The sequence below is a fragment of the Planotetraspora thailandica genome (genome assembly GCF_016863335.1).
In the GTDB taxonomy this organism is placed as follows: Bacteria; Actinomycetota; Actinomycetes; order Streptosporangiales; family Streptosporangiaceae; genus Planotetraspora; species Planotetraspora thailandica.
Map to the genome: position 1 here is coordinate 1 of NZ_BOOR01000053.1, position 81363 is coordinate 81363.

At 67.8% G+C, this 81363-nt stretch carries 85 protein-coding genes and 2 tRNA genes; 49 read left to right on the forward strand and 38 right to left on the reverse strand.

The features are described from left to right. Window positions 1-224 precede the first annotated feature (224 nt). Window positions 225-848: a TetR/AcrR family transcriptional regulator gene (locus tag Pth03_RS29190; RefSeq protein WP_239115387.1), complete on the forward strand. Its 624-nt coding sequence runs from the start codon at window positions 225-227 to the stop codon at window positions 846-848. Next, window positions 845-1324 carry a hypothetical protein gene (locus tag Pth03_RS29195; protein WP_203947626.1) on the forward strand — a complete coding sequence of 160 codons (480 nt, stop codon included), beginning with the start codon at window positions 845-847 and terminating at the stop codon, window positions 1322-1324. The genes Pth03_RS29190 and Pth03_RS29195 overlap by 4 nt, the downstream gene beginning before the upstream one ends. A gap of 332 nt (window positions 1325-1656) precedes the next feature. On the opposite strand, the gene Pth03_RS29200 is transcribed toward Pth03_RS29195, so the two are convergent. From Pth03_RS29200 to Pth03_RS29210, 3 genes are all read right to left on the reverse strand, one after another. Then, window positions 1657-2115: a hypothetical protein gene (locus Pth03_RS29200; protein WP_203947627.1), complete on the reverse strand. Its 459-nt coding sequence runs from the start codon at window positions 2113-2115 to the stop codon at window positions 1657-1659. 401 nt (window positions 2116-2516) lie between these two features. Continuing rightward, window positions 2517-3200, reverse strand: a complete 684-nt coding sequence (locus tag Pth03_RS29205; protein ID WP_239119456.1) for a response regulator — start codon at window positions 3198-3200, stop codon at window positions 2517-2519. Between the two features lie 13 nt (window positions 3201-3213). Next, complete coding sequence (locus tag Pth03_RS29210) at window positions 3214-4647, reverse strand: sensor histidine kinase (RefSeq protein WP_203947628.1); 1434 nt, start codon at window positions 4645-4647, stop codon at window positions 3214-3216. 163 nt (window positions 4648-4810) lie between these two features. Here Pth03_RS29210 and Pth03_RS29215 point away from each other — a divergent pair, with 163 nt between their 5' ends. Next, a complete protein-coding gene (locus Pth03_RS29215; RefSeq protein ID WP_203947629.1) occupies window positions 4811-5734 on the forward strand; it encodes an ATP-binding cassette domain-containing protein in 924 nt (307 codons plus the stop codon). A 29-nt stretch (window positions 5735-5763) separates the two neighbouring features. Further along, a complete protein-coding gene (locus Pth03_RS29220) occupies window positions 5764-6564 on the forward strand; it encodes an ABC transporter permease (protein ID WP_203947630.1) in 801 nt (266 codons plus the stop codon). Window positions 6565-6732: 168 nt separating this feature from the next. Here Pth03_RS29220 and Pth03_RS29225 read toward each other — a convergent pair whose 3' ends face one another. Further along, window positions 6733-7176: a hypothetical protein gene (locus tag Pth03_RS29225; protein WP_203947631.1), complete on the reverse strand. Its 444-nt coding sequence runs from the start codon at window positions 7174-7176 to the stop codon at window positions 6733-6735. A 72-nt stretch (window positions 7177-7248) separates the two neighbouring features. Then, window positions 7249-7322 (reverse strand) — tRNA-Gly (locus Pth03_RS29230). A 189-nt stretch (window positions 7323-7511) separates the two neighbouring features. Between Pth03_RS29230 and dcd the strand changes: the two genes are divergently transcribed. The 3 genes from dcd (at window position 7512) to Pth03_RS29245 (ending at window position 9887) form a co-directional block, all read left to right on the forward strand. Further along, window positions 7512-8087 (forward strand): dCTP deaminase, encoded by a 576-nt coding sequence (gene dcd, locus Pth03_RS29235; RefSeq protein ID WP_203947632.1) that lies wholly within the window; start codon window positions 7512-7514, stop codon window positions 8085-8087. A gap of 183 nt (window positions 8088-8270) precedes the next feature. Continuing rightward, window positions 8271-8888: a DUF47 domain-containing protein gene (locus Pth03_RS29240; RefSeq protein WP_203947633.1), complete on the forward strand. Its 618-nt coding sequence runs from the start codon at window positions 8271-8273 to the stop codon at window positions 8886-8888. Next, window positions 8889-9887, forward strand: coding sequence for an inorganic phosphate transporter (locus Pth03_RS29245; RefSeq protein ID WP_203947634.1), 999 nt, complete (start codon window positions 8889-8891; stop codon window positions 9885-9887). Between the two features lies 1 nt (window position 9888). Here the strand turns inward: Pth03_RS29245 and mshD are convergent, their stop codons facing one another. Then, the gene (gene mshD, locus Pth03_RS29250; protein ID WP_203947635.1) at window positions 9889-10797 is read right to left on the reverse strand and encodes a mycothiol synthase; all 909 of its coding nucleotides are present in this window, start codon (window positions 10795-10797) and stop codon (window positions 9889-9891) included. A 131-nt stretch (window positions 10798-10928) separates the two neighbouring features. Here mshD and Pth03_RS29255 point away from each other — a divergent pair, with 131 nt between their 5' ends. From Pth03_RS29255 to Pth03_RS29265, 3 genes are all read left to right on the forward strand, one after another. After that, window positions 10929-12767: a bifunctional metallophosphatase/5'-nucleotidase gene (locus Pth03_RS29255; RefSeq protein WP_203947636.1), complete on the forward strand. Its 1839-nt coding sequence runs from the start codon at window positions 10929-10931 to the stop codon at window positions 12765-12767. 223 nt (window positions 12768-12990) lie between these two features. Beyond that, the gene (locus Pth03_RS29260) at window positions 12991-14652 is read left to right on the forward strand and encodes a vanadium-dependent haloperoxidase (RefSeq protein WP_203947637.1); all 1662 of its coding nucleotides are present in this window, start codon (window positions 12991-12993) and stop codon (window positions 14650-14652) included. A gap of 14 nt (window positions 14653-14666) precedes the next feature. Continuing rightward, window positions 14667-15122 carry a hypothetical protein gene (locus tag Pth03_RS29265; protein WP_203947638.1) on the forward strand — a complete coding sequence of 152 codons (456 nt, stop codon included), beginning with the start codon at window positions 14667-14669 and terminating at the stop codon, window positions 15120-15122. Between the two features lie 53 nt (window positions 15123-15175). Here Pth03_RS29265 and Pth03_RS29270 read toward each other — a convergent pair whose 3' ends face one another. Beyond that, entirely contained in the window at window positions 15176-15889 is a 714-nt protein-coding gene (locus Pth03_RS29270) for a winged helix-turn-helix transcriptional regulator (RefSeq protein WP_203947639.1), read from the reverse strand. A gap of 245 nt (window positions 15890-16134) precedes the next feature. Here Pth03_RS29270 and Pth03_RS29275 point away from each other — a divergent pair, with 245 nt between their 5' ends. From Pth03_RS29275 to Pth03_RS29315, 9 genes are all read left to right on the forward strand, one after another. Further along, window positions 16135-16383 (forward strand): MoaD/ThiS family protein, encoded by a 249-nt coding sequence (locus Pth03_RS29275; protein ID WP_203947640.1) that lies wholly within the window; start codon window positions 16135-16137, stop codon window positions 16381-16383. 40 nt (window positions 16384-16423) lie between these two features. Continuing rightward, entirely contained in the window at window positions 16424-17104 is a 681-nt protein-coding gene (locus tag Pth03_RS29280) for an LmeA family phospholipid-binding protein (protein ID WP_203947641.1), read from the forward strand. A 49-nt stretch (window positions 17105-17153) separates the two neighbouring features. Further along, complete coding sequence (locus Pth03_RS29285) at window positions 17154-17663, forward strand: sigma-70 family RNA polymerase sigma factor (RefSeq protein ID WP_275413245.1); 510 nt, start codon at window positions 17154-17156, stop codon at window positions 17661-17663. Further along, a complete protein-coding gene (locus Pth03_RS29290; protein WP_203947643.1) occupies window positions 17660-18415 on the forward strand; it encodes an anti-sigma factor in 756 nt (251 codons plus the stop codon). Before Pth03_RS29285 ends, Pth03_RS29290 begins: the two co-directional genes overlap by 4 nt. Window positions 18416-18450: 35 nt before the next feature. Further along, on the forward strand, window positions 18451-18921 hold the full coding sequence (locus Pth03_RS29295; protein WP_373318610.1) for a thioredoxin family protein: 471 nt from the start codon (window positions 18451-18453) through the stop codon (window positions 18919-18921). Window positions 18922-19093: 172 nt separating this feature from the next. Beyond that, window positions 19094-19504, forward strand: coding sequence for a DUF4395 domain-containing protein (locus Pth03_RS29300; protein WP_203947644.1), 411 nt, complete (start codon window positions 19094-19096; stop codon window positions 19502-19504). Continuing rightward, complete coding sequence (locus tag Pth03_RS29305) at window positions 19501-20340, forward strand: sulfurtransferase (RefSeq protein ID WP_203947645.1); 840 nt, start codon at window positions 19501-19503, stop codon at window positions 20338-20340. Before Pth03_RS29300 ends, Pth03_RS29305 begins: the two co-directional genes overlap by 4 nt. Beyond that, entirely contained in the window at window positions 20340-20642 is a 303-nt protein-coding gene (locus Pth03_RS29310; protein ID WP_203947646.1) for a DUF1416 domain-containing protein, read from the forward strand. Before Pth03_RS29305 ends, Pth03_RS29310 begins: the two co-directional genes overlap by 1 nt. Before the next feature lie 851 nt (window positions 20643-21493). After that, the gene (locus Pth03_RS29315) at window positions 21494-22780 is read left to right on the forward strand and encodes a hypothetical protein (protein WP_203947647.1); all 1287 of its coding nucleotides are present in this window, start codon (window positions 21494-21496) and stop codon (window positions 22778-22780) included. Here Pth03_RS29315 and Pth03_RS29320 read toward each other — a convergent pair. From Pth03_RS29320 to Pth03_RS29330, 3 genes are read right to left on the reverse strand one after another with little or no spacing between them, the layout of a single operon-like run. Continuing rightward, a complete protein-coding gene (locus Pth03_RS29320) occupies window positions 22764-23618 on the reverse strand; it encodes a hypothetical protein (protein ID WP_203947648.1) in 855 nt (284 codons plus the stop codon). The genes Pth03_RS29315 and Pth03_RS29320 overlap by 17 nt on opposite strands. After that, a complete protein-coding gene (locus Pth03_RS29325; protein WP_203947649.1) occupies window positions 23615-24280 on the reverse strand; it encodes a DUF4352 domain-containing protein in 666 nt (221 codons plus the stop codon). The genes Pth03_RS29320 and Pth03_RS29325 overlap by 4 nt, the downstream gene beginning before the upstream one ends. Further along, complete coding sequence (locus Pth03_RS29330) at window positions 24280-24939, reverse strand: hypothetical protein (protein WP_203947650.1); 660 nt, start codon at window positions 24937-24939, stop codon at window positions 24280-24282. The genes Pth03_RS29325 and Pth03_RS29330 overlap by 1 nt, the downstream gene beginning before the upstream one ends. Window positions 24940-25083: 144 nt before the next feature. Between Pth03_RS29330 and Pth03_RS29335 the strand changes: the two genes are divergently transcribed. The 4 genes from Pth03_RS29335 (at window position 25084) to Pth03_RS29350 (ending at window position 32417) form a co-directional block, all read left to right on the forward strand. Beyond that, complete coding sequence (locus Pth03_RS29335) at window positions 25084-27012, forward strand: hypothetical protein (protein WP_203947651.1); 1929 nt, start codon at window positions 25084-25086, stop codon at window positions 27010-27012. Window positions 27013-27108: 96 nt separating this feature from the next. Further along, window positions 27109-30276 (forward strand): ATP-binding protein, encoded by a 3168-nt coding sequence (locus tag Pth03_RS29340; protein ID WP_203947652.1) that lies wholly within the window; start codon window positions 27109-27111, stop codon window positions 30274-30276. 175 nt (window positions 30277-30451) lie between these two features. Continuing rightward, window positions 30452-31711 (forward strand): Mur ligase family protein, encoded by a 1260-nt coding sequence (locus Pth03_RS29345; RefSeq protein ID WP_203947653.1) that lies wholly within the window; start codon window positions 30452-30454, stop codon window positions 31709-31711. After that, window positions 31701-32417, forward strand: coding sequence for a type 1 glutamine amidotransferase (locus Pth03_RS29350; protein ID WP_203947654.1), 717 nt, complete (start codon window positions 31701-31703; stop codon window positions 32415-32417). The genes Pth03_RS29345 and Pth03_RS29350 overlap by 11 nt, the downstream gene beginning before the upstream one ends. Window positions 32418-32471: 54 nt before the next feature. Here the strand turns inward: Pth03_RS29350 and Pth03_RS29355 are convergent, their stop codons facing one another. Beyond that, window positions 32472-32834, reverse strand: coding sequence for a DsrE family protein (locus Pth03_RS29355; protein ID WP_203947655.1), 363 nt, complete (start codon window positions 32832-32834; stop codon window positions 32472-32474). A 123-nt stretch (window positions 32835-32957) separates the two neighbouring features. On the opposite strand from Pth03_RS29355, the gene Pth03_RS29360 reads away from it, so the two are divergent. The 3 genes from Pth03_RS29360 (at window position 32958) to ygfZ (ending at window position 35288) form a co-directional block, all read left to right on the forward strand. Continuing rightward, entirely contained in the window at window positions 32958-33455 is a 498-nt protein-coding gene (locus tag Pth03_RS29360; protein WP_203947656.1) for a heme-binding beta-barrel domain-containing protein, read from the forward strand. Between the two features lie 351 nt (window positions 33456-33806). Beyond that, window positions 33807-34256 carry a Fur family transcriptional regulator gene (locus Pth03_RS29365; protein WP_203947657.1) on the forward strand — a complete coding sequence of 150 codons (450 nt, stop codon included), beginning with the start codon at window positions 33807-33809 and terminating at the stop codon, window positions 34254-34256. 9 nt (window positions 34257-34265) lie between these two features. After that, window positions 34266-35288, forward strand: coding sequence for a CAF17-like 4Fe-4S cluster assembly/insertion protein YgfZ (gene ygfZ, locus Pth03_RS29370; protein ID WP_203947658.1), 1023 nt, complete (start codon window positions 34266-34268; stop codon window positions 35286-35288). On the opposite strand, the gene dtd is transcribed toward ygfZ, so the two are convergent. Then, entirely contained in the window at window positions 35285-35719 is a 435-nt protein-coding gene (gene dtd / locus Pth03_RS29375) for a D-aminoacyl-tRNA deacylase (protein WP_203947659.1), read from the reverse strand. The genes ygfZ and dtd overlap by 4 nt on opposite strands. Window positions 35720-35764: 45 nt before the next feature. Between dtd and Pth03_RS29380 the strand changes: the two genes are divergently transcribed. Next, the gene (locus Pth03_RS29380; protein WP_203947660.1) at window positions 35765-36715 is read left to right on the forward strand and encodes an asparaginase; all 951 of its coding nucleotides are present in this window, start codon (window positions 35765-35767) and stop codon (window positions 36713-36715) included. Window positions 36716-36725: 10 nt separating this feature from the next. Further along, on the forward strand, window positions 36726-37697 hold the full coding sequence (locus Pth03_RS29385; protein ID WP_203947661.1) for a magnesium transporter CorA family protein: 972 nt from the start codon (window positions 36726-36728) through the stop codon (window positions 37695-37697). 122 nt (window positions 37698-37819) lie between these two features. Here the strand turns inward: Pth03_RS29385 and Pth03_RS29390 are convergent, their stop codons facing one another. The 7 genes from Pth03_RS29390 to Pth03_RS29420 form a co-directional block, all read right to left on the reverse strand. After that, window positions 37820-38965: a MinD/ParA family ATP-binding protein gene (locus tag Pth03_RS29390; protein WP_239119458.1), complete on the reverse strand. Its 1146-nt coding sequence runs from the start codon at window positions 38963-38965 to the stop codon at window positions 37820-37822. A gap of 455 nt (window positions 38966-39420) precedes the next feature. Then, a complete protein-coding gene (locus Pth03_RS29395; protein ID WP_203947662.1) occupies window positions 39421-40155 on the reverse strand; it encodes an alanyl-tRNA editing protein in 735 nt (244 codons plus the stop codon). Window positions 40156-40188: 33 nt separating this feature from the next. Beyond that, entirely contained in the window at window positions 40189-40521 is a 333-nt protein-coding gene (locus Pth03_RS29400; RefSeq protein ID WP_203947663.1) for a DUF2516 family protein, read from the reverse strand. Window positions 40522-40747: 226 nt separating this feature from the next. Beyond that, complete coding sequence (locus Pth03_RS29405) at window positions 40748-41206, reverse strand: hypothetical protein (RefSeq protein ID WP_203947664.1); 459 nt, start codon at window positions 41204-41206, stop codon at window positions 40748-40750. Window positions 41207-41209: 3 nt separating this feature from the next. Next, window positions 41210-41641: a helix-turn-helix domain-containing protein gene (locus Pth03_RS29410; protein WP_203947665.1), complete on the reverse strand. Its 432-nt coding sequence runs from the start codon at window positions 41639-41641 to the stop codon at window positions 41210-41212. A gap of 68 nt (window positions 41642-41709) precedes the next feature. Further along, window positions 41710-42621 (reverse strand): M56 family metallopeptidase, encoded by a 912-nt coding sequence (locus Pth03_RS29415; protein WP_203947666.1) that lies wholly within the window; start codon window positions 42619-42621, stop codon window positions 41710-41712. Next, window positions 42618-42974 carry a BlaI/MecI/CopY family transcriptional regulator gene (locus Pth03_RS29420; protein WP_203947667.1) on the reverse strand — a complete coding sequence of 119 codons (357 nt, stop codon included), beginning with the start codon at window positions 42972-42974 and terminating at the stop codon, window positions 42618-42620. Before Pth03_RS29420 ends, Pth03_RS29415 begins: the two co-directional genes overlap by 4 nt. A gap of 51 nt (window positions 42975-43025) precedes the next feature. Between Pth03_RS29420 and Pth03_RS29425 the strand changes: the two genes are divergently transcribed. Next, window positions 43026-43541: an O-acetyl-ADP-ribose deacetylase gene (locus Pth03_RS29425; protein WP_203947668.1), complete on the forward strand. Its 516-nt coding sequence runs from the start codon at window positions 43026-43028 to the stop codon at window positions 43539-43541. Between the two features lie 38 nt (window positions 43542-43579). Here Pth03_RS29425 and Pth03_RS29430 read toward each other — a convergent pair whose 3' ends face one another. From Pth03_RS29430 to Pth03_RS29440, 3 genes are all read right to left on the reverse strand, one after another. Further along, window positions 43580-44083 (reverse strand): GNAT family N-acetyltransferase, encoded by a 504-nt coding sequence (locus Pth03_RS29430; protein WP_203947669.1) that lies wholly within the window; start codon window positions 44081-44083, stop codon window positions 43580-43582. A 113-nt stretch (window positions 44084-44196) separates the two neighbouring features. Further along, a complete protein-coding gene (locus tag Pth03_RS29435) occupies window positions 44197-45006 on the reverse strand; it encodes a class I SAM-dependent methyltransferase (RefSeq protein WP_203947670.1) in 810 nt (269 codons plus the stop codon). Continuing rightward, complete coding sequence (locus tag Pth03_RS29440; protein ID WP_203947671.1) at window positions 45003-45752, reverse strand: SDR family NAD(P)-dependent oxidoreductase; 750 nt, start codon at window positions 45750-45752, stop codon at window positions 45003-45005. Before Pth03_RS29440 ends, Pth03_RS29435 begins: the two co-directional genes overlap by 4 nt. A gap of 227 nt (window positions 45753-45979) precedes the next feature. Here Pth03_RS29440 and mshA point away from each other — a divergent pair, with 227 nt between their 5' ends. The 3 genes from mshA to Pth03_RS29455 are packed head-to-tail and all read left to right on the forward strand — an operon-like array spanning window position 45980 to window position 48556. After that, window positions 45980-47263 (forward strand): D-inositol-3-phosphate glycosyltransferase, encoded by a 1284-nt coding sequence (gene mshA, locus Pth03_RS29445; RefSeq protein WP_203947672.1) that lies wholly within the window; start codon window positions 45980-45982, stop codon window positions 47261-47263. Between the two features lie 10 nt (window positions 47264-47273). Beyond that, window positions 47274-47759, forward strand: coding sequence for a type III secretion system chaperone family protein (locus Pth03_RS29450; RefSeq protein ID WP_203947673.1), 486 nt, complete (start codon window positions 47274-47276; stop codon window positions 47757-47759). A 53-nt stretch (window positions 47760-47812) separates the two neighbouring features. Beyond that, complete coding sequence (locus Pth03_RS29455) at window positions 47813-48556, forward strand: phosphoglyceromutase (protein WP_203947674.1); 744 nt, start codon at window positions 47813-47815, stop codon at window positions 48554-48556. A 465-nt stretch (window positions 48557-49021) separates the two neighbouring features. Here the strand turns inward: Pth03_RS29455 and phoU are convergent, their stop codons facing one another. Continuing rightward, window positions 49022-49681, reverse strand: coding sequence for a phosphate signaling complex protein PhoU (gene phoU, locus Pth03_RS29460; RefSeq protein ID WP_203947675.1), 660 nt, complete (start codon window positions 49679-49681; stop codon window positions 49022-49024). 183 nt (window positions 49682-49864) lie between these two features. On the opposite strand from phoU, the gene Pth03_RS29465 reads away from it, so the two are divergent. Together Pth03_RS29465 and Pth03_RS29470 are read left to right on the forward strand one after the other, a co-directional pair. Next, window positions 49865-50974 carry a sensor histidine kinase gene (locus Pth03_RS29465; RefSeq protein ID WP_203947704.1) on the forward strand — a complete coding sequence of 370 codons (1110 nt, stop codon included), beginning with the start codon at window positions 49865-49867 and terminating at the stop codon, window positions 50972-50974. Further along, window positions 50971-51660 carry a response regulator gene (locus tag Pth03_RS29470; protein ID WP_203947676.1) on the forward strand — a complete coding sequence of 230 codons (690 nt, stop codon included), beginning with the start codon at window positions 50971-50973 and terminating at the stop codon, window positions 51658-51660. Before Pth03_RS29465 ends, Pth03_RS29470 begins: the two co-directional genes overlap by 4 nt. Before the next feature lie 75 nt (window positions 51661-51735). Here Pth03_RS29470 and Pth03_RS29475 read toward each other — a convergent pair whose 3' ends face one another. Then, a complete protein-coding gene (locus Pth03_RS29475) occupies window positions 51736-52359 on the reverse strand; it encodes a copper chaperone PCu(A)C (RefSeq protein WP_239119459.1) in 624 nt (207 codons plus the stop codon). Between the two features lie 256 nt (window positions 52360-52615). On the opposite strand from Pth03_RS29475, the gene Pth03_RS29480 reads away from it, so the two are divergent. The 3 genes from Pth03_RS29480 (at window position 52616) to Pth03_RS29490 (ending at window position 54054) form a co-directional block, all read left to right on the forward strand. Further along, complete coding sequence (locus Pth03_RS29480) at window positions 52616-53098, forward strand: CarD family transcriptional regulator (RefSeq protein ID WP_030510364.1); 483 nt, start codon at window positions 52616-52618, stop codon at window positions 53096-53098. 17 nt (window positions 53099-53115) lie between these two features. Further along, window positions 53116-53571, forward strand: a complete 456-nt coding sequence (gene ispF, locus Pth03_RS29485) for a 2-C-methyl-D-erythritol 2,4-cyclodiphosphate synthase (protein WP_203947677.1) — start codon at window positions 53116-53118, stop codon at window positions 53569-53571. Between the two features lie 204 nt (window positions 53572-53775). Then, window positions 53776-54054 carry a GlsB/YeaQ/YmgE family stress response membrane protein gene (locus tag Pth03_RS29490; protein WP_203947678.1) on the forward strand — a complete coding sequence of 93 codons (279 nt, stop codon included), beginning with the start codon at window positions 53776-53778 and terminating at the stop codon, window positions 54052-54054. A 134-nt stretch (window positions 54055-54188) separates the two neighbouring features. On the opposite strand, the gene Pth03_RS29495 is transcribed toward Pth03_RS29490, so the two are convergent. Next, complete coding sequence (locus Pth03_RS29495; protein WP_203947679.1) at window positions 54189-55748, reverse strand: DUF2637 domain-containing protein; 1560 nt, start codon at window positions 55746-55748, stop codon at window positions 54189-54191. A gap of 171 nt (window positions 55749-55919) precedes the next feature. Here Pth03_RS29495 and Pth03_RS29500 point away from each other — a divergent pair, with 171 nt between their 5' ends. From Pth03_RS29500 to Pth03_RS29515, 4 genes are all read left to right on the forward strand, one after another. Then, window positions 55920-56300, forward strand: a complete 381-nt coding sequence (locus Pth03_RS29500) for a PPOX class F420-dependent oxidoreductase (RefSeq protein WP_203947680.1) — start codon at window positions 55920-55922, stop codon at window positions 56298-56300. Between the two features lie 134 nt (window positions 56301-56434). Continuing rightward, a complete protein-coding gene (gene cysS / locus Pth03_RS29505; protein WP_203947681.1) occupies window positions 56435-57829 on the forward strand; it encodes a cysteine--tRNA ligase in 1395 nt (464 codons plus the stop codon). A gap of 22 nt (window positions 57830-57851) precedes the next feature. Beyond that, window positions 57852-58811, forward strand: coding sequence for a 23S rRNA (guanosine(2251)-2'-O)-methyltransferase RlmB (gene rlmB / locus Pth03_RS29510; RefSeq protein ID WP_203947682.1), 960 nt, complete (start codon window positions 57852-57854; stop codon window positions 58809-58811). Window positions 58812-58859: 48 nt separating this feature from the next. Then, window positions 58860-58935, forward strand: a tRNA-Thr gene (locus Pth03_RS29515). Between the two features lie 408 nt (window positions 58936-59343). Here Pth03_RS29515 and Pth03_RS29520 read toward each other — a convergent pair. Together Pth03_RS29520 and Pth03_RS29525 are read right to left on the reverse strand one after the other, a co-directional pair. Next, a complete protein-coding gene (locus Pth03_RS29520) occupies window positions 59344-59703 on the reverse strand; it encodes a winged helix-turn-helix domain-containing protein (RefSeq protein ID WP_203947683.1) in 360 nt (119 codons plus the stop codon). Continuing rightward, a complete protein-coding gene (locus Pth03_RS29525) occupies window positions 59700-60536 on the reverse strand; it encodes a hypothetical protein (protein ID WP_203947684.1) in 837 nt (278 codons plus the stop codon). The genes Pth03_RS29520 and Pth03_RS29525 overlap by 4 nt, the downstream gene beginning before the upstream one ends. Before the next feature lie 316 nt (window positions 60537-60852). Here Pth03_RS29525 and Pth03_RS29530 point away from each other — a divergent pair, with 316 nt between their 5' ends. Further along, window positions 60853-61191 carry a PadR family transcriptional regulator gene (locus Pth03_RS29530; protein WP_239119460.1) on the forward strand — a complete coding sequence of 113 codons (339 nt, stop codon included), beginning with the start codon at window positions 60853-60855 and terminating at the stop codon, window positions 61189-61191. Next, window positions 61188-62222 (forward strand): hypothetical protein, encoded by a 1035-nt coding sequence (locus Pth03_RS29535; RefSeq protein WP_203947685.1) that lies wholly within the window; start codon window positions 61188-61190, stop codon window positions 62220-62222. The genes Pth03_RS29530 and Pth03_RS29535 overlap by 4 nt, the downstream gene beginning before the upstream one ends. A 41-nt stretch (window positions 62223-62263) precedes the next feature. Here Pth03_RS29535 and Pth03_RS29540 read toward each other — a convergent pair whose 3' ends face one another. The 5 genes from Pth03_RS29540 to Pth03_RS29560 all read right to left on the reverse strand — a co-directional run bounded on the left by Pth03_RS29540 (window position 62264) and on the right by Pth03_RS29560 (window position 70259). Further along, entirely contained in the window at window positions 62264-63448 is a 1185-nt protein-coding gene (locus Pth03_RS29540) for an MFS transporter (RefSeq protein WP_203947686.1), read from the reverse strand. A 65-nt stretch (window positions 63449-63513) separates the two neighbouring features. Next, window positions 63514-64293, reverse strand: coding sequence for a GntR family transcriptional regulator (locus Pth03_RS29545; protein ID WP_203947687.1), 780 nt, complete (start codon window positions 64291-64293; stop codon window positions 63514-63516). Window positions 64294-64586: 293 nt separating this feature from the next. Next, the gene (locus tag Pth03_RS29550; protein WP_203947688.1) at window positions 64587-67349 is read right to left on the reverse strand and encodes an alkaline phosphatase family protein; all 2763 of its coding nucleotides are present in this window, start codon (window positions 67347-67349) and stop codon (window positions 64587-64589) included. Between the two features lie 893 nt (window positions 67350-68242). Beyond that, window positions 68243-69454 (reverse strand): Na+/H+ antiporter NhaA, encoded by a 1212-nt coding sequence (gene nhaA / locus Pth03_RS29555; protein WP_203947689.1) that lies wholly within the window; start codon window positions 69452-69454, stop codon window positions 68243-68245. Window positions 69455-69818: 364 nt separating this feature from the next. Beyond that, entirely contained in the window at window positions 69819-70259 is a 441-nt protein-coding gene (locus tag Pth03_RS29560; protein ID WP_203947690.1) for a YkvA family protein, read from the reverse strand. 297 nt (window positions 70260-70556) lie between these two features. Between Pth03_RS29560 and Pth03_RS29565 the strand changes: the two genes are divergently transcribed. From Pth03_RS29565 to Pth03_RS29580, 4 genes are all read left to right on the forward strand, one after another. After that, window positions 70557-71642: a sensor histidine kinase gene (locus Pth03_RS29565; protein ID WP_203947691.1), complete on the forward strand. Its 1086-nt coding sequence runs from the start codon at window positions 70557-70559 to the stop codon at window positions 71640-71642. Window positions 71643-71644: 2 nt separating this feature from the next. Then, complete coding sequence (locus Pth03_RS29570; RefSeq protein WP_203947707.1) at window positions 71645-72313, forward strand: response regulator; 669 nt, start codon at window positions 71645-71647, stop codon at window positions 72311-72313. 281 nt (window positions 72314-72594) lie between these two features. Continuing rightward, window positions 72595-73278, forward strand: a complete 684-nt coding sequence (locus Pth03_RS29575; protein ID WP_203947692.1) for a hypothetical protein — start codon at window positions 72595-72597, stop codon at window positions 73276-73278. An 84-nt stretch (window positions 73279-73362) separates the two neighbouring features. Beyond that, on the forward strand, window positions 73363-73812 hold the full coding sequence (locus Pth03_RS29580; protein ID WP_203947693.1) for a hypothetical protein: 450 nt from the start codon (window positions 73363-73365) through the stop codon (window positions 73810-73812). Between the two features lie 36 nt (window positions 73813-73848). On the opposite strand, the gene crcB (Pth03_RS29585) is transcribed toward Pth03_RS29580, so the two are convergent. The 4 genes from crcB (Pth03_RS29585) to Pth03_RS29600 all read right to left on the reverse strand — a co-directional run bounded on the left by crcB (Pth03_RS29585) (window position 73849) and on the right by Pth03_RS29600 (window position 76641). After that, window positions 73849-74223, reverse strand: a complete 375-nt coding sequence (gene crcB, locus Pth03_RS29585) for a fluoride efflux transporter CrcB (protein WP_203947694.1) — start codon at window positions 74221-74223, stop codon at window positions 73849-73851. Beyond that, window positions 74220-74567, reverse strand: a complete 348-nt coding sequence (locus Pth03_RS29590) for a DUF190 domain-containing protein (protein ID WP_203947695.1) — start codon at window positions 74565-74567, stop codon at window positions 74220-74222. Before Pth03_RS29590 ends, crcB (Pth03_RS29585) begins: the two co-directional genes overlap by 4 nt. Then, on the reverse strand, window positions 74564-75049 hold the full coding sequence (gene crcB, locus Pth03_RS29595; protein ID WP_203947696.1) for a fluoride efflux transporter CrcB: 486 nt from the start codon (window positions 75047-75049) through the stop codon (window positions 74564-74566). Before crcB (Pth03_RS29595) ends, Pth03_RS29590 begins: the two co-directional genes overlap by 4 nt. Before the next feature lie 221 nt (window positions 75050-75270). Further along, window positions 75271-76641, reverse strand: a complete 1371-nt coding sequence (locus Pth03_RS29600) for a glycosyltransferase family 39 protein (protein WP_203947697.1) — start codon at window positions 76639-76641, stop codon at window positions 75271-75273. 356 nt (window positions 76642-76997) lie between these two features. Between Pth03_RS29600 and Pth03_RS29605 the strand changes: the two genes are divergently transcribed. Beyond that, window positions 76998-78158 carry an aromatic ring-hydroxylating oxygenase subunit alpha gene (locus Pth03_RS29605; protein ID WP_239119461.1) on the forward strand — a complete coding sequence of 387 codons (1161 nt, stop codon included), beginning with the start codon at window positions 76998-77000 and terminating at the stop codon, window positions 78156-78158. Window positions 78159-78227: 69 nt separating this feature from the next. Here the strand turns inward: Pth03_RS29605 and Pth03_RS29610 are convergent, their stop codons facing one another. Then, on the reverse strand, window positions 78228-79712 hold the full coding sequence (locus Pth03_RS29610; RefSeq protein WP_203947699.1) for a hypothetical protein: 1485 nt from the start codon (window positions 79710-79712) through the stop codon (window positions 78228-78230). A gap of 132 nt (window positions 79713-79844) precedes the next feature. After that, complete coding sequence (locus Pth03_RS29615) at window positions 79845-80579, reverse strand: hypothetical protein (RefSeq protein WP_203947700.1); 735 nt, start codon at window positions 80577-80579, stop codon at window positions 79845-79847. 239 nt (window positions 80580-80818) lie between these two features. Here Pth03_RS29615 and Pth03_RS29620 point away from each other — a divergent pair, with 239 nt between their 5' ends. After that, window positions 80819-81256, forward strand: a complete 438-nt coding sequence (locus Pth03_RS29620; protein ID WP_239119462.1) for a GNAT family N-acetyltransferase — start codon at window positions 80819-80821, stop codon at window positions 81254-81256. The last annotated feature ends 107 nt before the right edge of the window (window positions 81257-81363 follow it).

The following is an 81363-nucleotide window of genomic DNA, read 5'->3' on the forward strand; positions in this document are numbered from 1 at the left end:
TGATCAAGCTGTTGGCGATGCACTGTCGCCGGGGTTGATCCTCTAGGCGCAACATTGATGGCCGATGCCGGCGTTCCCGTACACCTTGCTGCGGAAGGTTCGTTGCGTCGGCTAACGGAGTAGCCCAACTCCGTGGGCTCGTTCCACCAGTGCCGTGAGCTGCATCATGCACTGTTGTTAATCTTGCCAATAAGATATTGTCACCTTTGCCAATAAGGGGTGACATGACCACAAGACGGCGCAGGCGAACGCCCGAGCAAGCACGCGAAGAGATCCTCGCCGCCGCCACTGAACTGATCGCCCGGTACGGGCCGGACGGTGTGGGCCTGCGTCAGGTCGCGGACGCGGTCGGCATTACGCACGGCCTGGTGACCCACTACTTCGGCACCTACAGCGCGCTGGTGCGTGCCGTACTGCAGCGCGAAAACGAGCGGCAGCGTGAGCGGGTACGCGAGAGAATGCGTGCTGATCAGGGCGTACCGCTCGCGGACGGTATGACCCGGGTGCTGTTCGAGACGCTCGCTGACGAGCGCTACGTACGCCTGTTCACCTGGTCCAGCCTTCACTCTGAGGATGTCGGCACCTCCTCTCGAGGGCTGTCCGAACTGGTCGACGCGATGCAGGCCGGTATCCGTGCCGTCCTGCCCGAACCAGAGACGCCGGATCGCGCCCGGATCGAGGCGGTGGTCCTGCTCGGACTGTCCGCCGCGTACGGGTACGCACTCGGCAAGCGATCCTGGCTCGCCGGACTCGGGCACGATCCGGCCGACCCGACTCATGACACCGCGTTCCGTGCCGCGCTGACCTCGGCGCTGGCCACCTACCTGACAGGAGGGTCGCCGTCATGACGACCTCTGACCTGGCGCTCATCGTCGGTGTCACCGTGCTGATTTTGGTGAGTCAGTTCTCCGTACGACCGGTCCGGCCGCTGACGTATCTGTGGGTCGCCCTCCTGGTGGCGCGCGGCTGCGTACCGCCCGGCCCGGCCCGGACGACCGCAGCCGGGATCGCACTCCTTATCGCGGGCCTGGCTGTGTCAGTGGTTTTCGGCGTACTGCGCGGCCGCACCATGCCGATGTGGCGAGACCAGAGCGGGCGCCTGTACCGCAGGGGTGGCCAGGTGACGCTACTGCTGTGGCTCGCCACCATCGCCGCTCGGCTGAGCCTCGGCGCGGTTGGAGAACTGGCGTTCGGTGAGCCGTTCAACGGCAACGCCCTGTGGCTCGGCATCGGCATCTCATTCGGCGTCCAGCACTTGGTGACGACCCGCTACGGCCGTCGCGTGCCGGTACCGGCCGCCCCGTTGCGAACGCCGGTGGGGTGAGGAGCCGACCGAGGACGCCACGAACACACTCGAAAGATCAGGACGGTGGCGATGATGCGGCCGTTATTGGAGCCAAGATCAACTGATCTGGCACGAATCTGGCACGCGAGTGAGAAACAAGCCCAACAAAGATCAAGGCCCGGGTCGAGAAACTACCTCTGACCTGGGCCTTTGTGTGTGGAGCGGGTGACGGGAATCGAACCCGCGCTGTCAGCTTGGGAATTGTAGGGAACATGCCTTGTGGGGCGGCTGACCTGCGGCTTGGGCCGGTCGTGAGTGACCGTGATTGACCCCTCGTTACCGGGGTTAATGGCACGCTAATGGCACGACGATCAAAGCTCTGAGCTGGGCTCGGTAGGGGACTCGGCGGCGATGGTGCGGAGTCGCGCGATCTCGGTGAAGGTCTCTTGGTCGCTGAGCACGGACCTGACGGCGAGCCCTTGAGGACCCGGTTCGCCGTGGTACTTGCGGAGTGAGAAGCAGAGGCCAGCTCGGAGGTCTGCCAGTTCCCGGCGGAGCGCATCACGTTCGTTGATCAGCTCTTCTACGTCGTCCAGGGTGAAGAGCGTCTTGGAGAGGCCGTCTATGGCCCTGCCGCGCTGGCCGGGTTCCCAGAAGATGTCGACCTCGACACCTTCAAGAGGGTCGCCACCGGGTGTCGCGTCTTGGGTGGTGGTCACGTTGAGATCTTCTACGCGGAGGTACCAATCCCCGGCGTTGACGTCGATCACGACGGGGGTTTCGTCGGACAGGCCGGTGAGGTAGTCGAGGAGGTGGCGGACGGTGAGCATAGGCGCAGATTGGCATGGAATGCGCACCTGCGTACACCCCGCCCGTCTGACGCTCCTATATCAACTGGACCGCATACAGATGCACCAGCCTGCTGACCCGGGGAGCGTGTTCCGTGTTGGATCTGCAAGCCGGTCCTGATATCGCGCCTGCGATGATTTCCCCGTGACCACGGAGTACCTGCAAGAGGACGGAAACCTCTACGAGCTCCTCAGCTTCTACTGCGTACCGGACGATGCATGGAGCATCGAACTCACGCAGATGGGTGAGGGTGGGCGGATGCTGGCACATGTTCTCGTTCCCGATGAGGACATACACCGGCCATGCGAGGTGCTCCGGCTTGAGGAGTTGACGTATCGACCCGCCCGAAGGGGAACTTGCCGCGACTCCCCGGTTTCCGGGTCTACGGCCACTGTTCCGGGACCAGTCTGGCCTCATTCGCGATGATCGCGGCCTGTACGCGGTTGCGGGCGTCTAGCTTGATCAGAATCGAAGTGACATATCCCTTGACCGTGCCCTCGACCAGATAGAGCCGCCGGCCGATCTCGGCATTGGACAGGCCGGCGCCGAGCATGGCGAGTACGTCACGCTCGCGTTCGGTCAGTCGCTGGACCCGCTGTTGCGCGTCAGAGGTCCGTTTTCTACTGCTGTCGCGATACTGGCTGATCACCCACTGGGCGATCCGTGGCGACAGATAAGCGGCGCCGCCCATTACCGCGTGCACTCCGCTGATCAGCTCGCGGGGGTCTGCGGCCTTCAGCAGGAAACCTGCAGCGCCCTCGATGAATGCCGATCGGATGTAATCGTCCTCGCCGAATGTGGTCAAGATTATGATCTTGGTCTGCGGTGCGATCGCGAGGATCTCCTTCATCGCGATCAGGCCGTCCAGTCGCGGCATCCGAATGTCCAGCAGGACAACGTCAGGATGATGCCGCTGGACGAGGTCGATCACCTGGTGTCCGTCCTCGGCCTCTGCCACGACCTCGATAACCGGGTCGGTGGCCAGGACGGCCTTCACCCCGCCGCGGATGAGTACCTCGTCATCGGCCAGCAGCACTCGTATGCGGTTCACCGAGGTATCCGTCACCCCACCCAGCTCCTCATTCGGACTGCACCGTCAAATGATCCTTGGCGGTCAGAGTCCCTGAGCCATCGAAACAGAACCGGTACATGTCCTGACTCACGTCGAACACATTGCCTCTCGCCTGGTAGAACTCGCAACTGCTACCCGGCGGCGCCGGTGGTATCGACAGCCCGACCGGCAAAACGCCTCGGACGCTGTGCGAGGGCAGCAGGCCACTGATCTCCGGCCGCGTTCGACCGATCTGAATCTGCCTGTACCGGTCGGGCGAGAGTGCCGTCATGATCACCGTGGCGGCCTGAAGCGCGATCAGCACCGCGACAAGGAGAACCGCCAGCGCGAGCGGCAGAACCGCCGTATGGAGTTGGCGACGACGAGCCATTCTCCGCGCGTCGGCAACGGTCGCGGCGATCGATACCGATCCGATCCGATCGTGATCATCATCGGTAGCCCCGCCATGCCGCACACGATCGGCGACGACCTTGCCCCGCAGGGGGATCCGGGCGACCACCGCGTGTCCGTCTCCTCGCGGACCGGCCTGGAAACTGCCGCCGAGCAGACGGACGCGTTCGTCCAACCCGGCCAGCCCGAACCCCGATCCTTGGGTCGGCTCGCGCTTCACGTTCGCAGGCTGACCATTGACGACCGAGACCACAATCTGATCGTCCGAGTCGGTGATCGACACCGTGACAGGTGCACCCGGCGCGTGCTTGGCCGCGTTGGTGATGCCTTCCTGCACCACCCGATGGGCTGCTTGGACCACCATTCGCGGCCGCTCGTCCAGGTGCTGGACGTTCGAGTGGAGCGTGACCTCGATGCCCAACTTCCGTGCCCGGGTCACCATCTCCTCGATGCTCTCCCCTGCCGGATGACGGGGCGCGGACTGGTCCTCCTCGCGTAGCACGCCAACGATCTCACGCAGTCGATCCGTCGCCGCCACCGCGCTGACGCGGAGATCAGCGGCGGCCTTTCGCTGTTCTTCGGTAGCTCCGGGCGCGAGCTCGAGGGCGCCGGTGCGAAGCGCGATCAGGGCGAGATCATGCCCCAGGGAGTCATGCATGTCCTGCGCGATCCGGGCCCGCTCGCGCAGCCGGGCCTCGGTCGAGACGATGTGCTGCTCGTGTACCACCCGGTCCGCTCGCAATCGGCGATAGCGCCCGGCCCACCAGGGCAGTACAGCCAGGGCGAACTCCAGAGCGATCACTGTGATCCACGCGGAAATCGGGCTGGATCCCGAACGGAGAAAGGCGATCGTCATGCTCAGCACGCCGGCGACCCCGAAGGCGATCACCGCCGGCCGCAACGAGCTCATCCGGCGCCCGCCGAGGTAGCACACCACGAAAACCGCTGGCACCGAGAGCAGTCCGAGATCGACATCCGCGATCTGGATCATCATCGTCGCACCCACACTGAGAGCGATGGCCCAGCAGAGGTCAACCCATCGGCGCTCCATCCAGTCGACCCTACATACGAACCCGGCCCGCCAGTACCGACGAAAGTAAGCGATGGTGCCGGCTGAAATCTGACCTTGGTGACGTTGCCGTGCTGCCCTTCGCCACCTGCGCCCCAGCGCATCGGGTTCCTAACGTTGAGATCGACAACGGAAGGAACCATTCATGATCGTCTTGGCTGACCTCACCAAGAGGTACGGCGAAAAAACGGCAGTCGACCATCTGAGCTTTCAAATCCAGCCTGGTGTCGTGACAGGATTCCTCGGCCCCAACGGCGCTGGGAAATCGAGCACCATGCGAATGATCCTCGGCCTGGACCGGCCGACCGCAGGTACGGTCGAGATCGCCGGTCGGCCCTATCGCGACATCGCCTATCCCCTGCGCACGATCGGCGCGTTGCTCGACCCGCGTACAGGTCATCCGGGACAGTCGGCGCGCAGCCATCTACTCGGCATGGCCAGAAGTAACCGGCTTCCGAGCAGCCGTGTCGATCACGTGTTAGGCGCGGTCGGCCTGGCCGAAGTGGCGCGCAAGCGAATCGGCTCCTTCTCTCTCGGCATGGGCCAGCGACTCGGCATCGCCTCGGCGTTACTCGGTGATCCCCAGATCGTCATGTTGGACGAGCCGGTGAACGGCCTCGACCCCGACGGGGTGGTGTGGATCAGGAAGCTGATGCGCTCGCTCGCGGCGGAGGGCCGTACCGTCTTCGTCTCCAGTCACCTGATGAGCGAGATGCAGGAAACCGCCGATCACCTGATCGTGATCGGCCGCGGCGCGCTGATCGCTGACGCCCCGATCGATCAAGTGATCGCCCAGAGCACGCGAAACTCCGTCAAGGTACGCAGCCCGCAAACAGCGTCGCTACGCGAAGCGCTGGAGCGCGCCGGGATGACCGTGACCACCTTGGAGGACAGCGAACTGCAGGTCACTGCGGGCAACCTCGACCAAGTCGGCGCCATTGCCTTTTCCATCGGCGCGCAGGTCGATGAGTTGGCCTTCCATCGCCCCTCTCTCGAACAGGCGTATCTGGAACTCACCGCCGACAGTCTCGAATACGACGCGATCCTGCCGCGTCCGACCGGCACCTGATATCTTCTTCGACCTAAAGGAATTAAGACATGAGTTCGATTTCTGGTTCGCCCGCGACAGGCGCCAAAACCCGCGGCGGCCCGAGTCGGCTCGGGAGCTCGATCGCATTCGAGTGGACCAAACTGACCAGCGTCCGATCCACCTGGTGGAACGTGACCATCTCAAGCGTGGTCACCATCGCACTCGGCCTTCTGCTCGGCGGCTCGATGAAGGCCAGTGCCGACAACGGCTATGACGTGGCCATGCCGGCGCCACATGTGGCTTTCCAGAGCTTGATCGCCGCCCAGTTCTTGGTCATGGTGATGGCCACCCTGTTCATCGCGAGTGAATACACCAGCGGATCGATCAAGACCACTCTGCAGAGCGTTCCCGTACGAGCCCGAATGCTGTTCGGCAAGGTTGCCGTGATTGCCGCCATCGGGCTGGTCATCGGTGTCGTGCAAAGCACGATCGGCACCGCTGCCATCGCTCTGCTCGCCGGCGACTACAGCAGCTTCACCGCCACCGAGCTCTCTCTCACCATCCTGGGCTCGGCAGTCGACTTCGCCCTGCTCGGCATCACCGCTCTCGGCCTTGCCACCGCCTTTCGCAGCGCCACCGGCACGATCATCGCCACAGTAGGCCTCTTCGGCCTTCCGCGCATCGTCCCGATCTTCAACATCGAGTGGCTGACCGACTTCAGCCAATATTTCCCCACTGAAGCCGGCACCGTCCTCGGCCTCCAAACGACCGCTCCTTACGGCTGGTCCACCGCCACCCTGGTCCTCCTCGCCTGGGCCGCCACCGCCCTCACCGCCGGTTACGCCGTCCTGCATATCCGAGATGCCTGACCGGCTGTTGCTCGATACTCGCGATGACCACGTAGGCGACGTTCGCGGTGACCACAAAGATTCCGGCAATTCGGGCAGCGGTCCGAGGTCTTCGGAAGGGTTCCTGGACACGCTGTCGCTGTCATGCTCACGCTGACGCGGTCGGCGTCATGGCGATGACCGAGATGGTCATCGCGGGTGTCGCCGGTCACGGTGTCGCACGAATCGGGGCTCGGTGCTCAGCCTGCGCGGACGTCGGCGAGGAGGTGACCGCCGCAGATCATGGCCGCGATGTGCCACAGGCAGACCCGACTCCAGATGGTGCCGGTGGGCGGTGGCGGCGGCCGCGGTGAACAGCATGTTCAGCGCGTCGGCCAACGCTGAGCCCAACGGAGCGAGCCGGGCGAACATGTCGGGGTCGATGTGGAACAGGGCGTCGGCGGCTCGCCGGCGAATCCGGTCGACGCTGCGCCGGGCCTGGCGCGGCCAGCCTCGGACGGTCTCCTCGGGGATCTGCAGGCCAGCGGCGATCGGGCGGTGCCCGAGGCCGTGGGTGGCGTGGCGATGACGGAGACGAGGATGATCCGCCTGGCCTGCTCGTGCCTGCCGGGTGATCCAGAACCCTAATGGCACGCGGAGATGAACAAGCCCGAGAAAGATCAAGGCCCGGGTCGGAAATCATCCTCTGACCTGGGCCTTTGTGCGTGGAGCGGGTGACGGGAATCGAACCCGCGCTGTCAGCTTGGGAAGCTGATGTTCTGCCATTGAACTACACCCGCGTGGGCCGACCTTGGAGCCGACCGCGTCCCTACTGTAGCGGAAAGTCCGCGTACTCCTGCAGTCCCGACCCCCTAATCGTTCACCTTTCCGCCTATGGCCCCGGCGCTCCGTGGCGTACGGCGAAGCCCTGTGGGGCGAGTCGCGGAGGACCCTTCGTGGCGTTAGAGGCCCCCCACTAGCCTTGCACCGTGCTGCTTTCCGATCGTGACATCCGTGCAGAGATCGATTCGGGCCGGGTGAAGCTGGACCCGTTCGACCCCGAGATGATCCAGCCGTCCAGCGTCGACGTGCGCCTGGACCGTTATTTCCGGGTCTTCGAGAATCACCGGTACCCCCACATCGATCCGGCAACGGAGCAGCCAGATCTCACCCGGGAGGTCGAGCCGCACGGCGCCGAGCCGTTCATCCTCCACCCCGGTGAGTTCGTGCTGGCCAGCACGTACGAGGTGATCTGCCTGCCGGACGACATCGCGGGGCGGCTGGAGGGCAAGTCGAGCCTGGGGCGGTTGGGGTTGCTGACGCACTCCACGGCCGGGTTCATCGATCCGGGGTTCGAGGGTCATGTCACCCTCGAGCTCTCGAATGTCGCCACGCTGCCGATCAAGTTGTGGCCCGGCATGAAGATCGGTCAGCTCTGCATGTTCCGGCTCAGCTCGCCCGCCGAGTTTCCTTACGGCTCCGAGAGGTACGGCTCCCGCTACCAGGGTCAGCGTGGTCCCACGCCGAGCCGGTCGTACCTCAACTTCCACCGAACCCGCGTCTGAGTGCTGCCGCCTGCCGTACGGGCTGCCCGAAGTCCAGCAATGGAACGTGTCAGTCGCCGACGGCAGGGCAACCACAAAGAGAAGAGAAGGTTACAAGCGGGCGAGCTGCATCTTAAGTTCGCATTTCCACTGGTAGCCCGTACTCTTTCTGCGGACCATCCCCGCACATCTGGAGAAACTGACGTGCGACTGCGTCTCACGCCCCGTGAGGACAGCTACTACGAGTTGTTCGCAGACTCCGCGAACAACCTCGTCACCGCGTCCCGTCTGCTGGTCGAGATCATCGGCGACGACTCGGACAGGGATGCCCTGGCCGAGAAGATGCGGGCCTGCGAACACGCAGGTGACGAGCGCACTCACGCGATCATGAATCGCCTCAACGAGAGCTTCATCACGCCGTTTGACCGGGAGGACATCTATCGCCTCGCGTCCAATCTGGACGATGTGATGGATTTCATGGAAGCCGCGGCCGACCTGATCGTCCTTTACCAGATCGACCACCTGCCCAAGGAGGTCATCCGCCAGGTGGAGGTGCTCGAGAGGGCGGCGGAACTGACCGCGGACGCCATGCCACGCCTGCGCTCCATGCAGCATCTCAACGAGTACTGGATCGAGATCAACCGTCTGGAGAACCAGGCGGACCAGATCTACCGTCGGCTGCTCGCCAAGCTTTTCAGCGGGGAGTACGACACGCTCACCGTCATGAAGATGCGTGAAGTGATCGAGCATCTCGAACTGGCCGCGGACGCCTTCGAGCACGTCGCGAACACGATCGAGTCGATCGCGGTCAAGGAAGGTTAAGTGGATCTCGCCATTGTCATCGGCGTCATCGTCATCGCGCTGGCGTTCGACTACACCAACGGCTTCCACGACGCGGCCAACGCGATCGCGACCTCGGTCTCGACCCGGGCGCTGACGCCCCGCATCGCGCTGCTCATGGCCGCGGTAATGAACTTCATCGGGGCGCATCTCGGCCTTCAGGTGGCCCAGACGGTCGGCTCCGGCATCATCTCCGCCCCGCAGGGCAGACACGGCTTGATCATCGTCGGCGGGGCCTTGGTGGGCGCCATCGCTTGGAATCTCGTCACCTGGTATTTCGGCCTGCCGTCCTCCAGCAGCCACGCCCTGATCGGGGGCCTGGTGGGCTCGGCGCTGGCGGCGAGCGCGTCCGTGCACTGGACCGGGGTGCTCGACAAGGTCGTCATCCCCATGGTGCTGTCGCCGGTGGTCGGTTTCCTGCTCGGCGGACTCATTATGATCGCCATCTTGTGGATATTCCGCCGGGCCAACCCACACAAGGCGAACCGGGGGTTCCGGTACGCCCAGACCGTGTCGGCGGCGGCGATGGCCCTCGGCCACGGCTTGCAGGACGCGCAGAAGACGATGGGTGTGATCTTCCTGGCGCTTGTCGTCGGGGGATACGTGTCACCTGGGTCGGACATCCCGGAGTGGGTCATCACCGCGTCGGCGGCGGCGATCTCGCTGGGCACCTACGCGGGCGGGTGGCGCATCATGCGCACACTCGGCCGCCGCATCATCCACCTGGACCCGCCGCGGGGATTCGCGGCCGAGTCCGCCGCGGCGACCGTCCTCTACACGGCGGCCATCGCGTACGGCGCGCCGATCTCGACGACGCACACGATCACGAGCGCGATCATGGGTGTGGGCGCCACCCGGCGGCTTTCCGCGGTGCGCTGGGGCGTCGCCGGCAACATCATCGTGGCATGGGTCCTGACGATCCCCGCCGCCGCCGCGGTGGCCGCGATCTCCTATTTCGTGCTCAACCTGATCCTCGGATAGCTCACCGGCTGTACATCACGTCGGTGGTCGAGCGGGTGAACCCCAGCGACTCGTACAGCCGGGTCGCGGCCGCGTTGTCCTCGTCCACATAGAGCAAGACCTGAGCCAGGCCGCGGTCGCGCAGGTGCGCCAGCCCGGCGATCGTCAGCGCGCGACCGAGGCCGGTTCCCCGCTCGGCGGGGTCGACGCCCACCACGTAGACCTCTCCGAGCGGCTCGGACTCGCCGCCTTCCCCTGCCGGGTGGACCTTCGTCCAGTGGAACCCGGCCAGGGATCCGTCCTGCCGTACGGCGAGGAAGAATCCGGCGGGGTCGAACCAGGGCTCGCGTTCGCGGTGTGCCAGGTCGTCGCGGGTCCACGAGCCCTGCTCCGGGTGCGTGGCGAAGGCCAGCGCGTTGAGGGCCAGCCAGGCGTCCTCGTCCTCGCCCGGCTCGAACGTGCGCAGCCGTACGCCGTCGGGCAGGACGGGATCGCCGAGCGGCACGGACGACGGACGCCGCATCTGCCACAACGACCGGGCACGAGTCAGGCCGAGCCGGGCCGCGAGCCGGGCGGCGGCCGGATGGTCGCCGTGCGCCCACAACCGGGCGTGGCCCCCTCCGGCCTCCAGCGTCGCCTCCAGCAGCCGGCGGCCGAGGCCGCGTCCGCGAAAGGCCGGGTGGACCACCAGCTCGCCGCTCGGTGCCGCGTCGGGGTCCGGCGGGTCGAGGTGCGCAAATCCGGCCAGGTCATCGCCCTCATAGATCAGTACGGCCTTCGCCCCGGGGCCGGTTCCGTAGCGCAGCCGCAACATCGACTCCTCGTTGAGCGGGGGGACGCCGTCGGCTTCGGACGCCGCCTCCACGAGGGCGAGCACCGCCGCGACCTTGTTCTCGTCGAGCCGTTCCTGGAGATCCACAGACGCGTTCATGTCTTGAACGTTAGGTGACCGTCGGCATGGCGCCACCTTCGGGTTCTGGCAAAGTTCGCCAGGCGCGGGCCCTACGAATCGTTACCTCAGATCCATTTCGTGCTTAGATCACGGCTTTACTGTCGTTGACCATGACCTCAGCATCATTCGCGCGCCTGGCCATCGTAGGCGCCGCCGCGGTGAGCGTCGTGGCGCTCTCCGCCGGCACCGCAGGCGCGTCCTCCGGCCACCACTCCTTACACGACAAACACCATCACCACCAGCCTCCGTCGCACTCGAAGAGCGTCCCCGTTCGGCTGCTGTCCATCAACGACTTCCACGGCAACCTCGAGGCGCCGACCGGCTCCAGCGGCCGGATCGCCGACGAGAAGGGCGTGTTCGTCCAGGGCACCGGAGGCGCGGCGACCCTGGCCACCGCGATCAAGAAGAACTGGGCGAAGGGCCAGACGCAGGTCGTCGCCGCGGGTGACCTCATCGGCGCCTCGCCGCTGCTCTCGGCGGCCTACCACGACGAGCCCACCGTCCAGACGTTGGGCGAGATGGGGCTGGACGTCTCGTCGGTCGGCAACCACGAATACGACGAGGGCATGGCGGAGCTGCTCCGCATCCAGAACGGCGGCTGCAACCCCACCGACGGCTGCTCTCCGGCCGGCAAGTGGAAGGGCGCCGAGTTCCAGTACCTCGCAGCCAACGTCGTCGACAAGAACGGCAAGCACCCGCTGCCCCCGGTCGCCATCCGGGTGGTCAACGGTGTCAAGATCGGCTACATCGGCCTGGTCACCAAGAACACGCCGAACATCGTGACCCCGGCCGGCGTCGCGGGTCTGACGTTCCAGGACGAGGTCGAGGCGGGGAACCGCGCCTCGCAGTTGCTCACGCGGCTCGGCGTCAAGGCTCAGGTCGTGCTCGTTCACGAGGGCGACTCGGTGTCCTCGGGCGCCAGCCCCGACGCCTGCCCGCTGACCACCACGGTGGGCAAGGTGATTGCCACGAACCTGGACGCCGCGGTCGACGTGGTCATCATGGGCCACTCGCACCAGGCCTACGTCTGCACCACGACCGACCCCAAGGGCCAGACCCGCTACTTCACGCAGGGTTCGTCCTTCGGCAGGGTGCTCACGCAGATCGACTTCAAGGTCAACCTCAAGACCAAGGACGTCGACAGGTCCTCGGTCAAGGCTGACAACAAGGTCGTCGCCGCCACGTCCGCCTTCATCACCAACGCCGCGGGCTCCGTCAACTCGGGTCCATACACGGGCACCACGTACGCTCCCGACGCCAAGATCGACAAGTTGGTGAACTACTGGAAGGACGCGGTCTCCGAGAAGGCGGACTCGCCCATCGGCAAGATCACGGCGGACATCACCAACATCTCGGCGGCCGCGTCGCCGGCCGGTGAGCTTCCGCTCGGCAACCTCATCGCCGACGCCCAGCTCGCCGCGGCGAAGGCCGACGGCGGCAACGCCGACATCGCGCTGATGAACCCCGGCGGCATCCGCACCTCCCTCACCTACGCGCAGAGCGGGTCCGAAGGCGACGGCGTCGTGACGTACGGCGAGGCCTTCGCGGTCCAGCCGTTCAACAACCTGCTGCAGGCGGTGACGCTGACGGGCGCCCAGCTCAAGACGGTGCTGGAGCAGCAGTTCTACACCGGAGCGCTGGTCGCGCGGAATCCGCTGATCCTCCAGCCGTCGTCGAACCTCACCTACACCTACAGCGCGAGCGCGCCGCTCGGCGGCAAGGTCTCCAACATCGCGATCAACGGCGTGCCGGTCACCGACACCCAGTCGGTCCGGGTGGCGGCCAACAACTTCCTGGTCGGCGGAGGCGACACCTTCCCGGCGTTCACCCTCGGCACGGACCTGTGGACGTGGAGCGGTGGCTTCGACGTCGACGCCTTCACCGTGTACCTCGGGGCCAACAGCCCGGTCTCCCCGCCGGCTCTGACCCACATCACCAAGGTCAACTGACCTCCGTCACACGAGGCCCGCACCCGCCAGGTGCGGGCCTCACCCATTTCCGGCATGTCTTCACATATCTTTTGTGGACGACCATTTTGACTTTGTTATTTAGATTTCATGACATGTTCTGTTGATCAATGGCGATCTTCTGCCTAGCCTCGGCTTAACCGGACATATCGGGGAGAAGGTGCTCATGGGTAGAAGCTTGACAATTCGCTCCATAACAGCCCCAATGGTGGTGCTCTTAGTGGTGCTCTGCTCGGTACTCGGCCTGCGGACACCGGCACGGGCCGCCGCCGACGTGGGGGACCGGGTCCTCTACTGGAACGATGTGCTCCTCGAGGCGTATCGCCAGGTGGGCGGGGCTCCGGGGCCGCTGTCCCGGGCCGGCGCGATGATGCACCTCGCGATGTACGACGCCGCCAATTACACCCAGTGCTACAAGCAGGGGCGTGATTTGCGGCCGGATGACTGCATCGGGGGTATTTACAATCCAGGGATAAGCCTGAGCCCCAAGGTGGCCAATCCCGACACACAGACCGCAATCGACTACGCCGCGTACAAGGTGCTCACCTCGGTTTTCCCCGCGGCCGATTTCAGCGCGTACTTCGCCCAGGCCGAGCCGGCCGCACCCGTGACGGACGCGGAAAAGGCAGGACGGAGCATCGGCGAGCAGGCGGCCGCCGTCATGATCGCTACGCGTACCGGGGACGGCTCGACCGACACCACGGCGTATGTGCCCAGCACGGCCCCCGGACAATGGCGGCCCACGGGATCCGGGGACGCGGCCACCCCGAACTGGGGGAAGGTGCGCAGATTCAGCCGCTACGGCTCTCCCCAGCCGCCCCCTGACTTCAGCTATCCCGTCGACTACCGCGCCAACGGCACGCTGGACCGGAGCCCGGTCTCCTCGTCATCCGCTCGGCCGCAGCTTCCCGGAGGGTTCTCCAACATCACCACGATGCTGGCCAGTCAGGCGTACGCCGACCAGGTCAACGAGGCGAAAGAGCTTGGCAGGGCCGACAGCTCCACCCGGACGGCCGAGCAGACACAGATCGCCTGGTTCTGGGCCAACGACCTCAACGGCACATACAAGCCGCCGGGACAGCTCCTCGACATGACCCGCGACGTGTCCGTGCAGCGTGGCCTGGGAGAGCTGCAGAACGCCAAGCTGTTCGGGAGCGTCAGCCTGGCGATGGCCGATGCCGGCATCGTGGCCTGGGACGCGAAGTATCAGACCCCGATCGACCTGTGGCGGCCCGAGAGCGCGATCCGGCTCGCGGCCGATGACGGCAACGCGAAGACCGTCGCCGATCCTTCGTGGCAGCCGCTTTCTGCGGACACCGCGGAGGTCCACTTCAGCCCGGCGTTCCCCGCCTATGTCTCGGGGCACGCCACCTTCGGCGGCGCCTGGGCCGCGGCCATGAAGGCGTATTTCGGGACGGACTCGATCAGCTTCACCGCCGAAACGGAAGACCCGCACGCCGTCGACGCAGCCGGGAACTACCTGACGCGTTCTTTCACGAGTTTCAGCCAGGCGGGGCTTGAGGACGCGCGAAGCCGGATCTATCTCGGCGTTCACTACTCGTGGGATGGCGACTACGGATACGCGACCGGGCAAAAGCTCGTCGGCGACGGCGGTGAGCTGCTCGCGGACGGAACCCGGACGCACACGACCCTCGGCGTCACCACGGGATACACCTATCCGGCTCCATCGTCCACAGCCAGCCCTTACTACACCTACACGCCCGACCTGTCGCGATACGACTCCATCAGGGACGCGTTCAACCAGTGCGACTACGACGGCGCCGACATGGTCCAGGGGCAGCGCCTGGGCAACTCCTGGGCCTGCAACGTCCAGTACGACGGCAAGATCTTCCTCTACCTCTTCTAGATCGGGAGAAGAAGGTGCACATTCAGTACAGATATCGCGTCGCAGCTCTCGTCGCGGGCCTTCTCGCCCTCGTCGCGGCCACGCTGTACGCCATCAGCCCCGCGTTCGCCGATCGGGCGACCCCGGGCGTTCCCGCCGCGCCGCGTATTCAGACCGACGCGTTCACACCGAACCAGCTCTGCAGCGCCGGAACTCCGGTCGCGTCCACGAAGGACACGATCGTCCTCGCCGCCAGTCCCACCCCTTTCGGCAAGCATCCGGCGATGCGCGCGACCTTCGAAATCAGCGGTGCGGAAGGGGATCCGCTGATTACCAGGACCAGCCGGATCTGGCCGAGCGGACGAGTTCTGGCCCTCACTCTCGATCCCGGCACGCTGTCCCCGGGGACGTACCGGTTCAGGGTGCAGGCCAAGCAGGGGAACGCCGTCTCGGGCTGGACGGCCTGGTGCGGATTCGCCGTGAACGGCTGACGTGAGAAACACGTACGGCTCACGCCCTTTCCGGGCGTGAGCCGTACAAAAGATCAGCGGTGGGCGTGCTCGGCGGTTTCGGACTGCTCGCCGCCGCGGTCGGGGACGAACCGGTAGCCGACGTTGCGCACGGTGCCGATCAGCGACTCGTACTCGGCGCCGAGCTTGGCGCGCAACCGGCGCACGTGGACGTCGACCGTACGGGTGCCCCCGAAGTAGTCGTAGCCCCAGACCTCCTGGAGGAGCTGGGCCCGGGTGAAGACCCGGCCGGGGTGTTGCGCGAGGTACTTGAGCAGCTCGAACTCCTTGAACGTCAGGTCGAGCGCGCGCCCGCGCAGCCGGGCGGTGTACGTGGCCTCGTCGATAGACAGGTCGCCGCTGCGGATCTCGTCCGGCACTTCCTCCGCCGCGGCGAGCGACAGCTTGCCCGCGGCCATGCGCAGCCGGGCCTCGACCTCGGCAGGCCCGGCCGTGTCGAGGATCACATCGTCGATGCCCCATTCGGCCGTCATGGCCGCCAGGCCCCCCTCGGTGACGATCACCATGAGCGGGCAGTCGACGCCCGTGGTCCGCAGCAGCCGGCACAGGCTCTTGGCCTGCACCAGCTCGCGGCGGGCGTCGACGAGGATGGCGTCGGCCGGTGGCGTGTCGATGAGCGCGGACGCCTCCGCGGGCGCGACGCGCACCGAGTGGAGCAGGAGTCCTAGCGCCGGAAGGACCTCCGCGGAGGGCTCCAATGCATTGGTCAGCAGGAGCAGGTTGCTCACTTTCCGCCTCCTTGCCACCTCGTCGGCTCGTCCGTCCGCTTAAGGACAGAAACGAGCCGGCCGTTTAAACACGTAAGGACCCGGGGGCCACGTCGCCCAGGTCCATTAGTCCGTAGGGTAGCCCACAGGATGTTGGGGTCCAATGTGGGTCCACGGTGTGAACACCACGTCACGTGGATTAACACCGTAACCCCGCGCTCACATTCAGTGCTCGCCCGCGTGACGGAAGGAGGGCCGGGACGCCCATGGCAACCGGGACTGTCCGCTACTGGGCCGCGGCGAAAGAGGCCGCGGGCATCGCCGAAGAGCCCTTCGAGGCGGAAACTCTGCGGGATCTGCTCGTCGATATCGCAAGAAATCCGGAAATCGAGCGTGTGCTGCGACGCTCGTCGTTCTTGATCGACGGTCACCCCGCAGGCACCCGCGATCCGGGTACGGTGTCCCTTCCCCAAGGCGCCGTAGTGGAAGTTTTACCGCCTTTTGCCGGGGGATGAGCCGCTAGTCTCGGCGGCAGGTTTCTCCAGGAGGAGTCGGATGCGGAAAGTCGTCGTCGCTCTGATCATGCTCGCTGTCCTGCTCGCCATCGTGGACAGAGTGGCGGTCACCGGCGTGCAGAACGAGATCGGCAAGCAGATCGCGGCGAAATACGACCTGGCGGAGCAGCCCAAGGTCGAGATCACGGGCATCCCGTTCCTGACCCAGGCGCTTCTCGGCCGCTACCAGGAGATCCACGCCGCCATCGGCCCGATGACCGTCGAGGGCGTCGATCTGACGGGAGTCGACGCCACGCTGACCGGCGTGACCGCCCCGCTGGCCGACCTGATCCAGGACCCGTCGACCGCTGACATCCGTGCCGAGCACGTCGACGGGACCATCGTGGTCTCCTGGAAGGCCATCGACGAGCGCGCACCCCGAGGGGTCACCCTCGACGCGGGGGACGGAGGCAAGCTGAAGGTGTCGGGGAAATTCAGCGCCTTCGGTCAGTCCGTGCCCGTCACGGCGGACGTGAAGATCTCCGTCGTGTCCGGCGGGGTGAAGCTGACACCCGTCGGGGTCAAGGTCGCCAACGGAATCCGCGTGCCGAACGCGGAGAAATTCCTCACCTTCACCGTTCCTGTCAAGAACCTGCCCTTGCACCTTAAAATCACCAGCGTGAAATCGACGCCCGAGGGGCTCGCGATCGCGGCCGCCGCCAGCGATGTCCCACTCAGGTGACCTCGGTCGCACTCCCGAACCGGACGGCCCCGCCGTACGTGATGAGGGTGTGAGTCCAGCCGCAACCGCCGAGGACCTCATGCGCGCCCTCGTGGAGGACCACGGAGGGCCGCTCTACGGCTATGTCCTTCGCCTGACCGGTGACCCGGGACGGGCGGAGGACGTCGTCCAGGAGACACTGCTCCGCGCCTGGCGTCACCCGTCGGTGCTCGAGGGCAGGCCGGTGCGCGCGTGGTTGTTCACCGTCGCGCGCAACCTCGTGGTCGACCAGCACCGGGCACGGCAGTCACGGCCGCAGGAGACGGGCGACGAGGCCCTGGCCGTGGTGCCGGCCGACGACGAGCTCGAGAAGGCCGTCGAGTCGTGGGGAGTGGCGGAGGCGCTGGCCTCGCTCAGGACGGAGCACCGCGAGGTGCTTCTGGAGACGTATTACCGGGGGAGATCGGTGAAGGAGGCGTCGGAGGTCCTCGGCATCCCGCCGGGCACCGTGAAGTCACGGACCTACTACGCGCTCCGCGCACTGAAACTGGCCCTGGAGGAACGGGGGCTGGCACCATGACCTGCGAGGACGTACGCATGTCACTCGGGGTCTACGTGCTCGGCGCGCTGGACGCCGAGGAGGCCGCCGAGGTCGAGGCCCATCTGGACGGGTGTCCGGAATGCGCCGCCGAGCTGATGGAGCTGTCCGGGCTTCCGGCCATGCTGGCACGGGTCTCGGAAGAGGACATCACGCACGCGGCCGCCCCGCCGCGCGCCATGCTGGACCGGCTGGTCGTCGTGTCGGCTCGGCGCAGCCGCTGGTCCCGGATCATGCTGGGGCTGGCCGCGTCCCTGGTGGTCGCGGCGCTCGGCGGCTCGGCTTGGCTGGTGAGCGCCCGTGGCGGGGTCGCCACGAGCGCACCCGCCAGCACGTCGGACACCGCCCAGGCGGCCGCCGGTTCCCCCGCGCCACCCACCGCGAACCAGTCGACCAAGGCCCTCGACGCCCCTGCCGACGCCCCCGCTGAGGCGCAGGCCGGAGGGCTGGAGCGGGAGGGGTCGAACGGCGGGGTCCGCCTGTCCGTCCGCCTGGTCTCCGAGAGCGGCGGCACGCGCGTCGTGTCCTGGGTCCGCGGCGTGCCGGCCGGCACCGTGTGCCGTCTGTGGGCCGTGGGCAAGGACGGCACCCGCTCTCCCGCGGGCAGCTGGGAGGTGCCGAAGGGGGGGTACCGCGGCGCCTACGAGGCCTCGACCGAGCTCCCGCTGAGCCAGATCCAGAGTTTGGTGCTGTCCACCTCCGACGGCCGCGGGCTGGTGACCGTCCCCGTCTGACGCTCGGGCGGGAATGAATCCGTACGGGAGGCCGGTTGCACAGCTCGATGACCGGAATCGTGGTCCTGGGCGTGACACTCGTCGCGGGTGTGATCATCGGGTTCCTCATGAGGCGCCGCGATGGGAAGGTACGTGCCGTGAAGCAGGAGGTCGGCGAGTCCGCCGTGACCCGAGACGACCTCGGGGCCGATCTGGGGGAGCGGGCCACCCTGGTGCAGTTCTCCACCGCCTTCTGCCAGCCCTGCCGCGCCACCCGGCGGATCCTCCACGACGTGGCGGAGATGGTCCCCGGAGTGCGGCACGTGGAGATCGACGCGGAGTCGCGACTCGATCTCGTCCGGCGGTTCGACGTGTTGCGCACGCCGACGGTGCTGGTGGTGGACAAGGCGGGGCATGTGGTGAAACGCGCGTCCGGGCTGCCCAGGAAGGCCGACGTCATCGCGGCTCTGGGGGTCGCGGTCGACGGATCGTCTCACGAATCGTCTCATCAATCGGACAGTGTGTGACAGATGGCGAGACGCCAGGTACTGTCGTGGTCATGACTCCCACGACAGAGCTGCTCACGAAGCGGCGCGCGGTCGACTTCTGTCGCGTCGCCACATCGCTCTGTCGCATGGCCTGAGGGTGATTCCCGCGGCTTTCCGCCGCATTCCGTGAATCGTTCAGGAGCATCCCGCGATGCAAATAGACCCTCGAGGCCCCCGATTCGGCGCGGCCATCACGACTCTGGTTCTGGCGATCGTCCTGCTGACGCGCAGCTCCTGGCTGCTCGGCGCGCAGGCGATCGTGTTCGCGCTCGGCGCCTTCTCCACCTCGCCGTACAGCCTCCTCTACAAGAGGTTCGTGCGGTCGAGACTGGGACCGCCGCGCGAGCTGGAGGACGCCACGCCGCCGCGCTTCGCGCAGGGAGTCGGGCTGGGTTTCGCGATCGTGGGACTGATCGGGTTCGCGGCTGGGATCACACCCCTCGCTCTGGGTGCGACAGCAGCGGCACTGCTGGCCGCCTTTCTCAACGCAGCCTTCGGCCTGTGCCTGGGCTGTGAGATGTACCTGATCATCCGCCGTCTACAACCTGGGAGAACACAATGAGCCGCTCCGCCGTCCTGGTGGATGCCGACTGGGTCGAAGCCAACCTCGACACCCCCGGTGTCGTGCTCGTCGAGGTCGACGAGGACACCAGCGCCTACGCCAAGGGCCACATCCGTGGCGCCGTGAAGGTCGACTGGCGTGACGACCTGCAGGACCCGGTGCGCCGCGACTTCGTCGACAAGGCCGGCTTCGAGGCGCTCCTGTCGTCCCGCGGCATCGCCAACGACGACACCGTCGTCCTTTACGGTGGCAACAACAACTGGTTCGCCGCCTACGCCTACTGGTACTTCAAGCTTTACGGCCACGAGAACGTCAAGCTTCTCGACGGAGGCCGCAAGAAGTGGGAGCTCGACTCCCGCGAGCTGGTCGAAGACGGGACCACCCGTCCCGCCACCACCTACACCGCGTCCGAGCAGAACCTCGCTCTGCGCGCCTTCCGCGACGACGTCATCGCCGCGATCGGCAAGCAGAACCTGGTCGACGTGCGCTCGCCCGACGAGTTCACCGGCAAGCTGCTCGCCCCGGCCCACCTTCCGCAGGAGCAGGCGCAGCGCGGCGGCCACGTGCCGACCGCCCGCAACATCCCGTGGTCGAAGGCGGCCAACGACGACGGCACCTTCCGCTCCGACGACGAGCTGAAGGAGATCTACGGCGACGCCGGCGTCGACTTCAGCAAGGACACCATCGCCTACTGCCGCATCGGCGAGCGGTCCGCGCACACGTGGTTCGTGCTGCACGAGATCCTCGACCAGGCCAACGTGAAGAACTACGACGGCTCGTGGACCGAGTACGGCTCGCTCGTGGGCGTGCCGATCGAGTTGGGGGAGGCCCGCTGATGACCACCATCCAAGGTTGCGCAGCTCCTGAGCAGACCGTCGCTCTGCCGGCGGGTATCGATCTGTCGACCCAGGCCGTGATCCAGGGCGTCGTCTCCGGCGCCGGTACGGCCTACGCCCGCCTGCTCGACCACTCCGGCGAGTTCACCGGTGAGGTCGTCGTCTCCGACGAGGGCATCTTCCGCTTCTTCGCCGCGCCCGGCCAGTGGACCGTCCGCATCATCGCGGGTGGGGGCGTCACGAAGGACATCCCGGTCGAGGCCAGGCTCGGCGAGGTCTCCCAGCTCGCCGTCTCCGTCTGACCTTCGCACCACGGCAAGGCCGGCGCTCGTCTGAGCGCCGGCCTTTCCTGTTTTGAACCGATTCCCATCCACCGTGACCAGCGCCATCGAAATGGGAAAGCCGGGTGATTGAACGCGGTGGGGCGTCGGCCTGTTGAATTTCGCAACCACGAAACACACATTGATTTGCGTGCCTGCACCGAGCGGCCACTCTTCGATGGCCGAATCCCCGTACGGCTCGGTATTTATTTCGTGGGTCGAGCTTGATGTGGGTGGGCCGCGTCATGCCGAAGGTTCCTGTGCCTATTTGCCGTGCATCCGCGAATGGTATGGCAATTTCTTACAAATGCGAGAAGATTGACTGAAGTTGTTGCCCTGGCCCGACCGGGTTTGTATCGTCGCTGACGTAGATCTCCAGGCGGAATAGGAGGGTGCGTATGGGTGCGCTGACGAGGCCGAAGAGGTTCGGCCTTGCGATATCCGCGGCCGTTCTTGCGGTCGGTATCGCCACGCAGACGGCGAACGCTGCTGTCATCGTATTTCCCGTGCGGTACTGGGGTGAGGTCTGTGCCAGGCCTCTGAACTCGAGTCTTATATCACAGTTCCGTTTGGATCTTCAGCAGTCGCCCTGGGCGCCCGCACGTCAGTATGCGAGTCTTCCGGACAGTCAATTGAAGCTCGTCATACAGCGGGGATGCAACGCCTTCCGGCAATATGGAACCGCGGAGCGCGCCAACGCGGCTGCATTTGGAGGCTAGTAATTATCCCATCCGTGCTGTATGGGGTAGTCGTTTGTCGTAGAGGAGGGCCGGCCAATTAATGGCGGCCCTCCTTTGTCGCGGTCACTAGGACTTCTGGCTACCCTAGGGCGAGTGTCCGGGACGCCCGTTCTTTCTGTGCCGCTCCAGGCTGCCGCTCCCCGCCGGGTGACCTGGATGCGCTCGCCGTTCACGCTGCCGCTGCACGCCCTGCGTATCGCCGCCAGGTGCGCGCTGCCGCTGATCATCTGGTTCGCCGTCGGGCGCACCGTGCGATGGGGTCTGCTACTGCTCGCCGCGACCCTGTCCCACGGCTCGTGGTACCAGGCCCGGCTGGTCGTGGTGCTCTTCCTGTTCACGCTCGTCGTGATGACGAGCCTGGCCACCACCGTGGGCATGCTGTACGCCGTCCGAGGCGCCCTGATGGAGACGCGGGCCCGCCAGGGTGGCGAAAGTGTGCTCTCGGTCTTCGACCGTACGGCGCTGGTGTTCTCCGGCCTCTACATGACGTGGGGGCTGACCGCTGAGGACGCCCGCGACTTCGCGAGCATCGACCTCCTACGCCGGCCGGACGGGTTCCTGGTCGACGCCATGACCGGGCAGGACACCGGGGTGATGGGAGGCCTCATTAACCTGGACGTCAAGATCTCGGCCATCACGGCCGTCGTGGCCTACGGGGTCAAGTACCTCTTCGGCCGGCGGCACGAGGCGGGCAACGGCCGCTTCTCCGGGATCATGGCGACGTTTGGGGAGTTCGCCTTCGCCTTCTACGGGCTCAACGCGATGGGGACGCTGCTGGGCGCCCGCTCGGACTGGCTGGCCGGGCGCGCGGTCGTCGCGGGCGGGGAGAAGCTGGCGACGCAGGCGCAGGAGGCCGTTCCCGGCTGGGAGACGTTCTGGGGCTGGATGGGCGACGTATGGCCCCACGTGATCGACGGGCTCGCGCTCCCGCTGGCCTGGCTGACCGTCGGCATCCTCGTCTACGGCGCCTACGCCGACGACACCGGGACCGTCATCAAGGGAACGCCGCTGGAGGCCGCAGCCGCGCGCCTGAACGAGACCCACAGCCTGACCCGGCGGGCGCTCTCCCGTCTGACCGCGGGATGGACGGAGCGGTGGATGCCGCTGATGAACTCCCTGCGGCTGACAGTGCGCGGAGGAGCGCCGCTGTTCGGCCTGTTCGCGCTGTGCTACACCGCTCTGCACGTCGGCGGCGACTTCCTCGGCAGGGCGGGCCTCTACCTGACGACCACCGACAAGCCGTACTTCTGGCTCGTCACGAGGGTGCCGGTGAGCTTCGTCGAGGACCTGGTGGTCACGACGCTCGGCATCTGCCTCATCGCCGCCACGTTCGACCTGGCGGCCACCCGGCACCGCCGGAGGGTCAGCGCAGGAACTTGAGCACCTGGTCGTTGCGCTCCGGGTTCGTCACCGACTCCTTGAGGTCGAACTTCTTGCCGGGGACGTCACGGGAGATGCTGGGCCGTAGCAGCACGTCGACCGTGTCGGCGACCGGCGGCGGCACCACGCCGACCAGTTCGATCTTGTACGGCGTGCCGACCTTGTTCTTGTCCGTGTCGAGCGGGGTGGCGTCGTTGAGGACCTGCGTGACCCACGTGCGGCCGGAGGCGTCCGTGAGCTCGATTTCGGGAGGGTAATGCCGGATGGCGCCCTCGGCGTCCAGCGCGGTCCTCGTGGCGACGATCTTCATCCACTGGCGCGTGGTGTCCGAGGCCGCCTTCGGATCGGGGTTGGGGATGCGTTCCACGCTCACTCGCCACGACACGTGCTGCCACGTCCCCGCCTGGCCGGCCGGCACGGAGTGGATGTGGTCGCTCGGCCTGCCGTACTTGTAGACGCCGTAGCCGAACCACGCGGGCAGGGCGACGGCGAGGGCGACGGAGACCACCGCTCCGCCCGCCAGCAGAACGCGCCGTCGTCCGCGCGACATCCGCTTGCGCGGGCCGGCGGGCGGCGGAACCTGCGCGGAGGGCCGCCGATAGTGGGCGGGCAGTTCGTTGCGCGTGCCGGGGATGGCGGGGAAGGGCACCGTGGAGGTGTCCTCGTCCGGCGCCGGCTCCGGCCACACCCGCCGGTCGCCGGTGGGGCGCAGCGTCCCCGGGATCGGGATCGACGGCGGCTGGGGCGGCGGCGGCATGTACGGGGGTTCCGTGGGCTGGTCCAGCGGTGGGGCGAACCAGTCGCGGGAGTCGGGGGCGGGCGTCTCGCGTTCGTTCATGAGGTCTTGGTCACCAGAGGGTGGTAGTCGTCCGCCTTGGAGATCAGCCGCCGGGCCGCTTCGGGCGTGAGGCCGAGGTCGACCTCCGCCTCGGGCGCATAGCTGTCCACGATGTAGCTGTTCGGAGGGATGAACACGAACCGGGCGCCCGGCACGGCGTCGGGAGGCACCTCGTAGACCAGGTCCCCGCGGGACCACATCCCGGGCTGGAGATACTTGCTGAAAAGCGTGAGGCTCTCGTTCACCTTGTCGGTGGGCTGGTATTGCCGGCCGTCGGCGGCGAGCACGATGGGCGGGGTCTGCGAGTTCAGCCGCATCGGCTCGCGTGGAGACGTCGCCGTCACGTTCACCACAAGGAAGAGGGCGTCGGTCGGGACCTTCGTCACCTTGCCGCTGTAGTCCGCGGTGTCGACGGCGTGGGCGGCCGCGACCGAGTTCACCTTGACGCTGAAGCGGTTCGTCTCGACGATCTGCCCGATCTGCCCTTTGGTGGTGAGGGACGAGGTGCGCTGCTCGAACGACATGGTGGTGGTCTGCACCCACACCGCCGCGGAGGCGAGCGCCACTCCGGCGACGACGCCGGCGACCCGGCCCGCAACGCTCCGCCGGGGACGGGCGCCCGGCGCGGGCGTCGTCAGCGCGGGTTCCTGTGTCACCGTCATCACCCGTTCCCCCGCTCCACGGGCAGTGTGACCTCGGCCGCCACGGTCGGCACGAACGCGTCGACGTCGCCCTCACCGACAAGGTGCCAGTACTGCGTCTGGTCGACCAGGCCGACCTCGTCGAGGACCATGCTGCCGACGTCCACCGTGACCGACTTCGGTGCGGCGGCCGCGGGGTCCAGTTGGTATTTGATGACGACGGTCGCCGGGATGCCCGGCTGGAGCTGTTTGCTCTGCACTCCGGATCCGGACACGGAGACGTCGGGGCCGTACGGGGTCTTGATCTCCGGCCGCACCCGGAGGATGGACTGGGTGTACGAGGTGACGATGGGCAGGATCCGCGAGCCCGGCTCACGCATGATGCCGACGCTCACCGTCTTGTCGGATTGATTGACGACCTTGAGGACGAGCGAGAGGTACCGCTTCGAATCGCCGAATTCGTTCTTCTCGACGGTGTCGGTGGCCTTGGCGAACGTCGTCGTGAACTGACCCTGATCGACGATCGTCTCCGGCTTCACCTCGGGTGGCGGCTCGTCCGCCGCCTCGGCGAAGCCGCCGAGCAACGCGGTGGCGCCGATGCCCGCCGCCATCACCGCCGCGGCGACCGGAACCAGCACAGCGCGCCGGCGGTGACTGCGACGGGGGGGCGACGACGTCATGGCAACGGATGGTAGTACGCCCATAGACGAACCATTGGCCGCATTCGTCCCATCGGGGGCTGGAATCGCGTCCGAATGCCGAGAAGCCCGTACTGATAGGGCTTCCAGCTCCTACGCTGTGACCCAGGCGGACATGGAGGGCTTGTGGGCGACCCGCACCCGGAGCATGCTCAGCTTCAGGCGGACCGGATCTACCTGGGCTGGCAGTACGCCCTGCTGCATCCAGACCCGGGGCCCCCGCCCAAGCGGCCGGCCCGCGAGGACGTGGCGGACGACGCGGCCAAGGCCGCCGTCGACGCGGAGTGGGTCCAGCGGGAGCGCCTTCAGGAACACATGCTCAACCGGCCCGTGCGCATCTTCCGCACGTTCATGGGCGTGGTCGCGGCCGGAATCCTCGTGCTCGGCGTGAGCGGCATACTCACCTGGTCGTTCGTGATGCTCGGGCTGGTCGCCGCCGGCGGTGTCGCCGGGATCTGCACCTACGCCATCCACCAGGGCAACCGCGCCGTCGGCGCCCGCGTGAGCGAACGCCACGCGCGCGAACAGCGGGAACGGGACCGGCGCGACCGCGACATCGTCACGGCCCAGGAGGAGCACGCCGCCAAATACCGCGACTGGGCCGAAAAGAAGAACCGCTACGACAAGCAGGTGAATTGGTACGCGGTGGCCGTGCCCGACGAGATCGACCGGGTCGACGTGGCGGGCGGCACGCTCCCCGGATGGTCGGCGCTGATCACGCTGATCGGCGCCACCCGGCTCTACAGCGGCGGCCATCTGACCGTGCTCGACCTGTCCGAGGGCGCCATCGCGAAGGATCTCATCGAGTTGGCCAAGCGAGGCGGAGACGACCCCCTCGTGTGGGTGCTCCCCGTCGACCTGCCGCGACTCGACCTCGGCGCCACCCTCAAACCGGAGGCGTTCGCGGACGTGCTCGCCCACGTGGTGAGCGTGAGCGAGGAGACCAGCAGGGACATCGGCTTCGACAACGCCATCCTGGAGCGCGTGCTCGAAGTTCTCGGGGAGAACGCCACGATCAGCCAGGTCACCGCGGCGCTCCGGGCGCTCGCCCAGGTGGGCGACCCGCGCGACGACCTGAAATACGGCCTGCTGACCGCGACCCAGCTCGAACGCATCGGCACGTTGTTCGGGCGGGGCGTGGCCGACCGGGTCGTGATCGAGCGGGCCTGGGCCCTGGAGTCGCAGCTGCGCAAGCTGGAGACCCTCGGCTCCGAAGCCGTGCAGCTGCCGCCCGCCCGGCTGCGGGTGGTCAGCATGGACCGGCAGGCCGGGGTGTTCGGCAACCGCGTGCTCGGCACCTACGTCGCCACGGCGCTCACCCACATCCTGCGCCAGTCCCCGGCCAGCGAGCGGCCCTGGTATCACACGATCATCGTGGCCGGGGCGGACAAGCTGCGCGGCGACGTGCTCGACCGGCTCATGGACGCCTGCGAGACGTCCCGCACCGGGCTCGTGCTGACCTACCGCAGCCTCACCCCGACGGTCAGGGAACGCCTCGGCAGGGGACACGCCGCCGTCGCCTTCATGCGGCTCGGCAACGCCGAGGACGCCCGCGTCGCCAGCGAGCACGTCGGCACCGAGCACAGGCTCGAGCTGGCCCACCTCACCGAGACGTTCAGCTCGTCCGTCAACCCTCCCAGCGGCTTCTACACCTCCACCGTGGGGGCCGGCCGTACGGGCCCGGAGGAGAAGGGGGAGGGCGACCTCAGGGAGGACATCACCGAGTCGACCGAATGGGGGCGTTCGGCCCCCCAGGTCTCCGAGGGTGTTCTGCAGCGCTCGCGCGAGTTCCTCGTCGAGCCGCACCAGTTGCAGCAGCTGCCCACGACGTCGGTCATCGTCACGCACGCGACCGCAGAAGGACGGCAGGTCAGGCTCGCCGACGCCAACCCCGCCATCCTCACCTTCCCGAAGACCACGCTGGGCGAGTTCGAGGAGCTGCGCCGGGTCGCACTGGTGCCCGAGGAACCCGAGCCGGTCGAGCTCGACGAGGACGCGCCGCCGCCCAACCTGGGGCCTCCGCCGCAGCGGCTCGACTGGCGCAAGCGGCCATGACACCGTCCGGTTCCGGTAAGGGCATCGTCAACAGGGATGTGAGCACGTGATCGTTGAACGAGTCTCGCTCCTGTTCGTCGTCAAGTGAGGGGTCTCATGCATCCGTTCCCCCTGAGCGGGCCGTGGTACCGGATCCAGGCGATCGCCGCCCCGTCGCGCAGTTCGTCGGCGGAGTGGGACTTCGTCACCGTTCTCCCGGCCGTCCTGTCCGCCGCCCAGCGGGGCCGCCCGTTCGTCATCGGCTGGTTGTCGCGCGGCTCGGGTGCCCCGCTCGAACTCATCACCAACGCGGGGCCGCTCACGCCGCCGAAACCGCCCAAGCGCGCCGTCGCCAGCGACGAGGCGCCCGTCACCGGCCCCCAGCCGCTGCTGTTCCCCGGCGGGGCGCGCGGCGTGGAGATCGGCGAGGAATGGCTCGCCGACCTGGCCGATCTCGTGTGGACGCCGTGCCCGGGCCGCCAGGCGCCCCCGTTGTACGGCAGGCGCGAACCCGAGCCCGACGAGCACACGCGGCCCACCCTCTTCGAGTCGACGCTCGTCACGCTCATGTCGCGGCCGTTCGGGTGGGTCGTGGTCGCCGAGCCGACCGACCTGCTCGACACCGAGGTCGCCCACCTGCGCACGCAGCTGAACGTCCTGCGGCAGTACGGCGACGCCTCGGAGCGGTCGCGCTTCGACGCCGAGCGGGCCGAGCGCAGGATGCAGGAGCTCGACGCGTTCCGCGAGGCCGGGTTGTGGAACGTGCGGGTGCTGGCGGGCGCGGCGGGCCCGGACGAGCTGCGGCAGATCGCACCCGTCCTGGTCGGCTCGGTCGAGATGAGCCACCACCCCTACCGGCTCCGCAGCGCGATGTCGCTGCCCGCCCTCGCGGGCGGCGACCGCGGCGCCGCCGGTGAATCCGTGTACGGCTTCGCGGAGGCGCTCGCCGTCAACCTGCAGGACTCCGCGGACGAGGCGGCGGCGCCGTTCGCCGCCACCGCGGGGGCGCTGGCCGCCCTCGCGGGGCTGCCGCGCAGGGAGGTTCCCGGCGTGCGCGTGGTCGACGCCGGATTCTTCGACGTGACCAGCGAGGCGGAGACCGAGGGCTCGTCGGACCTCATCGACCTCGGCGCCATCGTGGACGGGCAGGACCGGGCGGTGGGGACGTTCCGGGTGCCTCTGGCGACGCTCAACCGGCACGCGTTCATCACCGGGGCCACCGGTTCGGGCAAGTCGCAGACCGTCAGGCACCTGCTGGAAGAGCTGACCAAGGCCGGAATCCCGTGGCTGGCGATCGAGCCCGCCAAATCCGAATACGCCGCGATGGCCGGCCGGGTCGAGCACCTCGCGCCGCTGACCGTCATCAACCCGTCCGCGCCCGACAACGTGCCCTTCAGCGTGAACCCGCTCGCGCCCGAGCCCGGGTATCCCGTGCAGGCGCACATCGACATGATCCGCGCGCTGTTCATGGCGGCCTTCGACGCCGAGGAGCCGTTCCCGCAGATCATGTCGCTCGCCCTGCAGCGGGTCTATGAGGCCAACGGCTGGGACGTGGTGACCGGCGGCGGCATCCCCGGGGCCGCCGTGCAGCCTGCCGTACCGACCCTGGAGCAGCTGCAGCAGCACGCCCTGGAGGTCATCCAGGAAATCGGCTACGGCAACGAGGTGCAGGCCGACGTCGAGGGCTTCATCAGCCTGCGACTGCGCAGCCTGCGGGTGGGCAGTGCGGGCCGGTTCTTCGAGGGCGGCCACCCGGCCGACATCGGCGGCCTGCTCCAGCGCAACGTCGTGCTCGCCATCGAGGACGTGGCCAACGACGAGGACAAGGCGTTCCTCATGGGCACGCTCATCATCCGCATCGTCGAGCACCTGCGCATGCGCGCCCGGCAGGACCCGCAGCACGAGGACGGCCCGGCCGGCCTGCGGCACGTCATCGTGATCGAGGAGGCCCACCGCCTGCTCAGAGACCGCGGCTCCCAGCGTGCCTCCACCCACGCCGTGGAGCTGCTCGCGGGGATGCTCGCCGAGATCAGGGCGTACGGCGAGGGCATCATCGTCGCCGAGCAGATTCCCACCAAGTTGGTCTCCGACGTCGTGAAGAACACCGCGCTGAAGGTCGTGCACCGGCTGCCCGCCGAGGACGACCGCCGGCTGGTGGGCGCGGCGATGAACCTGAGCGAGGACCAGTCCCGCCAGGTGGTGTCGCTCCAGCCGGGTTACGCCGCCGTCTTCGCCGACGGCATGGACCGGCCGCTGCGCGTCCAGGTGCCGCTGGGGGAGGACCGCGAGCGAGCGATGCTGAGCCCGGTGCCGCCCATCTGCGGTCGCCGCTCGGCCGCGTGCGGGCGCGAGTGCCGCACCGGCAAGGCGTGCACGCTGGTCGAGTTGCGCGAGGCGGACCTTCTCGCCATGGCGCCCGAATGGGCCTGGCTGCGGATCTGGACCGACACCGTCATCTTGTCGTTCGTGACGAACCGGTCACTGCCCGGTGTGCCGCGCGTGCTGGCCGACATCTGGGGCGAGCTGCCGCCCAAGCGCAGGGAATGCCTGCTGGCCACGCTCATCGAGCGCGGCGTCAGCCGCCGGTCGTGGTCGCTGCGCACGTGGTTCGACCCCGCGCTGCTCACGGAGAAGGCGGCGGAGGTCGCCGCCGGGCTGCTGGAGCCGGGCGAGCGCGAGCAGACCATGCAGGCGGGGGAGCGGCCCGGGTCGGCCTGGGTCATCCCCCAAGTGAGGTGGCTGCACGAGGTCGACCGGCTGTTCCCGTTCGGCCATCCGGCGCCCGACCTGCGCAGCGCCGCTCCGGCCATGGAATACACCCTGTTCGGCACCGACCCCGTCGGCCGGCCGTACGCGCATCAGGGGGTGAACGGCTCGGCGGCGAACGGCGGCGGCGAGGGTGGCGTCGCGGTCAGCGTGCGCACCGAGCTGCTCGGGCATCGAGCCAAGGCGCTGCGGCACCATCCGCTGTCGATGGAGGTGGACCGCAACCGCGCCCTGGCGTGGCGGGTGCTCCTCGGCGACGACGAGCACGAGGGCATCCAGCGTGACGTGGCCACGGTCGCCATCGGGGTGGAGCCGAAGGACCGGGTCAAGCACGTCGCCCAGACGATGGGCGCCGGATGGTTGGAGACCGTCCTGTCGTGGCCGCGGAGGTTCGTCCTCCCGTTCGACGGCGACACCCCACCCGAGCTCTCCTTCCTGCCTACCCCCCTCACCCCGCCCTCGGCTTCATCTCCGCCCCCGCCCCAATCCCCGCCGCCGCCCCCGCCCCCCGGGGCGTGATCATGCAGAAGTTCGCGCGTGTGCCCCGTGACCTGTGACGCCGCCGTCCGTGATCATGCAGAAGTTCGCGATCATGCCCTGCTGCCTGCGGGTTTGCTGTTCGTGATCATGCAGTGCCGTACGGCGCGGCTCGCCGGGTCGGCCCGACTTGTGCTCCGCAGATAGGATCTCGGGCATGAGTCAGCTACCGTTGCGGGCCCAGCTCGCCAGCGCCCTGGGCCGCACGGCCGCGACCCTTTCGAGGGCCACCGGGCGTGGAGACGGTTCGGTCATCGGCGGCAGAGTCGGCCTCATGCTGGAGCCCGACCTGCTGAAGAAGCTCGCGGCCGACCGCAAGCTCGCCCTGGTCAGCGCCACCAACGGCAAGACCACCACCACCCGTCTGATCGCCTCCGCCCTCATGGAGCTGGGCGAGGTGGCCACCAACGCCTTCGGCGCGAACATGCCGGCGGGGCACGTGTCCGCACTGTCCTCGGCCAAGCACGCGCCGTACGCGGTTCTGGAGGTGGACGAGAAATACCTCCCCGAGGTGCTCGACACCACCGACGCGGGGATCGTCACCCTCATGAACCTCAGCCGCGACCAGATGGACCGGGCGGCCGAGATCTGGCTGCTGGCCCAGAAGTGGCGCCGGGCGCTCGCCGGCAAGCCCGCACACGTGATCGCCAACTGCGACGACCCGCTGGTGACCTGGGGAGCGTCCACCGCCGCCCGGGTGACCTGGGTGTCGGCGGGGCAGCGCTGGCGTGAGGACTCCTGGAGCTGCCCCGAGTGCGGCGGCCCGCTCGACCGCGCCGAATCCCGGAACATGGGGCACGGCACGGGGTCGCCCCACTGGGCGTGCCGCGAGTGCACGTTCCACCGTCCCGAGCCCGAGTGGATCTTCGACGGCACCGACGTGATCGACCCGCGCGGGATGCGCTGGCGTCTCGATCTCCAGCTTCCCGGCCAGGCCAACCGGTCGAACGCGGCGATGGCGCTGGCCACTGTCGAGGCTTTCGGGCTCGACCCCGCGCGGGCGCTGCCCCGCCTGCAGTCGGTCACGTCGGTGGCCGGCCGCTACACGACCGTCGAGCGCGACGGGCGCGCGCTGCGCCTGCTGCTGGCCAAGAACCCCGCGGGCTGGCTGGAGGCCTTCGACGTCGCCGACCCGCGCCTGCCGATCATCCTGTCGGTCAACGCCCAGGGCCCGGACGGACGCGACACCTCCTGGTTGTGGGACGTCGACTACCGCATCCTGCGCGGCCGCCCCATCTACGTGACCGGGGAGCGGCGCCTCGACCTCGCGCTGCGGCTCGACGTCGCCGGCCTGCAGTTCCAGCTCTGCGACACGTTCGACCAGGCGGTGAGCGCACAGCCGCTGGGCAGGATCGACGTGATCGCCAACTACACCGCGTTCCAGCAGATCCGGACGGAGTTCGGCCGTGCAGTCTGAATTGAACATCGTCTGGATTTATCCGGACCTGCTCAGCACATATGGCGATCAGGGGAACGCCCTGATCCTGGAGCAGCGGGCCCGTGCCCGGGGCATCCCCACGAGGATCCACTACGTGCGCTCCTCCGACGCGGTGCCCCACCAGGGAGACATCTACCTCATCGGCGGAGGCGAGGACCGCCCGCAGATCCTCGGAGCCGAGCGGCTGCGCAAGGACGGCGGGCTGCACGCCGCGATCAGCCGGGGTGCGGCTCTGCTGGCGGTCTGCGCGGGCTACCAGATCATGGGCTCGGTGTTCGGCGGCGAGGAAGGCCAGCCGGTCGCCGGTATCGAACTGCTCGACATCAGCTCGGGGCGGGGCGCGCAGCGGTCGGTCGGCGAGCTGGCCGCCGACGTCGATCCGGCGCTCGGCCTGCCCACCCTGACCGGTTTCGAGAACCACATGGGCGTGACCCAGCTGGGTCCCGGCGTCCGGCCGCTGTCGCGGACGCTCGTCGGCACGGGCAACGGCGACGGCACCGAGGGCTGCTACGCCGGCCGGGTGATCGGCACCTACCTCCACGGCCCTGCGCTGGCGCGCAATCCGGCGCTGGCCGACCTGCTGCTGTCCTGGGTCGTCGGGCCGCTGCCGCCGATGAACGACGAGTGGTACCAGCGGCTGCGTGACGAGCGTCTGTCCACCGTCCTGGGCGACAAGACCGACTGAGACCCGCAGATCCCCGTACGGCCAGGCCAGGCGGAGCCGTACGGGAGGGGCCTGTCAGTAAACGAGGGCCTGGACGCCCTCGCCGAGGGCCTCTTCCACGAAGGTGGGGGCCCCGGCGATGCGCACGCCTTCGATGATGTCGTCGACGGTGATCCCGCGCCGCGCGGCGCACTGGGTGCACAGGGTCACCTGGCCGGCCGCCAGCACGGCGTCGAGCAGGTCCTCCAAGGGCGCGGCCTCGGGGAGGCTGAACTCCTTGGCGCGGCCGGGCAGCGCGAACCACGCGGATTCACCCGTGAGCCACAGGGACACCGGGACGCCGCTCGCCAGGGCCGCCGCAGCGACGGTGAACGCCTGGTTGCACCGCTCCGGCGCGTCCGCGCCGGCCGTCACCTTGATCACTAGTGATCGTCCCATGGTCGCAGCCTAGTCGGAGGCCTCCAGGCCCGTGTAAGTGCATACCGGATAAGTGGGTATAAGTCGCTTGGCAGGTGGTCAGGCATGATGCCCGGCTCGTCCGGGCCCCTAAGCTCGTGTTCCATGGACGCACATCCCGACCTCGAACCGATCGCCTTCCTCCTGGGCCGTTGGGAGGGGGCCGGCGTGATCGGCTACCCCACCATGGAGAGCGCCAATTTCGGCCAGGAGGTGGAGTTCGGCCACAACGGCAAGCCCTTCCTCACCTACCGGAGCCGCACCTGGCTGCTCGACGCCGAAGGGGAGAAGGTCCGCCCGCTGGCCACGGAGACCGGATTCTGGCGGATCCAGCCAGAGCGGCAGCTGGAGGTCTGCCTGGCCCATCCCACCGGCATCGTGGAGATCTACGTGGGAGAGGTCGTCTTCCACAAGATCGAGCTGACGACCGACGTGGTCGCCCGAACGGCCTCGGCGAAGGAGTACACCGCGGGCCACCGGCTGTACGGGCTGGTCAACGGGAACCTGATGTACGCCTACGACATGGCGGCGGTGGGCCAGCCCCTGCAGTCGCACGCCTCGGCCGAGCTCAGGAAGGTCGCCGACTTCGAGCCCGAGGGCTGAGGGCAGGGATACGGAAAACAGAAGAACCCCGGGCCGTCTCCGCCTCATGAAAGGTGGGCCGGCTGGACCAAGGCCGAGGAGTGCTCCTGCGACCGCCGGCAGCCCGGGGTTCCGGTGTCTGTTGAGGATTTCGCCAGGACGTCACAATGACATCCGGACGGAAGGTCCAGATGACGACGTCCTAGCGGACAGCCACCTCGCTAGTCCAAGAATGACTAACCATCGTTCGGACCACCTCCCTTCTGCGTGCTTGTACGTTATGCGAGCCCCAAGGAAGGCGGCAAGCGATTAAGCGCCGGGCCGAAATCACAGGCAGAGCGGGCCGCCGGTGACGCCTCGTAGACTCATGTCATGGCGGAGACCTGGCACGAGGAGCTGCGTTCCCGCGGCTACCGGATCACCCCTCAGCGGCAGTTGGTGCTCGAGGCGATCACCCAGCTCGGGCATGCGACACCCGAGGACATCTGCTCGCGTGTCCAGGAGACCGCCAGGGGAGTGAACATCTCCACCGTTTACCGCACAGTGGAGCTGCTCGAGGAGCTCGGTCTGGTCTCGCACACCCATCTCGGGCATGGCGCGCCCACCTACCACCTCGCCTCCGAGGCCGACCACGTGCACCTCGTCTGTCGCTCCTGCAGCAAGGTGACGGAGGTCGACCCCGAACTCGTCCACGGCCTCGTGGACGCTCTGGACGACGGGCTGGGCTTCGACACCGATGTGCGGCATCTCACCGTCTTCGGCCGCTGCAGCGACTGCCGCCGACCCCCTGCGGCGGGCCGGGAGCCGTACGGAAGCGAATAGCCTTGAAGCATGCGGAGCCCATTGCTTGACACGCCTGGAGCGGTCGCCGCGGAGGCGCCCGACGAGACGATCGCGGCCCATTACGGCGAGCCGTACGCGGAGCAGCGCGCGCTCGCGGCCGGGCAGGCGCTGGTCGACCGGAGTGACCGAGAGGTCGTGCGGATCTCCGGTCCCGACCGGCTGAGCTGGCTGAACGACCTGAGCTCGCAGAAGCTCGACAAACTCGCGCCGGGCGTGCCGGCCCAGACCTTGCTCCTCGACCTGCAGGGCCGGGTCGAACACCACCTCACGCTCGTGGACGACGGCGAAGCCGTATGGGCGCACGTCGAGCCGGGGACCTCGGCCGAGCTGGTCGCCTATCTGGAGAAGATGCGCTTCATGCTCCGGGTCGAGGTAGCCGACGTCACCGCCGAATACGCCGTCGTGTCCGTCGCGGCCCCGGACGCCGATCCGGTGGCGGAGCCGGGCGAGGGCATGATCGCCATCGGCGGCGACTTCCTGGTGCCGCGGGAGCGGCTGGCGAACCTGCCGGCCGAGCTGGGGCTGCGCCCGGCGGGCCTGTGGGCGTATGAGGCGCTTCGCATCGAGGCGCACGTGCCGCGGCTGGGCTTCGAGACCGACCACAAGGCGATTCCCCACGAGGTCGGCTGGATCGATCAGGCCGTACACCTGAGCAAGGGCTGCTACCGCGGGCAGGAGACGGTCGCCCGGGTGCACAACCTGGGCCACCCGCCGCGGCGGCTGGTGTTCCTGCACCTCGACGGCAGCGTCGACGCGCTGCCGCCGCACGGAGCCCCTGTCACGCTGGGCGTTGGCGCCGAGGCCGAGGGCACGGCCGAGGTCGGGTTCGTCGGCTCTTCGGCGCGCCACCACGAACTGGGGCCGATCGCCTTGGCCCTGGTGAAGCGCACCGTGCCGGTGGACGCCGACCTGCTCGCCGGAGGCGTGGCGGCCACCCAGGAGGTCATCGTGCCCCCGGACGCCGGCCGCAACGTGAAGATCGATCCCGCGTTGCGGCGGCGGATCCGTTAGACGCCGGGCACGTCCAGCACGAGCGTGATGGGGCCGTCATTGACCAGGGAGACCTTCATGTCGGCCCCGAACACGCCGGTTTCGACCCGGGCGCCCTGGGCCCTGAGCTCCGCGACGACGGCGTCGACCAGCGGCTCGGCGACGGGCCCGGGGGCCGCCGACTGCCACGTGGGACGCCTGCCCTTGCGGGCGTCGCCGTACAGGGTGAACTGGCTGATCACGAGCAGGGGCGCACCGATGTCCGAGCACGACTTCTCGCCGTGCAGGATGCGCAGCCCCCACAACTTGCCGGCGAGCCTGGCGGCCTCGGCGGGGCCGTCCGAATGGGTCACGCCGACCAGCACGAGCAGGCCGGGCTCGTCGATCGCTCCGACCACCTTGCCGTCCACCGTCACCGACGCCGAACTCACCCGTTGGACAACCGCACGCATGGCCCCGAATTCTGCCATGTTCGCGGCCTTCGTAGACTGCCCGCTATGTCCGAACTGATCGTCGAAGTGGTCCGCTCCGGTTTCATCGAGTCCGTGCACCGGACGCATGTGTACGCGGTCGACGCGCAGGGTGCCACGAAAATGCTCCACGGCGACGTGGAGAGCCTCGCCTCCCCGCGCTCGTCGATGAAGCCGCTGCAGGCGCTCGCCATGGTGAGGGCGGGGCTGCCGCTGGAAGACGAGCTGCTCGCGCTGGCCTGCGGCAGCCACGGCGGGGAGCGCTTCCACGTCGACGGCGTACGGAAGATCCTGGCCGAGGCCGGGCTGGACGAGACGGCGCTGCGCTGTACCGAGGACCTTCCCCTTGACACCGAGGCGATGCACCAGGTGATCAGGGAGCACGGCGGCCCCAGCCGGATCCTGATGAACTGCTCGGGCAAGCACGCGGCCATGCTCTTCACCTGCGTGGTGAACGACTGGCCGGTCGACGGCTACCTCGACCCGGGCCACCCGCTGCAACGGGCGATCAGGGCCACCGTGGAGGAGTTCACCGGCGAGCGCGTCGCCGCGACCGGGGTGGACGGTTGCGGCGCCCCGCTGTTCTTCGTCTCCATGGTCGGTGTCGTACGGGCCTTCCGCCGATTCCCCGTGGCCGAGCCGGGCACCCCGGAACGCCGGATCGCCGACGCGATGCGGGCCCACCCGGAATGGACCAGCGGCACGGGACGGCCCGAGGCCGCGCTCATGCGCGCGATTCCCGGACTCATGGTCAAGTCGGGCGCCGAGGCGTTCGACGCCTTCGCCTTCGCGGACGGCTCCGCGGGCGCGGTAAAGATCGAGGACGGCGGCCAGCGCGCCCGTGTGCCCATCACCGTGGCCGCTCTGCGCGCGGTCGGCCTGGACGCGCCCGAGCTCGCGGGGCTGTCGAGCACGCCGGTGCTCGGCGGAGGAAGGCCTGTCGGCGAGGTCAGGATCCGGCCCGCCACCACTGGCTAGGCTGCTCGTCATGGGACGTACACGTCTGTACCGGAACGGGAAACTCGAGGCCGAGGGCTTCCCCGTCGCCGATGTGTCGGAATACGTGTCCGACCCGGACGCGGTGGTCTGGTTCGACATGTGCTCGCCGAGCGAGGAGGACCTGCGCGCGATCACTGAGGAGCTCGGCATCCATGAGCTCGCCGTGCAGGGCGCCCTCCAGCACAAGCAGCGCCCGAAGCTGGACACCTACGACAGCCACAAGTTCCTCAACGTCTACTCCGCGGAGTTCGAGGTCGAGTCGGGCCGGCTGGACGTCGCGGAGGCCGCGGCGTTCATCACCCACAACGCGCTGGTGACCGTGCGGAACTCGGAGCTGTTCAGGATCGACGAGGTGGTGCGGCGCTGGGACGAGGCACCGGGCCTCACCGCGCACGGCATCCCGTTCCTGCTGCACGGCCTGCTCGACTACGTCGTCGACAGCCACTTCGACTCCGTCGAGGCGATCGACGAGCAGATCGAGGCCCTGGAGGAGACCGCCTTCGGCGAGCAGCCCGTCGACCGGGCCGACCAGCGGCGCGTATTCGAGATTCGCAAGAGCCTGGTGACCCTGCGCCGGATCGTGATGCCGATGCGCGAGGTCGTCAACACACTCATCAGGCGGAACGACGAGCTGGGCGACGGGGCGATGGCGCCCTACTTCCAGGACGTCTACGACCAGGTGCTCAGGGCCGCGGAGTGGACCGATTCGCTGCGCGACCTCCTGAGCAACATCCGTGAGGCGCATCTGACGATGCAGAGCAACAAGATGAACCTGATCATGAAGCAGGTGACGAGCTGGGCCGCCATCATCGCGGTGCCGACCTTGATCACCGGCTTCTACGGCCAGAACATCCCGTTCCCCGGATTCGGCCATCCCTGGGGCTTCTGGGTGTCCACTGTGGTCATCGTCGTCGTGTCGGCCCTGCTGTACCGGTCGTTCAGCAAACGCGACTGGCTCTGACCGATCACTCCTCGACGGCGATCCTGACCCGCCCGATCTGCTTGGTCGAGGCCACGAGGGTGCCGTCGTCGGCCTCGCAGTCGAGGCCGACGACGTCCACGATCCGGCTTTGCCGATCTCTGTCAGTCGGCGGCCACGGTCTCGTCAGGATGAACCGCGCCGTTATTGAGTCCGGGCGAGCGACGACGTTGTGACGTCGATGAAGTGGCGGGCAGTTCGTATTCCTGTGACGGACGGCGCTGCTCTGAGAATGCCTCTGACGGATGGCGCTGCTCCGAGAATGCCTCGCCCACCGTGGCGGCGAGAGTCAGGTAGGCCTCGTGGGTCGCGGGAGCCAGCATTTCCAGCTCGAACGCGGAGTCTTCCTCCAGGTGTGGATCGAAGGGGATGCTGACCACGGTGCGGCAGCGCTCGTCAAAGTGGCTGCGGAGTGCGTCCATGTCCATGGTGGATCTGGTCTCCTCGCGCACACCTGACAGGACCACGGTTGCCGACCGCGCCAGGTCGGCGTGATTGTGGGCTTCCAGCCAGTCCAAAGTCGCACCGGCCGATCGGGCCGCGGCCACGGAGGGGATGGTTACCAGCACGATCTGGTCGGCCAACTCGAGGGTCGCAGCCATGGCCGAGTGCAGGAGGCCGGTGCCGCAGTCAGTGATGCAGATCGAGTAGAAGCGCTCCAGGAGCATGGCGATGGTCCGGTAGTCGCCGGCGCAGAACGCTTCGGAGACGGCTGGGTCACGGGAGGATGCCAGGATCTCCAGCCTGCTCGACGCCGACTGTGACGTGAACGTCCGGACGTCGGCGTACCGCGGGTTGTCCATCGTGCGGAGTTCGGCGAGCAATTCGCGCACGGTCGCCGAGGTCTCAAGGCGCACCCGGTCGGAGAGCGTTCCGCGGTCCGGGTTGGCGTCCATCGCGATGACGCGGTCGCCTCTGACGCTGCTGAGTATGGATCCCAGCCCCACCGCTGTGGTGGTCTTGCCGACGCCGCCTTTGAGGCTCAGCACCGCCAGCCGATGGTGGCCGCCTGCCACGGGCGTCCGGGCGAGACCGATCAGTTTGCGACGGTGCAACTCTGCCGGCGACTCGCCGGGGTGCAGGTGCCCGCCAGTAGCCTGGTACAGCAGGCGACGCCAGCCCCCGGCGGGCGCGCGTCGCTTAGTCCGGAGAAGAAGTTCCGGGGTGAGAAGGTGCGTCTGGGTGACGGTGGTTCCGTCGTCCGGCGCCGCCGATCCCGTTTCTGAGCCTGGCAACTGATCGTGGACCACAGCGACCTCCCCGATGATTACCGACCGTGAAGACCCGGGTGCCCGCGTACCGAGATCGGCCAGGACTGCGCCCTCCAGCCGCTGTGGTCATCGACAGCAGCAGCGCCCAGCCCTGTTCCTTGATCTCTTGTCGCGTCGTAGACGACAGTGCATACGCTACGGTGCGCCCCCATATGACTACTACACGCGAGTTGCAAAGCTTCGCGGAGATTACCCATGAATGATCGTCGGTGGGCGGACATGGCTGTACGGCTCGGCGCTCACGAATGGGGCGGACGGCAACCCGAACTCGACCGTGTTCGGCCCCACCGCGGACAACCCGCACATGATGGCGCGGTTACATCAAGGTCGAGGTCACGCTGGAGCAGTGGCGGGCCGACTTCCGGGTGTCCGACAACGTCTCGGTCTCAAATGGTGCAACCGCCAAGGAATGGCGCCGGTTGTGGGTCCGTGTCCTAGTCGCTGACTTCGAGGCGCACCCGCCGGAATCCCTTGCCCTTGTTCTCGATCTTGGCGACCCTGATCCGGCCGATCTGCTTGGTCGAGGCCACGTGGGTGCCGCCGTCGGCCTGGCAGTCGAGGCCGACGATGTCCACGATCCGCACCTCCTGGACGTGTTCGGGCACCAGGTTGGTCGCGGTCCTGATGATGTCCGGGATGGCGAACGCCTCCGCGCGGGGCAGCACCCTGACGTCGATGCGCCGGTCGGCGACGACCTCGGCGTTGCACGCCTCTTCGACGGCCTCCTTGAAGCCCGGCGGCACCTCGGTGAGGTTGAAGTCCATGCGTGCCACGAGCGGCTCCATGTTGCCGCCGGTGACGAGCGCGCCGAAGTCGCGGAACACGACGCCGCACAACACGTGCAGTGCCGAGTGCGTGCGCATCAGGGCCGAGCGCCTGTCGTCGGCCACGGCCGCCCGCACGACGGTGCCCGGCGCCGGCAGCGGGTCGCCCTCGGCCGGGATGAGATACAGGTCGTCGCCATTGCGCACGCCGTCGATGCGGGTTTCGATGCCCTGCCACAGCAGGGTGCCCTGGTCCGCAGGCTGGCCGCCGCCACCGGGATAGAACGCCGATCTGTTCAGTACGATCCCGTCGGGCGTGGCGGCGAGCACGGTCGCCTCCCAGTCGCGCAGGGTCTGGTCGGCGAGTTCGAGGCGCTCCGTGCGCCCGAGGGCATCGGTTCCCATGCGAGGAAGCCTAGAGGTCGCCGGCGGCGGGGTTCACCACGGGCCGTACGGGCCCTGGTTGCCGCCTCCCCGGCGATAGCCGTTCACCGCAGGCTTCACGTCGGCGAGGTAGATGCCGGAGGCGATGACCGCCGCGATGGTGAAGATGCTCAGCGCGCTGATGTACCGCACCACGGCGGCGAAGGTGAAGAGGGTGGCGAAACCCAGGATGACCAGCCAGAGCGGCTTGGTCTGCTTGCCCGCGGCGGGGAAGGCCTGTGTGGGAATGCGGATCGCGTGAATGAGCGCCCACGCCGAAAGGATCAAGGCCCCGAGGCTGAGCAGCCAGAAGATGAGATCCAGCACGCTGTACGTGCTCCCGAGCATGGACTCTCCCAGACGGTCATTGACGGCTGTCGTCCCCACACTAATGCGCGAGAGCGACCCGTGTCGCGAGCCGGAGAGGCGTATCACTCCCAACCGGCTGTAAGCACGCTGAGCGCCCGTTGAGTTGACCCCGGGCATCCGCGCAGGCGTCGCGGAAGGAAGAAAAGGGCCCGCCCCCGATGTGCGGGAGCGGGCCGTACGGTTCGGCATCAGCGATGCCGTGCGCTCAGTTGTGCGAGGGGCGCTTGGCGCGCGGGGCGCTCTTGCGGACGGTTCCCTCGGGGCCCTTCTTGGCGGTGCCGTTGGAGGTGCTCGCGGACTCGGAGACCTCCGTCAGCTCGTGGGCCGCCTCGCCGCTGACCTTGCTGACGATCTTGCGGCCGCGCAGGGCGAGCTCGTCGTAGAGCTCGTTGAACCTGGTGGCGGCGGTGTCGGCGTACGCCTTGGCCTTCTCGGGGAAGTCCTTGGCGACGGCCTCGGCCCTGTCCTGGACGGTGGTGGCGTAAGCCCGGGCCTTCTCGGGGAGGTCCTTGGCCGTGTCGCGCAGCTCGCCCCGGCGGGACTGGAGCTTCTGCAGCTGCTCGGGCAGCTCGCGGATCTTCGCGACGGCCAGGTCCCCCGCGCCGGTGAGCGCGTAGAAGGGCTTGGACTCCGTGATCTTCTTCACCTCGGTTGCGAGGGTCATGGGCTATCCTTCCTTCTCCGGTGTGATGCCGTTGGGGAGAACCGGGTCGTCTCCGAGATCCTCGGCCGATTGCGGCGGCCGGGCGGAATCAGCGGCCCGGTTCTCCTTGTGAAACGATTCGTAGATGTCGATCAGCACCTGGCGTTGCCGCCCGGTGAGCGTGACATCGGCCCGGATCGCCGCCAGCACGTCGCTGTGCGGCTCGCGGTCCTCGATCAGCCCGGCCTGCACGTACAACGCCTGAGCGGAGATGTGCAGCCCTTTGGCGATCTGGTTCAAGATCTCGGCGCTCGGCTTGCGCAGGCCTCGTTCGACCTGGCTCAGGTAGGGGTTGGACACCCCGGCCTGGGCGGCGAGCTGACGGAGCGAGATCTTCGCCTGCTGCCGCTGCTGGCGGATGTACTCGCCGAGCGAGCCGACTTTGGGCAGTTCCATACCCCTAGTCTGCCTCGTGGTGCTTGCAATTGCAAACTAAGCGATAAACGCCAGCTAGCACCCAAGCGTCAGCCAGGAATCAGCCAAAGCAAGGGCGCCGACGCGGTCAGCACGACGGAGCCTGTCACGATGAGAAGTTTGTGATGCGCAGGAAGCTCGACGGCGGGCTGCACGAGCCGGTTCACCCGGGCCATCACGTTGGCGCCCGGGGAGACTCCGAGCGCGCCCTGAGGTGCGGGAACGCCGGCGGTCCCGAACCGGAGCAGGGCGGTGGCGAGGCGCTTGGGGGAGCACTGGCGGCGGGCGCGGTCGTCGGCCGCCATCTCGACGAGCAGGCTCACCGACTCCTGGGCGTCCCTGACGACCCGCGACCACGGCAGGGCATGGCGCAGCGCCGCGAAGGGCAGCAACACCAGGTCGTGCCGGTAGCGCACGTGGGCGGCCTCGTGCGCGAGCACCGCGTCGAGCTCGTCGGGCGACAGTAGACTCAGCGTGCCGTCGCTGATCACGACCTGCGACTTGAGGCCGGGGAGGCAGTAGGCGGCGGCGCCGGGGTATCCCACCACGCGCACGCCCGGCACGGCGGGCTCGTCCCTGGCGATCAGCGTCAGCAGCAGGCGATGCCGGCGGCGGGCGCGCAGGGTCTGCATGCCGGCGGTGAGCAGCACGGCGACCAGCACGGCCAGCAGCGCCAGGCCCGCGACCAGCGAGGTCAGCCTGACCACGTCGTGCGGCTCGTGCACGCCGTACTCAAGGGTGATCAGGAGGGCGAGCAGGCCGTGGACGACGCCGCGCCTGTACGGCTCGAGCGCGTAGGCGAGCAGCGCTCCTGTGGAGGCGAGTCCCCAGGTCACACCGAGCGACTGCCACAGGAGGATGGCCGTTCGCGGGGCGCGCCACGTCCAGCGTGCGGATGTCAGCCACCAGGCGCCGACCGCGCACGCGGTGGCGAGGGCCGCTAATACCGCCGCCCCGATCACTCCTCCTCCAGCTCCGTGAGGGCTTTTCGCAGGATCTCCGCCTCTGAGCCCGACACGGCCTGGGCGAAGCGCGTGAGCGCCGCGTCGCGGTCTCCGGTGAGGTCCAGGGCTTCGAGCATGAGCTCGGCGACGTAGGCGTCCCGGCTCGCCGCGGGCTGGTAGCGCCAGGCGCGCCCGTCCCGGGTGCGGTTGAGGAATCCCTTGCGTGACAGGCGATCGAGTACGGTCATCACCGTCGTCGGCGCGAGGTCGCGATCCTCGATCATTCGTCCGACCTCACGGGCGGTCAGCGGAGCGTTCTCCGCCCAGAGGATGTCCATGATGCTGCGTTCAAGCTCGCCGAGACCCTTCACGTTTTCCAGCCTACCGGGGGTAGTACTACGTCCCGTAGAGAGGTGAGTCGGATGAAGCTGGTTCTGGTCCAAGGAGACATCACCGAGCAGTCCGTGGACGCGATCGTCAACGCGGCCAACTCCTCGTTGATGGGCGGCGGCGGGGTCGACGGGGCGATCCACCGGCGCGGCGGCCCGGAGATCCTCGAAGAGTGCCGGGCGCTGCGCGCCTCGCGTTACGGGCGCGGGCTTCCCGTGGGCGCGGCGGTCGCCACCACGGCGGGCCGCCTTCCGGCCCGTTGGGTGATCCACACCGTCGGGCCCGTGTACTCGCGGAGCGAGGACCGGTCCCATCTGCTGGCCTCCTGCTATGCGGAGTCGCTGCACGTCGCCGACTCGCTGGGCGCCTCGGCCGTGGCGTTCCCAGCCGTCTCGACCGGAATCTACCGATGGCCGATGGAAGACGCCGCGCGTATCGCTCTGCAGGCGGTACGGCAGGCCGGGTCCCGTGTCACCGAGGTGCGTTTCGTGCTGTTCAGTCCCGCAGCTTATGCCGTCTTTGAGCGCGCTTTGGAGGAACTGGGGTAAGCGTTCGGCCAAGTATCTCTCGTGGCCGTTTGCCCTGATCAGAGCCACTTGATCAGGTGAATTTCGTCGCGGTCGTCGCCCGGGGCGACCCGGATCGATCCGGGCACCCGGCCGACCTCGCGATAGCCCACGCTCGCGTAGAAGGCGTCGACCCCCGTCCCGCCCCTGCAGGTCAGCTGGAGCGCCTCAAGCCCGAGCCCGCGCGCCGCGTCGTCGGCCGCGAGCATGAGCGCCCTGCCGTACCCCTTGCCCTGATGCTTGGGGTGGACCATCACCCGGACCACCCATCGCCAGTGCGCCCGCAGCGCCGACCCGTTGTCGGCCAGGATCAGCCAGCAGGCGACCCGGCCGTCGTCGTCGAACCCGACGAGGAGATCGTCCTCGGTCCTGGCCAGCGCCTTCTCGGCGGTGGGCCTGATGTCCTCCGGTGACACGGGAGGCACGAACCCCACCGCACCGCCCGCGTTGGTGGCCTCCGTCCAGCAGTCGAGGAGTTCCTCGAAGAGATCAGGGGTCATCTCGGGGGCGAGCACGAAGCGCATGGCTGGGAAGGTACCAATACCGGATGAACGCGTAACCATGGGTGGTTTGCCGGAGGCTGACGATGGGCGCCTTGCCGGAGGCTGACGATGGGCGCCTTGCCGGAGGCTGATCCTCAGGGGCTGACTGCCTTCCACGGCAGGGTGAGCTCTCCCAGGCGCCAGCGCGCCCGGCCGCCGTCCGGCGGCGTCGTGGCGACGGGCCAGTCCTGCGCCAGCAGCTCGGCCGCCTTGATCCACCGCTGGCGGGAGCCGTACGAGCCGTAGGGGGCGCACGTGGCCCAGGCACGGTCCCAGTCGGACAGGAACGCGTGGACGCGCTCGCCCGGGACGTTGCGGTGGATGAGCGTCTTCGGCAGCCGCTCCGCCAGGTCGGAGGGCCGTTCGAAGCCGGTGAAACGGGCGGAGAAGGTCAGCGTCCTGGGGCCCTCGGCGCCGAGCGCCACCCAGGCCGCCCGATGGCCGACCTCCGAGCACGTGCCCTCGACGATCACGCCGGCCGGGTCGATCCGCGACCGCATGAGCTCCCAGTGTTCCCACGCCGCGGCCTCGCCGTACTGCCTGAGCACGTTGAAGGCCCGCACGACCAGCGGACACCGGGGCACGGGCAGCTCGAAGCCGCCCCGCACGAAGGACAGGCCCTCCCGTTCGTACGGCTTGGCCGCGGCGACCCGTTCGGGATCGATCTCGACGCCGACGACCTCGACCGCTCGATGCACCCGGCGCAGCCTGGTGAAAAGCTCATATGTCGTGATGTGGGAGGCGCCGTAGCCGAGATCCACCACCAGGGGCGGACCGGCCGGCGACGACCTCAGCATCGGGCCGTACACGGCCGAGATCCACCGATCGGACCGCCGCAACCTGTTGTGGCCCGTGGTGCCGCGGGTGATCGCCCCGACGTGCCCGCGGGCGGGCCTGGAGCTCACGCGCCCGCAGGCACGCGGTACACCTTGTGCTGGGCCGCCTGCGCGCGCGGCCGGACGACCAGCCGGTCGATGTTGACGTGGGAGGGTCGGGTCACGGCGAAGGCGATCACGTCGGCGATGTCGTCGGCGGTCAGCGGGTCGGGCACGCCCTCGTAGACCTTGGCCGCCTTGGCGGCGTCGCCGCGGAAACGGGTCAGCGAGAACTCCTCGGTCTGCACCATGCCGGGGGCCACCTCGATGATCCTGACAGGCTCGCCGACCAGTTCCAGCCTGAGCGTCTCGGTCATCGACGTCTGGGCGTGCTTGGCGGCGCAGTAGCCGCCCCCGCCTTCGTAGGAGACCAGCCCGGCCACCGAGGTGAGCATCAGAAGCACGCCGTCTCCCGACGCGATCAGCTTGGGCAGCAGCGCCTGGGTCATCCGCAGGGCGCCGAGCACGTTCACGTCGTACATGCGCTGCCAGTCGTCCACGTGTCCCTCCGCGACCGGCTCCAGCCCGAACGCGCCGCCCGCGTTGTTGACGAGGACGTCACAGGAGTCGAGGGAGGCGGCGAAGGCGTCCACCGACTCCTGGGAGGTGACGTCGAGCGTGGCGGGGCGGATCGACGGAATCTCCGCGGCCAGCTTGTCGAGGCGGTCCCCCCGCCGGGCCGCGGCCACGACGTCGAACCCCTCCGCCGCCAGACGGCGGGCCGTCGCGGCTCCGATGCCGCTGCTCGCACCGGTCACCACTGCCGTCTTGGTCATGATTCCTCCGAACCGCTAGAAACTCGTGGAGCGTCCCGAAGGGACGCGGAGGGGCGGCCGTCGTGGCCGGCCGCCGAAACCCCTGGTCGGCCGTGGGGGCGGCGTCCAGGACGGTGCCCTTCGGACGGCCGACATTGTCTCAGGGCCGACGGCCGACGGACTTCCCCGGGGACCCGGGGAATCTTGGTGAGACTCTGTCAGTTATAACGACCTCGGAGGTGGTTCGGGTGTCGCTCGGACGGCGTCGGATCAACCGGGTCGCGACGATCAGTGTGCACACGTCACCGCTCGATCAGCCGGGCACCGGTGATGCGGGCGGCATGAACGTCTATATCGTCGAGGTCGCGAAACGGCTCGCCGATCTCGGCATCGAGGTGGAGATCTTCACCCGGCAGACCGCCAGGGACCTGCCGCCCATGGTTGAGATGGCTCCCGGTGTGATCGTGCGTCACGTCACGGCCGGGCCGTACGAGGAGCTGGACCGCGCCGACCTCCCCAGCCAGTTGTGCGGCTTCCTGTCCGGCGTGCTGCGCACCGAGGCGATGTACGACCCCGGCCGCTATGACGTCATCCACTCCCACTACTGGCTGTCCGGCCAGGTGGGCTGGCTCGCCAAGGAACGCTGGGGCGTGCCGCTCGTGCACACCATGCACACCATGGCGAAGGTGAAGAACGCGCTGCTCGCGGAGGGCGACAGGCCCGAGCCCGCGGCGCGGGTGGTCGGCGAGCAACAGGTCGTCGACGTCGCCGACCGGCTCGTGGCCAACACCGCCGCCGAGGCCGCGGAACTGATCGGCCTCTACGACGCGCCGGCCGACCGGGTGGCCGTCGTCAACCCCGGTGTGAACCTCTCGGTCTTCCAACCCGCCTCCAAGGGCGCCGCCAGACACCGGCTCGGCCTGCCCCAGCGTGCGCACATCCTGCTGTTCGTCGGTCGCATCCAGCCACTCAAGGCTCCGGACATCCTGCTCAAGGCGGCCGCGCGCATGGTCGCCGACGACCCGTCGCTGCGTTCGCGGCTGATCGTCGCCTGCGTGGGCGGCCCCAGCGGCAACGGCCTGGCCCGGCCGTCTCTGCTCACCGACCTCGCCGCGGAGCTCGGCATCAGCGATCTCGTACGGCTCGCGCCCCCGGCGCCCCAACACGAGCTCGCGGACTGGTATCGGGCCGCCGACATGACCGTCGTGCCCTCCCACAATGAGTCGTTCGGCCTGGTCGCGCTGGAATCGCAGGCCTGCGGCACCCCCGTGGTCGCCGCCTCGGTCGGCGGGCTGCGCACGGCCGTCAGGGACGGGCTGTCCGGCGTTCTGGTCGGCGGGCACGAACCGGACACCTGGGCGAGGACGCTGAGCGGGCTGGTCGATCGGCCCGGCTGGCTGGGCTTCCTGTCCGGCAACGCCGTACGGCATGCCGTCGGCTTCGGCTGGTCGGCGACGGCCGCCCAGCTGGCCGATGTGTACGCGGGCGCCCTGACGCAGCGGCAGTGGGTGCCCCTCACGGTCAACTCGTAGGCTGGGGAGCATGAGACCCGATCTGGAACGCGTGGTGGAATCCGCGCTCGAGTCCGCGGAGCTCTCCTTCGAGCGGCCCAAGCCCGGGTCGTTCCTCGTCAGGCTGCCGGGTCAGCACAAGCTCGCCACGCTGACCTGGCTCGTCATCGGCGACCAGGCGCTGAACATCGAGGCCTTCTTCTGCCGTCAGCCGGACGAGAACCACGCCGAGTTCTACCGGTGGCTGCTGCTCAAGAACGGCTCGATGTACGGCGTGCACTTCGCGATCGACTCCATCGGGGACGTCCACCTGGTGGGCCGGCTGCCGCTCGACGCGGTGACGGAGGAGGAGATCGATCGGGTGCTCGGCTGCGTCCTGACCTATTCGGACGAGTCGTTCGACCGGGCGCTCGAACTCGGTTTCGCGTCGTCGATCCGCCGCGAATGGGAGTGGCGGGTCAAGCGGGGCGAGTCCCTCGCCAACCTGCGGCCCTTCGCCCGGGTCGTCGAACCCTGAGCGCGTAATGGCGTAAAGAGGGACGAAAACCATGCCCCGTTAGGATTGCCGGCATGGCTACTTTGGTGCTGCTCAGGCATGGCGAAAGCGAATGGAATGTCAAGGGCCTGTTCACGGGCTGGGTGGACGTGACGCTCTCGCCGACCGGTGAGGACGAGGCGCGGCGCGGCGGGCAGTTGCTGGTCGACGCGGACATCCGTCCCGACGTCGTCCACACGTCCGTGCTCACCCGCGCGATCAAGACGGCGAACCTCGCGCTGGAGTCCGCCGGGCTGCTCTGGCTGCCGGTGCGCCGTTCGTGGCGGCTGAACGAGCGCCACTACGGCGCCCTCCAGGGCAAGGACAAGGCTCAGACCCGTGCGGAGTTCGGCGACGAGCAGTTCATGCTGTGGCGCCGCTCCTACGACGTCCCGCCGCCGCCGATCGCGGACGACGACGAGTTCTCCCAGGCGGGCGACACCCGCTACGCGCAGCTGCCCTCCGAGCTGAAGCCCAGGACCGAGTGCCTGAAGGACGTCGTCGAGCGCATGCTGCCGTACTGGTACGACCAGATCGTGCCCGACCTGGCGGCCGGCAAGACCGTCCTGGTGGTGGCGCACGGCAACTCGCTCCGCGCGCTGGTCAAGCACCTGGAGGGGATCAGCGACGCCGACATCGCCCAGCTGAACATCCCCACCGGCATTCCGCTCCGTTATGAGCTGGACGCCGACTTCCGTCCCACGGGCGCGGGGGAGTACCTCGACCCCGAGGCCGCCAAGGCCGCGATCGAGGCCGTCGCCAACCAGGGCAAGAAGTAGCCCACTCCCACGCGGGACCGGACCGCCACCGGTCCCGCGAGGGCGCGGCGGTGCCTGAATTGAGGTACGCCGCCGGTCTTGCGAGGGCGCGGCGGTGCCTGGACTGAGGAACGCCCGCAGCGAGGTACGAGCGAGGACGTGACGAGGGAAGGCATCGCCTCAAGGCGCCCGAGCCCGCCTCGCCGGAGGCGAGGCCAACAAGCACAGCGAAGGCGCGGCCGCATCTGGAATCAGGAAGGCCGCCCGTCTTGCGAGGGCGCGGCGGTGCCTGGACTGAGGAACGCCCGCAGCGAGGTACGAGCGAGGACGTGACGAGGGAAGGCATCGCCTCAAGGCGCCCGAGCCCGCCTCGCCGGAGGCGAGGCAATTGAGCACAGCGCCCGAGCCCGCCTCGCCGGAGGCGAGGCATAGAAACACAGAAGCCCCGGCCCCCCGAGGACCGGGGCTTCTGTGCCCCTGGAGGGATCAGTTGGCTGGGGCCTCGTCCTCACGGGTGCCGGTGACGAGGTAGACCACGTCACGGGCGACCCGTACGGCGTGGTCGGCGTAGCGCTCGTAGTAGCGGCCGGCCAGGGTGATGTCGATCGCCGGCTCGATGCCGTGCGACCAGTCCTCGGAGAGCAGGACGCGGAACAGCCGCCGGTGCAGGCGGTCCATCGCGTCGTCGTCCTCTTCGAGCTCCTTGGCGAGCTCGATGTCGCGGGAGGCGATGCAGCTTCCGGTCTTGGTGATCAGATTCTCGGCGATCGCGCCCATCTCGACGATGGTGTCGCGGAGCTCCGGGGGGATCGCGGACACGGGGTGGCGCATCCGGGCGATCTTGGCGATGTGCTCGGCGAGGTCGCCCATACGCTCGAGGTCGGACGCCATCCGCAGGGCCGTCACGACGGTGCGCAGGTCGACGGCGACCGGCTGTTGCGTCGCCATCAACTCGTAAATGGAGGTCTCGATCTCGTTGTAGATCCGGTCGACCTCACCATCCTGGGAGATAACGCTCTCGGCGAGCTGCAGGTCGGCGTCCAGGAGTGCCGTGGTTCCCCGGGACATGGCGGACCTGACCAGGCGGGTCATTTCCACCAGCTGTCCCGTCAGGGATTCCAGCTCATCGTGATAGGCGTCGCGCATGCCGCAACGCTACGCGTGATTTCGTGAACGAATCACTGCCATCGAATGAACTTTCCCAGAAACACCATGGTCATGGCCTATCCCCCAGGTCAGGTAACCGGAAATCCCGCCTAGCATTCAAGAGTGAACGAGTTGCTGGCAAGTTTGGCGGCCTTGGGCGGATTCGTCCTCGGCACGTTCGTCATGCTGGCCATCCGGCGGCAGACGGACAAGGGCGGTGAGGCTGAGCCCGTCGACGACATGCTGTCGCCGGGAGTCGCGTCCGTCCTCGCAGTGCTTCCCTCGTCGGCGGTCGTTCTCGATCGCGACGACCGGGTCATGCGGGCGAGCTCGGCGGCCCGGGCCTTCGGCCTGGTGCGTGGCGATTCTCTCATGGCGGCGGAGTTGCTCGCCCTCGCGAGGAAGGTCCGCAGCGACGGCGAGATCCGCGAGAGCGAGATCGAGACGGCCGGCCGCAAGTTCGGCCAGGAATCGACGACCTTCGCCGTCCGCGTGGCCCCGCTGGGCTCCAACGGGCAGGTGCTCGTCCTCGCCGAGGACCAGACCGAGCGCCGTCAGGTCGAGGCCGTCCGCAGGGACTTCGTCGCCAACGTGAGCCACGAGCTCAAGACGCCGGTCGGCGCGTTGAGCCTGCTCGCCGAGACGATCCAGGACGCGGCCGACGACCCCGAGGCCGTCACCCGGTTCGCCGGGCGGATGCAACACGAGGCGGCCCGCCTCACCTACCTGGTGCAGGACCTGATCACGCTGTCCAAGATCCAGGGTGGAGAGCCGGTGCCGACTCCCGGCCCCGTCCCCATCGACGAGGCCGTGCACGAGGCCATCGACCGGTGCAACACCAAGGCGTCCGCGAAGGACATCACGCTGGTGGCCGGCGGCACCGACGGTCTGAGGATCTGGGGTGACGACGAACTCCTCGTCACCGCCCTGCGCAACCTGATCGACAACGCCGTGGCCTACAGCCCGGAGCACACCCGCGTCGTGGTGAGCGCCAGGCCGGCCGGGCGGACGGTCGAGGTGAGCGTCAGCGACCAGGGGATCGGTATTCCCGAAAGCGCACAGGAACGTATCTTTGAGAGGTTCTTCCGGGTCGATGCGGCCCGGTCCCGAGCGACCGGTGGTACGGGGCTCGGGCTCGCCATCGTGAAGCACGTCGCCGTCGCCCATGGCGGCGAGGTGACGGTCTGGAGCAAGGAAGGCTCCGGATCCACCTTCACCCTTCGCCTGCCCGCATTCGGCGGGACGGCGGTCGCCGAACAACGCACTACCAGCCCCCTGGAGGCCACGAAGTGACTCGAGTACTCGTCGTGGAGGACGAGGAGTCGTTTTCCGACGCCTTGTCCTACATGCTGCGCAAGGAAGGGTTCGAGGTGGCTGTCGCGGCCAGCGGGCCCGAGGCGTTGGACACTTTCGACCGCAACGGCGCCGACCTCGTGTTACTCGACCTGATGCTGCCGGGCCTGCCCGGCACGGAGGTGTGCCGTTCGCTCCGGCAGAGGTCGAAGGTACCTGTGATCATGCTGACCGCGAAGGACAGCGAGATCGACAAGGTCGTCGGGCTGGAGCTCGGCGCCGACGACTACGTGACCAAACCCTTCTCGTCGCGTGAGCTGGTGGCGCGCATCCGGGCCGTCCTGCGCCGGCAGGGAGACGTCGAGGAGCTGGAGTCGGCGATCCTCGCCGCGGGTCCGGTGCGCATGGACGTCGACCGGCACATCGTGGCGGTGCGCGGAGAGCAGGTACAGCTTCCCCTGAAGGAGTTCGAGCTGCTCGAGGTGCTCCTGCGCAATGCCGGCCGGGTGCTGACCCGAGGTCAGCTCATCGACCGGGTCTGGGGCGCCGACTACGTCGGGGACACCAAGACCCTGGACGTCCACGTGAAGCGGCTGCGCGCCAAGGTCGAGTCGGATCCGTCGAACCCGCGTTGCATCCTCACGGTGCGCGGGCTGGGCTACAAGTTCGATCCCGCCGAGGACTGACCTCACCCGTAGAAAAGGCTCTGCCCGGTACGGCATGCCGTACCGGGCAGAGCCTTTATGCCTTTTGGCCGTCCGTCATCCTGCGGGCGTGCCGGTGGGGGTCGGCGTCGTACCGGTCGTTCCGCTCGTGTCGGCCGGAGCGGTCGGGAGGGAAGTCGGGGTGGGCGTCGGCGCCGGGGGCAGCGTCGCGAACTCCCGGCTCCGCGTCACGACGGGCACCCACATCGTGATGTCGCCGGCATTGGCGAACTGCAGGGTCAGCTTGAGGCTCTCGCCACCCAGGAGGGGCTCCTTGAGGCCGTCCACCGTGGCCTGAGGCGTCTTGGCCGCCTGGTCGTTCAGCAGCGGGACCGGCGCAGGCAGGGTCACGGAGCTCAGCTGCCCGTCGGCGGACGCGATGCCCATCAGGGTGTCCGGGGCGCTCTCGCGGTTCACGATCGTCAGGTGGAGAGGCGCCGAACTCCCCGCGGCGATCTGCTGTCCCGAGTCGGGTCCGAGGACGAACGCCTGGCTGATCATGATGCCTTTGTCGCCGTAGGTGCGGGTCGAGCCGTCGTCCTGCATGAGCACGCCCGCCTCGGTCGGCGCGTACGCCTTGTTGGTGTTGGCTTCGAACCCGGCGCCACACGCGGCCAGGGCAGGGATTGAGGCGAAGAACCCGGCTACGGCGATCGCCCTGCGGTGGCGGGTGCTGGTCACGGTTCGAGTACTCCTTGGTGCACAGGTATAAGGGCGGGAATCAGCCTATCTGGGCTCCCCGGCGGTCCCCACCCGGCTCCCCGGTGCCACGCCGTAGCAGTGCAGGTCACCCTGTATGTCGGGAATGCCATTCATAGAGTCGACCGGTTGTCAAGTCCCAAAACGAGGCTTTGACCTGCAGTTATGTTCCTTTCACTGTTCCGGGAGTCTGTAATCGCGTGGTACCCTGAAGTACAGCGGAAGGGGTACTCGTCACATGACTTTCCAGGTCGGCGACACTGTCGTCTACCCCCACCATGGGGCTGCTCGGATCGAGGCCATCACGACCCGAACCATCAAAGGTGAGGAAAAGACCTACCTGGTTCTGAAGGTCGACAAGGGCGACCTCACCGTACAGGTGCCAGCGGAGAATGCCGAGCTCGTCGGTGTGCGCGACGTCGTCGGGCAAGAGGGGCTCGAGAGAGTTTTCGACGTGCTGCGCATGCCGCACACGGAGGAACCCACCAACTGGTCCCGCCGCTACAAGGCCAACCTCGAGAAGCTGGCGTCCGGTGACGTCAACAAGGTGGCCGAGGTCGTTCGTGACCTGTGGCGACGCGACAAGGAGCGGGGCCTGTCCGCGGGTGAGAAGCGCATGCTGGCCAAGGCGCGCCAGATCCTGGTGAGCGAGCTCGCGTTGGCCGAGAAGACCAACGAGGACAAGGCTGAGGCGCTGCTCGACGAGGTGCTGAACTCCTGAAAACGACATCGCCAAGGGTGGGCGTCGGAGTCGACGTCCACCCTTTTGCTTTCGGCAGGGAGCTTCACCTCGCCGGCCTGCACTGGCCGGGTGAGACCGGGCTCGCGGGACATTCGGACGGCGACGCGGCGGCGCACGCCTGCTGCGACGCCTTGCTGTCCGCGGCCGGGCTCGGGGACATCGGCGGTCTGTTCGGCACATCGGACCCGCGCTGGGCCGGTGCTCAGGGAATCACGCTCCTGGAGGAGACCGCACGCCAGGTGCGGGCCGCCGGATTCGAGATCGGCAACATAGCGGTTCAGATCATCGGTAACCGGCCCAAGCTGGCGCCCCGCCGTACGGAGGCGGAGAAGGCCCTCGGAACGGCCGCAGGCGCCCCTGTGAGCGTCACCGCTACCACGACGGACGGCCTGGGCCTCACCGGCAGGGGAGAGGGCGTAGCGGCCATCGCCAACGCGATCATCTTCGGCTGATGCCGGGCGAAATGGTGCGGTCCAAACGGACATGACAACCAGAAAACACCCGGACGCGTCTTATTAGTACGGCGGGCGGCGACTTCGACCAGGCGCGGTAAGGAGTCGCCGCCCTCTTTTTCGTTCGACGGGTGCATAATTCGCGGGCGCAGGGTAGCGAATCTCCTGAGAGTGAAGGGGGCAACCCCCCAACGGGAGGTCGATATGACAATCCAGTCCATCCTCGGCGCCATCGTCATCGGTGCGATCATCGGTGCCCTCGGGCGTCTGTTCCTGCCGGGCAAGCAGGCGATCGGTTGGATCCTGACCATCGTCGTCGGCATCGTCGCGGCACTAATCGGAACGGCCATTGCCCAGAACCTGGGCGTCGCGACCACCCCGGGCATCGACTGGATCGAGCTTGTGATGCAGGTGGTGCTGGCGGTTGTCGGTGTCGCCCTCGTCTCCGCTATCCGTGGCAGAAGTGGCAAAACCCGCGTGTGAGGTCTGTGGAGGGTGACGGCCCTCCGAACGTCGAGAAGGCCCCTCCGGCCTCCGCCGGGGGGGCCTTCTCATGCCCGTCTCATACGCGCGGAACGACCCTGCCGCGCCATGGCCTGGCAACCCCCGGGGTCAGGTCACTTGGGCGGGAGCGGGGTGCTGCGCAGGCGTCCGGACGGCGGCGGCTCCTCCCCGCCCGCCGGGACCGTCTCGATCTCCGGGCTGTACTGCTCGGCCTCCGCGTGCTCCTCAGGATCGGCGAGCTCGGAGGTGTGGGCGGGATCTGGCACGGCTTTGATCTGGCGCAGCGGCTGCGTGTCGACCTCGGCCGCATCGATCTCCGCCGCGTCGATCTGCGGGGTCTCGATCCGCGGGCTCTCGATGGTCACGGGGGCGGGGACCGGGTTGGTGGCCGCCGGGTCAGGAAGGGCGGCCTCGATGGTCTGGAGGAAGTCCTGCCGTTCGGCGGACGGTCGCGCGGAGTCGTTCTCGGTTCCACCTCGGGCGGCGGGTGCATCGGCCGGGCCTGGGTCGGCGAGACCCTGCTCGGCCGGGCTCACGTCGGCAACCGGGGTCACTTCGGCAGGGTTCGGCTCGGCCGCCGGGCTCGCGTCGACAACCGGGCTCAGCTCGGCGGGGTTCGGCTCGGCCGGGCTTGCCTGGACAGGAGAAGGCGGCGTCGCCGGGGTGCGGGGGTGCACGAGCACGTCACCGGTGTGGGGGCGGACGAAGTCGCCCCAGCGGATCGGCCGGTTGGGCCGGTTGGGCCGGCTCGGGGCGGGCCGGTCGTCTTCGAACGCCGACTCGAGGTCGCTGACCACAGGAGTCTTCGGCGCCGCCGTCGGCGGGACCACGGGCAGGGCCTCCGGAGCCGGCCCAGCGTCGGACGTGGTCCGTACGGGCTCGTCGGCGGGTGTGCCGGGGGGTGCGTCGGTGGGCTCGTCGGCGGGTGTGTCGGTGGGCTCGTCGGCTTCGAGGTGCCCGGTGATCGCGTCGTCGGAGGGGAGCTGATGCGCGGCCGACGGGATCGCGGGAAGCGGCGGAGCCTGCTCTGGAGAGGCGTCGACACCGGGCAGCGCGGGATAGGGGGCCGTCGGGCCGCCGACGGGGTGAGGGTGGCGATCCTCGATGAAGGGCACGATGTCGCCGGGGTCGGCGGTGCCGTCCAGGTCGGCTCGCGACGCGCGTGCGTGCTTCAGCAGGAGCAACAACATCCACAAACCGATGACCAGCATGACCCAGGGCACGAGCCCGACGACGATCGCCGCTCCTTCGATGTCGAAGACCACGTGTGTCGCGGTGGCGACCGTCGCCGCACCGGCCGTCGCCAGCAGAACGACGAAGACGAGAGCGGCCTGAGCGCGGACCAGCAGGCGTCCGCCGCGCAGGAGCGGAATGGTGACCAAGGACAACACCAGAAGGGCGTCGAAGGCCGTCGGGTAGAGGTAGGAGAGGTGGGGCCGCGCCTGACCGGTGATGGCGAGCGCGCGAATGTCGTCGAAGGACAGTGCGCAGGCCGCGCCCGCGAGCACCGCCACGATGAGCGCGGCGAGGCCGATCGCCAGGCGGCGGAGGACCAGGGGGATGCCGGTGAAGGCCGATCCTGCGGGGTCCGTGGCGGCGTGAGTCGAAACGGCGGGGGTCGTGGTGGACGGGCGGGAGGCGATGCCTGCCGCTCCGGGGGGAGTCGCGTCCATGGCCTTCCGAGCCTACAGAATGACACCGACCGCTTGACCGGCCCGGTGAAGGCGGTTGAGTACCTGAAAATCAGGAGAATTCCGGTCGGGTCAGTGGGCCGATCGCACTGGAGATCGTCGCCGGGGGAGTGGCAAGATCGTTGCCTCGGCAAATATGTGAGAGGCGAACCGATGCTGCTTGACGATGTCCGCGATCTCTTCGACGGGACGAACTACGCCACGATCACGAGCGTCAACCCGGACGGAGGGCCTCAGTCCTCGGTGGTGTGGGTCGCGGCCGAAGGGGACGAGATCATCTTCTCGACCGTCAAGGGTCGCCGTAAGCACCTGAACATGGTCCGGGATCCCCGCGTCGCGATCGTCGTGATCGACCCGGCCAATCCGTACAGGTATGCGGAGATTCGCGGGACCGTTTCGCTGGAGGACGACCCCGAGGGCTCGCTCATCCAGACGCTGTCGCTCAAGTACGCGGGCAAGCCGTACGAAGAGCAGAACCCGGACAATCAGCGCGTGATTGCCCGCATCGCCCCGCAGAAGGTCTACCAGCACTAACGTGGTTATCTCAGCTTATGAAGTGACTTATGGGTTTGAAGTGGCTGTGATGGGTGAGGGAAAGGCGACGCGGGCGACGCTCACGGCGGCTCAAGTAGGTCTGTGCTGTGGCATAAGGCGTTAGCCTTGCCTTCGTGAGCCTGAACCTCTACGACACCAGCACGCGTACGGTCCGTGAATTCGTACCGGTCGAGCCCGGCCGGGTCTCGATGTACCTGTGTGGTGCGACCGTCCAGGCTCCGCCCCACATCGGCCACATCAGATCCGGCGTCAACTTTGACGTGCTCCGCAGGTGGCTGATGCGGCAGGGGTTCGACGTGACCTTCTGCCGCAACGTCACCGACCTCGACGACAAGATCATTCGTGTGGCCGCCGCTGAGGACGTGCCCTGGTTCGTCGTCGCGGAGCGCAACCAGCGGGCGTTCACCTGGGCGTACGACCAGCTCGGCTGCCTGCCGCCGACAGTTGAGCCGCGCGCGATGGGTCACGTGCCCGAGATGGTCGAGCTGATGCGGCGGCTGATCGACAAGGGCCACGCCTACGCGGCCGGCGGCGACGTCTACTTCGACGTCATGTCCTATGCCGACAGGTACGGCAAGCTCTCCAACCAGAAGCTGGAGAACATGTGGGCGGCCGGGGACACCGACACCGACTCGCTCAAGCGTGACCCCCGCGACTTCGCCTTGTGGAAGGGCGCCAAGCCGGGAGAGCCGACCTGGCCCACTCCGTGGGGACGCGGCCGTCCCGGCTGGCACCTGGAGTGCTCGGCGATGGCCACCAAATATCTGGGCGAAACCTTCGACATCCACGGCGGCGGCGTCGACCTGATCTTCCCGCACCATGAGAACGAGATCGCGCAGTCGCAGGCCGCCGGCGACGGGTTCGCCCGCTACTGGCTGCACAACGGCCTGCTGACGCTGGGCGGCGAGAAGATGAGCAAGTCGCTCGGCAACTCGCTGCTGATCCCCGAGATGTTCCACAAGGTCCGTGCCGTCGAGTTGCGGTACTACCTGGTCGCGGCCCACTACCGCTCGCCGATCGACTATTCGGACGAGGCGCTCCAGGAGGCGGCGGCCGGATATCGGCGGATCGAAGGCTTCGTCACGCGGGCCGCCGAGGTGATCCACGATGTGGACGCCGCCGCGCCGCTGCCGCAGGCGTTCGTGGACGCCATGGACGACGATCTCAACGTGTCCCAGGCGCTGGCCGTGATCCACGAAGTGGTGCGCGAGGGCAACGTCGCCCTGGCTCACGGCAACAAGGAGCAGGTCGCCCGGCTGCTGGCCGAGACGCAGAACATGCTCGACGTGCTGGGCCTGGATCCGCGATCGCCGCAGTGGCGCACCACCGGCGACAGCGGGCTCAGGGAGGTCGTCGACGCGCTGGTGGCCGTCGCGCTGGAGCAGCGGCAGGCCGCCCGGGCGCGCAAGGACTACGGCGCCGCCGACGCGATCCGCGACCAGCTCGCCGCAGCCGGAATCGTCGTGGAGGACACCCCCCAGGGTCCTCGATGGGAGCTGGCACGGTAGGCGTGGCCGTACCCTAGAGACCATGGCTGGAAAGGCTTCAGGGAAGTCCTCGAAGAGGCAGGGTGCGAGCCGGGGAACCGGCGGCAAGGGCAAGGGCTCCCTGGAGGGCAGGGGGGCGACGCCTCCCGCGCACATGCGGCACTGGTACAAGGACAAGGCGCGCGCCGAGCGGATCGAGCGCGAGGCGGCCGGGCGCCCCTCGCGTACGGCCCGGCCCGCCCCGCGGGCACGCAGGGACGACGCGCCGGAGGTCATCGGCGGCCGCAACCCCGTGCTTGAGGCGCTCAGGGCCGGGGTGCCCGCGAACGCGTTGTACGTGGCGCAGCGGATCGACAACGACGATCGTGTCCGGGAATCCATCAAGATCGCTGCTGACCGTGGGATCGCGCTGCTCGAGGTCTCGCGCGACCGCCTCGACCGGCTGACCGAGGGCGGCGTGCACCAGGGTGTGGGCCTGCAGATCCCCCCGTACGAGTACGCGCACCCCGAAGACCTCGTCGAGACGGCGCGTGCCGCGGCCGAAGTGCCCCTGATCGTCGCGCTGGACGGCGTGACCGACCCCCGCAACCTGGGCGCCATCGCCCGGTCGGCGACGGCGTTCGGCGCCCACGGCCTGCTGGTCCCGGCACGCCGATCGGCCGGAGTCACCGCCGGAGCGTGGAAGACCTCGGCAGGCACGCTGGCCAATCTCCGGGTCGCCAGGGCGGCCAACCTGACCCAGGCGCTGCAGACCTACCGTGAGGAAGGCCTGTTCGTGATCGGCCTGGACGGCTCGGCCACGGTCGACATCGCGGACGTGCAATTGCTGGCCGAGCCGCTCGTCGTGGTCGTCGGCTCGGAGGGCAAGGGCCTGTCGCGCCTTGTCCGCGAATCGTGCGACCAGGTCGCGAAGATTCCGATGTTCGCCGCCGCCGAGTCGCTCAACGCAGGAGTGGCCGCCGGCATCGCCCTCTACGAGGCCGCCCGGCATCGTCGGCGGTGATTCACCGGTGACGGTAGGGGCGGTCGACCACTAGACTCGTGCCGATACGCCGCCTTAGCTCAATCGGCAGAGCATCTGTCTTGTAAACAGAAGGTCTGGGGTTCGATTCCCCAAGGCGGCTCCACATGGAAAGGCCCCTGACCAGGCGATTCGCCGTCAGGGGCCTTGTGATTTGGTGGATCATCCGGTCTCTTCCGAGCCTTTGGGAGCCACTGGCCCCCGTTTCCCCAGGAGAGCGCCGGAAATGGCCTCGGTCGCCGCGCGCCGATCACCCTCCATGAGGTGGCCGTAGATGTCAGCCGTCAGCCTTGGAGGGGCAGTCGGCCTCGGTCCAGGTGACCGTCACGTCTCAGCACGTCACCGTGATCGTCCCTGATTGGAATGCGATCTCATGAGTGCATCCGCTTGGCTGCGGCAGGATTCATCGAGGATGATCACACGGGATGTCCGGCGGTCTCCGAGATCTTCAGTGCATAAGCGGAGACGCCAAAATAGCGGACGTACGAAAGGGCGCCGACCTGGACGGAGTAATTCAGGACGACGTCCCTCCCGTGTCCAGGCGGTGGACGAGCCTGCGAAGCGCTTGAACCTCGGCATCCAACGCGCGCTTGCCCTTTGAGGTAATTGAGACCCACGTTCGGGGACGCCTGCCCTCGTAGCCCTTGCGCATGGCGATCAAGCCCGAGTTTTCGAGCACCTTCAGGTGCCGCGACAGGTTGCCGTCGGTGACCGCGAGCTGGTTCTTGAGAAAACCGAACTCCACCTGATCGGCCTCGCGAGTGATCGAGAGGATGCCGAGCCGTACGCGCTGGTGAACGGTGTCGTCCAGCGCATACGTCGGATGAAGCACGCCCGCGTCATCGGGTTCTGCGGGCGAGGCGTCCGCTTTCATGTGGTTCTTGTGATCAGCGCGGTAGTGCGCGGTGCACGTTGCAGCATCGCCGATCCCCATTCCGCAAGGCCCGCGACAAGCAGAATCGCTGCCAGTAGGAACGCTTTGAATTGCGGGCCATCGGTCCAGCCTGACTCGGCGGGGTACGCCCACGGGAGCCAACCGGCGCCCCAAGATGAGGAGAGGTATGCCGACAGCAGCGCCGCATGGCACAGTCCCGCTACAGCAGTGATCCAACTACGTTCGAGAAGGCCGAGAACAAGGAGGCCCACCCCTACGACATACCACGGACACGTATACGCGTTCTCGATGAGAACCGCCTCCCAAGGCTGCTCGCCGATGAAAAGGAGAGCGAGCAACGCCAACATAACCAGCACAAGTGTGATCCTCGTAGCCCAGACCCATCGAGCCCGGCGGGGTAGGATTCCGCGACTTTCGCCACGCCGGCGATACCAACGAGCGAAGGCCAGCCAGTCCAGAGGCAACAGCAGGAACCAGAGCCCCCACGCTACGAATTGCAGGATCGCCCCGTCGAACTCGTGGGCATTGCAAGGAGTGCCGGGGACGTGGACGACACACAGTCCCTTCAGTTCGGCGTACGCGAAAGCCGGATAGGAGGCCACCGATCGACCATGTGCGCCGAAGTTGAAGGCATAGCGGGCGAAGGGAACCGCCGCGAGTGACATGAGGCCAAAGCCCAGCAGCGGCACCCACGAGCCTCGCAACTGCATCCGCGTCTTTGATCGCAATGCGTCGGTCTCAGCGAGCAATGCGCCTGGCTCTTGAGGCCACGCCTCGGGTTCTTCAGAACCGGCTAGGGCAGGTGTGTCCATGCAGTATCCCCTGCTCGCATTCGGAGTCTGGACAGCGAGCACTGTCCACCGATGGCTAACTTTGTAGTGCAAAGTACTTGGCAGTCAAGAGTGATGGAAGGGAGACAGTCTTGAAAGACATCGCGTCGGATCGTCGCTGCCTAAGTCGCAGAGCCTGAGCGCGGTTAGGGACGCGCGTTATGAAAGCACCGCAGAGAACGCGGTGTGCTGCAGCTGCATGTGATGGCATGCGTGGCGTCGGCCCACGTGCCATCGAGATGTAACGCTACATGCCCTCTTCATCGACATATGCTGATCGTCGTCTTATCATGCACGCATGGCACCGACGACGATGCAGGAGCCGACGCTGCTGCTGCTCACCGCCCTGGCCGATGCCCCTCGGCATGGATACGCGCTCATCAAGGAGGTCGAGGACATCTCCTCTGGGCGGATCAGACTGCGAACGGGAACGCTGTATGCCGCGTTGTCCCGCCTACAGCAAGAAGGTTGGGTGCATGTCGTCGGTGAGGATGTGGTTGACGGGCGGCACCGGCGTTACTACGCGCTGACCGGCGCGGGCGCCGATGTGCTGGCCATGGAGATGGAACGGTTGCGCGCCACCCTTCGGGAGGCGGACCGGCGCCTGCGGTTGCGGGCGGGGGAGGTGACGGCATGACGGTGTCAGAGCGCCTCATCCGGATCATTGTCGGCCTGTACCCGCTGGCCTATCGCGCCGAGCATCAGTCGGAGATCACTAGCACGGCGCGTGACTCGCTGGCCGGACGCGGACCAATCGAGGCCGTGCGCGAAGCGGCCGATCTCGCTGTCCACGCGCTCCGGCAACGCATCGGACTGACTGTCGGTTCGGTGCCAGGGACATTGGCGGCCAGCGCCGCACCCCTGGCTGCAGCGTCGGCCATCGCACTGTCAGGTGTGTTCCTTGTCTGCGCCGAATGGACCTGGGCCCCTAACCCCTATCTTCGTGATCAGTACCTCGGTCATCTCGGCCCTTTCCCCACGCTGGGCCCCATCGTCTATCTCACGTGGCTGCTGGTGTTCTTAACGACTATCACTGGCCGAAGCGGCGTGGCACGGTTCCTGACAGCGGTGGCAGTGGCCGCGTCAGTTGCGATCATTCCCCTCGCGTGGCTGACCGGCGTAGACCGGCCACGGCTCTACCTGCTGAGCGCCCTGACGCTGCTTGGGAGCATCGTGTTGGCTGCGCCGGTCGATCCGCTGAAACGCTTGCCGTCGGACCGCAAGACTCTGGTGATCGCCACCGTCACCATCACTGGGATCCTCTCGGCCGCCACGCTCGTTCATGGCTTCATCTACGCCGACAGTCTTCCCTGGGCTACGCCCGTCGCCCCTTGGTACCTCAGCCCTGTCGTCCTTAAGGATGTGGGTTCCTTGGTAGGGCCTGTCCTGGTGACCGCACTGATCGTCTCTGCCGTATGCATGCGGTGGAACCGGCAGCTTCCCCTGGCCATCGTCATGGTGGCACTTCCCTGGGCCGTGTTCGCCTACGGTGCCTCCGAGTACCGGCTGAACCGGCTCGCAGCGATCGGGACATGCGTGGCCGGACTGATCGCACTTGGTCTGCTCATGGCGGCGATCAATGCCATTTACTACGCGGGGCGCCGTAGCGTCCCTCAAGGCCCGATTCCACAGCAGGACCCGACCGACGGCACCTTACGTGATCATTGATCGGGGGCGGCTGCCGTGTCGGGGCTGGTCGGGGGCCGGGGTCAGGTCTGTGAGGGAGAGGTGATGAACATCTGCCGACCGGCGAGCATCAGCGCCGCGCCCGCGGTGACTCCGCACGCGCCCATCACCGCGGCGACAGCCGGCCCGCCGTGGAGCAACAGCGATCCGCCGGCGGCCGAGCCGCCAGCGATGCCGGCGCCCACCAGGGTCACCAACCAGGAGAACGCCTCTGTGACGGTTCCCTCAGGGGCGAGGTCGCCCACCATGCCGAAGGAGACGGACAGCAGCGGTGCGAAGAAGAGTCCGGTGACGACGGCGACCACCGCCATGCCGGGCGGTCCGGGCACGAGGGCCACCAGCCAATAGGAGGCCGCCATGCCGAACGCCAGCAACACCGCCTTCCGCGCGGGTGCGGCCCGCCAGTGGCGTGCGCCGTAGGTCCCGTAGAAGATCGCGCCGATGAGGGACCCCGTGGCGTTCAACGCCAGCAGGGTCCCGGCTCCGCCCGGAATGTGGTGGGAGTCGGCATAGGCCACGCTGAAGACGTTGAACGACCCCACAGCCAATCCTGCTCCGGCCAGGCCGAGGATGAGCAGCAGCAGGGCGGGGCTGTGCAGAGCACCGAGCCAGTGCGGTGTCCGCACGGCCGGTGCCCATGATCGTGAAGGCTCCGAGGTGCCCATCAGGAGGGCGCCCACGAGGCCGAGAGCCGCCGACACCCACAGGGCCGCCCGGGGCGATCCCGCCGCCGCGATGCCGGTCACCGCCAGTGGTCCGGCGATGAAGAGCAGTTCCTGGGCTCCGGCGTCCAAGGAGTAGGCGGATTCCAGTTCGCGGGGCTCCACCAGTTGCGGCCACAGGGCCCGCAGGCACGGCTCGAGGGGAGGGGTGGCGGCTCCGGCGATGACAGCGCCGAGGAAGGCGAGTGCCGTGCTGTGCGGTGCCAGCGCCAGCACCGCGTATCCGCCTGAAGCGACGATCGCCGAGGCGGTGAGGACCCTCGGTTGCCCGAGCCGGTCGACGCAGCGCCCGAGGAGCGGCCCCGCGATCGCCTGCGCCACGGCGAAGGTTCCGGTGACCAGCCCCACGGTCGCGTAATCGGCGCCTGTCTGACGGAGTGTCAGCGCGATGGCCAGGGCGGCCATCGCTGCGGGGAGGCGCCCGATCAGGGAGCCGCCCAGGAGACGGCCGACGTAGGGACGACGCAGGACGACGGTGTACGGCATGGTGATCCTTGCAACGGGGTGGATGACGGCCGCGGCCCGGCGAGCGGGGCCGGGGGAGGGCGCCGCTAGCCGGTCTGCAGGATGGACAGGTGGCCTGCCCGGCTGAGGACCAGGTGCTTGGCGAGGTAGCACGGCGCGCCGCCCAGTGCGGCCGTCTGCGTCATGATCAGGACGGGCTCGCTCGCGGGGATTCCGAGGAGCGCCGCACGTGACGCACCGGGAGCGCCCGGCATGATCCGGACGGCTCCGGGGCCGATCCGCGGCCCGTACTTGTCCAGGAGGATCGACAGCAGGCTGCCGCTGTCGGCCGCCCGCATGGCGGCGGCGATCGCGTCACTGGTGTCGACGTCGATCGCCCCAGCGGCAGGGAAGTGCTCCTGACTGAGTGCGACCACCTCGGCGTCGCGGGACAGGACGGTCTCGAAGAACCAAGTCGCAGCGTTGGCCCGCAGTCCCAGTTCCTCGGTGACGAAGGTGGCGGACTGATGCTGGAGCGTCACTTCGCTGCGGCTGAGCACGATCGGAGACGCCGGCGTGCTCAGGAGTTCCTCGAGCGGTCTGATGCGTTCGAGTCCCATCGGCGGGAGGGTGTCGGCCACGAAGCGCCCGACGCCGCGGCGGGAGAAGAGGAAACCATCCTCGTCCAGGAGCATCAGGGCCTCCCGCACAACAGTACGGCTGACCCCCATGAGCTGTCCGAGCTCCGTCTCCGTCGGGATCATGGACCCGGGCGGCAGCACTCCGGAGCGGATGGCGTCGAGGATGCGGCTGTGGACCCGGGCCCGCAGCGGGACGCCGGTGTCTCGCGGGATCTCCTCGGACAGGAAGGAGAGGCGGTCGACCACGTGGCATCGTCTCCGGGGTACGGTCAATCGAGGTTGTTATACAAGCTCATCATACAACCCTGCCGAATCCTGGAATGTCGGTCCTGCGACGGCGTACGAGCGGACCGTCGGCGGTACTGAGGTGCACGAGGAGGACCGATACGCCGTGGGCAGGTGACCCCGGTGGCAGCGCTTGGCGCGGGGTTCGGCGAAGAACACTGTCCGGGTGCCCCACTCCCCAAGGCGGCTCCACATGGAAAAGCCCCTGGCCGGCGGTGACGCCGGCCAGGGGCCCCCTATGTGATCAGCCTGCGTCAGTCGTTGTCCGACGACGGGATGTAGGCGCCCGGAACGTCGTTCGGGGCGTAGATCTTGGCGTCACCCGGGAAGGGCTTGGTCCACCCGTGCGCCTCGTACCACGCGAAGCGCTTCATCTGCTCCGGAGGAGCAGAGTCGGCCTTGGCGTTGGGCCCGGTGAACGCCTGCTTCCCCTTCCAGGTCTGCCACTGCGCCGCCACCTGCTGCTCGGCCGCCGGCACCTTCGCCGTCGTCGGCGCGGGTGCGGCGTTCGGGTTCTGCGGCGCCGGGGTGTCCAGGCCACAGGACGGCGGGGTGGACAGACCCAGGGTCAGCGAGGTCCGGTTGGGCACAGCGGTGAACGGCGTGTAGTCGGGCGTGGCGGTGAACGCCGTAGCCATCGGAGTGGCGGCGCTGTCCAGCTGGTTCATCGGGTGGATCCCGAGCATCTGCTCGATGGTGCGAACCATGGTGATCTGTGTGTAGTAGTGGCTGTCCACGGTGCCGTGCTGGGCCCAGGGGCTGATGATCTGGATCGGAGCACGGTGGCCGTCGACGTGATCGACCCAGCCCTGGGAGTCGTCCTCGACCACGAAGATCGCGGAGTCCTTCCAGTACTTGCTGTGCGAGATCTCGTCAACCATCTTGCCAAGGGCAAGGTCGTTGTCGGCGACCTGGGCGGGCCCGGTCGTCGAACCGCCGGTGTGGTCGTTGGACAGCCAGAACATGTTCAGGTTCGCCGGGCCGTTCTTTTCGAAGTCCTGCTTCCAGACCTCGTACTTGTAAACGTCCGGGACGCTGGTGTCGAACTGCGGGAAGCCAGGCACCGACACCGCGTTGAGCGACGGGATCGCCGAGCCCGTCTTGATGGGGTAGGCGGAGGGCTTCCCGGTCGCGTCCATGACCTTGGCGTCGCAGTACAGGTTCTGCCAGGTCGCGTCCGCCGGCTTCTGCTCGAACGACTGGAACTCGCCGAAGTCCTTGACGGACTTGCCGACCGCCTGCGCACCGGTCCAGATGAAGCCGGTCTTCTGGTGGCCCAGAGCGTCGTCCTCGGTGTCGTAGCTGCGTGTGTACTCACCAGCGGAGGACTCGGTGTACTCGGGGTTGTCGGCCTGCATGATCCAGTTGTGGCCCTCGGCGGAGTTCGTGCCGGTGTCGTAGGCGTTGTCGTACAGCCCGAACTGCGTGGCCAGCGCGTGCTGGTTCGGCGTCACGTTCTCGCCGTACTGGATCAGTCTGGGGTCGTTGTTGCCCTTCGGCATGTCACCGAAGACCTCGTCGTAGTTCCGGTTCTCCTTGACGACCAGGAAGACGTGCTTGATCGTCGAGGGGTCGCCGAGCTGTACGGGGACCGGCACCGGCTTCTTGTTGGCGTGGCCCTTGCCGTTGGCGATCTTGACCGAGTTGTTGGTCCAGCCGTTCTGCTCGAAGACCTTGGCCGTGTAGGACTTGATGGTCTTGTCGTCCGGCAGCCTGAACCGCTGCAGGCTGGAGGTCGTGTCGTGGGTGCCGTGGTACCAGGCCGGCGGCGGGAAGTTGGAGGGGCTACGGGCGTCGATACCACGGGTGTTGGAGACCAGCACGTCCTTGCCGACGGTGGTGATCTCGGAGGGGAAGTAGTCCGTCGGGAGCAGGCCGACGTAGCTGACCGGCTCCTGCGGGCTCTTGTACCGGTAGACGGCGATCGCGTTGGCGCGGCCGAGGGTCACCAGCAGGTGGCCGTCGTCGGTGAGCGTCACCGCGTCGGGCTCGTAGCCGACCGAGGCCTCCGGCCACGGCTGGGTGGCGATGGTCTGGACGACCTTGTCCTTGCGGGTGTCGATGACCGACACGTCGTTGGTGGCGGTGTTGGTGACGAACACCGCGCCGTCCTTGGCGTAGACGGCGGTCGGGTGCAGACCGACGTCGATGCTGCTCGGGGCGGCAGCCGGGTTCGCCAGATCGATCACGCTGACCGTACCGGTGGTGGTGGCACCGGTCTTCGGGTCGGCCGGCACCTGGGTGCCGTACGAGTTGATCGTCGTCTCGCCGGGCTTGGCCGGGCGGCCGCCCTCGTTGCTGACGTACAGCTTGTTGCCGACCTGGACCATGTCACGCGGGGCGTTGCCCACGGTCCAGCTCTGCTTGATGGCGCCGGTCGCCGCGTCGAGCGCGACCACCCGGTTCTGGCCGTTGACGGCGACGTACACGGTCTTGCCGTCAGCGGAGAACACCGGCTCACCCACCAGCGCGTGCTTCGAGCCCTGCGCGGCGATGGTGATGAACGTCGGGTCGGCGAGGGAGCCATCCGCGTTCACGGTGAACTTGGTGTAGCCGTCGGTCTGGCCCAGCCACAGCTGCTTACCGTCGGGCGAGTACGTGGGGCCTTCCTGGCCCACGTCGTTACCGGGGATGCGCAGATTCGCCGCGGCGTTGTTGCCGACGTACTGCTGCAGCTTGTAGTTCTTCAGGTCAATGATGGCGAGCGCCATCCCACCGTCGGTGATCGAAGCCGCGAGGTGGGTGCCGTCCGGGCTCACCGAGGACGACATGATCTTGCCCTCGTTGAGGACGAGACGCTCGCCGATCGGGTTGATGTACTGGTCGCCGGACGTGACCAGGCCCTTGTCGGTGGTCTGGGCGACCTGGTCGGTGCCGAACACCCCGGTGTTGGCGTAGGCGATGCCTCCGCCGGCGACAACCAGAGCGGCGGTGGCGGCCGCGAGGAGGTTGATCCGGCGGCCGGTGAGTCGGAGTCCGAAACGATCCTTCGTGACGCGCTGGCGCGTGACGTGCATGAATCTATTCCTTCGTCGTGCTTGCGAGCAGGTCGACGTTCCCGTCGAACTGCCACAGGGGTTGGGCACGTCCCCGTTCGGGATGCGCACCTGGAAGTAGCAGCAAGAGGAACCTAGAGATCTCGCTTTGCCTCGAGGAAGCGCACAATCGAACATTGGACAAAATGCCACTCAACCCGTCAATGCACCATTTAACCGGGCGATAACGTATTTAACTCTGCGCTAACTTACTTAACGCGGCAAATCCGTCGATTCGTACGGTTGCAACGCGCTCGGCGCCCTGGATTTCACCCGTGCCGGGGCGACGTGACTCAGGCACACCACGAGCAGCCGAGCAAACGCCCGTCGTGTGTGACCGTGTGACAGGTCGAGCGGCCACAGCCCGCGGATGCGGCCTCGGGCGTCGTACGGCAGGTTCCCGTGCCGCGGTCCAGCACGGCCGGCCAGGCGCTGTCGCGGCAGGCGTGGCGTCGGGCGTGGGCCTTCGCGAGTCGTATGGCGAACAGGGTGGATCCGAACGGGTCCCGGACGATCACCGCGCCGCGGCCTGCCCGGGTGCGGCGGGCGGATGCTCGGTGCGCCGGCAGGTGCAGAGACGTCTGCGGGCTGCCGGGTGGGATCCTAAGCTGGTCATTCTGCCATGGGCGGACGGCTGTGGACAGATCGGATTCGGCTTGTAAACAGAAGGTCTGGGGTTCGATTCCCCAAGGCGGCTCCACATGGAGAGGCCCCTGGCCAGCGCTTTCGGGGTCAGGGCCCTTGGGGTTGCACGTGCTCTCCGAGCTCAGCGAGGAAGATCAGTAGCCGATTTTCAAGCTGACAGCGGGTTCGATTCCCGTCACCCTCCACCTCTCGGCTGCCGGCAGTTCAGGCCGCCTGTCGCTGGCGTCGTCCTAATTCGGTTCGACGTTGCGTCGGCGGTAGCGGTTGCGTGCGCCCAAGCAAACGGCAGCGAGTACGGATGCAGTGGCGCTGGCGAGCAGGACGGCGCCCTTGGCATTGGTGAGGGCGGCGCTTTCTGTGTATGACAGCTCGCTGATCAGCAAGGAGACGGTGAATCCGATGCCGCCGAGTAGTCCGATAGCAGCGATGTCAGGCCAGTGCAGCCCCGGATTCAACTCGGCGCGGGTGATACGGGCGATCAGCCACGTGCCGCCGAAGATGCCGACCATTTTTCCGCCGATCAGACCGCCAAGGATTCCGAAGGTGATCGTGCTGGACCAGAAGCCGTCCGTCCCATCCAAGGCGATCCCAGCGGACATGAGGGCGAACGCCGGCAGCGCCAACCCCGCCATGATCGGTCGCAACGTGATCTCGGCTCGATGTGACGGGCTCGCCCTTTCGCCGGGGCGGGGGGAGGTACGCATCAGGAGGCCCATCGCGACGCCGGCCATTGTGGCGTGAATACCGGAGGCGTGAGTCAACGTCCAAATGGCAGCCGCCAGCGGCGCGTACACGAGCCATTGGGGCACGCCGGCTCGTACCCGGTCTGGAAAGCGACCCCGCCCGTTTTGCAGGTACCCGAACGCCGCCAGGCCCAGGACGGCACCGCCCAAGGTCATAGGGGACAGACCTGCGGTGTGAAACGCGGCGATGACGATGACCGCGCACATGTCATCGACGGTGGCCAGGGTGAGCAGGAACGTGCGCAGCGGTGAGGGAAGGTGGCGACCGACGACCGCCAAAACGGCGACGGCGAAAGCGGCGTCGGTGGACATGGGGATGGCCCATCCGCTGATCGCCTGGGGGCGAAAGAGGTTGACGGCCACGAAGACCGCAGCGGGGATGAGGACGCCGCTCAGCGCCGCGACGATGGGCAGGATCGCATGGCGCGGGTGGCGGAGTTCTCCGTGGGCGATTTCCTGCTTGAGTTCGTTGCCGACGATGAAGAAGAACAGCGTCAGCAGACCGTCCGACGCCCAGGCGTGCAGTGGCAAGTTCAGGTGCAACCAGGCGGGGCCGAAGGTGAACGAGCGCAGCGACTCATAACCATCGGACAGGGGGGAGTTCGCCCACACCAGCGCCACGACAGCGGCGCCGATCAACAGTGAACCACTGACCGCGTCCGAGCGCAGCGCAGCGGTCATCCGCGCGAAGGCAGACATGAGAACAGCTCCAGGAACGACGCGACGGCACTTGGGCGAACATCGCGGCAGGTAGGCGGGAGACGGCGTCCCGCTCAACGCAGAGCGGGCTCAGGCACCTTGCGGAATGCAGACGTTCACCAGTGCGCCCCATGTGCTGACGTAGCCGTTCGTGCCGATCGGGCGCCACTCAAGCGGCGCCGGCGCCGTAGGCTCACCGCACCGCAGTTCCAGACCACGCCGGGAAACAGACCGCGGGACAGACAGCGACGTGCTGTGACTCATCTCCCGCTCCCTCCCTGCGTTGTGGATTGCATGCCCAACGGACCCCACCCTAACAAGCCGTCTCGTACAGCCCGGGGTGATGCTTAAGCGTGCGTTTTCGCTATGCCTCGGCTGTTTCGTCGGGGTCTCGTGTCTTTCCGGACGCGGCGATACCCGTCAGTCGGCAGAGGGCCGTGAATCCGTCCTCTGTGCCGGGCCAGTGTCGCCGTACGGCATTCAGACCGGCGCGACGAACGACACTGCGAAGGACGGCTGTGACGATGATCGCGTCATCGGCGTAGCCCAGGACGGGGATGAAGTCGGGGACCAAGTCGAACGGGATCGCCAGGTAGACCATCAACAGGGTGAGCCGAACCCGAACCCCGCGGGGCAGGGTCTTGTCTCCCGCCAAGCGGCGCAGAAGCCGTAACAGGTCCGGCAGGATCCGCAGCGCCTCCTTCAACAGGCCTGCTTCGGGTCGAACGATGATCAGTGCCCCGATCAGCAGAAGCCAACTGACTATGAGCGCGACGGCGATGCCGAGGACGATGTCCCACCACATGTGTCACTCCTTGTTCGTCGTGTCGTCGCCGTCGTCTGATGACCGACCGGGACCGGGCGGCTGGAAGCGAGCTTCCCAGCCGGCAGCTTGGTGCAGGATCAAACCCGCGCCTACCGAAGTGCGCGGACGGTCGGCAGGGGTGACCGCATCAGAAGTGATCCTTGCCCCGCACGACGACAGCCATGTTGCCGTGCACGGCCACTGAGACGATTCTCAGGCGTCCGAATTGGACGCGCTTTATCAGGTGGTCTGTGCTCAGCAGATGTCTATCCTGTGATGGTGCGTGCGGGTTCTGCAGTGGACGCGGCTACGGCGGTGATCTTCGCCACGTTCATGGCCCTGATGTCGCAAGTCGCTCGGGTGACCCAGCCAGAGGCCCGTCCCGCAACCGCGCTCGGTCTTGCACTCCTGGTGGTGTGCGGGTTGGCGTTGGCTCTGCGGCGAATCAATCCGCTGCTCGCCTTCACACTGACCGTGGGCACAGCGGTGGCTTACCTGGGGTTGCGGTTCGCCGGCTGGCCTATCTACCTCGGCGCGTTCGCGGGTCTGCTGGCGCTCGTATTCGGGGTCACCGAAGCGCGCGTGTGGGTTCCGTTCGCCGCGATCGGCGGGGTGGGGATGGCGGTCGCCACGGGCGCGCCGGAAGGCTGGCAGCCCGCTCCGATGATCACAATCGCGGTGGTATGGGCGGCGGTCGCGGTTCTGGCCGCCCGGGCCACGCAGGTTCGCCGGAAGCTTGCCGAGGAGGAGGCCGCCGGCAGGGTGGTCGAGGAGCGGCTCAGGATCGCCCGAGAGTTGCATGACGTGCTCTCCCACAGCCTGGCCACGATCAGCCTGCAAGCCGGCGTCGGACTGCACCTGGTGGACGACCGGCCGGAACAGGCTCGGGAGGCGCTGCACGCGATCCGCCAGGTCAGCAATGACGCGCTGGCACAAGCACGCGCCGCATTGGCGGTTGTGCGAGGGCCGGGTGAGGAGCCGCCGCAGGCCGCGCCCGGCCTGGCGGACCTGGATGCGCTGGTGACGTCGGTGCGCGCGACCGGCTTGGGTGTGGATCTGGCCGTCGACCTGGGGAGCCGCGCGATCCCGGACGTGATATCTGCCACCGCCTATCGAATCGTCCAGGAGGCGTTGACCAACGTGATGCGCCACGCCGGACCCGGCGCTCGTGCCCGGACCCATGTCGGGACTGCCCACGGCTGGCTGGAGATCGACGTCACGGACGACGGCATCGGCGCTGCCGTACCGGCGCACAGCCCCGGCCACGGATTGCGTGGGCTGGCTGAACGGGCCACAGCGGTCGGTGGCGAGTTGCAGGCTGGCCCGGCTTCCGGCGGTGGCTTCACCCTCCACGCCCGCCTGCCGCTGGGGGCGGAAGGGTGAGTGTGCTGCGGGTTGTGCTCGCCGACGACCAGGTGATGATCCGTTCCGGACTGAGGGCGCTGCTGACCGCCGAACCCGGCCTGGAGGTCGTCGCCGAGGCCGGCGACGGACAGCAGGCGCTCGCCGCCGCTCGCGCCCATCGCCCCGATGTGATCGTGATGGATATCCGCATGCCGGTGTTGGACGGGCTGGCGGCTACCCGGGCGATCGCCGCCGACCCAGAACTGTCCGATGTACGGGTGCTGGTACTGACGACATTCGATGAGGACGCACTGGTCTTCGAGGCGATTCGTGCGGGCGCGGCCGGGTTCCTGCTCAAAGACGCCGAGCCCACTGAACTGCTGCGCGGCATCCGGGTGGCCGCTGCCGGTGACGCGTTGCTCTCCCCGCAGGCCGCGCGCCGACTGGTCACGGCGTTCGCGGCCGCTCCCACACCGACCGGGCCTGCCGCGCGAGCACTGGATTTGCTCACCGCGCGGGAACGCGAGGTCGTCGCTCTGGTGGCCCGGGGGTTGTCCAACGAGGAGATCGCCGATCGGCTGGTGATCAGCCCCGCGACCTCCCGTACCCACGTCTCCCGGGCAATGGTCAAACTCGCTGCCCGCGATCGCGCGCAACTGGTCGTCTTCGCCTACGAATCCGGCCTGGTCCACCCCGGCCGCACCAGTTGACCTGCGCGGATTCCTCCCGAATACGTTCAGCAACGTACGCCGGGATCTCCGGATACCGGGGCCAACGCAGGTGAAGTGCCGCCGGGCAACCGACGACGTGACCTATGACCGAGCGGAAAGCTACTGGCAGCACCGCAACGGCGAGCTCTCCCGAACTCGTCGTTGCGACGTCGGCGGTTTCCCAGGAGGTACCGGAAATGATTCTTTCCGCGTTCGGGCGCTCATCCCGCCCGGCGACCCTGAATGAGCACACCTCCGATTCGCCCACCCCGGACGAGAAAATGCCCGGATATGAGCGACTATGGCGGCTTGTCTTGGCGGTGGCGATCGTCGGCGGACCGCTCGGCTACGACGTCGGCAGCATCCTCATCCCGGCCGTCCACGAGGACGGAGCGACGAGCATCGCGGCGAACGCCGCCGCGAATCCGATCACCAACGCCGTGCACCTGGTCGCGTACGTCCTCGCCTCTTTCCTGCTCCCTCTCGGAGCGGTCGGCCTCGCGTATCTCGCCTATGCCCGGGCACCGTGGCCGGCCACGATCGGTGGGCTGCTCGCGGTGGTGGGCTGGCTGCCGTTCTCGGCCCTGACCGCCCTGGACGACCTCACCATGGCCATGGCTGCCCTACCCGACAGTGGTTCGTACGCCACGCTGTTGGACCAGTTCGCGAACGACGCGGTGATGGGCGGTTACCTGCTCGTCTATATCGTCGGGCATCTGGTGGCTTACGTGTTGCTCGCCGTCGCGCTGCGCCGAGCCGGAGTCATCCCGAGATGGGCGGCCTGGTCGATGATCGCCAGCAGCCCCCTCACAGTCGCCGTCTTCGTGTTGCCGGGCCGCCCCCTTGTCCTGGGTGATGTCGCGCTGACTCTGCTCGTGATCGGAAGTGTCCCCGCAGCCCGGGCCATGGCCGGTCTGCCTGGGATTACCCGAAGCGCCGAAAGGGCCAGATCGGGATGTGTTTGAGGCGCGCCGCTGAGGTGAGTTTCACCCTGTATGCCTGACGAGCGGCCGAGGAGAGATCCGGACCGCCTCGGATCGGGAGGACCGATGCGTCGTGAAATCGTCAGTGGCATGGTGGCCGGAGCGACCGGCACCATGGCCCTCAACATCGTGACCTACCTCGACCAGGCCTTACGGGGCCGGCCGCCGAGCACCATTCCTGAGCAGACCGCCGGCGAACTGGCCGAACGAGCAGGCCTGGATCTCGGAGAAAAGGCCGGAAACCGCAGGCAGGGGCTGGGACCCCTTCTTGGCGTCGGGGTCGGGCTCGGCCTGGGCGCGGCTTACGGCCTGTTGCGAGTGCCCCTGCGCGAGGTCCCCCTTCCTGCCGCCGCCGCGGCGCTCGGCCTGCTGGCCATGGCCGCCAGCGACGTGCCCGCGGCCGCGCTCAGGCTGACCGATCCTCGCGAATGGAGCCCCGCGAGCTGGGTGAGCGACGCTCTTCCCCACCTGGGGTACGGAATGGTCACCGCCGCCGTCTACGACTCCATCGCCTGACCGTCAGGTCCCCCGGGATCTGAAAACCGCCCCGGTTCACCGCCAGATCGCTTGTGCCAGTGCGGCGCCGACGAACGCCGCACCAAGACCCGCGACCACACTGGCGACGACATTGGCGACGGCGAAGAACCGTGCTCCGGTCTCGGCCAGTCGCAACGTCTCGTAGGAGAACGTCGAGTAGGTGGTCAGAGCCCCACACAGCCCGGTCCCCAGCAGCAGTTGCACGGTCGACGATGCGGCCCCCGCTGCCACAGCGCCCGTCAGCAGGCCGAGGACCAGGCAGCCGAAGATGTTGACGACGAACGTCCCCCAGGGGAAGACCGTGTCGTGCCTGACCTGGATCGCCCGGTCCGTCAGGTATCGCAGAGGGGCGCCCACGACCGCGCCGGCGATGACCAGCAGCCAATTCACCGAGCCGCCTCCCTGCCCACATATCGAACGACCTCGACCTCGTCCAGGATCGCGAGTCCTTCACCGACCAACTCGTCGAGTTGCGGCAGGAATGCACGGATCGGTTCGGCCGCATCCACGATCACAATGCAGACCGGGAGGTCTTCGCTCAACGACAACAGTCGCGCGGTGTGGATGAGCGAGGAGGCGCCGTAGCCCTCCACGCCACGGAAGACGCTCGCTCCGGCGAGACCTGCCTTGTGCGCCCGGTGCACGATCTCACTCGACAGCGGCCGGTGATGCCACACGTCGCTTTCCCCGACGAAAACCATCAGCCGCATCGCCGTACCTGTCAGACTTGTCATCGCGCCCTCCATGCGATCAGCCGGCGCGTCACCTTGGCAGCCGCCCAGACCCCGGCTAGGGCGGTGGACAGGGTGAGCGCCAAATACCCGAGCCCTGCCCCTGGGTGCCCGAAGTCAACAAGACGCTGGATATCGACGGCGTAGGTGGAGAAGGTCGTGTATCCGCCCAAGATGCCGGTGCCGAAGAAGGGCCGCATGAGACGGTGCGCCGCCCACAATTCGGTGATCACCACCATGAAGGCCCCGATGATCACACACCCGGTGAGATTGACCAACAGGGTTGTCCAAGGAAACGCGCCAGGTGGAGTGGGCCAGAGCAACGACGCACCATAACGCGCGCAAGCCCCGATAGCACCGCCGATCGCAACTACAGCGACCACGGGGCCCTGGCCGCGCCACAGATCTCGCCGCCATACGGGAACCCTGAAGTCGACATCAGAATCGATCGGCTCGCCTGCCACCTGCGACTGGGGCGCATCCATCGACACTCCTCCTACCTGTACACGCACGCGCGTTTTTACCAGGTAGGGACCGTTGGCGGCATTACTCGCCGCGGTTCGGGCACGGCGGGCCCCACCGCCGTGCGGCACCCCTCAGAGGCACCGCTTGAACAAGCCTACCGGGCATGAGCGCGTTCGCCGTCAGGGGCCTTGCGCTTGTCCGGTCAAGCTCCAGATCTTGCTAGCGGTCAGGAACTCTTCCTCTACTTCCGGGTTAAAAGTGCGAGACGGATCGAGCCGAACCGCTTGGCCGGCCCGCTGGTGAAATCGCGGCGAAGTGCCTGGAGGCGCGGGTCGTTCGCATACCTGGGCGTGAGATCGGGCGAGATCAGCCACACCCGCTGCAGGCCGGCTGCGGCGGCTGTCATCTCCGCGGGTGTGCGTGGTTCGTACACGCCGGGTGCGTTGGTCAGGTCGACGAGGTGCTCGTACGGTGCCTCGTACACGCTCACGAAAAGGTGAAACCTCTGGGGGACGTACAGGGCGCCGTCTCCGGGCCGCTCCTCCGCGGCGAGGACGGCGGCCAGCGACCGCAGGTCGTCGGGGCGGCTGTCCGGCTCCCGGATCGCCACCTGGGTGCTCGCCGTCAGGGCACCGACGAGTACGACCGCAACCGCAGGCGCCGCGTATGCGAGGCCTCCCCGAAGTGCGGACGCCGCGCGCTCCAGACCGATGCCTGCGAGAAGCGCGAGGGCCGGCACAACGAACAGCGCGTAGCGCGGGCTGTAGATCGGATGCACCTGGGAAATCACGAAGAAGCCCAGGAGCGGCAGGACGACCCACAGCGCCAGCACCGGGGTCCTCCTCGACCGCCAGGCGCCATAAGCGGCCAGAGCCAGGACCACCACCGCAGCGGCGGCGTTGCCCGCGACCTCGCCGAAGAAGGCCCCCACGTCTCTCCAGTCCGGCGGGCTCACCCAGAAGAGTTGCGCCTCACGCTCGCCGGAGGCGACGGCCACGAGCGGGAGCAGAGCCGCACAGGCTGCGGCGACCGAGATGACCCAGGGCAGGACACGGCGAGGCCGCGCCAGCCGGACGGCCAGCGCATGGGCGGGAAGAAGGAGCAGGGCATAGAGATGAAAGGAACCCAGCAGGAAGACGCTCACCGCGTAGGCGGCGTACCGGCGCCTGGAGGCATCGCTGAGCGCGGCGACAAGAAGCCACGTGGCCAGAACGGCGACCGCGCTGACGATCGCGTAGCTCCTGGCCTCCTGGGCGTAGCGGTCTGCCATCGGCAGCAGCGCGTAGATCAGGCCTCCGTACAGGCCGGCCAACGGCCCCGCGAGCCTGCGCCCCAGTGCGGCCACGCCGTACGCCGCGGCGCCGAAAGCGAGCAGCGACGGGAGCCGCAGCAGGAACTCCGATCCACCGGACGCGGCGAACGGCCGCAGAAGGAGGTAGTAGAGCGCGTGGACGGCGTCGATGTCTCCGATCAGCTGCCGCATATACGACAACGGCAGCCGGGCGACCACTCCGCTGACCGACTCGTCCCGCCACAGGGAGGGCACCGTGATCCGCCAGCTACCGAGCGCCAGAGCCACGATGGCAGGCACCCACACGGCCGCCGTGTCCACGCGGCCCCTTCCGGCGCGCTCGCCGGGGGATTCAATGACGGACCCGGCTACGGATGAGGGGCCGTCGGGACCACGTGAACGTAGATCAGACGCGCTGTCCATGGGCAAACGGTAACGGGCAAAAAACTCACCTGCTAACAACAGCGACCCCACCATCGCGGCAGCTCGTTTCAGGGACAGATCAGACGGGAAGCCGGCCGCGTCGTGTCCGTGGGCAGTGTCGACGATCGGATGGTCGGAGGCATTGAATCTTGGATAAATGGATCATTAGCCTCAATCTGGTCGGCGACTTGCGCGCCGCCTCGCGGAATCGCCGCCGGGCATCCGCGCGCTCGATGTCAGGCTTTGGAGGTACGGTGACGCCGGATCCGATCCCCGCAATCGATTACATCTCATCGGGATACGACCCCGACCCCGCGCTGTCGATGTCGTTGCATGCCGACGCCTACACCGATCCGAAGTGGTTCGACGTCGACCAGAAGGCGATCTTCGCTCGTACGTGGCAGTGGTTGTGCCATGTGGAGAAGCTGCGGGAGCCGGGAAGCTATGTGACCGGCACGGTGGCCGGCATGCCGATCGTCGCCGTCCGGGACGAGGCAGGCGCACTCCGCGCGTTCTACAACGTGTGCAAGCACCGCGCGCACGAACTCCTGACGGGGTCCGGCGTCCGGCGCAGCATCGTGTGCCCGTACCACGCCTGGAACTTCGACCTGGCCGGCCGGTTGAGGCGAGCGCGCAACACCGGCGACATGCCGGGCTTCGACCCCTCCACGGTGTGCCTGGACCAGATCCAGGTCGCCGAGTTCGGTGGCATGGTCTACGTCAACCTCGATCCCACGGCGGCTCCTCTGACCGAGCAGGCCGGAGACCTCGAGGCGGAGATCGAGGCGCGGGCGCCGGACGTGGCCAAACTGACCCTCGCCCGGAGGCTCACGTACACCATCGCCTCCAACTGGAAGAACGTCGTCGACAACTTCCTGGAGTGCTACCACTGCCACGTGGCCCACAAGGACTTCGTCTCCCTGGTCGACATGAGCACCTACAAGGTCACGACGTACGGGATCTACTCCAGCCACATGGCGCAGGCCGGGAAAACGGACAATTCCGCGTACGACGTGTCAGGTGCGACGGTCACCGAGCACGCGGTCTGGTGGCTGTGGCCCAACACCTGCCTGCTGCGCTATCCCGGCCGGGGGAACTTCATGGTGCTGCAGATCATCCCTGACGGCCCGGAACGGACGCGCGAGATCTGGGACTTCTATCTGGAGACCGCAGAGCCGAACGAGGCTGAGGTGGACAGCATCCGGTACATCGACGAGGTTCTCCAGGTGGAGGACATCGCCTTGGTGGAAAGCGTCCAGCGCGGGATGCGCACCCCCGCGTTCACCCAGGGAAAGATCGTTTACGACCCCAGCGGGTCGGGGTTGTCGGAGCACGCGGTCCATCACTTCCACGGCCTCGTCCTCGACGCCTACCGAAACGAGCTTGAACGATCCGGCTCGGCCCCCATGAGGTGAGGTGCCGGCGGGTTGCCATGAGAGGGCGGGATGAGCCGCCGCCCCAGGTCGGGGCGGCGGCTGATCTTCTTAGGCCGCGGGGTTGGTTCCGGCCATCATGCCGTACGCGGTGTTGACGGCGGCCGAACTGCCGTCGCGGTAGTAGAGGAAGCCGTCATTGGCCTGGAACACGATCCGGGATCCGCGGACCGAGGGGCTGGTGTGCGCCATCATCCCGTACCGGGTGTCGACCGTGGAGCCGGCGCTGTTGCGGGTGAACAGGAAGCCCGTGTTGGCCTGGAACGCGATCGTCCAGGAGGTGCCCGACGCCGAGATCGCGGGGCTGGTGTCGGTCATGAGGCCGAGACGCAGGTCGGTGCCGGTGCCGTTGCTGTTCAGGATCCACAGCAGGCCGGTGTTGGCCTGGAAGGCGATCACGTAGCCGCCGTTGGACAGTTTCGCGATCGACGGGCTGGTGCCGCGCATCATGCCGAAGCCGGTGTTGACGGTGGCGCCGCCGGAGTCGCGGTAGTAGAGGAAGCCGTCGTTCGCCTGGAACGCGATCCGCCAGCTGCCGGTGTCTCCGGCGATCGACGGGCTGGTGCCGGCCATCAGGCCCAGGCGCAGGTCGACCGTCTTGCCGGTGGACATGTTCCGGGTGAACAGCAGGCTGGTGTTGGCCTGGAAGGCGATCTGCCCGCCGGAGATGGACGGGCTGGTGCCGGCCATCATCCCGAGCTGGGTGTCGTGCATCGCCCCGTTAGTCGCCCGGGTGAACAGGAAACCGGTGTTGGCCTGGAACGCCACCTGTCCGTTCGAAGTGGCCGGGCTGGTGCCCCGCATCATGCCGTACCGGGTGTCGACCATCGCGCCGTTGGCGTCCCGGGTGAACAGGAAGCCGGTATTCGCCTGGAACGCGACCAGCGAGCTGGTGCTGGTGGACGGAGGGTCTGGCTCGTCCGGGGTGGTCGAGCCAGGCGCAATGTAGAACCAGTCATTCGAATCGTCGTCGTTGTCGACGTACCAACCCCCGGGACTGGTGTTCTCGCCGACGCATACCGCCTTGTCGGAAACGCTGGGCCTGGTGATGCACAGGCGGATTCCACGATGGGCGCCGTCGATCAACCGGGTGTTGTACCAGCCGTCGAATGGGGCACGGTCGTACTCGACGAAGCCATCTGGTGTGATCTTCTCGCAGTAGTGCCAGGTGAAGTCGCCGCCGAATTTCGCGGCCAGCTCTGACGTCGTGTACTGCTTGTAGTGAGGATCGGACGGCGGCACTTTGTCGTTGGTGCGGTCGATGCTGAAGTAGTCGCCGGCCTTGAGGTAGGCCCTTCCGTATGCGGACGCGTTGTTCCCAGCCGTGCGGAGCTCCGGCTTGGTGCCGTAGATCTCCTGGCTGCCGTACGGGTACCCGACGCTCTTGTAGTAGATGCCGTCGTTGTTGTCGCAATACTTGGCGTCGGCATGCGGCTCGGCGAACGCCGGGGAGGCGACGCCGACGACGGCCGCGGTGACGGCGAGCACGGTCGCCGCCGTCAGGCTCGCCCATCGACGAAGGCGGATGCTTTTCATGTGGGGGGGCTCCGGGAGTGAGGTGTGCGCCGGGTTCATCCGGCGCAGAGAGCTTCGCACGCCCGGAAGGCCAGGAAAAGATCTTCTGGGAATACGGAGCTACGCGTGGATCGGCCGGATGGTGTTCCCGTTTCAGGCCGCCGCGGTGTCCTGGGTGCGCTTACGGGTGACGTAGTTGCGGGCCACGGCGGTCAGGATGGCGGCCGCGGGGAACCAGACGGCCGCCACCATCCAGAAGTTCTCGTCCCTGCCGACGAGCGGGAGCGGGGAGAAGAGCCCGCAGAAGAACAGGCCGAAGGCGAGGCCCAGGGTGGCGACCATGCCCGGCGTCGGGGCCGGGGCGGCGCGGCGGCGTAGCCGCCAGGCGCACGCGATCGTCATGAGGATGCCGGTGGGGACGATGATCAGCGCGAGGATGAGGACTCGCGTGCGTATGTCGGCGGGGGCGTCGTCCGTCTTCTGGGAAGCGCCCTCGGCCGCGATCTCGGTGAGCAGGCCGCGCCAGATGGTACCGGTGACCCGGTCGCCCTTGTGGATGCCGTCCACGACGGGGCCGTCGGAGGAGTAGAACGTCTCCCACCTGACGCCGTCCGCGCTCATGAGGAGCACGCGGTTCAACTTGCCCCTGCTTTGGGTCAGGCTGACGCCGGACACGGTGAACTCCTGCGTCCAGCGGCATTCGGCGGGCGCGGACGGAGCGGCCGGGCAGCGCGCCGCCGCCTCGTAGGCGTGCAGGTCGCGGTCGCCGCCCGGCGCGATCGTCGCGACGAGGAAGGCGGCGAGCACCACCAAGGCGACGCCGGCCAGCAGGGTGAGGACGGTTGCAACGGTGCTGCGCAGGATCCGGGTGATGGAGATGGGGGTCACGCCTCATTTTCCATTTAGTGAATCTTGGGATCCTGGTTGGGGCTCTCGCCGGCTTTCCTTAGGGGTGTACCTGCAGACGTCAGCATGTCGCCCAAGTACGGGCGGCATGTGTCGCGCCGTTATGCATCACCCGTTGTCTGTACGGGCATCGGCGACCGGGACCATCAGCCGCGCGCCGGTAATGACAATGGACTGTGGCGAATATTCAGATACGCCCTGCACGGGCGGAGGAAGCCGGAGTGCTCAGCGAACTGGCACTCCGATCCAAGGGGCATTGGGGCTACGACCGCGCCTTCTTGGACGCGTGCCGGGCGGAGCTGACCTTCCCGCCCGAGCGATTGCGGGCGGGTCGAGTCGCTGTCGCCGAGTCTGCCGGTCGAGTGCTGGGCTTCTACAGCCTGGACGGAGAACCGCCCAGCGGGGAACTGGGCAACATGTGGGTCGACCCTGACTCCATCGGCAGCGGCGTCGGACGCCGTCTGTGGCACCACGTGATGCAAGCGGCCCGGGTGGCCGGCTTCACCGTCCTGCGCATTGAAGCCGATCCGTTCGCGGAAGGGTTTTACCTGGCGATGGGCGCCGAGCGCGTCGGTGAGACACCGTCAGGCTCGATACCCGGTCGCGTTCTGCCATTGCTGCACGTACGAATACCGCTTCCCTCACCGGCGCAATCGTGAGCCCGCCAACCCCGGCTCTGGACCTCGGTCTCAGCAGCAGGACGCGGTGGCTCAGGCGGTTCGCGAAGCCCAATGCGACTCGACGAGAAGGTGGGCGTGGGCTAGGG

Bases quoted from the DNA above. Each gene is read 5' to 3' on its own strand.
- Pth03_RS29215 (WP_203947629.1), top strand. From the start codon at position 4,811: ATGATCGTCTTGGCTGACCTCACCAAGAGGTACGGCGAAAAAACGGCA.
- crcB (WP_203947696.1), bottom strand. From the start codon at position 75,049: ATGGATGCGCCCCAGTCGCAGGTGGCAGGCGAGCCGATCGATTCTGAT.
- Pth03_RS29200 (WP_203947627.1), bottom strand. From the start codon at position 2,115: ATGCTCACCGTCCGCCACCTCCTCGACTACCTCACCGGCCTGTCCGAC.
- Pth03_RS29400 (WP_203947663.1), bottom strand. From the start codon at position 40,521: ATGCTCGGGAGCACGTACAGCGTGCTGGATCTCATCTTCTGGCTGCTC.
- Pth03_RS29440 (WP_203947671.1), bottom strand. From the start codon at position 45,752: ATGACCAAGACGGCAGTGGTGACCGGTGCGAGCAGCGGCATCGGAGCC.
- Pth03_RS29610 (WP_203947699.1), bottom strand. From the start codon at position 79,712: ATGAAAAGCATCCGCCTTCGTCGATGGGCGAGCCTGACGGCGGCGACC.
- Pth03_RS29195 (WP_203947626.1), top strand. From the start codon at position 845: ATGACGACCTCTGACCTGGCGCTCATCGTCGGTGTCACCGTGCTGATT.
- Pth03_RS29535 (WP_203947685.1), top strand. From the start codon at position 61,188: ATGACGGTGTCAGAGCGCCTCATCCGGATCATTGTCGGCCTGTACCCG.
- Pth03_RS29365 (WP_203947657.1), top strand. From the start codon at position 33,807: ATGGCGGAGACCTGGCACGAGGAGCTGCGTTCCCGCGGCTACCGGATC.
- nhaA (WP_203947689.1), bottom strand. From the start codon at position 69,454: ATGTCTGCCTTCGCGCGGATGACCGCTGCGCTGCGCTCGGACGCGGTC.
- Pth03_RS29260 (WP_203947637.1), top strand. From the start codon at position 12,991: ATGGTGGTGCTCTTAGTGGTGCTCTGCTCGGTACTCGGCCTGCGGACA.
- Pth03_RS29325 (WP_203947649.1), bottom strand. From the start codon at position 24,280: ATGACGGTGACACAGGAACCCGCGCTGACGACGCCCGCGCCGGGCGCC.
- Pth03_RS29550 (WP_203947688.1), bottom strand. From the start codon at position 67,349: ATGCACGTCACGCGCCAGCGCGTCACGAAGGATCGTTTCGGACTCCGA.
- Pth03_RS29455 (WP_203947674.1), top strand. From the start codon at position 47,813: ATGGCTACTTTGGTGCTGCTCAGGCATGGCGAAAGCGAATGGAATGTC.
- Pth03_RS29300 (WP_203947644.1), top strand. From the start codon at position 19,094: ATGCAAATAGACCCTCGAGGCCCCCGATTCGGCGCGGCCATCACGACT.
- mshD (WP_203947635.1), bottom strand. From the start codon at position 10,797: ATGAACGCGTCTGTGGATCTCCAGGAACGGCTCGACGAGAACAAGGTC.
- Pth03_RS29425 (WP_203947668.1), top strand. From the start codon at position 43,026: ATGAAGCTGGTTCTGGTCCAAGGAGACATCACCGAGCAGTCCGTGGAC.
- dtd (WP_203947659.1), bottom strand. From the start codon at position 35,719: ATGCGTGCGGTTGTCCAACGGGTGAGTTCGGCGTCGGTGACGGTGGAC.
- rlmB (WP_203947682.1), top strand. From the start codon at position 57,852: ATGGCTGGAAAGGCTTCAGGGAAGTCCTCGAAGAGGCAGGGTGCGAGC.
- Pth03_RS29525 (WP_203947684.1), bottom strand. From the start codon at position 60,536: ATGGACACACCTGCCCTAGCCGGTTCTGAAGAACCCGAGGCGTGGCCT.
- Pth03_RS29190 (WP_239115387.1), top strand. From the start codon at position 225: ATGACCACAAGACGGCGCAGGCGAACGCCCGAGCAAGCACGCGAAGAG.
- Pth03_RS29305 (WP_203947645.1), top strand. From the start codon at position 19,501: ATGAGCCGCTCCGCCGTCCTGGTGGATGCCGACTGGGTCGAAGCCAAC.
- Pth03_RS29450 (WP_203947673.1), top strand. From the start codon at position 47,274: ATGAGACCCGATCTGGAACGCGTGGTGGAATCCGCGCTCGAGTCCGCG.
- Pth03_RS29380 (WP_203947660.1), top strand. From the start codon at position 35,765: ATGTCCGAACTGATCGTCGAAGTGGTCCGCTCCGGTTTCATCGAGTCC.
- Pth03_RS29275 (WP_203947640.1), top strand. From the start codon at position 16,135: ATGGCAACCGGGACTGTCCGCTACTGGGCCGCGGCGAAAGAGGCCGCG.
- Pth03_RS29530 (WP_239119460.1), top strand. From the start codon at position 60,853: ATGGCACCGACGACGATGCAGGAGCCGACGCTGCTGCTGCTCACCGCC.
- Pth03_RS29310 (WP_203947646.1), top strand. From the start codon at position 20,340: ATGACCACCATCCAAGGTTGCGCAGCTCCTGAGCAGACCGTCGCTCTG.
- Pth03_RS29430 (WP_203947669.1), bottom strand. From the start codon at position 44,083: ATGCGCTTCGTGCTCGCCCCCGAGATGACCCCTGATCTCTTCGAGGAA.
- Pth03_RS29465 (WP_203947704.1), top strand. From the start codon at position 49,865: ATGCTGGCCATCCGGCGGCAGACGGACAAGGGCGGTGAGGCTGAGCCC.
- Pth03_RS29360 (WP_203947656.1), top strand. From the start codon at position 32,958: ATGGACGCACATCCCGACCTCGAACCGATCGCCTTCCTCCTGGGCCGT.
- Pth03_RS29320 (WP_203947648.1), bottom strand. From the start codon at position 23,618: ATGAACGAACGCGAGACGCCCGCCCCCGACTCCCGCGACTGGTTCGCC.
- Pth03_RS29520 (WP_203947683.1), bottom strand. From the start codon at position 59,703: ATGAAAGCGGACGCCTCGCCCGCAGAACCCGATGACGCGGGCGTGCTT.
- Pth03_RS29220 (WP_203947630.1), top strand. From the start codon at position 5,764: ATGAGTTCGATTTCTGGTTCGCCCGCGACAGGCGCCAAAACCCGCGGC.
- Pth03_RS29395 (WP_203947662.1), bottom strand. From the start codon at position 40,155: ATGGGAACCGATGCCCTCGGGCGCACGGAGCGCCTCGAACTCGCCGAC.
- Pth03_RS29255 (WP_203947636.1), top strand. From the start codon at position 10,929: ATGACCTCAGCATCATTCGCGCGCCTGGCCATCGTAGGCGCCGCCGCG.
- Pth03_RS29345 (WP_203947653.1), top strand. From the start codon at position 30,452: ATGAGTCAGCTACCGTTGCGGGCCCAGCTCGCCAGCGCCCTGGGCCGC.
- Pth03_RS29355 (WP_203947655.1), bottom strand. From the start codon at position 32,834: ATGGGACGATCACTAGTGATCAAGGTGACGGCCGGCGCGGACGCGCCG.
- Pth03_RS29500 (WP_203947680.1), top strand. From the start codon at position 55,920: ATGCTGCTTGACGATGTCCGCGATCTCTTCGACGGGACGAACTACGCC.
- ygfZ (WP_203947658.1), top strand. From the start codon at position 34,266: ATGCGGAGCCCATTGCTTGACACGCCTGGAGCGGTCGCCGCGGAGGCG.
- Pth03_RS29540 (WP_203947686.1), bottom strand. From the start codon at position 63,448: ATGCCGTACACCGTCGTCCTGCGTCGTCCCTACGTCGGCCGTCTCCTG.
- phoU (WP_203947675.1), bottom strand. From the start codon at position 49,681: ATGCGCGACGCCTATCACGATGAGCTGGAATCCCTGACGGGACAGCTG.
- Pth03_RS29580 (WP_203947693.1), top strand. From the start codon at position 73,363: ATGCGTCGTGAAATCGTCAGTGGCATGGTGGCCGGAGCGACCGGCACC.
- Pth03_RS29280 (WP_203947641.1), top strand. From the start codon at position 16,424: ATGCGGAAAGTCGTCGTCGCTCTGATCATGCTCGCTGTCCTGCTCGCC.
- Pth03_RS29495 (WP_203947679.1), bottom strand. From the start codon at position 55,748: ATGGACGCGACTCCCCCCGGAGCGGCAGGCATCGCCTCCCGCCCGTCC.
- Pth03_RS29590 (WP_203947695.1), bottom strand. From the start codon at position 74,567: ATGACAAGTCTGACAGGTACGGCGATGCGGCTGATGGTTTTCGTCGGG.
- Pth03_RS29575 (WP_203947692.1), top strand. From the start codon at position 72,595: ATGCCCGGATATGAGCGACTATGGCGGCTTGTCTTGGCGGTGGCGATC.
- Pth03_RS29410 (WP_203947665.1), bottom strand. From the start codon at position 41,641: ATGGAACTGCCCAAAGTCGGCTCGCTCGGCGAGTACATCCGCCAGCAG.
- Pth03_RS29480 (WP_030510364.1), top strand. From the start codon at position 52,616: ATGACTTTCCAGGTCGGCGACACTGTCGTCTACCCCCACCATGGGGCT.
- Pth03_RS29290 (WP_203947643.1), top strand. From the start codon at position 17,660: ATGACCTGCGAGGACGTACGCATGTCACTCGGGGTCTACGTGCTCGGC.
- Pth03_RS29405 (WP_203947664.1), bottom strand. From the start codon at position 41,206: ATGACCCTCGCAACCGAGGTGAAGAAGATCACGGAGTCCAAGCCCTTC.
- Pth03_RS29210 (WP_203947628.1), bottom strand. From the start codon at position 4,647: ATGGAGCGCCGATGGGTTGACCTCTGCTGGGCCATCGCTCTCAGTGTG.
- Pth03_RS29385 (WP_203947661.1), top strand. From the start codon at position 36,726: ATGGGACGTACACGTCTGTACCGGAACGGGAAACTCGAGGCCGAGGGC.
- Pth03_RS29560 (WP_203947690.1), bottom strand. From the start codon at position 70,259: ATGTGGTGGGACATCGTCCTCGGCATCGCCGTCGCGCTCATAGTCAGT.
- Pth03_RS29340 (WP_203947652.1), top strand. From the start codon at position 27,109: ATGCATCCGTTCCCCCTGAGCGGGCCGTGGTACCGGATCCAGGCGATC.
- Pth03_RS29490 (WP_203947678.1), top strand. From the start codon at position 53,776: ATGACAATCCAGTCCATCCTCGGCGCCATCGTCATCGGTGCGATCATC.
- Pth03_RS29330 (WP_203947650.1), bottom strand. From the start codon at position 24,939: ATGACGTCGTCGCCCCCCCGTCGCAGTCACCGCCGGCGCGCTGTGCTG.